Genomic DNA, 112,005 nt, shown 5'->3' on the forward strand with positions numbered 1-112,005 from the left:
GAGTATGAAACGATTATTTTCCTAACGTGAATGGCACCGATCGGGTAGGAACGTGGGAACATCACTCCAAAGGAGGGATGCCACAGTGTCAACGCTGCGAAACTGGGATTACTATAATATGACGGGGACCTTTACGGATCTTTATGAAAAAGCGAGCCAGGGAAGTACATTCTCTCATCTATATGAAACCATCATATCGAGAGAAAACATCCTGCTCGCTTTTCGCATGATTAAAACCAATAAAGGTTCTAAAACACCAGGAACTGATGGAAGAACCATCGATGACATGAAAGAGCTAACTGAAAAAGATCTGGTAAATGAAGTCCGAGATAAACTTCAAAACTATCGCCCGAAGAAAGTTCGAAGAGAATGGATTGAAAAAGAGAACGGAAAATGGAGACCTCTTGGGATTCCATGCATCTTGGATCGAGTGATCCAACAATGCTTTAAACAAGTTCTCGAACCGATTGTAGAATCTCAATTCTTCAAACATAGCTACGGATTCAGACCCTTGCGGTCTGCTCATCATGCTATGGCAAGGATACAGTTTTTGATTAACCATAGTCAACTTCATTACGTCGTTGATGTAGACATTAAAAGTTTCTTTGATAATGTGAATCATCGTCTACTGAAGAAGCAACTTTGGAATATCGGCATCCAAGACCGCAAGGTACTAGCTTGTATTTCTAAAATGATTACATCGGAAATTGATGGTGAAGGTGTGCCAGAAAAAGGTTCGCCTCAGGGTGGTATCTTGTCACCATTACTCTCCAATATCGTCTTAAATGATCTAGACCAATGGGTTGCCGACCAGTGGGAAGTATTTCCCCTGACGAAATCCTACAGTTCAGATGATGCAAGAAGGCGAGCGAGAAAACAAACGAACCTGAAAAAGGGGTACTTAGTCCGATATGCGGATGATTTTAAAATTCTATGTCGGGATGGAAAGACAGCGCAAAGGTGGTACCATGCGGTACGTCTTTACCTCAAAGAGCGTTTGAAGCTGGACATCTCTCCAGAGAAATCTCAAATTGTGAACTTAAGAAAACGAGAATCTGAGTTCTTAGGGTTTACCATTCGTGCGAATAAAAAGGGGAAGAAACGAGTGGCCCATACTGGGGTCATTCCTTCAAAAAGCGAGAAAATCAAACAGGAAGCGAAGAAACTCATTCGAAGAATGAAAGCTTCACCTTCTGCTGAGAACATTCATCGTTACAATAGTTTTGTTCTAGGACTTCACCAATACTACAAGCGAGCGACTCATGTAAATCTTGTGTTTTCACGTCTTGCTTACGATCTTAAACCATTTTTAGTGAACCGCCTTCGACCGGTTGGAACGCTAAAACATCCTTTTCAACCACCGCCTTTTTATAAGAGAACCTTTAGTTTAGGAACAAAAACGATCTATATCAATGGTACGTATCTATTTCCCATCGGAAATGTGAAAACATTTCATGCGATGAGCTTCAGTCCAAAACTTTCGCTTTACACGAAGAAAGGCAGAGAACAGATACACAAAAATCTTCGCCCTGATATCCAGAAAGAGATTGGACATTTAATGAAGTCTTCTTTACCGAATCGAAGTGTTGAATACCTGGATAATCGTATTAGTCGGTATAGTATGAAGATGGGTAAATGCGAAATTACAGGCGAATATCTTCACGCTTCAGATGTTCATTGTCACCACTATGTGCCAAAGAATCTTGGAGGAAGTGATCAATTTCAAAACCTGCGTATTCTTCATAAGGATATTCATCGACTGATTCATGTAAAAGATATAGAGAAGATAAAGGTTTATCTCAACCAATTACCACAGAATCGATTGATCTTAGATAAAATCAATCAATACCGAAAGGTATGTGGGGTGGAAGGGATCGTTGCGTCCAGTCTTGAAGAGTAACATAGGAACTTATAATGTAGTACATACCTTTAGATGGAGCGCCGAATGCTGGGAAACTAGCACGTTCGGTGTGGAGCAGGGGAAAAGCTGGAGATAATCTCAAACGCTTACCTATTGCTAACTTTAGTTTAATAAGCAAAATATAAAAAAAGAGGTGGAAAGTCCCGCTCCTCGCATGGATGTAAGTATTTAACTCACCCAAGAAGAGGTAAAATATTGAGAGATGAAAAAAGACTTAGGCTTTTTAAAGCCCCAAGTCTTTTTATAATCTACGTATTATTTTTTATCTAAATTCTTGTACTTAACTCTTGAGTATATTACCAAGATTAAACTTATAAAAAAAACAATGGTGGTAATAACTGCAGTTACGTTATCTTCAAATAAGAATAGCGAAGCCAGTATTACACCCAGGAGTAAAATAAATATCCAGTCCAGCTTTGCTAGGAAGCTCTTTTGTTCGTTATTCATTCGAATATCCAACCACATGCACCAGCAACTGTGCTTAGACCGAATAAGCTAGCAAGTGCTACTCTAGCGTCAGGGCCTGCTTCTTTAGCGGCTCTTGCAACAGCTTGGTTTACGGCTGTAGTAAATGGTTTGCCTTCAACATTTTTGAATGTTTTGTAAGCAGAAGCGAATTTTGTTACGAATTTCTTTGCTCCACCTGCTGCTTTTAGAGCTGCTTTTACTTTAAATACCTTAGCGGGAGTAAGGCTTACAACGGCTGCTGTTCCGGCAGCACCTGCACAAGTCGCAACTTGAGACCAACTAGCCTGGATACTATATGTAGGAGTTTCAGACGGAGCGGTCTGAATATTCAATCCTGTATAATCCTCAATCCATTGTTGGCGTTCCTCTTGTCCAGCGAAAATAATTTTGTCTGGCATATTTTCAATTGCGCTTAATACCTTTACAGTATCCTCATCAACTGGTACTTCTTCGTCCACCTGTGCATTTGCCCCTTGTGGGAAAACGAAAGCGACTACTAGTGCAGCCATAAGTAGGGAACTTAAAAACTTTCTCATCATTACATTCACACCTTCCAAATTTAGAAATATTTTACTTGAAAAATCTATCATTCTATCAAATAGCTGTCAACCTCAACTATAGGGAAATATTTCATATATTCGTGAAGGAATAAGTTGGGGGTTTAGACTATCCCCTACACCTGAATAAATTAGTCGAACATGGGCGGGAAGATTTGATTTAATTACAGCGGATATGAAATACGTAGAGGTACAAGTGAGACTCTCTAATATCAAAACCAAAAAGTTAGGTCCAATTGTATTAAAGAGTAATATCGATCAGTGCAAATAGGGTAATTAGAGTTATATAACTTTTCAAAATATCTTGAAACTGAGTCTTAAACAAACGGGGGCTTATCTGCAGAAAGATAAGCCTCTTTTTTGTGAAAAAGTATTGAGTTCCTACTCTCGTTTTGAAATAATTGGTATTTGTACTGGTGCATTTTATAGGATGAGTAAAGTAAAAAGATTCTTGTGGGTTCTTTCATGGTTGGATCTCAAATATGTTTAGTTTTCTTTGTTTTACTATTTATGTTTATTATTGGATTATTTTAATGCATTGTTCTTCGGAAAAATAAAGGTTCTCTTGATATCTAGATTTAAATAAACGTGGGGATTGTATGACAAAGTTAAGGGTGACTTATATAATAAATTCTATTATTACAGGTTTTTTGGCATACCTTACTGCTTCCTTTTTCGCTAATGGGACCATTGCTGAAAACTATAGTGGAGAAGAAATTCATTATACTGAATATTATTTAACGATGCCCATTTGGGGATTGGGAGTATTAGTAGGTCTGTTGATTTACTCTAAAAAAATCCCAGGATTGTTTTTAGCTATTTCGCTCATTATTACTTGGGCGGCTATCCCGCTCGGTATAAACTTAGCTGAGACACTGGCATTCTCATAAACCAGAATATTCGGATTATACTTTAAATCTAATTCTTTAAAAGTCTCACAAGTTTCAGTTGTACAGCCATTAATAATAAGACGAGCTGAAACACACCTCGCAAAGTTCTTGAAGTAAATCCTTGTATGTATACGCATCCGCACATGCCAAAATACATTTTGATGACCCAGATGGGAACAGTTTAGAGCTAATCACTTCTCTCAATTTATAGAGTAACATGATGCATAAAATACAAATTATCTTGAAATCAGGTCTTCCTGTATCGGGGGCGTTTCTTCAATTGAAGGATCGCCTTTTTTTTGCATTGGTATAGTTTGGAAATGTGCTTCATTGGTAACAGAGTTTGGTAGGACAGCGAATGGAGTGATTCTCATGAGTGACATCATTATGTCACTCATGAATTTAATTCTTTAAGAAAGGAGCTGTTCAGAATTAAATATAAGTAGAAGGAGGAGAATTGCAATATAAATAAAAGAATTAAGGATCGCATTATCTCTGCACTTGTTTATGCAGTCGCTGCTTTTCTCTTCGGATACTTCATATTCGATGAAATAAACTGGTCACTTGTACTAGGATTAACGCTAGGCGGCTTTACTTTTCCTATAACAGGCAAGTTTGGGAGTAAAGACAAATCGTGAAAACCTCTCGAACTCGAGTCTTACGTAAACGAGCTTTATTTTTAATATAAGCGGGGGAAGAGTGAAAAGGGCGTGGTTAAGTATATGCTATGTTTTAGGACCAGGTGTAGGAATGGTTTTAGCTCATAAAACAATTTCCTTGTTTAATGGTGAGGATTTGACTATACAAAATACTTTTAAATTCTTTGTTTATGGGATTATTGCTGGATTAACTCTTATAATTCTTCGCCTTATGATTAAGGGTAAAACCTTAGAAGGTTAAAATTATCCACAAATATCTTGGGATCGAGTTTTCGTATTGGTGGCTTATATTTAATAAGAATAGCCATTAGATAACTTCGTGAAAGGAAGATTAAATGTACTTAGCAATAACAATAATATCTCTTGTTCTATTGATACTTCTAGTGATTCTGAACCGTAAACAGCTATTTTCTGATGCAAACAATGCCAAGCTCCTCATAGTAATTTTCGTATTTCTTCCTTTGATGGTTATTGGAATAGTGATAGCAGTATTTATATGATTACAATAATGGTGTTTATATATATCTCGATATCAAGTTTTCTGTTAACGGAGGTCTTTAGTTGAATAAATCAAATACAAAAAGGACCTTTCATTAAATTGGATTCCTTTTTGTAATAAAATCAACAGTGAACGTTAACAGTTCCTTCGTTAAAAAGTTAGAGAACATTCTGTTAGTCTGTATGGCTGTATAGGGGAGAAGAACAGGACTTTTGGAATACTTTACAAGCTCTTCAGTGTACGGTTTCATGAGCATTTATTCTATCAATCTCTTCATCCTATTGTATGATAAAGAGAGAAGAAAAGGAGGAAAGGCAATGGCATCCAGTAAACGTAACGCATCCGGCCCGTGGAGACCTTTTCTTTTTCTCCTTTTAGCGGCCGGTCTTGTTTATCTCATCGTACAGGAAGCTGGTGGTGGTGGAGTGATGAGCAGTATCGTCGAGGAGGAGACGGACCCGCTCTCAGACAGTGTCCGGCAGTATGAAGAGGAAGTGGAGAACTACGCAGCTGAAGAGGGGATTGCAGACCAGTCGGATGTGCTGCTTGCCCTTATGATGCAGGAATCCGGCGGCCGAGGAGATGATCCGATGCAGGCGTCTGAGTCCTACTGCGGGGAAGTCGGGTGTATTGAGGATCCGGAAGTATCGATCCGGCAGGGCGTTTCCTACTTTGCCACAACGTTGGAAAAGGCAGATGGGGATGTCAAGCTTGCCCTGCAGGCCTACAACTTCGGGGCTGGTTTCATCGATTATGTTATGAACCGTGGCGGTGAATATACACAGGAACTGGCCATTTCTTTTTCAGCGGAAAAATATGAAGAGTTGAAGGATACGGGGGAATACAGCTGTATCCGGGAAGAAGCGGAGCAGTATGATGCCTGTTATGGGGATATCTATTATGTAGATGCTGTTCTCGATTATTATGAAGAAGAAGGTGGCGTATCATGAGTGCTTTTACAGCGATCACCTATGATGTCTGTCCGCACGAATCATTATTTGAAGCTATGAACCGTTATGAAATTGAAAAGGAGGAGGATATAGAGGCTGCTGCAGCCAGAGCGGCCGCGCAGGATGTGGCTCCTCTTGTCGAAGTCTATCAGACGCCGGCGGAAAAGGGAGCCGTTCCGCTGCTTTATCAGACATATACCTTCGAAGCCTACACATGCCGCTGTGGAGAACCCCGGGAATGAGAACGCATCCCGGGGTTTTTTGTGTGGAATATGATTGAAAATATTCAATTATTTTGAAATAATAAACGAAGTTTCATAGAAAGGGTGACGGTGGATGAAGGCAGCCGGATTGAACCATCTTCTTTATTCAGTCTCCGACCTGGAGCGCTCCATCCATTTTTATCAGGACATTTTCGGAGCGCGTCTGCTTGCGAAGGGGAGAACGACCGCTTACTTTGATCTTGCAGGGATATGGCTGGCCCTTAACGAAGAAAAGGATATACCGAGGCCTGAGCAGGCGTCCTACACCCATACCGCTTTTTCCATAGAGGAAAACGAACTCCCATCAATGGTCTTGAAGCTGGAGGACCGGGGTGTAAACATTTTGAGCGGCAGGGAACGGGAAGACGGCGATCGGTCATCGGTCTATTTTACAGATCCTGATGGGTATAAATTCGAGTTTCATACCGGGACATTGGCGGACAGGATGGATCATTACAAAAAGACGAAGCCGCATATGGAATTTTATGATGACTGATCAGGAGGGGCAGGATGGGATACAACGGTTCATCTATTTATGACGAAAATGAATTTTTTGATGCTTTTTTACACCGGCGCAACCGCCATGATAGTCCGAATAATGCGATGGAAAAGCCGGCTTTTCTAAACATGGTGGGAGAGGTTCATGACCAGCGGGTGCTGGACCTCGGCTGTGGAGATGGATCCTTTGGCTTGGACCTTTGCAGGGCCGGCTGCCGGATCTATGAGGGAGTAGAAGGATCAGCAAACATGTTTAAGGCCGCACAGGAAAACTTGAAAGCCGCCCGTGCCCGTCTTCACCATACAATAGTGGAAGACTTTAGAATGGGACCGGAAGCCTATGATCTGATTACTTCAAGGATGGTGCTCCATTATATAGAAGAGGTGTCCGTTGTCTTCCGAAGCGTCTATCAAGGCCTGAAGCCCGGCGGCCGCTTTGTATTCAGTGTGCAGCATCCGCTTCTGACATCGACTACAGCGCCGTCTGATCAGCCTGGGGGGCGTACGAACTGGGTGGTGGATGATTATTTTCATAGAGGAGAGCGGAAGGAACATTGGATCGATCATGAGGTCATCAAATATCACCGTCCTGTAGAAGCATACGTTCAGGAACTTCTGCAGGCGGGGTTCCGGATAACAGGACTGAAAGAAGGCTGCCCGGAGCCGGACGCTTTTCTTGAGAAAAAGGAATATGAACGGCGCATGAGGATTCCTCTGTTTCTTATTTTAGGTGGTGAAAAAGGGTGGATGTAACCTTTGTCCGACATGCGGAAGCTTGGCATACGGTGAATCCGCCGGAAAGTCTGCACCGCCGGCATCCCGCTTTAACTGGAGAAGGAAAGCAGCAGGCAGCAGAACTGCATAAGACACTTCCCCTCAGGAGCGGGGACTTTGTTTACATCAGTCCGACGGTCCGTACACTTGAGACGTTTCATTACTGGAATCACTCAGGAGAGGCAGAGGGAATGGTCACTCCTTGGGCAGGGCCACGGATTTTTCCGCAGAGACCGGGATGTAAAACGCTCCCTTGTGACGAAATAATATCTATCGAAGAAGTATCCGCTTCCTGTCTCCATGTGGATGAGATATGTGAGCCTGAATTATGGGACCACGGCATCAATCATATGAATGATGAGGTATTCTTCGATCATGGTCGGCGGTTTCTCCATCGGTGCCGAAAATGGAAAAAAGGGAGAGTGTTTTTATTGTCCCATGATGGAACAATCACCTCGTACAGGGAGATCCTGGAATCCCGTTCCCTTACAAGGAAAGATTTTTTGTTGGATGCTGGCTGGGTACATGTGCATGGATAAGGAGAATCTGCATGCTGATTAAATTAATCAAATGTAAAGTGAGTCCTGAAAAGAAACAGGCCTTTTCCGAAGCGCAGGCTTCATGGAGCCGGCTCAGGGATATACCCGGATTTTTAGGGCAGGCCGGCGGCTGGAGCAAAAAGCATCCCTGCCGTGCTTTTATTCTTGCTTTCTGGGAGGACCGTCACTTTTACGACACCTTTATGAAGAACAACCATGATGAGGTATTTCATCAGTCAGGGCAGGATCAGATGTACGAGAAGCTGGACGTACAATTGTATGAACCGCTGTTTAACATCAAGGGCTCTGAGCCTGCCGGAATTTTTGGAGAGGGAGCCTTTCTGCGTCTGGCATTCACTCATGTGAAAAAGGAAAGAGTTCAAAGTTTCCTTGAGGTGCAGGAAAATGTTTGGAATCCTGGAATGGCTTCATCTCCGGGAATGACCGGCGGATTTTTCGCCGGGCATACAGAGAGTGAGAGCTGTTACCTTATTTTATCGAGCTGGGCGGATGAATCGTTTCATAGACGTTATCAATCGGATGTGTTTCCGAAACTTCTGACAAACGCTAAACCTGGAGATCTTGTGTCTACACTGACAGGAGACGGATGTGTCATCGAGGAAAGCTGGCGGGTGATGCCGGCTTTAATGGGGCGGCATTCTTGAATGGAGGAGAATGAGGATGACTGATAGAAAAGGAAAAGTCGTAGGGTTTGAACTAAGCAGTCAACAGCCGGAAAAAGCGGCAGCCTTTTATAAGGGAGTGTTCGGCTGGGATGTCGGAGAGTCTTCCTGGGGGTATGCCCCGGTGTCAACCGGTCAGCAAAACGGGGTCTATGGCGGCATTTCAAAAGGAGGCGCTGATTTCCCGCACGGCGCCCGCATCCAGGTCGAAGTGGCCTCCATTGATGAAACGATGGCCGAGGCGGAGCAGAGAGGCGCTCTCGTCGTAAAGGAGAAAATGGAATACGAGGATTTTTACCTCGCCTATCTCGTCGATCCGACTGGTATCGGCTTCGGACTTATTGAACAAAAGGTGCGCTCATCATGAGCCTGCATGCCCATCTGTATCAGCAGGAAACAGAGCTGTTAACGGCCGGGGTGAGGTCTTCGAGAGAAGAACTCGACCGGCGGCTCGCCGATGACTTCCAGGAAATCTCCAGTACTGGTGCTGTCTTTGGAAAAGACCATGTGCTCGAACGTCTGCCGCAGGAAGAGGACCGCGGTCTGTCATGTGAACAGTTTCAAGTACAGCAGCTCGCCGAAGATGCTGCACTGACCACCTTCCTGCTTCATATCAAAGAGACAGGGAAAACGTCATGGCGGAGCTCCATTTGGAAAAAGTACGGAGACACGTGGAAGATGGTTCATCACCAAGGGACCCCGACTCCGAAATGAACGCACGCACAGGACTTGTTCCTGTGCTTTTTTTGTGCGGTTTTCCATGAACATATGGTCTGATCAATGATTTTCTGGAGGCAGCCAATCGTTTAGGAGTATCTCAACGAAATGGCAGATCTATCAACGAACAGGCTGATCCAGACATTTTCAGTTGTTTGCGCAGGGTGTGGGGAGGGGTAAGAGAAGAGTAGTTGAACTTGGGTGAAAGGAGATCATCATTATGCTATTCCGTGGTATTCATCCTTCCGAGCCCTCCAAAGCCTCTGTCGTTACAGTCATCATCGGCTTCTTTTTGATGGGTGCGGCGTTTTACGGCTTTATTGAGCTGGCGGAAGATGTGATGGAAGACGAAAAATTTGCGGTCGATCAGGCCGTGTCGAATATAACAGCATCGCTGTCCACCCCTGGACTTGATCAGTTCATGGGAACGGTGACGGAGCTTGGATCTGTCTGGTGGATCACGGCCGCTTCTGCTGTGACGCTGATTTATCTGGCTTTCTTTTCCAAAACGAGCCGGTGGCTGTGGGTGTTCTTCCTCGTCAATATGATCGGCATCAGTGCGTTAACAAAGGGCCTCAAACTGCTGTTTGAACGGCAGCGTCCGGAAGTGCTGGAGCAGTATGACGGTGTGGGCTACAGTTTTCCTAGTGGTCATTCGTCCGGAGCGATGGCTTTTTATGGGTTTTTGATTTATCTGGTCGTCATCAGCCCCCTTCATAAAAAATGGAAATGGACGATCAATGTTTTTTTATCAGCGGTCATCGTTCTTATCGCTGTAAGCCGGACGTTTATCGGGGTGCACTATTTCACCGATATCGCTGCAGGTCTCGCGCTTGGTCTCGGCTGGCTGCTGATCTGTATGGCCGCGCTGGAAATGATGATGTGGCGCCGGCGCAGAAACCATCAAGCCTCTGAAAAACAAACGATGTCGTCCTGATGGAAACGTCCGGCTCTTCAAAAGAAGGGGCGGACGTTTTTTTATTCGCGCCCCAAATATTGCCAACCTGGTGTTACAATGGATGGGATAGGAGGGAGAGCGATGGGGAAATATGCCGATCAGCTGAAAGATGAATACTTCCACGAGAGGCTGAATCGATTGCGAAGCGAAGGCTACATCGATGAAGCGACTTATACATATGTGAAAAAACAAGATCAACACTATAAGGAAGCCGTGGCCGCAAGGATCGAGCGTCAGGAAGCTTCCGAACCCGTTAATAAGGAAAGTCCTATGCCGGCTGAACCGGTAAAGAAGGTGAAAAAGCAGAAGTCACCGGAAGAGGTAAGGGAGCGGAACATTACGTGGTCCTTGATCCTCGGAGTAGCCCTGCTGCTTATGACAGGGGTGATTCTTGCAACGAGTCAATGGGATCAAATGGGGCCCGGGGCGAAGCTCACGGCGATCATTGGAGTATCCCTCTTCTTCTTTGCGCTCAGTTACGGGACGAAAAGGGTGCTTGGCATTGAAAAAACGGCTTTCGCCTTTTTGACACTCGGCAGTTTATTGATTCCGGTAGCCATTCTTGCAGCCGGTTATTTTGAACTGTTTGGCAGCTATTTTTCGTTGGACGGAGAAGGGCGCTACATCCTGGGGGTGTCAGGAACGCTGATCCCACTGCCTTTGTATATCCGCCATGCCATGGTTTACCGCTCGCGGCTGTATGTATGGATATCGTTGGTTTTCATGAGCATGACCACGGCGTTTGCGGCCGGGGCGCTGCCTGTCGGTACAGACGGGTTTTACCTCATCGTTATGGTCTACAACGCTGCTCTGCTTGGAGGGTATATCCGTTTTAGAAAACAAAAGCGCTGGCAGCTGTTTACGAAAGAACTGCCGTTATATACCCAGCTGCATCTCGTCTTATCGACTCTGTTCATGCTCTTCTTTTTTGAAGAGGAGGTCTTTTACAGCTTTAACCTGCTGCTTACAGCGGCCATGTATATGGCGATGGTATTTATCTACGGGACGAAGGAATATCAATTCGTCTTTTCCGCAATGCTCGCCTATGCTGTCTATCAGCTCGTTGAACACTCGCCGCTGCAGCACATCGAAGAGGTGATATTTCCTGCGGCAGGTCTGCTTTATGTAGGTTTTGCCTATGCCGTGAAGCAGCAGGGCTTTGTCAAAAAGATGTTCCACTATACGAGTGGTGTCGTTTCTATTTGTGCTTTTATCTATATTACGTTCCAGAGTCTGCAGCTCCGTGCTGAACAGGATTCCTGGCTGCTTCTGGCTGCGTATCTGATCATCATGATCAACTACCTGCTGCTTGCTGTTGTTTCAGGACGGTCCATTTTCAAGTATATGGCTCCGGTTTTTTATATAATCAGTGCCGCTCAGCTCTGGTCACTGATTGGCAGTGGACCGATGTATCTGTTTGTCTATACCGCCGCTGCGCTTCTCTGCCTGTATCCGGGCCTTTGGGGAGAAAGCCGCTGGCTGCAGCCGGTTAAGTTCAGCAGCTTTTACATAAGCCTGCTGGCCATGGCTGCTTGTATTACGCTGGCTTGGACGATGGAGGCCTATGGTCATCTATCGCTTCAGTTTCTCGTGAGCTCAGCGCTCGCCGTGGCCGTCTATAAAAAGGGAGCTGAACAGGATTGGCGATGGACGGCCCAGTGGTTTCATCCCGCAGCCCTCTTGACTTCCATGATTCTTATCTACCAGCCGATGACAGACCAGCTTCCGGCATATGGAGAAGGGTTTGGCTATTCGTTTCATTTGGCGTGTTCCGGGCTGCTTCTGTTAGCCGGAGCAGGCGGTTGGCGGTTCTTGAAGGAAAAACCATTGGAGATCAAGATGTTTTACATCGGGCAGGGCACCTATATCGCAGCCATGGCTCTGCTGCTTGTCGATCCGCTCGTGGATCAGATATTTGTCCGCCCGCTGCTATTGTTCATCGGTTTATTCGTCACGTACGGTTTGACAGTTTATGGATCCAAAGCATCCCTTTGGATATTTCCGGCCTTAACGACAGCGGGTTTTTACTTGTCGCTCATCAAACCCCTGCCGCTTCCCGGATTTGAAGGAGCGCTCGTCTACAGTCTGTTTGCACCGGTATGGCTGCTTGTCCTTGCAGAAAAAGGGAAAGCGCTCGGGCTCCGTCCGTCCTTTTACGTGCTGGCTCATGGTATGCTTCCGGTCATCATCGGGTTGATGTGGCTGACGACGCTTGGAACAGAGGGCGTTCATCCCCTGTTTTTCCTTGTCCCTCTTGGTGTGTACAGCTGGAGCTCCTGGCGGGAAGAACGAGAGATTGGCCGGCGGTTGATGCTTTATGCCGCTGCCTTCCTTGTCTATGTTTTGATTTACACGCTTTCAGAGCAGTGGGGTCTTTGGACGCTGATCCCGGGCGAATATGCATTTATGATGACCACGGTTATTCTCGGGTTCGTCTGGACCTTTTTGTCTCAGCCTTGGAAAAAACGCCTGGACTGGTTTTTGATTCCATTTTCCATTCTTGGTCTTGCGCTGATCATGAGCCGGAGCGGCCTTATGGCTTCCTGGGAAATTGCACCTATGTGCGCATACGTCATCATCACGCTTGTGTTGATTCATCTCCGCCGCTGGTGGTATGTCCTGTTCCTGCCGCTGCTTCTCACGCTGTTGATGTGGGAGAACATCGGACAGATTTGGGGCAGGGACGTATGGATTCCAGTTCTTGCATCTGCGGCTGTGCTCGTGTACGGGGCAGGTTGGTACCTGTTCCGTTCTCTCATCGCTTCCAGACAGAAAGTCGATGCCTATGCGTTCACCGCGCTGGTTTATATCGGTTTTCTTACAATCTACACGGCAGCCTACGGGAACGCATGGGTGGAAGTCCTGCCGCTGCTCCTCACAGGCTCATGGATGATGGTATCCGCTTCAAGATGGAACCGTCCCTTGTTTGATAAGGTGTCCTACACAATCGGGAGCGTCTGTTTTTACATGGCGTATCTTTGGATCCTTGTTAATTATGATGCCTACGTTCCTGATCTATTGGAAGCTGAACTGTATACCCTGCCGCTGCTGTTCGTCCTTTATCTGTTACGAAAACGAACGTGGCACGAGTACAGGGTGGCCATGAGTCACGTGCAGTCCGCGCTCCTTCTTTTCATTGCGGCCTATCTTGTGAGCGATGCGATCATCAGTCATACGCTCTGGGATGCGTGGATCATTGGCGGTTTATCCGTCGTGTCCATGTTGGCGGGGATGCAGCTGAAGATTAAATCGTACTTTTTTACAGGAATGGGTGTGCTCATTTTCAATGTCATCTACCAGACGAAGCCCTACTGGGGCCGGGCACCGTGGTGGGTGTACCTGTTGACGGCAGGGGTGTTATTGATCGCGACGGCCAGTTACAACGAATGGCAGAAGCAGCAGTCCGGTAAAGGAAAGCCTGTGGAACGGAAACTGAAAAAATTGTGGCTCTCGCTTAAACAATGGGATTAGCACGCTTTTAGGCTTCTGTCATACGATGGGGAGAAAAAGGAGGGTCTCGATGATGCATCATCCGTCTCATAGGTCTCCCCGAACCGGAGGACAGAAGCAGGGAGCGAAGGATTTCTGCCATCAGCACCTTTATCAAATGATCCAGATCGAAAATCATGATGGTTCCGTTCATGCCGGCATTCTGCACAGCTTCGACGACGAACAGCTGTATTTGCTCAAGCCTGCCGGTCAGCAGCAGATGCCGCAGAGCCAGGGCAGTGCTGACAGCCGTTTGTTCTTCCCGTTTTTCGGTCCTTTCGGTTTATTCGGCTTTCCGTTCTGGGGCATCCGCCGTTTCGGTCCCTTTTACCCTTACTACTGGTATTGAACGGGCCGCCTCGTTTACGTATATCATTTAACCCGTCCCAGGATAAGAGGAGAGGACGGGTTTTTGTGTGAGTGCTTCTGGATGCACATCCATCATCCGGCCATCCTGTCTGGTTCATCCCTGGAATAGCTGGTCAGGCGGTTTGTCTGCATGAATGCACCGATGATCAGGAGGATTCCAAGCGTGGAAAACAACCATCCTCCACCGAAAAAGGAAAGCATGAGGCCGCCTGTGAATGGACCAGCGGACCGGGAGAAATCCCAGTGCAGGCCGAACAAGGCGAAATATCTTCCTTTATGAGCCTGCGGGGCGATTGTGCTGATGAACGTCTGCATCGGATTGAGCACCAGAACAGCCCCAATACACAACAACAGCTGTGATACAATAAGTCCAACGAAATGAGTGGAAAACGCAAAACCAAAAGCAGCCGCTGTATAAAACAGCCATCCGGTCTGGATGACCCGTATCCGCGGCCATTTTTCCGCCCAATGGACAAGCAGGACTTCAAAGCAGATAAAGAAGAGCGTGCCGGACATCTGCAGGACTGAAAACGTCCAGAGATAATGTTCCATATTCTCTTTCAAGTAAATCGGCCAGTTCGTTTCCATCTGGGCATGAAACAGACTGATCGGCAGCATGCTGCAGGCAAGGAAGGCTGGTTTTTTATAGGGGACAGGCTTCCGCTCTGAAACTTCTGTAAGGACACCGGTCCATGACTCCGGCAGCCACAGCCAGACGATCAAGGCATAGATGGAGGTGAGCACGGCCAGCAGAGCGAACAATAACGGTGGATGCCAGCTGAAAAGCACCGCTCCAACAGCAGGTCCGGCCAGGGCGCCGATATTTGAACCTGTCTCCAGCAGCGCAAACGTCCGTGTTTGTTTCTCCAAAGGAACCGTTTCTGATATCTGCGCCCTGGCCGCAGGGATGTAGACAAACCGCCCAAGGCCATTCAAAAAAGCACAGACGGCAAACGTCCATACATCTGCAGCCACGATAAATCCAACCATCGCCGCTAGTTGAAACACCAGAGAACCTAAAAGCACTGGTCTTCGGCCGAAGCGGTCGATCCACCTGCTGAAAAGCAGTGTGAAAAGAATTTCCGTGAAGGGCTGGATGCCAATGACCAAAGCAGTCAGACTGAGGTTTTCGTCGAATCGGTCATACATATACAGAGTTAAAAACGGAAGTAAAAGGATGGAGATAAAGGATAGGAGCGCATGCCCGCCGGTCTGAATCATTATCGTCCGTGTTTCCATTACTAAGACCCCTTTCCTTAGGAAGTAAACCTATTGTATTGGAAAGAAGGAAGGGCGGACGTGGCGGTTCTTGCGGTTATATCAGCAAATCTTGCTCAATAAAGGAAGATGCAGCATGGAAATGAGGCTCGATCTCGAGCATACCGGAGTGTTACTATTCGATTTACAGCAGGGGGAGGCGGATGAAGCGCACCCTCACGACCATTACCAGATCAGTATTCCCATGTCCCGGAGCATCGCCGTCCGCCATAACGGTACGCATCTGCATCTGGATGCGGAAAAAGCACTGATTGTGCCTCCTGGTGATGTCCATCAGCATGAAGCTTCAGGGGGAGGGATGATTATGCTGATCAGCTTTAACGAGACTGTTGTCCGGAAGGTCCTGGAGGGGCGGCTTGGACAAAGTGTCTCCCCCGTAGATTTTTCAGCACTCCAGACCGTTCCCGCTGCAGTCGTGAAGGAAGCAGAAAAACAGATGCAGACAGCGGCTTTTCAAGGAATCGATCAGGTACTGTCCAACGAGGAAGCTTTTACAGAAACCATCCTCACCCATATAGAGGGCTCTCACACAAACTTATGGCAGCAGGCAGCAGCCGATCATCTTCACAGTCCAGAAGGGATTGCTGCCCAGGTACAGGCCTTTGTAAATGAACATTTCAGGGAGGATCTGACGCTGGATGTGATCGCCTTTCAAATGAATATGAGCAAATACCATCTTCACCGGGTGTTCGTGAAACAGACGGGTCGGACGCCAAGAGCGTACATTCATGAGATCCGGCTGGAGGAAGCGGCAAGACAGCTGATGAATCCGGGACGTGATATTATGACAACGGCCTTTGATGTGGGGTATCAGTCCCTCAGTACGTTTTCCAGGGCCTTTAAAGCCCGTTTTGGTGTAACGGCAAAGGTGTATGCCGATCAACATCGATGAGAGAAAGCTGTCTCGATTTTTCAATCACGAACGAACGTTTTCCGTCCAAAGTTGTAGAAAAAGTTCCGTCATTTCCCGGAGTCCGGTTTTTCCTTTCAGAGATAGGATAAGAGCAAGGAGGAATCGAAATGAACATAACAGTGATTAGTGGAACACCAAGAAAGCAGGGACGGACAAGGCAGGCAGCCACAAAGGTGGCGGAGAAGCTTCAGGCTTCGCTGATTGATTTGAGTGAAGAGCAGCTGCCTTTATTTGATGGTACAAAACAGCAGGAGCATCACCCGGCTGTCATGAAATTCAAAAAAACCGCAGCGGAAACGGACGCGTTTGTCTGGGTATCTCCGGAATATCATAACGGGATGAGCGGAGCCTTGAAAAATGCGCTCGAATTTCTGGATGGGTCCTATTTCAAAGGGAAACCAACCCTTCTGTTTTCTGTCTGTGGCGGAGGAAAAGGCGGTATAAATGCGGTCAACCAGATGAGGACGGTCGGCCGGGGCCTGTATGCCATGATACTTCCGCAGCAGATGGTCTTCGACCCGGAGGATTTCGATGCGGAGGGCGGATTAAAGAAAGGAACGGAGGACCGGCTGGACAGCGTCCTTGCTGAGTTTCACCAATACCTTCCCGTAACAAACTGATGGAAACGGAGGAAAAGGATGCGTACGTTTGACCGTGTGGAAGAATTAACAATCATGAAAGGGATCGCGGAAACTTTGAATCTTTGTAACGACATGCATGAAATGCTCCAGGCTGTCCTTGAGAAGCTGTTGGAGCTGACCCATTTGGAAGCGGGCTGGATCTTTCTCGTTGATGAGGAGCCGCATTATACGCTGATCGCCGATTACGGTCTGCCGCCGGCGCTTTCCAGAGAGGAAAAAGCGCCGATGTGTTCGGGTGACTGCCACTGCCTGCACCGCTATTGGAACAACAAACTGACAGAGCCGGTCAATATCATTGAATGCAAGCGGATTACAGAAGCTGTGAAAAACAAACGTGGAGACACGGAGGGAATCTCCCACCATTCAACGATTCCCCTTGGCGACGGGACGGAATTCTTCGGGATATTGAATATCGCAGCCCCTTATAAGGAACATTTTTCAGAGGAAGAACTGACCTTGATGCAGTCCGTCGCCTATCAGATCGGAACCGCCATCAAGCGGACGAGGCTGTATCATGAGGAACAGAAAAGAGCAGAGCTTTATGAAAAGCTGAATAAGGTGGTTCGTTCCATCAACAAGGAAGAAGACATCCCTGGCATATGTCAGACCACAGTCACGAAAGGAATGGCTCATTTTGGCTGGCAGGCGGCAGCCATGTACGTGAAGAACAACCATGTGTACATAAAACAAGCGTCAAGCGGCGGGGAATTTTCGGAAGAGATTAAGCAGGTTCCAGAAAAAAACGGAGAATCAGAGGCCATCCATCCCATCACCATAAAGGACGAGACCGTTGGGCTGCTTCATACGGTCTCAGGCAGCAGACAGCCTTTTCAGCGCAGAGATACTGAAGTCCAACAGGCCCTCGTCCGGAACATGGCTCTTGCAGCTGAGAGCCTGAACCTTCAGAAAGAACGCCGGGAGCTTTTGCTGCATGAAGAAAGGAAGCGCCTTGCCAGAGATCTGCACGATTCAGTCAATCAAAAGCTTTTTTCCCTTTCTTTAACTGCCCGTGGAGTAAAAGAAATGATTCCAGATGACCGGCAGGACCTCCGGGAGATGCTGGAGGACATGCTGCTGCTTTCTCAGGAGTCCCAGAAGGAAATGCGGTCGCTGATCTGGCAGCTCCGTCCGGTCGGGATTGAAGAAGGGTTGAGTGCAGCTTTGAAAAAATATGCCGTCCATCTCGGCATCACGCTGGATATCGATATGGAGCAGGTCCCGGACTGGTCGGGGAATGCGGAGGAGACATTATGGCGGATCGGCCAGGAAGCCCTTAATAATATCAAGAAACACACCAACGAGACGAGCGCTGCCGTCCACTTTTATGAAACAAAAACAGGGGCAGGTATGGTGCTATCCGATTGTGGTCCTGGAATCGATGATCATGAAGATGCTGAGGCCCGCACCCTTGGATTGACAAGTATGAAAGAGCGGGCCGAACTGGCCGGCGGTTCGTTTTCCATTCAAAGTGTGAAGGGACGGGGGACAGAAGTACGAGTATTTCTCCCTCATAAGGGAAACCGAAAGGAGCGGATGGAATGAGTATACGGGTGATGCTCGTCGATGATCATTTAATCGTTCTGCGCGGACTGAAGTTCTTTTTGAATACCCAGCAGGATATCGAAGTGGTGGGAGAAGCGGAAAATGGCCGGACGGCATTGGAAAAAATGGAGGAGTGTTCTCCTGATGTCATCCTGATGGATTTGATGATGCCGGTGATGGATGGGGTAGAGGCGTCTAAGGAGATTCTTCAACGGTATCCAGAATCGAAAATCGTCGTTCTGACCAGTTATTCCGATCAGGACCACGTTATCCCCGCCCTTCAGGCAGGTGCGTCCGGATATCAGCTGAAGGACGTAGACCCGGATGAGCTCGTCCGGACCATCCGCGCCGCTCACCGAGGTGAAAAACTGCTCCACCCGAAAGCGACCCAGCTGCTTTTAACGGAAATGAACCAGAATCAAACAGGACGGGCTCCTGATGCTCCGTTCAAGCTGACGAAACGGGAAAAAGATGTACTCTATCAAATTACCCTTGGAAAGAGTAATAAGGAAATAGCTGCTGCTTTGTTCATCACAGAGAAAACGGTGAAAACGCATGTGAGTCATCTATTAAGCAAGCTCGACGTCCATGACCGCACCCAGGCGGCCATCTATGCGATGAAGGAAAAAATGTTCGAAGAATCCAGCAGCTGATTCAACGGTTCTCGTTGGAAAGGAGGAATCTTCTTTTTGGAGTCGAATGTAAATAAATAGCATATCCAAAAGGAGGAGAAGCCTGTGAGCCGTCTGGTACATTTTGAAATTCATGTGGATGATATGGAAAGGGCGAAGGAATTTTACAGCCGTGTCTTTGGCTGGACGTACGAGGATTACAGTGAATATGCAGGAATGCCTTATTTCGGAGCTGTGACCGGGGATGCTTCTACTCCGGGCATCAACGGGGCACTTATGCAGCGTCAGGGACCGGCTCCGGAAAAAGGACAGGCAGTCAACAGCTTTGTCTGTACGATGAGTGTCGAGAATTTCGACCGCACCGAAGCTTTGATCAAAGAGCGGGGGGGCACCGTAGCTATGCCGAAATATGCACTGCCTGGTATGGCCTGGCAGGGATATTTCCATGACACGGAGGGCAACCTTATCGGCATTCACGAACCGGACGAACAAGCGCAGTGAAAAAAGCCCGCCCTTATGTACCAATAAGGGCGGGCTTTCTTCCTGCATTATTTCCGCCGTTTTAGGATTAAAACGAAGGCGGTAAGGATGGGGATCCCGAATTGGAAGGGAATATGAAGGGCATAAGGGACGACCTTCAGTCCGATCTGCAAGTGCTGGATCAGGTTTTCAGAAGCAATCATCGACATGACGCCAATCAGGAAGATGAGAACAAAGCTGTGCCAGAGCTTTGTTTTTTTCATAGGAAACGATTCCTTGAAAAGGCTGAAGGCTGCATAGGCAAAGATAAATACTTTGATAAATACGCCGCTCAGAAGTAAAAGAGTGGTGAAAATCTCAAGGTGTTCAATAAAGGAAAAATAAGTGACAAGCTCCATCGCCTTAGCAAAAGGAAAGAAATACTGTTCTGCCATCGGTGCATGCAGGATGCCGATGACAAGCTCCATCGTGATGATAATGATAAAGCCTGCTGCTGAAATAGGGACCCAGGCGTAGCGTTTCACTGTTTCTTTATTTTTTACCAAGGAAAACAGAACGGTGAATACGATCAACTCTCCATAGGGAAAGCTGATACCCGTAGGGAAAATCATGGAGAGCAGGACAGACCAATCCTGATCGAATAACGGAAGCAGGTAGATGGGATCGAATTCTTCGGATAAGAACCCAAGGCCCCATAACATAACCAAAAGCATTATCGTAAAGAAAACAAGAATTTCTGCACTACGGGCGACAGCTTCGATCCCTAAGACCGCCGAGTAACCGATGACCATCAGAAACGGGATCATAATGACCCACGGGGGAGTGTCCTGAAAAATAATGTGCGTCACGAAAAAGGAAAAGTCTGTGGTTACGCGGCCGGCAATATAGAGAAAGTACAAGCTGTAGAACAGAATGATTACTTTGGCTGTTGTTTTTCCGTACGCTTGGGTTAAGATTCCACCGAGATTCTGCCACCCTCTTTTTTCAGAGAGGTACATATAAAAATAGAACATGAAAGTACCGGCGGCCATCTCGAAGAGTACAGCAAATCCACTATCCTGCAGCGCTGTGAAGTTCAAGCCTACAATAATGGTGGTTCCTGTCAGGAATAAAAGCATGAGTGAGAAAAACTGAGTGGGGGTAATGATTGTCCGTTCCATGTTATCGTCCTCATCATAAAGGTAATTTAGAGGTTTTCCCTATTTTAGTAAGCGAAACCTGAACATCGATCGTTACAGGGACCTTTGAAAGGTCTTCGTTTTTCTCCTTCTTCATCTTTTTCCAATAGGCAGGTGAATGGCGGTACAAGTGATCTTTTAAACCGAGAAAGTCTGCCCCCTCTTCCTCTTGTTTTTGAACCATGACTGTCAGTTCTTTTTTTATCGTTTCTTCCAGCCATTCCTCAAGCTTTTGAATACCCCGCTGCCCATTCATTTCCTCTTTACACCCGTATTCCTCTACATAAGCTTTCACGTGAACCTGTATGTTGAAGGACAATGGATCTACAGATGCTTTCGTTGAAGCATTGGTGTTTGTAGTTCTGATGGTCATATAATGATTGTCTTCCCTGCACGGGAAGGTGAGGCTTTCTTTTTGATTCACCCCCCTCAGTAAGGCCAGCAGGCGGCTCTCTTCAGAGGTGAAGTAGGTTTTCAGCCTCCCGTTCGATAATAAGGCCAGCCCGGTCAGCGAAAAGTAGGCCGCCGGCGTGAATCTCTCCGTGCTGGCTTTTGAGAGCCCTTCCATTCTATCGCCTTTCAGTTCCAAGTAGGGGATAACGATGTCACTTGTTTTGTCCTCCAAGAGGCTTTTGATACGTTCAGCAGATATGTCTTGAAACGTACCCCACCGCTGTTCTGAATGACTCAGCAATTTTCTTATATGGCTGCTGGTTACTTTATCGTCCGCCGGGAACATTTGAAACACGAATTCGGGCGATGATTCCCTGGCAATCACCATTTGGATGTTTCCCGGAATTTCAGGAGCGCGGACCAAATAGTCAAGAACAGGATCCACCCCTTCCTCTTTGACCATCTGCTCTCCCAGGACAACGATTTGAAGCGTTTCCGTGAAGATGCGTTTGGAAATATCGTTTTTTAAGGCTGCTATGGCATCAGCAATGGTCACACCAGTGGCTGTATAGGTTTTCCCGCCAATTTCACCGGAGGATTCTTTAGCATTGGCTTCCGGGTTATATAATTGGAGGGTAACTGAATAAATGCCTTGTTCTTTTTCGATGCCCATTCCAGTGACAAGCGAAAGCGTGTGCAGCCGTGTGGTTTGAATAGAACTGATGAAAAGGGCTCCCATGAAAATAAGAAGGATCAGTAGAAGCCTCAAACGGATTTCTTTCATGCGTACGTCCCTCCACCATCAACGTTTTGAGGATGGATCCTCTTCTTTCGTAAAATTCACTTCTGTCGGGTTAAGTTCAGGCATGGCTTCCCTGATGATGGTATCTTTTTGATCTTTCCACGTAAAAGGGGCGATCGGTGAAAGATAAGGAACTTGGAAACTTTTCAGGGAACATAAATGGATAAGCAGCATTAAAGTAGCCAGAGCCAATCCATACAGCCCGAGAAGGGCGCTGATTAAGATTAGGCTGAGACGTAAAAAACGTGTCGCATAGTTCAGTGCGGCTACCGGGACGATACTCGATAATATAAACGATCCACTTAAAACGACGAGGGTGATCGGCTGAATCAATTGGGCTTCAACGGCCGACTGTCCGAATACAATCGCTCCAAATATTGAAATCGTAAGGACAACACTCTGCGGCAGCCGGTTGGAGCCTTCATAAATGGCATCTATCAGCCAGTTGACAATCACCACTTCCAAAAACGTAGGCAGAGGGACCACCTGCCTCTGAGCCATGAATCCGACAAGGAGGTTATCCGGCAGTATTCCTGCATGAAATGTAGTAAAGGCAACATAAAGAGCAGGAATATAAAGCGACAGCCAAAAAAACAAGATACGGAGCGGCCGGAGGAGGGGATTGAAGCGGCTTTGAATATAATAATCCTCGGCTGTATGAAAAAACTGCACCAATTCTGCAGGGGCAATCAGTGCATAGGGAGAACCATCCACGAGGATGCACACTCTTCCCCCAATGATCTGCGCTGCGGCTGCGTCAGGTCTTTCGGTGTTGATGATTAATGGGAAAATTGATTTGGATTCTTTTGTCAGGTACTCTGATATGAAGTTCGAGTCCAAGATATAATCCATGGATACGTGGGAGAGTTTTTCCCTGACGTCCTTCAGAATCGCTTCATCCACCTTGGATTCAATGTACACAAGGGAAACAGACGTTTGAGTGATGCTTCCATACGTTTCAGTTTCGACACGCAGCATCGGATTTTTCACAATGCTTCTCACCAGTGCCACATTACTTTTTCTACTCTCGTTAAATCCGATATCCGGCCCCTCGACCGCCCGCTGCCCTTTAGGAGTAGTAAGAGCGCGTTCTTTCCACTTAGCAGTATCTGCCGCAATCACCTGGTCACGATCCTTAAGCAGAATAAGGGTCCATCCATTGATCAGCTTGTCCTTATAGGAGGAAAAGGGGACAACTTCCACACCTGCCGTTTCCAATGCTTTTTCTATATCCAAATCCCCTGTTTTCCTGTTTCGATTTCGTTCATCCAACAGAGGATGCAGGATATGTTTTTCAATCACCGACGTATCTACAATCCCGTCTATGTATACCAGCACTCCACTGATCGAAAAACGTGGATGTTGAAAAGGTCGGATATTAATATCTGAGCTGTTCCCAAACGACTGTTGTATTTCAGATAGGCGTCCATCTTCTGTATAATCTTTCATAAGCATCCCCTTCATCCGTAACCTGCCCATAAGTGGAAAATTCATGAATGGAAAAACTGTAATAGTGAATATAAGAGGAGGGGTTTCATGTGGTCTACAAAGCGTATTCAATTTCGATCCTATAGAAAAGAGGATTTCTCTTTCCTGTTTGGAATGCTGTCAGATTCTGAAATGATGAATTATATCGGTGATGGGGGAGTGAAAACAAAACAGGAAGCCCGTGAATTCCTGCATTGGATTCATACACATGAGGAATCAGATCCTGATCTCGGACTAAAGGTTCTGATCGAAAAGGAGAGCGGAGAGCGTATCGGGCATGCCGGCTTGGTACCCCAACAGGTTGACGGAAAAGAAGAGGTGGAAATCGGTTATTGGATCATCAACGAGTTCCAAGGACGGGGATATGCAAAGGAAGCGGCTGGATTATTGCTGAGCTATGGCAGGAAGCACAGGAGTGAGAAAAGGTATATCTCCCTTATACAGCCGGGCAATACAGCATCCGCACATATCGCCCGTTCGATCGGCATGCATAAGTCTAAAGAGATGTTTATGAAAGAGGGAGAGGTAGACGTGTATATGATCACTATAAAATAAAGGAGAGAACCAGTCTCCTTTTTATAATGTCAATACTCGCTCTACTTAGATATAGTATAACTACACTGTCAAAAGTATTTGACATTATGATTGGGTTTTATTACCATTTAAGTGTAAAATACTTTTGACAGTCAGCTGAAGAAAAAAGGTGGGAACGATTTGAAAAACAAGATTAAGCCGTTAAGAGAAAAGCTTGGGGTTTCCCAGGGAAGACTTGCCGATCTGTGTAATGTCAGCCGTCAAACGATCAATGCGATAGAAAATAACAAGTATGACCCCACCTTGAAACTGGCATTTAATATCGCAAAACAGCTAGGAACCACTGTTGATCAGGTATTTAAACCATAACCGTAGAAGGGGACGTGTAAGATGAGTGTATTTTTAACAAACTTAGTTATTCCGTTTATCTGGCTTGGTATTGTTGGGGTGTTGTCCGGCAGTCGAGAATTTATCTTCAAGCCTAAAGAAGATGAACGAAAACAGTGGATTAAACAAAAAGCAGTGATACAAAGCTGGTCAACAATCATTCTGTTCATGCTTGCAAATTTTCTCTTTGAATTCTTTAATGTGGGAGATCCCCGCTTGGAGGGCATAAAAACAAATTATCCTGAGTTGTTTTATTTAACGATATTATTCCTGAGTTATTGTGTATTTTATTTTATCAACAGCAGGAAGGTAAGTGCATAGAAGTCTGCCGGCAACGAACGATGTATTTAAATGAGGTGATTTTATAAAAAACATCATTGAATTTTTGTCCAGCTTTTTATTTGTTACAGGATGGTTCATCACAGCTGCTGCTGTCTGTTACCTCATTCCAGCCCTGATTCTAGGAGGATCTTTCCTGCTCCTCTCTATTTCGACTATTTTATTGGGAATGCTCTTCGTTTGGGCTTCTAAACAGGTATAGATAATGATCGACACTTACATAAGGTTGAGGAACAAAAGGCTGATGCCGAACAAACCATTTACCGCAAATCCATCAATCCCACCCGATAATCTCACTCCAGAAAAAAATGACTGGCGACAGATACATCAAGGATTGATCACGGTGACTATGCTGGATTTTTATCCGCTGATCTATCAGTGGAAATAACAGCAATAAGAGGAAAGAGCCCACATTGGTTTAGTAATTCAAATACATAGGTTTGACTCAAAGGGGGGGCGTTTCGTGAAGGGAATCGTTAGAGCAATAGATGGGAATATCGAGCAAGTGGATAAAAGAATGGACAACCTCTTAACTTTTATCGGGATCTTTGTAGTATTTATCGTTTCTAAAGTGTTTGATACGTCACTGATTTTCTTCATGTTCCTTATTATGGGTTTACTCTTCCTAAGGCTGGTCTGGGATATCATTCACTTAAATTTAAGAGAACAAAAGCGTTACAGGCAGACGTTGAGTATCGCTGTGATGTTCCTGTTTTTGGCCGTTATTATATGGTTTGTTGTAAGGATACTACTGCCTTACCCATTGGGAATTCTTTATTTATGAACAAAAAAGGGTATCAGCTCGGTCCGTGTTTAACGACTCTCATCATAACGATGACGCTTATTCAATAATTGATGTGATAGAGGAGAGATGTTGTTCCAGATGCTGTTATATCCTTCCCATTAGATGAAAACGACAAAGAAGGGCGCCTGGTTAAGGCTGCCCTTCTTTGTCGTTGAATAGTCCAGCTGCGTTCGATTTAATATGTAAATCGCGCTGGGGAAATGGAATTTCAATATCTTCACGGCTGAACGCTGCGTAAATGCTGAAGTTCAGCTCACTTTTGATCGGGATCAAATCCTCCGGTTTAGATATCCAGACGAACAGCTCAAAGTCGAGCGAGGAATCGCCAAAGCCTTTAAAGTTTACGAAAGGCTTCGGATCCTCGAGGACGTAGGTATTCGCTTCATGCGCGGCCGCTGCTACCTGAAGAAGAGCGGCCTTCACTTTTTCTACATCTGAACCATAGGCGACACCAACTGGAATGGTTAACCGAAGGCGTGGGTCGGAAAAGGAACGGTTGACTACTTTTTCTTCTAGAAAATACGAGTTCGGAATGATGATGTGCTCATTTTCTAACGTGCGTACGATCGTCGCCCGCATGCTGATCCGCTGAACATCACCAACCACATCATCAATGAGGACCCGGTCTCCTACTTTGATCGGCCGTTCGAAAAGAAGAATCAGTCCGGAAATAAAGTTGGAGGCAATGTTCTGCATCCCGAAACCAATCCCGACGCCGAGCACCCCGGCAAAAACGGCAAGGGCGCTGAGATCAATACCGACCGTTGTCAAACTGATATAAAACGCAATCACCATGATGACATAATGGATGACACGTTCCATAGTGAAACGGGTGCCTTTATCCAGTTGATGCCGGTCATAAAAGAACGGAAAGATGTACCTGTTCAAAATCCGGGAAATCCGGAAGGCGAACGTCAGAATCAGAAGCGCTACGATAATGAGAAAAAGGGTGACATCCACACTTTCTATAGGGATGAGCTCGTAGAACAGCCATTTGGAATCTGCAAAATAAAAAATGATAAAGACGAGAATCCCGTTGTAGGAAAACCAGTTGATTAAAGATAGAAAAGCTTTTTCTGCCCGTGGACGGCTTGAAAACAGACGTTTCACAAGTCCTGTTAATATCCATCGAAGCAGGATAACGGCGGTTAGGAAAAGGATGACGGCTAAAATATCCTCCCACGACCAACTTCTCCAAGAGTCCAAAAAACCACCTCACTTGTCACGTGTGTTTGTTCATCCTACTATGTCTTTTACCCTCCGTCAAAAAAGCTAAGCTCAGGCGTGATTCTTTTCCAGAATTCTCTCTAATTTGACATCCGGCCGCCGATATAAGAAAGAGATAAAAAGAAGAGAGGGAAAAGACGAGTGGAAATGACAGGTTCCTATCATACATGGTTTGTAATTTTATCGATTGTTGCAGCTGTGGCGGCATCATTTGCTTCGTTGACGATGGTGGAACGGTTGAAGAAAGCTTCCGGCCTGACGAAGTGGAAATGGATAGCAGCTGGAGCGCTTACGCTGGGCGGCGGCATCTGGTCGATGCACTTTGTAGCGATGCTCGCCTATGACATGGGCATGCCGGTCCGGTATGATTCATGGCTTTTGACGTTGAGCATCCTTTCCTCAGCGGGAGCCAGTTTTCTAGCTTTTTATTTAATGAGCCGTGGATTGAAAAAGCGGATCGACGCAGCGGTCGGTTCGATTGTAATCGGCCTCGGCATCATTTCGATGCATTATATCGGCATGGAAGCGATGATCATGGAAGCCGCGATCCAGTATGATGCGCAGCTTGTTGCCGCTTCGGCAGCCATTGCTTTCGCGGCTTCTTTTACCGCTTTGATTGTATTGAAGAGTTTTATGAATTATCCAAGAAGGTTGAAGCGTTTTAAAATAGGAGCCTCCTTGGTGCTCGGGGCCGGGATCAGCGGAATGCATTATACCGGAATGGCATCAGCAAGCTTTTATCATGTGGAAACGTCCGCTCATACCGATCCTTTTATAGACCCGACGCCGCTCGGATACATCGTGACGTTCGGAGTGTTTGTGTTAATCGGACTGTTTATTTTAGTGAACCGGTACGATACGAAAATGGAAGAGCACAGCGATCATATCCTTTTCATGGATACCCTGTACCAGACCATTGTGGAATCGGCGAATGATGCCGTGATCACCATGAACCAGGAAGGAAAGATTCTCGCCTGGAACCAGGCAGCTGTCGATACCTTCGGGTTCAGCCAGAAGGAGGCGGTCGGTCAGCTGATCAATATCGTCGTTCCGCCTTCGTTTTATGAAGCACACCCTGAAGGGGCGGCTCTGTTTTTGAAAAAAGGAGCAGCGCGTGTGATTGGACAGACGGTGGAACTCGAGGGAATGCATGCCACAGGAAGGGTATTCCCCTTGGAGTTATCCTTATCCTCGACCTCCAACGACGAGCAGACGTATTATACCGGAATCATCCGTGATATATCGGAGCGGGTTCAGCAACAGGAGCGGATCAATGAGCTCGTGTATAAAGATGAACTGACCCATCTTCCGAACCGGAGAATGCTGAACGATCACTTGGAGACCGTGCTCATGCAGGCGCACAAAAACAACGAGGAAGCCGGCGTCTTGTTCTTGGATCTGGATCGATTTAAACAAATCAATGATGTGTATGGACACAAGACAGGGGATGCCTTGCTGAAGCAGGTAACAGAGAGGCTGCAGGCTGGATTGGGGGACAACGATTTTGCTGCCCGGCAGAGCGGGGATGAGTTTATTCTGGTGTTGAGAGAAACAAGTTCCTATAAAGCCGGCATGGCTGCCAGTCAGCTGCTTGATGCTCTGCGTGAGCCTTTTTTCATTGATGAGGTGGAACTGTTCGTAACGCCGTCGATCGGAATCAGTCTTTATCCGCAGGACGGCCTGGAAGCGGATGACCTTATTAAATTTGCCGATACAGCGATGTATCAGGCGAAACAAGAGGGCGGCAACCAGTATCAATTCTTTACGATGGAGATTAATGAAGTGATTTCCAGGAAAATGATGCTGGAAACCGGTCTGAGAAAAGCGGCCGGACGCGGGGAAATCGAGATTTATTATCAACCTCAGGTCGTTATTGGTACGGGGGATGTAAAGAGCTTCGAAGCGCTCGTTCGTTGGAATCACCGTGAACTGGGACTTGTCTCTCCTCTGGATTTCATTCCACTTGCTGAGGAGACAAAGCTGATCATTCCACTAGGGAAATGGATCCTCAAAAAAGCCTGTACTCAGTTCAAAACATGGCTTGATGAAGGTCATGACCTTTTTCATATCTCTGTCAACATTTCAGCCGTCCAGTTCAATGATCCGGGATTTGTGGATTCCGTTAAAGAGATCCTGGACGAAACCGGTCTGGATCCGAAGTACCTTGATCTCGAGTTGACGGAGAGTGTCGTACAAAATCCGCAAACAGCGATTCCTTTTATGCATGAGCTGAAAGCGATGGGGATCAAAATTTCCCTCGATGATTTCGGGACCGGGTATTCCTCCTTGAATTATTTGAAGGACTTCCCGCTTGATACCCTTAAAATTGATAAATCGTTCATCCAGACGATCCACAAAAGTTCCAAAGACAGGGCTGTTGTAGATACGATTATCCATATGGCTCTCAATTTGAACTTGAACGTCATCGCAGAAGGTGTAGAAACGCCGTCCCAGCTGGATTACTTGATTTCAAGGAAATGCCACCAGTACCAGGGATACCTGTGCAGTGCTCCGGTGCCGCATGACCAGATTTCCACCCGGTTTTTTCAGCCGATGAAAGGAGCACCCCTGACATAAAATAAGGCTGTCGAGAACGTTCCCGACAGCCTGGAACTCTCTTTCCTTTTGGAAAGGGAGTTTTTAGTTTTCTTTTAAAGCTTCAACCATTTTCTCTGCAGCTTTTTCACTGGACATCGGGTTCTGGCCGGTTACCAGATTACCATCGCGGACCGCGTAGGCGCTCCAGTCATCCCCTTTGGAAAATTCGCCGCCTTTGTTACGCAGTTCTGTTTCCAGCATGAATGGCATATGCACATCCAGCCCCATGCCGATTTCTTCGGAGTCCGTGAATCCGGTCACTTTTTTGCCGCTTACAATCGGAGTGCCGTTTTCATACGTCGCATGGACGAGACCACTTGGTCCGTGACAGACCGAACCGATAACGTTGTTCTGCTCCGCGTGCTGCTGCAGGACATACTGAAGCGTTTCGTTTTCCGGGAAGTCGAACATTGTCCCGTGTCCGCCTGGAAGGAAAATACCGTCAAATCCATTGGCATCTTCTTTGGAAAGCTTGGCTGTATCCTTCAGCTGTGCTTGAGCTTCCGCCCATTCTTTCACTTCTTCTTCAGGAATACTGTTGGGATCCAGTGGAACTTCGCCACCCTGGATGCTTGTTACTTTTACCTCATAGCCCTGCTCTTTGAAGGCATTATAAGGAACAGCATACTCCTCAAGCCACAGGCCTGTTTTATGATCATCTGTGATTTTAGTGTGATTGGTTACGACCATTAGAACTTTTTTGCTCATGATGGTACCTCCTAAATAAGTGATGTTACACGATAAGTTATACACGATGAAGGACAGGAACGAAAATAGTTTGCTCAAACGGGACACATTTACTCATCTGCTATACTTGAATGTGGATAATGAGGAAAATAAAGGGGGGGTCGGATGAGGAAGGTGGAGGTTGTCCCTAATGACACGGGCTGGTCATTTTTATTTCAACAGGAAAAGCGGATATTGGAAAAGATCTTTGGATCAGCGCTCGTCGATGTTCATCACATCGGCAGTACAGCAGTTCCCGGACTTGCGGCCAAGCCGGTGATTGATATACTTCCTGTCGTCAGTGATTTGAAAGCGGTCGATGAAGCGGTCGCTGCAATGGAGAAGGCAGAGTATGAAGCGAAAGGTGAAAACGGATTGCCTGGCCGCCGTTTTTTTCAAAAAGGGGGACAGGTTAGAACCCATCACGTGCACGTATTTGAAGAAGGAAGTCCTGAAATAGAGCGTCATCTCGTGTTCCGTGATTATCTTCGGACGCATGACGCGGAGCGGAACGCTTATGCGCGGTTGAAAAAGCAGCTGGCGCAGGCCCACCGTTTTAATATCGACGCGTACATCGAGGGAAAGGGCGGGTTTGTCCAACAACTTCAACAAGCGGCATGGGACTGGTCACGCAGCTGAGAGGATAGATAGGTTGATACTCTATCCAAAGAACTGCTTCCTTGGGGCTGTTTTGTGGAAAATATCTGTTAATTATTATAATATTCTGTAATTTTTGGTAAGGTGTAGAAGACCCCATATTGGAGGAGGAAGACGTATACATATGCGGAAATTATCCAATGCTGCAGTCCTGACGTTGACGAGTCTTGTTTTGTTTTTTCCTTTTCAGCCTGTCCAGACAGAAGTAACGGCTTCTTTGGAACATGAAGAATTGGTTGATCAACTCAACCTTTTACTAAGTGATGAGAAGCTGGACGGAGCGTTGAGCGGTGTGAGTGTCCGCTCAGCCGACACGGGGGAGGTCTTATATGAACATGATGCCCATGACCGGTTGAAGCCGGCCTCCAACATGAAACTTCTGACGGGAGCGGCTGCGATGGATACGCTTGGCCCCCGCTACACGTTTGATACGGAAGTGTATTCAGAAGGGAAAATAAGAGGAGGTAAGCTTCACGGGGACCTTTACCTAAAGGGGAAAGGAGACCCAACCCTTCTCTATGAGGATTTTCAGGAGCTTGCCCAACAAGTGAAGGACCAAGGGATCAGGGCAGTCAAAGGAAGCCTGGTTGCGGATGACACATGGTACGATGATATCCGTTTGTCTGAGGACATTTCCTGGAATGATGAATCCCGTTATTATGCTTCTCAGATTTCTGCCCTTACAGCTGCGCCTAATGAAGATTACGATGCAGGAACGGTGATCGTCGCTGCCTATCCAGCGGCGGAGGAAGGGGAAGAGGCCGTTGTCGAAGTGACACCGGAAACAGACCACGTAAAAATCATCAATCAAACGAAGACGGTTGCTGAAGATGGAGAGAAAGATGTCACGATTGAACGGAAACACGGAACAAACGAGATTATTGTGGAAGGGACTCTTCCACTTGAAGGCAGCCGGTCCCGCTCCTGGGTGGCGGTCGATGAGCCGTCTGGACTTGCGCTCGACCTTTTCCAAAGGGCGTTGGAGGAAGCCGGCATAAAGGTGAAAGGAAAGATGACGTACGCGGAAACGCCGGAGAAATCCGACCTTGTTGCATCTCATACATCGATGCCGCTTGAAGACTTGTTCATCCCATTCATGAAGCTGAGTAATAACGGACACGCTGAGGTGTTAATCAAGGAAATGGGGCGGACCGTTTACGATGAGGGCAGCTGGGATAAAGGGTTGGATGTCGTAGAAGAGTATGTGCAGACGATTGATGTGGATGCAGATACGATGCGCCTGCGGGACGGGTCAGGCATGTCGCATGTCAATATGGTTCCGGCCGATGAAATCTCAGAACTCTTATATAAAGTTCGCCAGGAACCGTGGTATGACGCGTTCTACACATCCCTTCCCGTGGCAGGAAAGGAAGAACGTTTTGTTGGGGGTACATTGAGGAATCGGATGCAGGACACAGCGGCTGAAGGGAATGTCCATGCCAAGACAGGTTCCTTGACTGGTGTGACCTCGCTTTCCGGCTATGTTACGACGAAAGACGGGGAGGAGTTGATTTTCTCCATCCTTTTGAATAACTATTTAGGTTCCGTTCAGGAGATTGAGGATGAGCTCGCAGTAACTCTTGCTGAATATGAGGGATAAGATACCAAAAAGGCGGCCGGGAAAGTTTCCGGCCGCCTTTTTGATTGTTGTGGCAGACAGAAAATGATTGCAGCGGGTCTTGATCTCCATCGAAAGACGTAGAAAACATCGGTCTGTCCCCTGATGTGATTCCTTTCCCCTCTCTTTACCATGAAGGTACCGCTGTGAAGGAGGAATGAGAAATGTTTATTGAAAAAGTCATGCTGGATACACGGCCGCTCAAGGATATGAAACATTTTTACGAAGAGGTCCTCGGTTTTAAGGAGAGAGAATCGGGAGAAGGTCAGCTGACCATTGAAGCTGGGAGAAGCACCATCACTTTTCTAAAAGTAGAGGAAGGACATCCTTTTTATCTTTTCGCCTTTGATATCCCGGCAGACCAGTTTCAGGAGGCGAAAGAGTGGGTGAAGGCCCGTACCCCGCTCCTAAAAGAAGAGGATCAGGATGAGGCGGCCTTCAAGCATCTTCAGGCCCGTGCCTTTTCCTTTCAGGATCCCGCCGGTAATATTGTCGAGTGTATCGCAAGGCGTACGGCTCCAAAGAGTGATGGACAGCCGTTCTCCATAGAGAGCCTGCAGAAGGTCAATGAAATGAGCTTTGTGGCGGTGGACGCCGGGCAGGGGGCTGAAGTTCTTGAACGGTTGAATCTCATCGAAAGAGAAAAGCGCCCAATCCGGCCGCACCTCCTGAATTTTATAGGGGAAAAGGAAGACGAAAGCTTTCTTTTGCTCCTCGAACCGGGTAGAAAGTGGCTGTTTTCTGATCAGATGGCGGAGGTTTATCCTGTAACGGTTCTCCTAAAGGGGAGAGGGACCGCGTACGTGGGTGAGGGCGGTCTCGTTTCTGTCGAAGAGTGGGAGGGGGGTGTGTAAATGGAGAAGATGCTGGGTTTGTGGCTGGATGAAAAGGGCAGGTACGGGATTGCTAAAATGACTCATCCGGTCTTTGGTGTTTCCTACCATCCGCTCCGCTTTGCAGGTCATGGAACGTATACCATTATCAACCAGCTGTGGTATACGACGTATAACGGAGCGAGGCAGTATTTCCGTCAATTCACAAACAATGATTTTGCATCCGGACGGATGAGGAAAGCAGGTCATGGGAATGTGCAGGTGAATAATGGAAGCATCCGATTTCCTGCCTGATTTTTGAAACGTTTCTCCTTGTTGACCGTACTAGAGGTGAACGGCTCAGCAGAGAGAGGGAGGAATGACTTGTTTACAGCTGAACGCATACGTCTGCGGAAAGTAGAGGGAAAAGCCCCACCCATCTACCATCAATGGAGAAATGATATGGAAGTAATGAAGACGACCCAGCCCCACCTCGATGTCCACACCTATGAAAGCACCGAACAATTCATCAAGAGGATCACCACCTCAGACACATCGAATAGTTACAGGATTGAAGAACTAGAAACATCAGAGGAAAGTCTGTGCGTTTAATGAACGCGCCGTCCGATTGTATGAGCATACAGGTTTTACAACAGAGGGGCGTCTGAAGGAGGAGCTTTTCCGAAACGGTTCGTGGCACGACCTGCTTGTCATGGCCCCTTTTCAAACCGATCACCTAAAAAGGAGTGGAACCCAGTGCCCAAAACATGGATTCATCTGGAAGGATTACTCGTCCTCATTATGTCGTCTTATTTTTACACAACGACCGGCTATTCGCTCTGGCTGTTTCTTCTTCTCCTTCTTGCACCTGATGTATTCATGCTCGGCTATATCATAAATGCCAAGGCGGGAGCCGTCCTATACAATATCGGCCACACCTATGTAGTGCCGGGACTTGTTCTCCTCACTGGTCTATATTACCAGTGGGGGCTTGTAACCGCGCTGGCGCTGATCTGGACGGCTCATATCGGGATGGATCGGACCATCGGCTACGGTTTAAAGTATGGCACAGATTTCAAACATACCCACCAGCAGAGAATATAGGAGGGAAACGATGATTATAGTCAGAAATGCTGTTATGAGTGATGCTCCCGGCATCCGGGAGGTCTGTATCAAAGGGAATCAGGACACGTACGCAGCGATTTACAGCAAAGAATACTTACAGACCGTCATCGATGAATTTTATAACCTGGCCCGCATCCAAAAAGAGATTGTTCCTGCAGGGAGAGACTGGAGCGGCTACATAACCGCTCTTGAACAGGACAGGATTGTTGGTGCAATTGGCGGCGGGATGATCGATCAGAAGGCCGGCGAAATCTATGTCCTTTATCTAGATCCGGATTACAGAGGCCGGGGGATCGGTACGAAGCTGCTGGAAGCCTTGACGAAGCAGCAGAAGGATCTTTATGGAGCGGAAGAACAATGGGCTTCGGTTCAGAAAAGCAATGATAAGGGCATTCCTTTTTACGAAGCCAGAGGTTTTGTTTTTCAAAAGGAACAGCCGGGTTATGGGGAGAGTAAGGAAGCATCATCTTACACTTCTCTCCGTTACAGGCGGAGACTGCTGCCTTGAATAAAAGGCTTCGTTTAAGTTCGGTGTTGATATTTATCTCGATACTGAGTCTTTAGCTAATGGGCAGGTTAGTTGAAGACTCAGTTTCGAGATAATTGGCAGTTTTGAAACTAAAATCGTTTTATCTCGTACATAAGTTATATCGGATTTATACATACATTTGAAGGGGGCGGTATCATTAGATTTTTTGTACTATTTATTCTAGTTTCATTATTATTTTCTGGCTGTTCTGGTGAGAAAAGAGACGAGACGCAAATAATACGAGGTGAATCCTCATCTTGGGATGCGAATGTTGAAGTAGTTTTTTCAAATTCAGAAGAACAAGATACATACCATATTGGAGGAAACCTAAAATTTAAGAAAGACTATACTCCAAAAGAGATTGAATATAATATATCCTATCCATCTGGAGAAAGTCAGGGTACTTTGGAAGCTTTGGAAGGAAAAAGTATTACGATACCTAATGGTGGTGGTACTCGTCTTAGTTCAATAGGTGATATTGAGGAATTTGCTAGTGCCATTACATTAAATGTAAGATGGAAAAATAATGACGGAGCGATGTTGAAGGAAAACATACAATTAAATTAAATCATCAGTTAGGTGATGATTTGATTTATTAGAATATCTTGAATTCAATTCTTCCCGTAAAGGGGGCGATTATTCAATATCATGCTTGCTTTCAACATTAATGATGTTTAATAAAATCGAAGCTAAGATAAAGGGGAATCGTTTTGGAAAGGAAAACTATGAACTTCGTAAAACTTTTATTAGGGGTAGTAGTAGGAATTGCAATTTATGAAGTGGTAAAAGGGTTATTTTTTTAAGTGATATTTATGGTGTGTAGTTAAATAATAGGTGTGTTACTTATAGTGTGTTTCAATTTACCTCGAATTCGTGTCTTACGTTAACGGGGGCGTTTGCTTAATAGCGTGCCCCCTTGTTACATAATGAAAACAGGTCCTATTTCAAGACCAGCCAATCGAAATGACGAGAGTTATGTATAAGTACGTCATAAAGGAGAGATGAAACTAATGAAGCATTTAATAGGTTTGTATGTTGTTATGGCAACGATGGTATTTGTTACTTTAACAAGTGAATATATTTTCAAAGGTGATTTTTCAGCTATCGCAAGTTGGTTCATAACTATGTTATTTCTTCTTGGAACCATATTTTTTGTGAATGCAAGGTATTTTTTATCTGAAAAGTAAAGCGGTGAGTAAGTTAAATGCTTACTAAAAGATATCTTGAAACCAAGTCTTTCGCTAATGGGGGACGATTCTATAAGAGAGAATTGCCCCTTTGTTTGGTTTGGGTATGATACTAGAAGATTTAGATTCGCGGTAATAATATTTGAAACTTTAATAATTCTGAATCGTATGTGAAATATGAGACCTTTTGCATGTATTTGCTGTAGACTACACTTTTAACATGCAATCAACAACATGTTCTTAGAAGGGGAGATAGTATGAAAAAATTATTACTAATAATAACTTTACCATTGATTTTAGTGGCATGTAGTTCGACAAGTGGATTACATAAATTCAATAATGATGAGCTGAGCAAAAAAACGGAAGATTTGGTTTTTAACCCCCAACTTCCCACAGAACTTCCATTTGAAGTAGAACGAGCTGACTTTAGTCATCCTCCTAAGGTGCAGCAACCATATAAAACTTTAACTTTTGATTTCTATGGAGAAAATAAGGAGCACCTTAGTTTATTAACTGTAAACGGAGGTGACGTTTCTTCTACTTCTCAAGAAGAATATCAAGATGTACAAGTAGGGGATGAATCTGGAAAATATTTTGTCGATAGTTCAGGAACTAAGACTTTGAGATGGGCAGAAGGAAAGATTCATTATGTTTTAAAATATTTTGCTAAACAGTCGGAAACTAAAGTTGAAAAAAATGATTTAATTGAGGCAGCAGAGTCTTTTCAATAATATCAAGAAGGAAATTATTTTACCTGGGCCTACAAATTATATCTTAAAAAATTAATTCTTGAAGAATTGGGGGCGATTGCTTAATAAGAGCAATCGCTTTTCTACTAGTGGGTAGGATTTTGTAAGACTCAGTTTCAAAATACTCACTGCCTTGAAACTAAAGAGACCTAATTTCGTATGTAATATACAAGGCGACATTATTGAGGCATTATTGGGTGCTATATTAACGTTAACTATTATTTAAAGAAAGTTGTGTTTTTGAATGAAGTTTTTACAAAAACAGACTTTAATTCGATCCTTGATTTGGAGATCAAACAGTGGATTTATTCGTCTTGAAATCAAGTCTTCCACAATAGGGGGCAATTGCATAAAAGACTACTCCCCTCAATTTCACTTGCATAGTGGTTATGATGAATGTAAATTTTAAATTTAAAAAGCAAATAAAGTTTAATCAGGGAGGGGTTTTGTGCAGAGGTTAAACTGGAAATATATGAGATGGAGTTTGCTCCTATGTATTTTTATACCATATTTCATACCTAGTAATTATTTTAATGAAGGAATAGGCAACCATACTTTTGGATTTCCATTAAAGTATATAACGATATACCAGAGAGTAGAACCTTACAGTGTCTGGCTTTTTGATAACTTATTTAGCGGTAATGATGGAATGCACATTAATCCTGCGACTTTTCTGTTAAATGTACTTATCATTTATTTAATAATTAGATTCGCGGTAAATAAAATGAAGAAGAGAAAAGACGTTAATTTAAATGTCCAATAACAAACACTATATTATTGAATATTGTTTTTGGTGTGATTTTACACTACATAATCTGGGAGTTATCTCAGTATCAAGTCTTATAAAAACGGGTGCGATTGTTCAATTAACGATCGCTTATTTTAACTAATCGAGATACATGGATCAAAGCCTAGCTTTAAACAATTAAATTTACTCATAAGGAGGTTTCTTTTGAAAAAAAAGACATTAGCGCAAATATTAATATTCATTATAGCTGGATTACTATTTATTTTTTCAATTGACTTACCAGTGTTAGGTTTTAAAAAATTAGAGTATATAAAGGAATCCTCCACTTATCGAATTATTAGTTATAACTGGTATGGTAAGGAAATCAATGAACAACCTTTTAAAGGTGCCCCTTCAGAAATGGTTGACATTGTTCAGAAGCAGGATAGATTACAAAAATTACAGGGTTCCATAGTTGTTTTTGCACTTTTAACCTTAGCTGCTTGGATATTCAAGGAAAAAAAGGTTTATCTATATGGGAGCGCTCTAACCTTCTTAATATTAATTCTTATCGATGTAACCCTGGTCCATATGTATAATTAGGCATCAAACTTAAATATGTGGTTAAAAAAGTATCTAAATATGTCTCAATATCGAGTCTTCCTGAAAATGGCACAGTTATTTATGAAGAATCATCGTTTGTCTGAGCATTCAGGTATTATTTAATAAACACTAGTGTATGATAATGGAATTTTATAAATCTGCACTTATTACTAGATTAGTAGTCCAATCTATTTCTCTACTTCATCATAAATTATAATAATGCACTATATCTTTTATGAGAGGAAGAGTTATTTTGGCTGAATGTCTTTCAAGTAATATCCCGCGTACGGTTAAAGTTAACAAACAGCAAGCATTCAATGTTTGTGCTTTAACTACAGGCGACCCCGAATTAGAATCCAGAGTTATTGTTACTTTAGGGAACCCGTCACAAAAAGAAGGTTTTGATTTAGTTATTTTTATTGGGGGAGCCTTTTTACCAGTAGAGTTTAATGAATATGGAGTTTTTATTTTCGAAGAACCTATGTTAAACAGCTGTGCCTTGTTATTCATCACGTTTAAAGAAAAAGGAGAGTATCTTTTTGAACTAGATTTAGTTCAAGACGAAGGGAATTTACCTCTTGCTAATCTATCTCTGGAAGTTACAGCTGTTAAGGGAGAGTAATATTCTTAGATAAATTCAATGATTTATTTCCAAGCTTTTCAATATCGTGATAAGCAATAGGCATCTTGAATGCGAGTTTAAACGGGAGCGATTATTCATCATGAATAATCGCTCTTTTTCAGTTGCTGTGTTATTTTATTTTGAGGCAAACGTCCTTATCAAAGAAGAGGATTTGAATACTCCTTCGATCAATCGACAGTACCACCCAAGCTAATGAATACACCAAGTGGGGAGCACAGAGACCTCCGAAAAGATGATGCCATCACAGATTACCGTTGGGAATAATGGAATACCTGGTTTCTCTAACAATCTAATGACCGTATGATGACTCATTTGAATTAAATCCTGTACAGTTGACGGACATCATTGGTATCGAAGTTTTCAAAAGCTGAATTTGACTTCTAAACATTATCAATCATTTAACCATAGTCACTGGACATGAAGCTACATGTAAGACGTTAAAACTTACACTTCCCAGTATTTTACTCTTTATAGCACCTAAACCTCGTGAACCCATTACGATACTATATACTTTCGATTCTTTTGCTTCTTTCGCAATTTCATAGTCTGGTGAACCAATTCTTATTTTTGTGTGTACAGTTACCTCTTGATTCTCAATGACATTTAGTGCTTCATCCATTACTTCTTTCGCATTTTCTTGCTGGTACCTACGCACTTGTTCTTTGCTTACAAAGCGGTTAATGTTAGGAGAATGGTAATTATATTGAACATTTAAAAGAAGAAGTTCAGCATCAATTGCTTTAGCTATCTCAATTGCATGTTTCAAAGCTCTTAACGAAAAATCTGAACCATCAATTGGAACTAAATTTTTTTTGACATTAACATTCGCTCCTTTAGAGGAATTTATTAACAATATCATTTACCAACCTGGAGAAAGCGCTTTCAGTTATTCTAATGAAATAGCTTCATCCATACGGCTATTCATTGAACCTTTGACTAATTCGATTTGCTAATGTATCCCTTAAGTTTATTTTATCAGATTTTTTCTTACATAATAACTTTTATATTGGAGGGAGCAGGAAACAAAACTAAGCTAAAAGGTGCGATAATAGAAGGTCTACTGAGCTGCCGAATTAGGCTGATCCAATTCATGATTTTCACAGCTTTCTCTTCAATATCTCGATTTTAAGTCTACGGAAATGGGGACAACTCCTTAACAAAAGAATTGTCCCTTTATTACGTGAAAGATTCTTTCCTAAAAGCATAGAGCTACATGCAATATTTTCAAATCATTCACGTCATGAGGAGGGGGAAGTGTGAGAAGGAAGTTAGGAATAATTTCTCCTGTTTTATTTTTGGTAAGCCTAGCTGCATACATAACGACGCTGTCAGGGAATGACGCTTTTCTTTTTGCTGGTGTAGTGATTGCTGTATTAGGGTTGGTATTTGCCATGTTCTCTGAAAAAGGAACATACAGAAAGATCGGAATCTTTGGCAATGGATTAATTATCTTAGCGACAATAATTATCCCCTTTATAGTTACTACATTTTTTTGGAACACGCCCTGAATCTGAATGGAGAAGGAAACTATCTTGAAATCAAGTCTACCATAATGGGGGGGGCATTTCTTTAATAGAAGAATTGCCTCTTTCTTAATGTTTTGGGCAGGTTTGTGTAAGGGTCAGTTTCTAAATAGTTTCGTTGTGTTTGATTGAAACTTCTAATAAAAAGAATCGTATAGATATGTAAATGAGCACTGTTTAGTAGTTTTATTATTAGGAGGACAAAGAATGAAGCAATTTGTGTATAGAGTGGAAGATATCAAAGTGCAGTTAAAAGCAAATAAGGAATTCAGTGAAGTGATGGAAGAAAAGTTGAATTCCCTGGGGGAGGATGGTTGGGAACTAGCTGGAGTCAATGGAACAGTTTTTTATTTTAAGAAAGAAAAGTGAGTGTATAAACATTTTATGGCGATTGTTGTATGATAACTAGCGGTTTTTAAATGAAAAATTTTCAGGAGGAATATTTAATGGATGTACTTATGCCAACATTATTGCTGTTTTTCCCTATTATAGTACTGGCGTTATTAATTAGGTGGGTACGTTTAATAAAGGAAAATAGTGATATGCTGGTTGAACAAAATAAAAGGATCATATCACTCTTAGATAAAGCAGAAAATGAAAAGTGATTGTGGCTTCACGAATGAATGAGGAAGGATTTGCATTTAGTGAGATCTTAAGAATTGAAGGTACGCCAAATTTTTTAATCTGCATCCATCCCAATGTTAGGAATAGGATTATTGATGTTAATCATATCAAATTCCTTTATTGAGGAACGTTTAGATATATATAAATTCAGGATAGCAAAAGACGGCAGATCTCGAAAATGAGTGTTCAAGTATGAGGGAGTTGCTGAGTAACGTGCCCTCCTTATTACATAATGCGTAATTTATTGAGTTCATGTTTCTCGTTAATGGGGTCAATTTTGAAAGAAAGGAGTTATTCGAAATGTCTTTTATAGTGCCTGGAGCTATATCCGCAATCATTATTGCAGTCTTATCTTCTCGGTATAAAAATAAAGACAAACAAGACAAAGGCTTTAAACTGAATTATTTTGCACTTTCTTACCGAAGGAAATTGATAAGAACCGTCATTATTACTCCAGTGGTCATTTTCTCAGCCTTTATTCTTTATTACTCTTCAACATTTACGACAATGGCGAAAATGCTGTTTATCTTAATGTTGCTTATGGTTTTGGTTCTTCAACTGATCTATAACTTTTATATGTGGAAGAAAAAAGAAGCGTGAAGATTTATAATTGATCAATAGGCTCTGGAAAAGCTTATTCGTAGTATTTGGGTATTTAACTGGCATTTGGAGGTGAATGATGGACTTTTTTGGTTGGAAGATAGAGGTGAAAGAAAGTTTTAAAACGTACGTAGACCTTGAGAACAAAAAGAATTGCTATTCTTACAGCTGAAGATGATGACATTCATATGGCTTTGAAATTTGATGATAATGATTATTTAGTTTTGAACCCAAGGTGGAATATCAGCATTACTATCTTAGGGGAAAAGCATTTAAAAATAACTACAAATTCATAATGAAATATTTCATGTATCGGGTGTGTTCATTGCAAGATGCCAGATTTCTCCCGAACTTGAGTCTTAAACAATTCATAAAGAAAGCACGCCCCGTGAATTCCGGGCGTGCTTTCTTTTATAAGAACATGGACACAAATACAGCTGTGATGAAGCTGGCAAGCGTTCCGCCTATGATCGCTTTCAAGCCTAGGCGGGCAACCTGAGACTGCTTCTCCGGAGCCAGCGACCCGAGCCCGACAATCAGTTGGCCGATCGAAGATAAATTGGCAAAGTTACAGAGAGCCACAGACATGACGGCCATCGTCATCGGAGAAAGATCCCCGGACATCTGCTTCAGGTTGGAGTAGGCGAGAAACTCATTGGCCGCAAGCTTCGTTCCAATCAGGGAAGCCGCCTGGAAGGCATCGGAAAAAGGGATGCCGATAATGACTGCGAATGGATAAAAGAGATAGCCGAAAATGGTGGATAAATCTGTTCCGATCAATCCTAACCCACCATTGACCAACGCAATGACACTGATAAAAGCGATCATCAATCCTCCGATGCTGGCTGCAAGCTTTACTCCATTGACGGCACCGTCTGAGATCGCTTCAAAGACGTTCGCCTGTCCAGACTTTTCGAGTGACACGGTTTCGTTCAGCTCAGAGGTTTCTGTTTCCGGCTCCAACAGCTTGGCCATGACAAGAGAAACGAAGGGAACGCTGAAAATGGCAATCAATAGATACGTTAAATCAATGCCCATTTCGACATAACCGACGAGGATTGCCCCGCTGGCAGAGGCCGTTCCGCCGACCATAATCGCAAACGTTTCAGACTTTGTCATGCGGCTCAAGTACGGCTTCACCAGGAGAGGTGCCTCCGCTACTCCTAAAAAAGTATTCCCAACCGCGCTGAACGATTCCACCTTTGAGGTTTTCAACAGTTTTCCAACGATCGTGCCGAGGAACTTCACAATGACCGGCAGGATGCGGAGGTAATATAAACCGGAAATCAGGGCGGAAATAAAGATCAGCGCCCCTAAGACATGGATGGCAAACACGAAGGTAACGCCTGTTTCCACAAGCAGTGGTCCAAAGACGAAATCAATGCCTGCCGAGCTGTAATCAATGATGTGCTGGATGAAAAGAGCGGCCTTTTTCAAAGCGGTTTGACCGAAAGAAATGTTCAGCATCGTGTAAACGAACAGCCCTTCGATTAATAAGCCGGTCAGGATAGTGCGCCACTTAATGTTTTTTCTGCTGCTGCTCAACAGCCACCCGAGTCCAATAAGGGCAGCGAGCGAGAGCAGTCCGGTGATGATCTGCATGATGAAATCCTCCCTGAAAATGACGGATCCCTTAAGGAGATTAGACGTCAGACAACAAAAAAGGCCTCTTTCCTATATAAAGAAGGAAAGAGGCCTGGGAATCCAGCTGTGCATAGATGATCCCCGTCTGTTCTTTCCTTATAGTCCGGCTCTTTACGGCAGCCGGGTAGAAACTTGCGGACCATATTTCCGCATGTATATAAGGAATCCGTTTGAAATGATATGTCTCGCATTCTAGCAGAATCAGGGAATGCGAACAATGGATATCCGGGAAGTTGTAAAATTGAAAACTTTCAATCCGTCGTCCTAAAGCAAGAGTGCAGCTACAGGTGCAGCCGCGGCTGCTAGGACAGGGATGACGGATGTCAAAGAAAAGCTCGGGCGGGCCGGGGCGAGAAAATCAACCGGGTTATCCGCTGGTGAGGCGAGGTAGTGGACGAGCCGGCTCCAGCGGCTCTTTTTTCGTGGGATATTTGGAACATCGACGTCGTATTCGGCCAGCTTTCGGGCAAGTTCTGTGTGATCATGCGTGTTATTTTTCACAGGTCTTCCACCTCCAGATGCGTTTTTAGAGTTTGAATGGCTTGGTGAAGTCTTGATTTTACCGTCCCTAAGGGGAGGTGAAGGATGGCGGCGATCTCTTTTTGAGGAAGGTCATGGTAGTAGTAAAGGAGAATCACAGCCCTCTGCAGATCTGGAAGTTCGCTGACTGCCTGCTGGACCGTAAGCTTTTCGGCAGGGTGCAGTGAACTTTCCTGTGAGGGAACTAAAAAGGGCAGCAGGCTCCGCCACTTTTTTCTCCGGTTCAATTTATTAACCATCAAACGGTAGGCAATCTGAAACAAGTAGGACTTCAAGGCTCCCTTGGAAGAATCATACTGGTGCTTATGTGTCTGCAGGCGGAGAAATGTATCCTGGACGATATCGACGCTGAATGGTTCATCTCTCGTATAACGGTAAATAAACGAATACAATGGCCCGTGAAAGGCGGTATAAATCTGTTCGAAGGCTTCTTCATTCCCACGCTGCCAGGCTTCCATGACGGCTTCCACCTGGTTCACGAAGCTTCACCCATCCGGGCACGGACAGACTTCAACGTCCGGCTGAGGCGGCTGAATAAATAAAGGAAAACGACAATCGTCCACGCCTGTGCCTGATTCGTAAAAAACTGCACATAAGGATTTTCAACGGTCGCGCCTGAACTGATCATCACGTTGAGAACCTGTACACAGATGATCGTATAAACCGCCAAAACGACAGTTAAGGTATCAAAAACATTCCAGCGTAAAAAGAGCTCCGTTTTTTTGTAATCAATTTTCCCGTTGCTGCGGACGATGTACTTCTTTTCCATCGGAATCGTGACAGACAGTATGACCACCAACCAGACAAACATGATACCCATCGAAATGATAAAACCGATGCCCATTCCAAATCCTCCTTTGATCTCTTCTAACAACTATACCAATGAGGAAGGAGAAAAGTTCGCGCGAAAAGGAAAAAATTGTTTTATTTTTCGCCTTCTGAAATAATGGAAGAAATATCGAGAGGGGGGAAGGAAATGAGAGAATGCAGACAGGCTTTTTTCAAGCAGGACTTTGTGATGTCCTATGAAACAACCAAATCCATGGAATTTGAAAAACGAAGCACAGGTGAAGTCATCTATTTATTGATGAATAAGGAGATCACGATTGTGAGGGACCCGGACAGGGTGGAGGAAAGGGCCGATTGGCTGCCCGTCCATAATACATCGCTCCGCCGGTTCCGGAAAAAAACGAACCAGGGAGAGACACCGATATCCTATGGATACCCGGTCACATTCAGCAGTGCAGAGGATTTGAGTACATACTTGGAAACAGAGATTCATCAGCCGGTGCGGTAAAAATCCTGCGATTTAATACTTCCGTAAACCACAAAGGGCCTTCATCCATGTATAATAGAGGAAGAGAGAAAACGGGAACAGTGCCTTTGTTTCCGGTCGTTCTTGGACAATACTGGAGAAGAAAAGGAGGCCCTGCATGCGACACGATATACAACCGAATGAGCGCGCTTTTTCAACGAAAGAAGTGGCTGAAGAAGTAGGGATCGCAACTACTACTGTTCGTCGTTATGGGCAGATTCTTGAACGGAACGGATACGAGTTCTTTAAAGATGGTGACAGGCGGATCTTCGTCGCCTCGGATATAGAAGCCTTAAAGGAAATCCGCGATACGGACCTGCCACAGGATGAACAGGCAAGAATCGTCGTGGAGGAACAGAAGGAGAAATTGAAGGGATACACAGAAACGGCGCTGACTGTATCGGATACATATTCCTCTGCTCTTGGAAATCCCGGTCAAACTGAGGAGCTCCTCAAACTGCTGGCAGGAGAGCTTGCCGCCTCAAGGGAAATGAATGTCCAATTGAAGCAGGACATGGCCGAGCTGAAAAACACGGTCTCCCGTCTGCAGCAGGATCACCACGTCATCAGTTCAGGTGTCGGTAACTTTTCACAGAAAACCCATACGAAGCTTGACCGGATGATGGAGGATCAGAAGCAGCAGTATGAAGAGATGCTGGAGAGAGAAAAGGAAAAAAGCGATCTGTTGAAAGAAGAGCTTCAGACGATGCGTGCGGAACAAAAGCAGGAATGGCAGGCGCAGAATGATTTCAACCGTCGTCTGGAAGTCACCGTAAAAAATACCAAAGGTCCTTGGGAAAAGCTGTTTTCCCTGTTTCGAAAATAAATCGAGCGGGAACGCTCTTTAACGTAAAGAAGGCGCAGCAGTTTTTTGTAAAGGATAGCAATGCCGGGCTGCACGTAACAGGTTTTGGACAATAAAAGGGGGATCTCATTGATTGAAAATCTTCTTTGGGGCGGTACGCTGCTCCTCGTCGTGATGTTGATGGTGTTTGTGGACATTAAAAGGGAAGGGCACCACAGAAGCCATCCCAGCCGCCTGCAGATTCCCGAAGACCCGCCGGAACAGAGTCCGATTAGAAAAGGAAGGACCCGGAACTGACAAGAAAACCTGTTGAAAAAAGATGCATCTCCAGCTGAGGTGTTTCTTTTTTTATGGTCAAGCCCGTTCGAAAGGTTCGCATGTCAACAAAAAGGATGGTTGTCGAATGGAAGTGTTCACGGAGAAAGTGCTCTACATAGCTTTGTTCATTTTAGTCATCCATACCATTGAAACGCTGGCCTACGCAGTGCGGATGTCAGGGGCAAGAGTGGGGCGGATCGCCTCGGCTCTTGCCTTGTTTAATTTGATGGTCATCGTTTCCAGGATGGCCAACATGATGCAGCAGCCGTTTACCGGCAGTTTGATTGATGCTGCGCCGGTTGAGAATACGCTGGCTTTTGTTGAAGATCAATATCGAATCATCATCGGAGCGTCGACGGTGGGGACACTGGCCGGCATTGTGCTGTTACCTACGTTTATTGCTTTATTTTCACGGGCCATCGTCCATTTATCCAACAATGGCGGATCTGTTCCGGTGCTGTTAAAGACGTTTACAACGAAGGATTATTTCAAGCGGGGCCTGCATCTGTTCGCGCTTCCAAAGCGGAGTTACTTAAAGGGCTTTTCGTTATCCAACATTCCGAAGCGCTTGTTTTTCGTCAATATGCTGGTGACCTCCATTTATACGATTGGAGTCCTTTCTGCGCTTTATGCCGCGCTTCTGGCTCCGGACAGAGCTTCAACAGCAATCATGGCATCCGGTTTGATCAACGGTGTGGCGACCATTCTGCTTGTCGTGTTTGTGGATCCGAAAATTTCAGTGATGGCGGATGATGTCATCCAAAAGCGCGGAAGCTACAGCCAGCTGAAGAACGTATCTCTGCTTATGATTACATCCCGGCTGCTTGGAACACTGCTTGCCCAGCTGCTGTTTATTCCGGGAGCTCATTACATTGCCTGGTTTACGAAGTTTATCGTTTAATATAAAGGAGAGAATGGAATGATGTTTACATTTGTCCCTCTGACTATGGACCTGGTGGATGAGATTGACACCTGGGATTACGAAGGGTTCGTCGAGCAAGTAATGATGATCCCGTATTATGAATCGTACAACAGAGACGGAATACTGAAGGGCCCTGGCGGCTGTGATGGTTATGCCGCTCTTTTCGATGGAAAAACGGTGGGGTTGTTCGAGTTTACTCAAAAGAAAGAGTTCCTGGAAATCGGACTCGCCCTGAAGCCTGAGTGGATCGGGCGGGGATTTGGAGAGACCTTTGTCCGTGAAGGCATCGCTTTTGGTGTTCGACAGTATGAGGGGATTCGTTCAATTATCCTCACTGTTTCCGTGGAAAATGAACCCGCAGTGACGGTCTATAAGAAAGCGGGTTTTTCCATTGTACGTGAACAGGCCGGGGAAGTGGAGATGGAGAAGGTCAGGAATTAAACACCCACCCTTATGTACTGGTTGTACCTTCAGGTGCTCCGACGATTCCCTTTCCGCGGACGAACGTCCGAGCCTCCTCGGGAAAACCACCCTGTGGGGTCTCGTCCGTCCGTTTTTCCGCAGGAGTGGAATCGTCTGCGCACCTTCTGGAATACAAATAGACTCCCTTGCACTCACTCTCAGCCGTAAGAACCTTGAGGAATGCCCCTTTGTTTAATAGATGTCATCCCTCAAGGTCTCTTTATATGGCGGTCACGGGGAGTGTTCGGTGGTGACGCCTGCGGGAACAGCACGAGCTGAAGATCCACTTGGACAGGTGCTTTTCCTGACCAAGTTAGCTGAAGCCGTGCCCGCGGCACGCATCCACCGATAAGCGGAACGTGACCACTTCAACAACCTGATGGCAGCTGCAGCTATTGATATGACATTGCGTTTAGTATGTCGTTAGCATTTTCCTTTGTTAACACTGTTTTCTTAACTTTTCAACATCAAACGCTTTCATGTGAATAGTGGGTATAACCTTATGCTAAGATAGTATAAAAGAGTGAAAACGTAGAGAGGAGAATGTCTGTGTCATCCATGTCTGAACGTTTCTATCAGTTTGCTGAGGAGGAGTGTGACGGGTCAAGTCCACTGTACCAGCACCTGGCTGAACAGATTGCTGAAGACAAAGAAATCCTTCAGCTGGCAGCACAGGCTCCCGCTGGACAGCCTGTGCCAAACCTGCTGCTGGGGGCTGTACATTACCTTTTAATGATAAGGAATGAGCATCCGCTGCACTCCTTTTATCCGACTTTTACAAATGTTCCCAAGCCGAAAGAGCAGGCGTATCCGGTTTTTCGGGAATTTGTTTTTTTATATGAACATGACATACAAAAGCTCATTCGGGAGAAGCGTGTGCAGACGAATGAAGTACGCCGGTGTGCCTACCTTTACCCTGTCTTCTGCCACATCGCAGCCCGTACGAACCGTCCGCTCGGCCTGATCGAAATCGGCACGAGTGCTGGACTGCAGCTGCTTATTGACCGCTATTCGTACAGCTACGGCAGGGATACGATCTATGGTTCGGCCCGTTCCCAGCTGCATCTGAAGTCCGAGGTCCGTCATGGTAAGCTGCCGGGCTTTATGCAGCAGCCGCCGGTCATGAAGGAAAGAATCGGTGTGGATCTTCACATCTGTGATGTGACCCATGAGGAGACGATGCTGTGGTTGAAGGCGCTCATCTGGCCGGAACATAAAGAAAGGCGTGAAAATCTGGAACAAGCCGTGCAGGAGCTGCGGCTGAACCCACCGGATTTCTACAAGGGAGATGGGGTAGAGGTACTTCCTGAACTGGCTCAACGTATACCACAAAATCGGGTGCTCTGCATCTTCCACACCCATGTGGCCAATCAGATGACGGGTGAAGTCAAAGCACGACTTCATGAGCATCTTGTGGACATCAGCCGTACCCGCCCTGTGTTTCATATCTATAACCATATGAAGGACGAAAATCTTCATATGGATGTTTATGAGAACGGGAGAATTGAAACCCATACCATTGGAGCGACAGACGGCCACGGCCGCTGGTTCGACTGGCTTCTTGAAGAACCCGTTCCAGAAAGGACAAAACAATGACGACGACTTTTGATAGGTTAACGGTTCCCACCGAGGAGCACGTCGCGGCCTTCAACCGCTGGAACAATGATGAGAAGCTGATCCCGCTGATCCGTCCCAACAAAAATGCCGAAGAGCTGTCCGGCCGAAGCTCTATGACACTGGCGGACTTGGAAAAACGCCTGAGCGACCATACGATTTTTCTGATCTATGAGGATGGAAAGCTTGTCGGCGAGGTGAATTACATGATTGACCCTCCACACCTTTTCAAAAAAACACCCCGGTCGGCGTGGATCGGCATTACAATCGGTGAACCTGAAGGGCGTGGAAAGGGGATTGGTGTTCTCGCCATGGCTCATATAGAGGAAAAAATCAAGGAAGCTGGGTTGAAGAGGATTGAACTTGGCGTATTTGAATACAATACAAGAGCCCGGCGGCTGTACGAAAAAATGGGCTACAATGAACTGACGCAGCAGGCTGATTTCACGTACTGGCAGGGCCGGATGTGGGCAGACGTGCGGATGGAGAAGCAGATCATTCATATATAGGAGAGATTGAGAAAGGAGCAGCCTGTGGACAGCTCCTTTTCTATATCTCACTCTTCTGTTTCTTTGAAAAAAACGTGTACACAACATAAGCGATAACAGCCACGACCCCGATGTTTTTGAACGTCGTATATCCAATGTCACCTTGAACGATCTCAAACACAATAAACCCAAGCATAACCAATCCTCCGAGCGCTATAAGGATGGCTTTCGTTTTCTTTTTCATAACATCCTCCCCTTCCTTTTCTTCTCATCTACCCTTTCTGGTGAGTGGTAAACAGAAATTGGAAAGCGGGGAATATCTGTTCTTATGGGATCCTTTTCTAATAATTTGCGATTTTTCTGAAAAAAAGGATTGCCAGGATGTGAAGAATTTGGCATAATTATTCTCGTCATTACATTTCAGGGGGTGGAAGGGTGGAACAGATAGTAGCCATTTGGAAAGATGAGAAGAATGGGCTCGGCATTATTGAGGTGAAAGATCAAGTGTTTGGTTCATCATTTCACCCGGTCTGTTATCAGAAAGAAAGCGAAGGAAAGTATTCCATTATCAATGGTTTGTGGTATACGACCTATCACGGTGCCCGCCAGTATTTCCGTGCGAAAACAAACCCTTATAGTGGGTACGGACGTATGCGCAAAATCCAGTAGCTCTTCCTTTAGGGAAGCAAAGCTGTAAAGGGAAACATAGATGAGGAAGCACGTCCGGAAGAATAGCTGGACGCAGCCGGTGCACGCTTGGGATTACATAGGTAAGTCCGGCTGAAAGAGCTTCTTTTTCTTCCTGAAAGCTGGAACACGTCATGTGCAGCTCAAATCATCCGCTTCATCAGCAGTCCTTGATCATCCGTGAAAACGAAGGGCTGAGACGAAGGCTGATGACCTCTGCTTTTTTGTCAGACCTATGGAAGGAACCTGGCCTTATAGGATTGTATTTTAGTTATGAACGAACCCCGGTGGATGCACCGGGGTATTTTTTATGCATCAAAAGAATTAGTTCGTTTGTTCTAAATACGTGAAATTAGTTAAAAATGGGAGGGAAATTGAAAAAAACATTGGTTTTTTGTTCGTTATAAAGGAATACCCGTGAATATAGAACTTTTCTATTTGAAAAAAGCATTTTATAATGAACACAATCATTCGTTAAAACGAACGAAAAAGAACGAGACGTTCTGCTGAGAGTGTCCTACAGGACTGCGGAGCGAACCAATGGAGGTAATCGAATGGAAAATGTGGTATCCATCCCGTCTGTTCAGGATGACCGGCCGACGCTGAATATCCACGGCGTCAAACATACGTACATGAAACCGAGAATTACAGCATTCATTCCCGCCCACAATGAAGAAAAGTCCATCCGCGACTGCCTGGCCGGCCTCGGTGATCAGACGCTGCCAAAGGACGTGGAGCTTGATGTTATTGTCATCGCCGACAACTGTACAGACCGGACAGAGGAAGTTGCGCTCGCTGCAGGGGAAGAATTCAACCTGAACTTGAAAGTGTTGACGACCGTCAATAACAAGCAGCGCAAAGTAGGCGCCTTAAACGCTGCCTGGAAGAGCATCTACGGTGATCCTCTGGACCTCTACGATAAGAAACCAAGCGTTTATGAGGAGTTTTACAAAACCTCGGTCAAGGCGATCCTCGGGATGGATGCCGACAGCCGCCTTGCCCCGGATGCTTTGACGCAGCTCTGGGAAGGCTTGATGAGCGCCCGGAACATCGGCGGGGTGATGGCGAAGTATACGATGCGGATGCCGAAAAAGAAAAGCCTGATTTCTAAAGATGATGTTCATTATGAAGAAATGATTGCAAGCGGCCAATATGGCGGTCCGATCACGCGTTGGTGGACCCATCAGCAGAAGCAGGATATGGCGAGCTGGCTGCTCGATCTTCAGTACCGTGGTGGGAGCACCTATGTTCTCGGAGGACAGGCGACACTGTTCCGCCCGGAAGCTCTCCAGGATATTATTGAGGAAAACAAACTCGATGGCCCGTGGCAGGATGAAAGTGATGTGGAGGATATGCTGTTAACCTGGCAGATCCAGAAAAAATGGAAAACACTTATCAGCCCCAAAGCCCGCTGCTTCGTAGACTCGATGCGTTCCTACCACACCTTCCGTCAGCAGCGGAACAAATGGCAGGGGGGGACGGTCGAACTTCTGACCAACAGCGACATCGGCGTGAAATCGAAACACCGTTCGAAAATCTGGCGTTCCCAGATTAAAACCTTCATCGATTTGATGATCCGTCTGTTGTTCATCAGCCTTCTGACCGTATCGGTGGCAACCGATCAATTCTTCTGGGCGTGGATCTGGCTGACCCCGATCATCCTTGCTTCTGTCCTGAATACGATTCTTGCCTTGAAAACACCGATGCACCGACCCATTGACGTGATTCTCGCCGGGTTATTGATCAGTCCTGAGATGTATTTGTGGGTCAACTTTGTGACCTTTTCCCATGTCTGGCTCGGCAAGCTTTCCGCCCATAAAAAAGATGGGTGGGCGATCCAGTACAGTGCGGAAAGAGGAACAACACGGAGTAAACTGGCGGAAGGTCTGGTCGGCATCGCAGCCGCTGTCGGAGTGCTCGTTTATCTCGCCTTCCATTACCGTGACTTCCTGACAAGTACCCCTGTACAGGAAGCGGTATACCCTTATCTCGACACAGGCTGGGTGATCTTAACCGTACTTACCATCTATACCTCATTGTTGATGGCGTACCAAATCTGGACGCTTCGTGGAAGACATACAGCATAACCACTTGAAATAAAGGAGGACATTAGGATGAAAGTGAAAAAAGCGATTATTCCAGCAGCGGGTTTTGGAACGAGGTTTCTTCCAGCTACGAAAGCGCAGCCGAAGGAAATGCTGCCGATTGTCGACAAGCCGACCATCCAATACATTGTAGAAGAAGCCATTCAAGCGGGTATCGAAGAAATCATTATTGTGACAGGAAAAGGGAAGCGGTCGATCGAGGATCATTTTGACACGGCCTTCGAATTGGAAAAAACGCTGCTGGATAAAGGCAAGCAGAAACTGCTGGATCAAGTCCGTTACACGACCAACCTCGCTGATATCCATTACATTCGGCAGAAAGAGCAGAAGGGACTGGGTCATGCGGTCTGGTGTGCCCGCCACTTCATCGGGGACGAGCCGTTCGCTGTGCTTCTCGGTGACGATATTATGCGCAGTGCAAGACCGGGCATCCGCCAGCTGATGGATATTTATGAAGAAACACAGTCCCCTGTTATCGGTGTGAAAGCTGTACCTATGGAAGAGACCCATAAATACGGGATCATCCAGCCGGCTGCCCAGCAAGGACGGTGGTATGACGTGGAAGGCTTTGTTGAAAAGCCGAAACCGGGAACGGCTCCGTCCAATATGGCGATCATCGGCCGCTACGTCCTGACACCTGAAATATTCGCCTTCCTGGACCGCCACGAAATCGGAGCGGGTGGGGAAATCCAACTGACGGACGCCATTGACCGGCTGAATACCATCCACTCTGTCCATGCCTGGGAGATGGAAGGGCGCCGCTATGATGTAGGGGAGAAACTGGGGTTTGTCCAGACCACGATTGATCTTGCTCTTGAACGTGAGGAGCTTCAAGAAGACCTGTATGAGTATATGAAAAAAGTGGTCGAAAACTATGAAACCATGCGGATGAAAACACAGATTTCGTAAATAAGAACCGTTTCTGTCTGTTCACAGACAGAGACGGTTTTTTAGATGGTCGCTTAACATGCGTATGGAAATGACGCCCCGGACCATGGCTGATCCATGTTACGATGGAAACAGGCTGGAAAATGTAGATGATTCTTATAAGGAGAGAGGGAACATGGACAACTCATACGCCGTCGGGTGGGGAACACTCGCCTTGATCAACGCCGGCCTCGCTCAGGGGAAAAATCGGACAGGATTGAACTGGTTTTTGTTATCGCTCCTCTTAGGTCCGCTGGCGACATTGGTTCTTTTATTCGTGGAAAAAAGGGGCGGGTGATCTTAAAAAGGCAGGTCGGCTTCTGTTCGGAATGGACGACATACATACAAAGAAAGATAACCTGATGATGAAAAGAAAGATGGAGGGACATATGTTGTGATTGTCGGACGGATTGTATTTGTTTTAGGATTGTTTTTTGTGTTTTTTAGTGCGGTCGCTGCGATTGTGATGCTTTTTTCAGGCGGGGGAGGATCCGTCCTTCCATGGTTTGGTCTGTTGAATGGATTCACGGCCATGGGCGTCGGCGACCTTGTGATCAAAGCGAATCAGACGGTGGAGTAGGTGATGATGATGGGTGGATTTTTGGTCCTTGCAGGCTTAGTTTTGTTGTTATATGTCGTCTTTACGGTAAGTTATATGGATAAAAAGATGAGCAAGCAGGAGAGGGATATAGAGGAAGTGAAATCTCTTTTAAAAGTAGTGATAAAGGAGCAGCAGAGTAAGGAGAATACAGGAAAGGAATGAATGCTGTGAATCTATGGATTTTTATCGTTAGCGGGATTGTACTCGTCATTGCCATGGATTTTGTGTTGAAAAAGCTGTTGGGGTTAAAGAAGACCCGGTATGTGCATGAAACATCAGGAAAAAAAGCTTATCAATGGGTGAGAGGTGGGGCGGCCGTTGTTTTTGTAAGTCTGCTCTGGCTTGTGCTCTCCTTGGATTCCACCTTTTATCTAAGGGTATTCTGGGTCAGCTTTCTTGTTATCATGACAGCGATTGAGGTCTGGTTTGAATACCGATACATCAAAGCATCCAGGCAGTTTATCAAAACACTCGCCCTCGGGTCGGTGTTGATCTCTTTTGCCCTGTTCATCCATTAAATAGGAAAGGCGGGAAAGAAGATGAAGCTTGAAAATGCTGTTTTTTTGAATGCGGAAGGGTATTTAGAAAGGGGCGGTTTTCGCATTGTGAACGGGAAAATCACCTTTCAACCTGACGCTCAGGAGGAAGAAGTAATGGATTGTGAGGAGTATATCATTGTGCCTGGATTAGTGAATGCCCACTTTCACAGCTATTCCCCTTTAGCAGCCGGGTTAATGAAAGAGATGGCTATTCAGGACTGGGCTGGGGATTCTGACCAGGGCCGCATCCAGCAGCTGTTTTTTGATTATCTGGATCATTATATGTCCCGGGAGCTTTTCTATAAGGTGGCGCAGAAGAGTTACATCGAAATGGTGAAAAGCGGGATAACCTTCGTGAGCGACTCGGATCCAGGCCCATCTCCGTGGCAGCTGAGTGAAGCGGTGAACGGCCTCGGGATCAGGGGAATCGTAGATACATATGAAGAAATCGGGGAGTATCATAACAACATCAACGGACGAGTGATGTTCGGAACGCACTTGCTGGAAGAGGAAGACCTGACCCAAGAGGAACTGCTGAAGCTGCAAGATGAGAACGAAGCGTACAAGGCGGTCCGGATGACCCACTGCATGGAAAACAAGTGGCGCCACAACCTTGTTTACGAGGCGTTCGGCCGGTCCAGCGTCGAGCTCTATCAGGAGCGCGGCCTGTTGGATGAGGAGACCGTCCTTTTTCACGGCGTCTATCTATCAGAAAAAGATATTGAAATCATTGCAGATCAGGAAAGTTCCGTTGTGCACTGTCCGTTATCCAACCTCGACACCGGGGCAGGGGTGGCGGATGTTCCTCTTATGATTGAAAAAGGGGTGAACGTCTCTCTCGGCACCGATTTCGTCCACACGAATATGTGGGATCTTATGAAGATGGTGTATTACGGATTGAAAATCCACCAGCCGGTCGACCGCTTTTCCGCCGTAGACGTGTGGAAGATGGCAACAGAGAACGGCGCGGCCGCGTATGGAATGCAAGACAGGCTGGGCCGGATCGAAGAAGGCTTTGAAGCGGATCTTGTGTTCATCAGAAAAAATGAATATACAAACACTTTTTTTGAGAACGAACAATTTTCCACTGCTCTGCACAACCTGCTGTTCCAAGTGAGGGACGAGGATGTGGCGCACGTCATGGTCGAGGGGGACTGGGTGATGAAAAATAGAAGGATGATGAACATCGATGAAAAGGAAATCAACGAGGCGTTCTCCAAAGCGTTGAAGGGGTTTCAGGAATATGTGAACGAGCGGAGGGATGGCTGATGCAGGCAGTCCTGTTTGATCTGGATGGCACGCTGCTTGACCGGGACGCTTCTGTACGGACGTTTATCACTGGGCAGTATGAGAGATGGCAGGAGGCGCTCAGCATCATTCCTAAAGAAACCTACGTGCAGCGGTTTATCGAACTGGATGACCACGGATACGTTTGGAAAGATGTTGTCTATCAGCAGCTGATCGAGGAATTTGATATCAAAGGTGCAGCGTGGGAAGAACTGCTGGACGACTATTTGAAACATTTTCAAGATTCTTGTGTACCCTTTCCTTTTCTCATCGAACTGTTAGATGGGCTGCAAGGCAATGGGTGGAAGCTCGGAATCCTGACAAATGGACGCCATCCCTTTCAAATGGACAACATCCAGGCACTCGGAATCGATACTTATATAAAGGACATTCTTATCTCCGAATCTGAAGGCGTAAAAAAGCCTGATGCAGCCATTTTTCAAAGGGCAGCCCGCCGTCTGGGAGTGCCGGTGGAAGCCTGTGTATTTGTTGGCGATCATCCGGAAAAAGATGTCCAGGCAGCAGCAAAAGCCGGCATGAAAACCGTTTGGAAGAAGAACCCGCTTTGGAAAACAGCAGAAGCTGATGCTGTGATTACCGGATTAGAGGAAATTCCTGTAGTGCTGCGTAACTTACAGAAAAAAGAGAAAGCGGACATCATTCAAGGGCACTGTCCCGGTCTGTCTGTGCATGTTATGGAAAGATATGAGCAGGGTCAGAACAATGATGTCTACGTCATCAATGGGAAGTATGTGTTCCGCTTTCCGAAATACAAGGAAGGGGTTCAGAAGCTCATTCGGGAAACGCGTGTCCTTGATCATATCCAAGGGAAGCTCCCTCTTCCTATTCCTGAACCTGCATACAGGTTTTTGGATAATCAGGCGCCGGAGAATGTTTTTTCGGGCGTTCGGTGTATCGAAGGAGAGCCGTTGTGGCCTGCGGATATGGAAAGACTGGAGGAGTCGTTGCAGAAACACATCGCAGCACAGTTGTCCTCGTTCCTCTATAGACTTCACAATATACCGACCGATCGTAGGACAGTGGAGAAGACGACAGCGGAACAGATAAAAGCTGGCCTTGAAACGTTATATGCAGACATCCAGCACCGATTGTTTCCTTTCATGTGCGGCTCTTCCAGGATAGAGGTGAAAGATACGTTCGAAACTTTTTTTGAGCAGGAACGGTTTACGTTTTCCACGACGCTTATTCACGGAGATTTCGGTCCGTCCAACCTGCTCTGGGATAAAGAGGGCAGGCAGGTCACAGGTGTGATAGACTTCGGCGAAACAGGCATCGGCGATCCTGCCTATGATTTTGCAGGTCTTCTGGCCGGCTACGGCGAATCTTTTGTTAAAGAGGCATGGTCTCTGTATCCAGGCGGGGCGCAGATGTTTGAGCGTGCCCATTTCTATAAACAGACATTTGCTTTGCAGGAGGCGCTCTACGGTCTGAACTATGGGGACAGGGCGGCTTTTGAAAGCGGAATGAGCAGGTATCAGTGATGGGAAAAGGAGGGGAATGCATTGGTCAACTATCATAACCGTACGTTTGTATCCGTTGAAAACAGCCCAGGTGGAGAAGTTTCGTCCAAAACGCAGTTTACGTATTACCAGGAGGGCCGCATCCTTTATGCGGATTATGCAGGTGGAGATATTATCAAAGGGCGCCTGATTGGCCTTGTCCATGACGATGATACGCTTGAATTCAGATACAACCATATCAACACCGATCATGAAATCAGGGGAGGAAAGTGCCGGTCTGTGCCGCACATCAACGAAGACGGACAGCTGGAGCTGCATGAACAATGGCAGTGGATGGACGAGGAACAGACAACGGGCTCGTCCATCATTAAAGAGGTCGAGTCACGGGAACTGCACCGCACATTTAAAGAGAAGAACCTGTAAATGCACCATCCAGAGTAAGAAAGAAGGCACGATCACCGACAGATCGGGATCGTGCCTTTTTTTATTCCTTTACATACTTTTCAAAGTGCCGGCCCCAGTGCGGCTGAGTGCCGTCCGCATCCTTAAATCCATAAACGTCCGTGAGGCCCCATGTACTCAGTGCCTGTCCGTTAAACCGGGCGGCATCCGGATCGAGTACGAGATGTTTCAACGCTTCTCCAATGTAAGCCGGCGATTCTGAGGCGATGAAGTGGGGGTCGACCTCGGCGCCCTCCTTCCAGTTTTCCTCTGTCACACCAAAGTGTTCCAGCATCGCTTCGGAACGGAGGAATCCCGGTGTCAACGAAACAGCGGTAATGCCAAAGCCTTTCAAGTCCTCCGCCATCGCTGCGGCCATGTGGATGTTCGAGACTTTGGCAAGGCTGTAATAGAAACTGCCGCGGTAATTGTAGTCGGTGCCATCCGTTATTTCTACAATCAAACCGGAGCGGTTCTTTTTCATCAGCGGTACAGCATGATGTGCCGTAATGATGTGAGCCTTCACAGCCTGATTCAGGAGCTGCAGCCCTTTGGTCATATCATGTTCCGCGATATCTTTGCCCCATTCAGTCAGCGGGTCACCGCCCCAGATATCATTGACGAGGATGTCGAGTTTTCCGTCTTGTTCCTCTTCAATCTTTTGAAAAAGTTTTTGAACATCTTCTTCTTTCGTGTGGTCGACTTTGACCGGGATGCCTGTCCCGCCGGCTTTTGTAACAAGTTCCGCAGTTTCTTCAATCGTTTCCTTCCGTTCCATCGGGGACTGTTCTTCTCTTGTCGTCCGTCCGGTGACGTAAACGACAGCCCCGGTTTCTCCGAGCTTGACGGCCATGGCTCTGCCAGCGCCTCTTGTGGCTCCTGCGACAACTGCGATTGTATTGTTCAGGGTCATGGAATCATCCTTTCTTTTGCGTTATCTTTATCCTATCTTTAAAGTATGACAAAGAGTGTCATATTTAAAAAAAGGGAGGGATTTTTTTATGAGAGCAGAACGTTTGATGAAAATCCTTCTGCTTCTCCAACATGGACAGACGGTGACGACGCGACGGATGGCTGAGGAGTTGGAAGTATCAGAACGGACCATCCACCGTGATATGGAATCCTTGAGTGCTGCCGGACTTCCGGTGTATGCAGAGAAAGGAAGAGCGGGGGGATGGAGACTCGTCGATCATTGGAAACAGAAGCTCAGCTGGCTGAAGGAGCAGGAGATGCTGGCTTTATTTCTTCCACCAGCAGATAAAATCATACAGGATCTCCACATGGATGATGGCGGGGACGACCGGATGCAGAAGCTGCTTTTATCACTGCCGGAACATTCCAGAGAGATGGCGCGGAATGTATGGTCCCGGATATATGTAGATATGGGAACATGGAAAGAACGGGGCGAGGAGACAGGTCCTTCTCTGGATATGTTGAAAAAAGCGGTCATGGAGGAGAAAAGGGTTCAAATGATTTACGAAAAAGCTGATGGAACGGTGACAGAGGGAACCATCTGCCCGCTCGGTCTGATTGCCAAGGCGAACCAATGGTACGTGGCTGCGCTGAATGATCAGGGAGAGTACCGGAACTATAAACACGCGCGGATCCGAACGGTAACTGAAATAGAAGAAACGTTCGAAAGACCTGTGGACTTTCATCTGGCTTCCTATTGGGAAGCGTCTAAAAAACAGTTCACACGCAACCTTCCCAAGTATCCTGTTATACTCCGCGTTTCACCGGAGGCCTACCGCCGCATCTTTTTTACTCCGCGTTTTGTCACACCGGATGGAGAAGGACGTTTAGAGGCTGATGGCTGGGTGGAGCAGTCCCTGCTGTTCAACACAGAAGAAGAAGCGGTCGGTTTTGTCACAGGCTTCGGCAGTCAAGTGAAGGTGATAGATCCTGAAGCGCTCATTGAAAAGATTAAAGCAAGAGCACAGGGGCTTCTGGACCTTTATCAATGAATCTCAGGAAAGTCATGAACCCTCCCGTTTTTTTGATATGATAAAGAAGAAGGAAATGTCAGGAAAAGGGAGGACGAAAATCATGGGAAAAATAAAAGTAGGCCTGTTGTTCGGCGGGAAATCCTCGGAGCATGAAGTGTCGCTTCAGTCTGCGAAAAACATCATGGAAGCCGTGGACCATGAACGGTATGAAGTGACGTTGATCGGTATTGATAAGCAGGGGGGCTGGCATTTAAGCAGCCCGGATAATTACATAATCAATGAAGACCATCCGGACAAGATTGAGCTCTATATATCCAACAATAATGTTGCAGTGGTCCCGGGCCGGGAAAAGGATCAAATGATTTCCCTCACAGGATCAGAAGCATTGGAGCAGCTGGATGTCATCTTTCCGATCCTCCACGGTCCTCTTGGAGAAGACGGGAGTGTGCAGGGGATGATCCGTATGGCCAATCTTCCTTACGTCGGCCCCAATGTACTAAGCTCCGCGGTGTGCATGGATAAAGACATTACAAAAAAGCTGCTGCAATCGGCCGGATTTCTAGTCGCTGACTGGTTTACCGTGAAGCGGTCGGCATCAAGCGCCCCATCCTTTGAAGAAGTCGAGAACAACCTTGGTGTTCCTTTCTTCATTAAACCGGCGAATCAAGGATCATCCGTGGGCGTCAGCAAAATCAGGACAGAAGCAGAGTATAAAGAAGGCCTGGACAAAGCGCTCCAGTATGACCACAAGGTGATGATCGAAGCGTGTATCGAAGGCAGGGAAATCGAGTGTGCTGTGCTCGGAAATGAGCAGCCCGCCGCTTCTACAGCCGGGGAAGTGCTGCCCAACAGCGACTTCTACTCCTATGAGACGAAGTATATAGATGAAAACGGGGCATCACTGAAAATCCCGGCCGACTTGGATGAGACCGTTATGGAAGATATCCGGATCCAGTCCATCCAGGCATTTGAAGCTCTGGAATGTCAGGGGCTTGCACGGGTGGACTTCTTCCTGAAAGAGAATGGTGAGCTGATCATCAATGAGGTGAACACGCTGCCCGGTTTTACTAAAATCAGTATGTATCCAAAACTGTGGGAAGCGAGCGGTATTTCTTATTCGAAGCTGATCGAGAAGCTGCTGGATCTCGCCATCGAACGCCATCATCAGGATCAAGCATTGAAGAATACCGTTGACTAATCGACGGCAGAACGCTTCATAAGCGAGGCTTCCCGTGTAAGCAGAATCGCTGCGATAAGATGGAAGAACCAGTCCCATGGTGTGTAGAAAATCATAAGTGAAGCGGCTATCCCGACAAGGTTTCCTGCGATAGGGAGGCCGCTTTTTTTTGCGAGTAGAAGGACAAGCAAATGAACGGCTGCCATTACCGTGAACGAATAAGGAATAAGGATTAAAACCAATCCGTAAACGGGGACAATGGCCATAAACTCTATACTGCCGGTGATCCATTTTAGGACCTTGATCGTATTCATAGTCGTGCTCCCCCTTTCTCTTTCATTTAAAGGGTGGGAGGAAAAATCGTCAAGGGAATGGACTGATATATTGGGGGTTTCATCGATATATTTGGATTTTGATTGATATATCTCAGAAAAAATTGATATATCTCAAAAAAAATTGATATATCTCAGAAAAAATTGATACATCCACTATTTAATTGATATCCTTCCATAACGCCGTAAAAAAGAAAGCCGTCTTTCAACCGCTTTCTCAGACAAACCTGCTTTCCTTTACCTTCCACTGCTTATCTGAATCGATGACCCGGTTCAGTTTAGTACAGAACGTTTCCGCTTCCAAGAGGGTCGCGAAGGTCTTAGTCAGATGGCTGCTTGAATCTTTTAATGTTTCTACTTTCCCATTCCGTGTGCGTTCTATAAGGAACATCTTTGCTCAGCCTTTCAATATCAACAGGTTTATTTACTATATTTATATAACATTGTCTCATGGATCTGGATAGAAAGGAACAGCTCGATGTGTTTTGAAATATTCCTTTAATATTGTAAAGGATTCTGTAATAAAAGACATAAGAAAACCCTCCAGTCAAATCTGGAGGGTTTTCTTATGGTTTACTTGGCTTTCTTCCAATAAGCAGCGTCCTTATTGGAGCGCGTTGGTGGGAATGTATCTCCGTTGCTCAGTTCAATATGTTTTTCATCTTCCGTTACATCCGCATCGTTCCCGCCGTTTACCAATCCGTCGAATTCGTATGTGCCGTTTTCAGGTGCTTTTTCTCCAGTCTTATAACGATCTGCCATTTCAAAAAACCCCTTTTCATTTATTTTTGTTACATAGAGAATATACCCATCTCGATTTCCTATAAACGTAAAAAGCACATAGAAATGGAAGTTATTTATTATTTAGGAAAAATGATCGGTGTAATAAAATGGAAGGTGTGTATAAAGGGGGAGGAATAAAGATTCCGCTCTCCTGGTTTAGTTATATGGTGGTGGTCGGTATGATTCAGCTTCTATGTGATCGTTTTCACTAATTTCCAAGGTATAAAAAAGGGTACCATGCCACAAAAATGTGCATACTTACGTGGCCTTGAGTGCTGTGCTATGCTAGGTCTGCATCACCGAAACCAACCAGATTCAAGGAGGGAAGCGTGCGGGTGAAACCATCATAGGGACGATCGAAAGTTCGGAGGGAACGGACAGCGGGACGCCTGTGAAGCCTTGGTATTGGAATGGGCCTCGGAAAGAGAGAAAGCAGAGACCCTCTGTATCCAATGGGCGGATGTTCATGACAGCTCTACTTTGAATGAGCTCTATAGGCGGAAGCCGTTTTACCTTTTCAGCCGGATTTATTGTGAACGATAGAGACCGGCTGTAACAAATCCCGGTCTGCATGAAATTTTCAGGTGCTTTAAACAAACCATAGAGAGAGTAATAAAATCATTATATTCAAAGGAGACGATTGGAATGGAACCGATTCAAGCATTAAATCAAAGATACTCAACAAAGGAATTCGATCAGTCGAAAAAAATCTCAACTGAAGATATAGAAAAAATCAAAGGGATGCTGCAGCTGGCCCCATCTTCTACAAATGTCCAGCCGTGGCATTTCATCCTGGCAGCGACAGAAGAAGGAAAAAAGCGTGTAGCTAAAGGGGCAGAAGGAATGTTCAGCTTCAACGAACCAAAAGTACTGGACGCTTCAGCTGTTGTCGTTTTCGCAACAAGAACAGAGATTACCGATGAATTCCTGCATCATATCAGTGAAAAAGAGGACCAGGACGGCCGATTTGCTGAACAGAAATTCAAAGAGATGAACCATAACGTAAGAAAAATGTTTGTGGATACCCACAAATATGATGTGAAGGATCTTTATCACTGGTCTGAAAAGCAAACCTATTTGAATGTAGGAAGCTTCCTGCTTGGTGTGGCTGAGCTTGGCATCGATGCTGTTCCGATGGAAGGCATGGATATGAAGGCATTGGATGAGGAGTTCAATCTCCGTGAAAAAGGATTCACGTCCAGCGTAGTTGTATCTCTCGGCTACCGTACATCCACAGACTTTAACGCGGATCTGCCGAAATCAAGACTGGATCAGGCGGAAATCATTGAGGAAGTGTAACGGTATAGAGGAACAACGAAAACAGGTGAGGCTGCAGCCTCACCTGTTTTTTATTTACCGCTGTTTTTAATGGCTTTTTCCATCAAGAACTGTACGCCGTATATGATGATGGATAGATGAACGCAGATGACATACCAGATCGTATGATTGATTTTTTTCAATTTGAATAACCCGAGCCGCTCCCAGATCTCTGCTAATGCATAAGCATTGATGATATTTAAAAGCGCATTCAGCAGTACATACTTTTTGAATGTCCCATAGGTGAATTTGAAAATCCAAATGGTTGCCAGGAAGAACGGACCGATTTTATACGTGTAATCCACAGGTCCGGGGGAGAGGGGGTTTTTGTTCTCCCACCATTTCCTCTGATTCGACACGACGCTGAGGACGCTGATGATCAAACTCGTAAAGCTGGCGATCGGTAAATACCTGAAAAAGGTACGTCTGCCAAGCAGGAAAGCCGACAGCCAGGAAAGGATGAACAGAGTAACGGGGAAGATGGTCTTCCATTTAGATTTAGCCATTGTTCCGCTCCTTACATACAATCATTGCGGTTAGGATACCCTTACTTTCATATATCCATGCTGATTATGTATGCACGCAGCTTAAATGAAAGTAACCAGAGCCTTTTCAAAACAGGTGCTGTATAAGTGGTGGCCTTACCCATCCCCTTTCACCATGAGATTTCGGAATATATAATCTGTTATAAAGGGGGGGAGACACGGAAACACCCGCGGGAATGGTTATTCCATAAAAAAAGCCCTTGGTTGAAGTCCAAAGGGCTTTTACTATATAGGAAACGGTTGTAAAAACAGGATAACGATGTTTCTGATAAAATCATCAAATGTTCAGGAGTGAATTTTTTGTAATAAAGTCTCTTCCAGTCTGGAGTAATTTTCCGAATGCTGGGTCTGAGCAGCTAGAGCTTTAAGATTTTTTAAAATGAAATGGGCATCGGCTTCATACAGGGGGTGTGGATACCCTTTTATCGTTTGTTCAGCAAATGACCAGATTTCTTTCTGAACATTCGGTTCCATCGATTGGGCCAGAAGATGAAGCATTTCCAATATTGTGATGATTACGGTTGAATTTTGGCCTGCATATTCTCGTATATATCCAAAACTTTTAAATAAGAAATAGTCGAATCCGTCGTATTTTAACTTTAATCGAACATGCTGGGTATCATCCACAAGAATAGGGGAAAAGCTTGTCGCGTTTCCAATCTCTTTTAGCAGGTCTGTGATTTGGTACAGCGTATTATTCACAGTTAGTGGATCGTTGTTTCCCAATCCTTTCACTGATACCTCTACTAATTTCTCCAAACCGAATTCCAAGTCCTGGATCTCGGTTTTTTTCTCCTCCACACGAACAAGCTCCTTATACTTTTCTACATCCAAGTGCTCTCCGTGGTGCCAATACTCTAGTAAAGGGGTGTTCTCTAAAATGTATTGACCTATAGAGGCTCTTAGTGCAATGACTGCATCATCTTTCCGGGCCTCTTCGATTATTTTTGGGAAGTTGGCGGATTGTAAATGACCGGACTTCGCAGCAAGTACGACAGTGGGTTCGGATGTGTCGGTGATTTCATCCCGATAATTATCTCCTTTAATTCTGTGTTCACCAATCTCTTCCACTAAGGATGTTCGAATGGTAGAGGTTGTGGTCTGTTTCATATTCGACGTTATGTTATGTACCTGAAGCCACGTAGACGTATGGTTGACAAAGTATATAAATGTAACGGCCGCCATGAAGGTTACGAGTACGGAAAGGAATGGAATGACAAAGTATGCTTCATTGCTGCTGTTGCTTAAATACATAATATTCAATAAAACATAAATGAAGCTGCCATTGAAAATACCAAGGACATGCTGAGTGGCGGAATCACTAATGAAGTTCAAAATCATACGGGAAGAGAACTGCCCGCTGAGAGTGGTCAAAGCCACAAGCAAGGAGTTAATGGTGAAGGCACTCAGAGTAAGCACACCGCCTATGAGTGTTGTGACCAGAAGCCTGACGGTGGTCCCGTTAAACGTCATGGCGTGTGGAAGGTATTGATGAACATCTAAAAATGTATCCAAAAACACACTGACCGCTGATAGAACAATGGCTATTCCTATGTAACGGGCCGGCATCAGCCATAATGTTTGATTCAATTCGTTTCTTCTTTCCCTTTTCGTCATCGAAAAGTATGTGAAAATGTTTCTTTTAGACATCGATTCAACCCCTTTTTATTTAATGAATTCTTGACTTAACCTTCTGCTGTTTTCCATCCCCTTTTTCAGGTTGAAGTAATCGTAATAAAGGACAGTATGGGGATGAAAAAGAAAGGGGTATGCAGTAAACGCCTTTCTTCAGAGTGGTCTGAGCTATTACTTGAATAAATTCAAATCGGATAATGCCTGATGAAGACTGTTCTTGACCGCTGTGTGATCCAGCTTTATCCCTAGTTCCACGAGCGAGAGGGATATCGATGGGCTCAAACCGGTCAAAATCACTTGAACACCCATCAGTTTCAAGGATTCAATTGTATGATTCAACTGCTGAGCTACAAATGTATTGATGGATGTGACTCCTGATAAATCGATAATAAGATGTGTAAGGTCTTTATTCTTTGTTTCAGCCAGGGAGGTTTCCCTCATGAGGTGCGCTCTTTCTTCATCTATTTCCCCGATAATGGGAGAGACACCTATGTGTTCATATACTTGTATGATAGGGATGGAAAGCTCATTTAATTTGTTATTGATCGTTTCCCTTTGTTCTTCATTCTGTTCTACATACGTCGAAACGAAGTTATAAATGAAGGAACCGATTAATGGATTTAACGATTGGTTCAACTGAATGACTTCGGATGCGGTGAAATTTAATTGGTTGCATTCATCATCCAGGAATGTCCATAACGTTCTCTCGAAATACGGGAGGGAGCTTAATACGGTAGTAATCAGCTGGTGATTCTCTACAGCTGCACCGGCTTCAATTTCACTTAAAAATTTTAATTCTTTACGCTCGTCCTTCTCCGCTAAATGGATTCCGATTTGCTGGATCAAAGAAGAAACGGTCTTTATAGATACTTGAAATTGTTCTTCTCTTCCTTTTAAATCATAAGTATCTTCGAAGTTTTGAGAGGATAGAGACACCTGAGCGATTTTTGTGCTGTTCTCAGATAAAAATATCCCTATGCGTTTGATTTTATCGTTCGTGTTTTTCATTTGGCTATTCATCTTCCTGCCCCCTGATCATCAACATTAGGCCGTACTTGGAATTACGACGTTCTTTTTACGGCATCCTATATTATAGTAGTAAAAAGAACAGGGTTTCAATGAGGATGGCTGAAAGGTAAGGGTCAGACGAGGGGCTTCCTTATGGTGGAGGGCTTCTATTGGATTTACAAGTGGAGATTCATGGGAGGATGAAATGAACAGGGGCTGCCGTCATGTCCTCATGAGTGATGGGACTTATTTTGAATATATAAAAAAAGAAGCTTCCAGATGGAAGCTTCTTTTTATGAAATCGCGATTACTTTTGAACGTTAGCCGCTTGTGGTCCGCGGTCGCCTTCAACGATTTCGAATGTTACTGTTTGGTTTTCTTCTAGTGTTTTGAAACCTTCGCCTTGAATAGCAGAGAAGTGTACGAATACATCGTCTTGTCCTTCTACTTCAATAAAACCGAAACCTTTGCTTTCGTTAAACCATTTCACATTACCTTGTAACATAAATTGTTACCTCCTGCGTGGAACTGATCCACAATGTATTACTATAATTGCTCTGCATATTCATTCCAGACGAAAGTCACTCAATAGTTCCTTCTGCTTTCATTCCTAAACGAACAAGAATAATTAATTACTACTATATCAGCGTAAAGACGAAACGTCAACCTTCCGTGAAAAAAAATTCACTTTCCTGACTTTGCACGAATCATCACTAGGAAAATCACTAATTATTTTCAGAATAGAGCTAATATTGATTATTATTGGAAGCGTCTTCATTTTTAAAATCATTGCATATATACTGAAAGCGGCAGGAATATATAAAAGCGGCGGAAAGGTTTCTCAGCCGTTTTTTTATTTTGCAACAAGAGAGGAGAAATGTGTTTTGGAAAACAAACGTAAAGGATTGTTTCAAAAAGGGTTGGATGTCATTGAGCGTGTCGGGAATAAACTTCCGCATCCAATCACATTGTTTGCTGTCCTGGCTCTGTTGGTTGTTCTTATATCGGCTGTCGTCTCAAGCTTTGGAGTCAGTGTGGAGCATCCCGGGGAAGAAGGGGAAAGGGTTGAAGTTAAGAACCTGCTCAGCGCCGATGGGATCGAGTACATTTTTTCCAGTATGACAGAAAACTTTATCGGGTTCGCTCCGCTTGGAGTTGTACTCGTGACGATGATCGGAATCGGGCTCGCAGAACGGACAGGGCTGATCAGCGCGTGTCTCCGCGGTTTCGTCTTATCTGTTCCTCGAGCATTGATTACATATGGACTCGTATTCGCTGGTGTCATGTCCAGTGTAGCGTCTGACGCCGGGTATGTAGTGCTTCCGCCACTGGGAGCCGTGATTTTTGCTGCTCTCGGACGCCACCCGCTTGCAGGTCTGGCTGCGGCTTTTGCCGGTGTTTCCGCCGGGTTCAGTGCCAACTTGTTTTTATCAGCGACCGATCCCCTGCTGGGAGAGCTGACGATTGACGCGGCAGCGATCATTGATCCTGCTTATGCAGATGGCATGAACATTGCGATGAACTATTACTTTATCATCGTATCCGTGTTTCTTCTGACCTTCGTAGGCGGGCTTGTAACTGAAAAAGTTGTGGAGCCGCGTCTTGGTGAGTACAAGGGGCAGTTCCGCGAAGAGTTGAAAGGTCTTGAGGCTGTTGAAAAGAAAGGGTTGAAATGGGCAGGTATTTCCATTGCCATTGCTGCTGTATTGACGGCTCTGTTGATTCTTCCGCCGGGCGCACCGCTGAGAGGGGAAGATGGAGCGATTATCCAGTCGCCGTTCATGAGCTCTCTTGTACCAATCATAACGATTCTGTTCTTTATTCCAGGGTTGTTTTACGGCATCGCCACGAAGGAAATTAAAAATGACAAGGATGTAGCCGAACAGCTTTCAGATACGATGGCATCAATGGGGATGTTCATTGTGCTCGCTTTCACAGCTGGTCAGTTTGTCGCGTACTTTTCAGAGACCAATATGGGGCTTGTGATCGGCGTGTACGGAGCTGAACTGCTCGAATCCGCCAATCTTTCAGGCATCCCATTGATATTAGGGTTCATCCTTGTGGCTGCTGTGATTAACTTATTCATCGGCAGCGCCTCTGCAAAATGGGCGATGATGGCCCCGGTGTTCGTACCGATCATGATGCAGCTCGGCTATTCCCCGGAGCTGACACAAATGGCGTACCGGGTAGCCGATTCAACGACGAACATCATTACACCACTGATGACTTATTTTGCGATCATCATCGCCTTCGCTCAGAAGTACGATAAGAAAATGGGAATTGGAACACTCATATCCGTCATGTTCCCGTACACCGTCTTCTTCCTGATTTCCTGGACGATCATGCTGATCATCTGGATGATGACAGGAGCGGATTTAGGGCCGGGATCACCGATTCATTATTAAAAAATCCAAAGGACGTCCGCTGTTACGGCGGGCGTCCTTTTGTATTCTTCTTTAAAAAAATAATTGTGTTACAATACAGATAATTACAAAAAATAGGAGGTTCCATACTTGGAGAAAGGTCGAAAGAAACGGTTGTATGGGATAGAAGAGCACCGGAGTGCCAACCTGAAAAAAGCTGACAGATCACGGGCTTTATGAGCCGGTGGAAAGGGGAAGGGTTCTGATCGATTCGGAGCATCCCCATCAGCGTAAAATATGGGATATCGGTAACGAATACATCTGTATTATGAAAGCGAACAAACACCGCAGGCAGCAGAATGACACCCTTCATCCACGAGTTTGCTACCTACATAACACCTCTTTAAAACTTCAAAGCTGTACACGAGAGATCTTTCCCACCAGGCTGCGGTCGTCCGTTCCAAGTTTTGTGATTAAAAAATCAAAAGGTGGGGTTGTCGTGAAGCACTATGCCGTCTTTCAAATGCCTGAAACGATCCACTATGGGCGTGGAGCCTTTCAAACGATCGGAAAAGAAGCCGCTCTCAGGGGAAGGAGAGCGTTGATGATCAGCGATCCTGTCATGGACGAGCTGGGATATGTCAACGAAGGCCGGAAGTACTTAACTGAATCGAATATGGAAAGCGTGGTTTATTCAGGAGTTGAATCTGAACCGACAGATGTTTATGTAGCCGAAGCCCTCGAATTGTTCCGGACGAAGCAGTGTGATGTAGTGATTTCTCTGGGAGGCGGAAGCTGTATAGATACAGCTAAAGCCGTTGCTGTCCTTGCATCGAATGAAGGGTATATCGGTGATTACCGGGGCGGGAAGAAAACAGTGGGTGTAAGGCCGGCACCTCATCTGGCGGTGCCGACGACAGCGGGAACCGGTTCAGAAGCAACCGATGTAACCGTCATTACGAACACCACGGATGACGTGAAAATGATGATCAAACAGCCGGCCTTTTTGCCGGATGTGGCGATTGTTGATCCGACCCTCACTCTTTCTTCACCGAAACATGTGACAGCGGCTACAGGAATTGATGCCTTAAGTCATGCGATTGAAGCCTATGTATCGAAAAAGTCCCATCCAATGGCCGATGTTATGGCTCTTTCCGCAATGAATTTAATTGTCCAGCATTTGAAAACGGCTTATCATGATGGAGATAACATGGATGCGAGAGAAGCGATGTCCCTGGCTGCGATGCAGGCAGGGGTTGCATTTTCCAATGCCTCTGTCTGCCTGGTTCACGGCATGTCGAGACCGGTTGGTGCATTATTTCATGTTCCCCACGGTTACTCAAACGCGATGCTGCTTCCCGCTGTTCTGGAGTTCAGCAGAAAGGAGGCGGTTGATCGACTGGCCGATGTAGGAAGGATTTTTTCTCCGGACGGGCTGTCTTCCAATGAACAAGCAGCGGATCATGCGGTGTCTTCCGTCAAAGAATTATGCCGGGAGCTGAACATCCCTAATTTAAACGAATGGGGCATCGATAGACAGGAATTTGAAAGCGTTATCAGTAAAATGTCTGCGGATGCATGGGACAGTGGAAGTCCAGCCAGCAATCCGAGAGTACCGACGCTTTATGAAATCGAAGAGCTTTACCGTGTCTGCTTTGATTATGATTTTTCCAAGGCGTCTCTTGTGGAAGGAAACAACATTCCGTAATAATCAAGGAAAATCCCTCACAGGTTGTGGGGGATTTTTTTGTGAGTTTGGATCCGGCAAGATAGGGAGAAGCTTCCTATAATACGGAAAAGTTGGGATTGGTGAAGTGGTGCGCCCGAATCGATTACCTGCCTGCGACTGCTCCGCGTTTTTCAGGAGCCGCGGCTTTGTACCAGTGCAGGCAGAGGATGAAAATAATCGCAGCGTCGATCACATCCCCGCCGTAATACATAAGCTTGGCTCCTTCTTCAGCCTGAAGCTGTGGGACGCCATCCGGAGGAGAAGCATAAATGTATTTGGAAAGGATCCCGTGTCCGGCAAGGGCGATGATGAATACCACCGTCCTGTACAAAAAGCTGAAGCGGTGGGCTGCAGGGTCGATATAAATCATAGCGCTGGTAAAAAGGACGCCTGCTAGAAAAACATGCAGGTGAACAGCGGCATGGATCCAGGAATTTTCATGCATCATGGTGTAAAGGGGGGTCGTGTAAAGCAGCCATAACCCGCCGATATTTAATAGAGAGGCGGTAACCGGGTGGCTGATGAACCCCGCATAAGAGCTCCTGAGTAGACGGGAAACGTTCCGTGCAGCTGCAACGGGCAGTGTTCGAAGAAGAAGAGTCACAGGGGCGGCAAGGACAAGCAGGAGAGGTCCGAGCATTCCTAAAAGGAGGTGGCCCAGCATATGGGCACGGAAGTCATGGTGCGCCTGGTCGGCGATGGGGCTGCCTGTGGCTGCCCACACGCAGAAAATCCCTGCCGCCCAGCAGACATAACGAAACCAAGGCCAGCGGTGAAGGTGGCGGATCCGGCTGGAATGGATACCGCCTCCTATGTATAAGCCGATGAGAAGAAGAGAAAGAACGATAATCCCCACATCCATCAGTCCTCCTCCCATCCCTCCATGATAGTCAGGCATGGAAAATGTCCCCCCTTTCCACTGCTGCGTTTGAGGAGAAACACCCCTGTCAGGATCATGAGGACCGCCGATATATTCCATACGAGGTCATAGGGAAGAATATTTTCCACATAACGGATTTGATGCAGTCTCATCAGCTTGTGCTGGATGATCCCATCATACAATTGAAAAGCTCCTGCGCCTGTCAGTACACCACCCCACCAGCGGGTGAGGGATAATCCGTTTCTGCGCCGGACATCCGCAAATAAAAACAAACCTCCAATCGTGGCAAACCAGCTGAAGGCATGAAACAATCCGTCAGAGATCAGCCCCACGTCTGTGGTGGATTGATCGTAAAAGTGATGCCATCTTAACAACTGGTGAAAGATGGTTTCATCTATAAAAGCGGCCAGCCCGATTCCAAATAGCAGGCCGGACCATAACGTCCGCTTTGTATAATGGTGGCGGTTGGGCTGGATATGTTTGGCGCTCATCTATAAACCTCCTGTTCTCCTAAATCCTTCCTATTTTGTACCCAGACCACTGGTGATACAAACGTATTTGCGTAAAAATCTGCTGGTCTGAGCGGGATGGGTTTGGATGTCCTGGTTTGTGAAAGATAAATAGAGAAGGGAAAGGATTGTCCTGCAGTTTTGAAAAAGGAGGGGGGAACGTATGAGGCGCCGGACAGAAGCGCGAACGAGGAAGGAAAAGAATAGAGACATCGCGGGCTTTGTTTTTATGATTTTATTAATTGCGGCTCTTCCGTATCTGTATGAAACCTTCCGTATTCTTGTAATTTTCATTCTTGTATCGTTTGCTTATGGACTGCTGATGCTGCTGGTTTCTTTTTTTACACGGGATTAATCTATCGTTTTAAAAATATAACCATGTCTACCCCAGATAGGAGGGAGGACGTTGAAACAGCTTCCATCATATGGAATGATAGAAAGGTCTTTTTGTAAAGCGTGAAGGGGATACCATGAGTCCATTCTTCTACCTCCTTTTCGCTGGGCAGCAATTGAAGAGGTGCCGGTAACACCGGTTGAGCACAATGGTGCTGATGCCGCTGTACCCTCCGATATGCCGCTTTCGAAGAGGGGAGGGGGAAACTTGAAGCCTTTATTGGTGGTCGGCTTCCTGGCTCTGTCTTCGTCCACGTTTATGAAAAGGATGAATAAAGTGAGTGAAGGAGTTTTTTAAGTGAGGCGTACATACAGTGTATGGTCAGCAGGTTTGAGTGCATCCGCGGTTCTGCTGATCGTCATGTCCTATGGGGCGGCTCCGGCTGACCCTGAGGGATTTGGCAAAATCATGATCCAAATCTGCTTTTTCAGTGCGCTGGGTACAGCAGTGGGAAGTCTCGTGCTGGCTTTTCTCGCATGGAAGAACAAAGAGAGAGGTTTCTTGAAATGGACAGCTCCATGTATCGTTTTAGGTACTCTTCTGTTTTTTCTCGCTCTATTTGTTTTCATGGTTATCAGTTTTTTGTAGTCGGAAGGAGAGGGGAAAATGGAAAAAGAAAAATTATACAGGAGGACAGCTGCGTCCAGTCTGGTCATCAGCCTGCTCATGTGGGTGCCGAATCTCGTTTTTCAGACTGCCAGCCCATTATGGATGCTGATTTTTATTATCGCCCCCATCGGGACTGTCTTTGCTGTGCTTGCGAAAAATTACTGGCTCGTAGCTGCGAATACGGTGATGTTTTTCAGCTTTTTCATTCTTATGGCGGGTGGCTACTGGATTCAGTCCATCACAAACGGGCACCCATGAGCCTGCAAACATAGGCTTGCTGAACGACTTGTTTCCATACACGCAGCAGTGTAACAGCAGGGATAAGGGGTGGAATACCATAATGGGGAGGTCGTACCTTTCTTGTAAATATCATCTATCCATCTGAAATGAAGGTTCCTGCTGGATTGTAAAAGGAAGGATCTCTGAGCAGTACATAAAGAATACAGGGAGGTGAGTGGATGTTGATGCAGTTGTTTTTCATATGTGCTGCGTTCTCCATACCTGTCTCGATTTTGTTCGATCAGGAGGCATTAGGCGTGCTGGCGTCGTTGTTTTTCATGCTGGTGGCTGCTTTTTTTAGTAAGCCCGAGGTTCAATAAGTAAAGAGAGTCCGGTCTTGAAATGCAGAAATAGTTATTGATGAGAAAAGCATCTTTTGATTCGTAAGGATGCTTTTTTTGGTAGAATGACTTAGTCTGAAAGTATGAGAGGGGGTGGAAGATATCTTGGGTCTTCTATAAAAGATGGTTTTCGAATTCTTGATGGGAACTGGCTTCGGATTATCGGGGTCGTGTTTCTCTGTTACATGATTATAGTAATTGCAGGCACCCTGCCTGTTCAGGGAACGGTCATTATCAATTTTGACCCATTGGCTGTGTTGAACTCAGAGACGTTGTTATCTATAGTCTTAGCTTCTGTGCTGAACAGCTTTCTCTTTTTTATCATGGTTGATTACATAACAAATACCGCTTATACGATGCGGCGTCGTTTTGCTAAGGCATGTGCTTATCCTTTTCAAAATTGGCAGCTGCTTTATAAAGGGGCTGTTGTCTTTTTCTTATTTAATCTGCTTTTGACAATGATTGGGATGATGACGATCTATGCAGCGCTTGGAGGCTTGGTTTCCATAGCAGGTGGAAGTCTCACGGTACTGGCTTTGTATGTAGCACTGCTTCTTCTGTTTGCCGGCATCGTCTGGCTGTTTTTAAGTATTTCCCAAGTCGCCTATATTCTGTACGATGACCCCGATATAGGAATGATGGCCGGTTTGAAGCAGAGCTTTTCAATGATGAAAGGCTCCAGATGGCCGCTGCTCGGGCTGTTCCTGCTCATGATGGTCGCAACAATGTTTGGAGCGTTGCTTATAGGGCTCGGTGCTTTCGTGAGTATCGCTATTTTCGAAGTCGTGCGGCTGGCTTTTTACAAAGAACTTCTGCAGAAAAGGCGCCGGGATGAATGGCACGCAAAAGTGAATGGATAACCGATTTTATGCCTGCCCGTTTCGAGCAGGCATTTTTTTATGAAACGGTTGATTGACTGTAGGAGGAGCGGTGGCGTGTTATCTGCCGGCAGGTCCAGCGCCCTCTTCCTTTTTCTTCCTGCTGAATTTTTTAAGAAGAGAATCACTTGTATATTCCAATAGTAACTCGTGATTGAAGATGGGATAATTATCCATGAAAACCTTTGTAGTTAAGCTGTTTGATTTATGTGGAACCCGGGTAATGCTATTCCAGAAAACTAAATGGAATACAAAGGATGGTTTTATGGCAGAACGAATGGAAATACCTAAGATATCAATCATTGGTTTACTGGCTTTATCTATTATATTTGGTTGGTTCAGGTATGGCTACGGCTTATTGTTCACTGAATTCAGGAGTTCCTTCGATCTTTCGGCATCATTGCTCGGAGTGATTTCGAGCCTAACGTTTATTACGTTTTTGGCCGGGGCTCTTATGGTGATTCTTCTTGTATCAAAATTCGGAGCCCGGCCGATGATTCTGGGAGGGATCTTCGCGGCCTCCACGGGTCTTTTAACTGCAGCGCTGACGGACAGCTGGCTCATTTTTGCGGCTTCCTGTCTGCTGGCCGGCTTCAGTCCCGGGTTGACCTGGTCGTCCTTTTCAAAGAGTGTGACCCAGCACGTTGAAGAAAGGGTGCAGGAGCGGACACTTGCGATTATCAGTACAGGTTCTTCTGTTGGCTTGATTTTCATATCCCTTTTATATTTACTTCTGAACGGGGATTGGCGGATCATCTGGGGCGGGGGCGCCGTGTTCGGTTATTTCATTCTTCTATGGGCCTGGCGTTCTGTTCCCGAAAAAAATGCGGAGACGATTGGGGCTCCGATTAAGATGGCGGACCTGCGTCCTCTTTTTACAAAAGAGGCCAATCCCTTTTATATCGCTTCTTTTCTGTTTGGAGTAACAGAAGCAACCTACTGGACGTATGCGGCAGATTTCGTCCAGGAAAACTTCTCGATCACGAATGCCAATGCCGTCTTCTTTTTGATTACAGGAATCGCCGGTCTTGCCGGTTTGTGTGCAGGAGACATGATCAGCAGACTGGGCATGAGGATGAGCTTTATCGTGACCATCCTTGTTTATTCGCTGAGTATTGCCATCCTGTATCTATTCCAGAGCTGGATTCTGGTATGCATTTCCGGTGCTTTGTTCGGAGCTTCCTTTATGCTGTATGCGGCTTACCTGCCGATATGGAGCGCGAAAGTTTTTCCGAAGATACCAGCTCAAGGTTTCAGTATCTGTATTGTCATTTTGAATGTCGGAGCGATTATCGGTCCGGCGGTCTTCGGCTGGATGCTGGCCTATTCCCCGTATGAGCTCATTTTTCTGTTGCTTGGAATCATCGGCTGCCTGAAAGTTTTTGCTCTTCCTGTCACAGAAAAAGCATAGAAGAAGCCCGCCCGGGAGGCTGGCGTTCAGTCTGTAGAAAACGTTCGTCCTATCCAGTTAGAGTAGTCCGCATGTCGTGTTGAGACGGTACGTTCCGCTTTTCGGCGGATGCCTGCCGCGGGCACGGCCTCAGCTAACTTGGTCAAGAAACCATTGGACCAAGTGGATCTTCGGCTCGTGCTGTTGCCGCAGGCGTCACCACCGAACGCTCCTCGTGCCGGTGCCTGTGGAAAACAACTTTACGCTATATGATAAAAGGGAAAGGTGAGCATAGATCCTTCGCCGTTTCAATAGAACAGTACAGGCTGCGTTACTGCTGCTTGCGTGGGAAAGATCCTACCATGACCAAGTATGGATGCCCGTTCCTTTGGAGTCGCTAGAAAAAAAGTTTTTTCCAAGCAGGAAGCCCGCCCGGGAGGCGGGCTTTTTTTCGTGAAAAACGTACCTGCTGACCATACATAGACGACCTCCTTCGTGATACAATTAAATTCCAGTTATTGGAGGGAGGTAGGGTCATGGATTGGATCGATATCATAGGGTTGTCTGTCTTTACGGTTTTCTTTTTATCCATCTATAATTACTTGTTCGAGTCAGGGAAGTGAAACGAATAGATACATATGCAAAGGCTCCAGACCATCGGCCCGGAGCCTTCCTTTTATGCTTCTGCTTTTATAAGTTCATAGTATTTGTATAACGCCTGTGTTCCGTTATTTTCACCACCGGCCTCTGCCAGTTGATCATACAGCTGCTTGGCAAGCTTCAGACCCGGAACGGGGATGTCCAGTTTTTCTGCGGACTCGATGGCAATCTGCATATCTTTAATGAAGTGTTTGACGTAAAACCCGGGGTCGAAGTTCCCATCAATCATCCGCGGACCGAGGTTGGAAAGGGACCAGCTGCCGGCTGCACCGAATTCGATGCTTTTCAAAACGGTTTTCGGGTCGAGCCCGGCTTTTTCAGCGTACAGGATCGCTTCTGTTACACCCATCATCCCGGAAGCAATGGCAATCTGGTTGGACATTTTTGTATGCTGACCGGCACCGGCTTCTCCTTGAAGGACGATGTTCTCACCCATGGCTTCGAACACGGGCTTTATTTCGTCAAAAGACTCTTGTCCGCCGCCGACCATAATCGTCAGCTTTCCGTTACGCGCACCAACATCCCCGCCGGAAACAGGGGCGTCAAAAGCGTGAATATCCTTTTCCTTCGCTTTGTTGGCAATCGTCTTTGCTAAGTCAGGAGAGGAAGTCGTCATATCGATGACGGTTGAACCCGGGTCAGCATTATGTAGAATCCCGGCTTCCCCGAAGTATACCTCTTCGACATCCTTGGGATAGCCGACAATCGTAATGATGATGTCGGATGCTGCTGCGAGGGAAGGGATATCCTCATACCAGTGGGCACCGTCCTCGATAAGTTCGACTGCTTTTTCTTTTGTGCGGGTGAAAAGCTGCAGCGGGTATCCGGCCTGCATCAGATTGCGGGCCATGCTTTTTCCCATCACTCCGGTACCGATAAATCCAATCGTCGGTTTGTTCATGAATAACCACCCTTTCCAATAGATTTACATGTAGTATAACAATTCTGAAAACGAAGAGATAGGTAAAGGCTTGGAAGGTTTTCTAAAAAAGGAGGGGGAGAAACAATGAAGAAAATATTCTTTATCAGTTCAGCGATCATTATTTTGGCAGCGACGGCTTTTCTATTGATATACCAAAGTCATGCAGAAGTGATGGAGAAGACGAATGACTGCTATGATAACGGAGGACTGCCTGAAATGGAGAAGTCCGGGATCGTGTTGGAGCATTTTGAGTGTCATATGGAAAAGCAATAAACGTCAAGCAGGAATTCCTGCAGGGGAACGGGAAGTTAAATAGGGTAGACCATTATGAATGGAGGCTGACCATGAACTCTACTGTCAAAGGGAATATGCTTGTCTTGGAACGTGTCTTTCAGGCGCCTGTGGAACTTGTTTTTCAAGCCTATTCGGAACCGGAACGTCTGGAAAAATGGTGGGGTCCGGAAGGCTGGGACACGAAAGTGAAAACCTTCGAGTTTATGCCGAACGGAGTCTGGCATTATGGAATGACGTGTGTGGATGAAGGCATGGGTGAGTTTTATGGGATGCAGTCCTGGGGGCTTGGAATCTTCCAGTCCATCGAACCGATGAAAAGGATTCAGTATAAAGATATGTTTTCAGACGCGGAAGGCATGGTGAATGAACAGCTTCCGATGATTGATATTGACCTGCGTTTTATTCCAGAGGGTAAGGAGACGAAGCTGATCATTGAGAGTGAATTTGAATCTGAAGCAGAGCTCCAGAAATTACTGGAGATGCAGGTCATTGACGGGATGACGTCCCAGTTCAACTGTCTGGATCAGTATTTGGCAAAAGTGAAGATGCATTAAATGAAAAAGCTTAGAGGGAAACGGCACGTTTTCCTCTAAGCTTTTTCTTTGTTCTGTGAATCTATTAAAATTCCTGATAAACGGCTGGATCCTGATTCTGGATCCGGCCATCTTCCTTGGTGAGGGAGGCGATATCGTTCATTTGATTTTCACTCAGGGAAAAATCAAAAATGGAAAGGTTCTCTTTCTGACGCACCGGATTGGCCGATTTTGGAATCGATACCGCACCGATTTGATAATGCCAGCGTAGGATCACCTGGGAAACCGTACGATTCTGTTCATCTGCGATTTTCTGGATCACATCGTTATTGAGAATATCCTGTACGCGGGCGAGAGGACTCCACGATTCCGTTGCGATGTTGTGCTCTTCATGGAAGCGTCGCTGTTCTTCCTGATGAAAGTAGGGATGAAGTTCAATCTGGTTGATGCTCGGCAGGACGCCGGTCTCATTTTTCAAACGCTCCAAGTGTTCAGGAAGGAAGTTACAGACACCGATCGAGCGGATGAGTCCCCATTTCTTCGCGTCGATCAAAGCCTGCCAAGCTTCCACAAAGCGATCTTCTTCCGGATTCGGCCAGTGGATTAAGTATAGGTCATAGTAATCAAGACCGCCTCTATACAAGGATTCCTGAATGGCTGCCACCGCTTTATCATACTCGTGGTAGCGCCCGGGCAGCTTGGATGTTATCAATAATTCTTCTCTGGAAACAGCGCTGCGCTTGACCGCTTCGCCGATGGTTCCTTCATTTTCATAGTTGTAGGCACTGTCGATCAAACGATAACCTGTCCGAATGGCACTCTCGACAGCTGCAGCCCCTTCATTTCCTTTCAATCCGGATGTTCCGAATCCCATAACAGGGAGGCGCAGTCCGTCATTCAATACAATTTCCGGGATGGATGATTCCATAAATCGTCACTCCTTGATCAAAGTATAGGTCTTCCTCTATCTTCCACTTCCTTTTTATAATAAACTGAATTTTTCAGAAAATAAAAGATTCTGTTTGAAAGACGCTTGTCTGAGGACATGTTAGAATAAAAGAAGAAGCAGCATCATAGAGACCTCCCATTTTCATCTGGTTGGATCGACAGACAGGACCCTGTCTGACTGCAAGGAGGACGAAACATGATTGAAAGCATCGTTGACGTGGATTACAAAGAAGTGATGGAGTATTCGCTCGATCCATTGATCATTCACACAGATTACAAGATTATCTACATAAACAAGGCAGCTGAAAAGCTGTTTCAAACAACGAAAGAAGAGGTGACGGGGAGCAGTCCGCTGGATATTTTCCAGGAAACGTCCAAAGGGGCCATCCAGAACCGGATTCTTTCGGCTTATGAGAAACCGGCCGATGTGATTGAGGAGACAGTGTACCGGATGGACGGAACGCCTGTACCTGTCGAATTATACTGCCACCCTGTCAAAATGGGAGAGCGCAGAGCCATTCAATCCTATATCCGTGATATTACCGAAAGAAAGGCTATCGAGGAGAAGCATCAGGCAGTCGTGAAGGAAATTAACGAATTATCCGCCACCATCGTACCGATAATGAATGAGACAGCTGTGCTTCCCCTGACAGGGAAAATCGATCAGGAAAAAGCCGGACAGATTCTGGCTGTCATTCCTGAGAAGGTGCAGATGCAGAAACTGAATCATTTAATCATTGATTTTTCCGGAATATATACGTTCGATCGTGTTGTCATCGATTCATTGTTTAAAATCAACCGCGTGCTTTCGCTTCTCGGTGTCAAAACGATTGTTACAGGACTGCGTCCCGAAATGGCCATAGAAGCCGCTCGCATGCACATGGATTTATCGGAAATTCCGGCCATGGCGGATGTGAAAGGAGCCCTTTCCCATCTCGGTATCCATTCCACACAGTCATCATGAATGTGGGTGAAAAGTGAAGGACCTTGGTACCATCGGGGTCCTTTTTTTATTGTAATGTGGAAGGAGGACATACAGTGGAAAACCGAAAACGAACGAACCAACCACCTAAAGGAGTTGTGCGTGGCGTTCTTCTGTTAGGCACCGCTCTCCTATTATCCATAATTCGTGGAGTGACAGGGCTGGATTCAGCTGGACTTGGAGAGGGTTACATGCCTTTGCTGATCGGGGGATTCCTTCTGTTTCTATCATTCAGCCTGTTTCTGCTTTGGAAGATCTACCAAGGGAGGGAATGGGCCAGAATCACTCATCTCGGATTGTTTACCTTCAGTCTAATCAGCAGCATGGGAGAGACCGTTACGTGGTTCGATTCCGCTCCTTCCTTCTTCTGGCTGTACGTTATGGAGACGCTTCTCGTCATTGGGGGCTTTGTGCTGTTGTTTCAGCGGAGGTCGTCCCATTGGTTTATGAAGGAATAAGGTGAGTCCATCGGCTCATGTTTACCGGTCTCAAAACGTATCGCTTTTGTTTGTCCTTTTCCTCTGCAATAATAACTAGCAGAGAAAAAGGAGGAGGAAAGATAATGACAAACAATGTTCCAACATCTGTCCAACCATTATTCGAAAAATTCAATAGTGATCAGCTTGAACTTGCAAACCGGACCGTAATGGCGCCAATGACACGCGGGTTTTCCCCGGGTGGTGTACCGAATGAGGAAGTCGCCGCCTATTACCGCCGTCGTGCGGAAAACCATGTCGGTTTGATTGTCACAGAAGGTACAGGGATCGGTCATCCGGCCTCTGTATCCGGAGAAAACATTCCTCTTTTCTACGGCGAAGAAGCGCTGGAAGGCTGGGAAAATGTCGTGAAGGAAGTGCACGAAGCCGGCGGTAAAATCGCCCCGCAGCTCTGGCATGTGGGCATGACCCGTAATGAAGGCGACCTTCCGAATCCGGAAGCCGCTGCTGTCGGCCCGTCCGGTCTGAATCTGGATGGGGAGAAAATCAACGAACCCCTCACAACGGAAGAAGTGGAAGATCTTGTAGAAGCCTATGCGGCCGCTGCCGGCCATGCGAAACGTATCGGCTTTGATGCGATTGAAATCCACGGCGCCCACGGCTATTTAATTGACCAGTTTTTCTGGGAACAGACCAATAAGCGTTCAGACCGCTTCGGTGGAGATCTTGTGGGACGCACCCAGTTCGCGGTGGAAATCGTAGAAGCCTGCCGACGTGAAGTCGGTCCGGATTTCCCGATCATTTTCCGCTTCTCCCAATGGAAGATGAATGATTTCCAAGCGAAACTTGTAGAAACACCGGAGGAGCTGGAGCAGTTCCTGAACCCGCTTGTCGACGCCGGTGTGGATATTTTCCACTGCTCCACCCGCCGTTTCTGGGAGCCGGAATTTGAAGGCTCTGACTTGAACCTTGCTGGATGGACGAAGAAAATCACAGGCAAACCGGTCATTTCCGTCGGTTCTGTCGGACTTGATGGTGTGTTCACATCCTTCACCAGCACAGAGACTTCAAGCCTTGATGGATTGATGGAGAAACTGAAGAACGATGAATTCGATCTTGTAGCGATCGGCCGTTCCCTGCTTCATGACCCGGCATGGGTGAAGAAGGTGGAAGAAGGTCGTTCCGATGAACTGAAGCCGTTCGATAAAGAAGCTCTTGGTAAACTCTATTAATATCGTAGAAAAGCAGGCATGGAATTTCCGTGCCTGCTTTTTTTGATGGTCTAAATAGGAATGATCATCCAGTGGAACAGCCCGGATGGCTGATCACGTGCCCCTTATCGATTCCCTCGTGACTTCATCCAAATGAGGCGTTTAAGAAAAAGGATTATTTATTAAATAAGGCCCTGATTTTTCTCTTGCAAAATTATAGGCTCATCCATTGTTATCCTCCCTGCCCCCCTGGGTAGAGAAGGATAATAGAGGTGGAGAGGCGAATGGTTTGTATAGGCGTTTTCTATACTTTCCCTTTGAAGGAGGAAGATCAATGGAAGTGAAGACAGCAGATTTATGTGATGACTATCCGGACAAGCTTCGCATAGCCTCCCCCGGATTAAAAAGCTTTGGCAGGAAGAAAAGCTTTCATGGCCCAATTTCCACAGTTCAGGTGAAGGATGACAATGTGCTCGTGAGAAAGGCGCTTGAAACCATCCCTTCAGGAAATGTATTGGTCGTCGACGGCATGGGCTCGCAGAACTGCGCCCTTATGGGAGGGAATCTAGCCGCTATCGCTGAGAAGAGGAACCTTGCTGGTGTCATTATTCACGGGTACATAAGGGATTCTCTCGAAGTGGCAGACACAGATGTCGGCGTTCTTGCTCTCGGAACTTTTCCGTTGAAAAGTAAAAAGGAAGGCAAGGGAGAGGAGAATATTCCATTAACTTTTGGGAACGTCGTCTGGCATCCGGGGGAGTATGCGTACGTGGATGAAGACGGAGTCGTTCTTGCAGAAGAAAAGCTCCATGATTGATTCATAGGGTTGTCCATGTATAAAAAGCTATCATTCTGTCTAACCTTCTAGTAGAAAGGGTGATGGTGATGCAGTATATGGAGAAAACGAATCAAGTAATGCTCGAGCTGATTTCCGGCGAACGCCTGTCATTTGGAAACTTTTCCTACGAAGAAGGCGGATTTACAGACGGAAGAAATACAATTCCTGAATGGGAAGTCCGTCAATTTGTTCTTAACTATTTTCTGACACTGGAAAACTTAAAAATTAACGCGTAAAGCTGCTGATGAGACGAAGAGACGAAGAGTTTCCATTTGGAGAGATACTCCGTGTTATTCCTGGAAAAAGTAGTCTGAGTCCGTATCCGCAGCATACATTCTCGTATGAGCGGAATGTGACCATGAATACAATGATACTTTTGAAAAAAACTTCTGACAGGGTTAGAAGTTTTTTGTTTTCTAAGAGTTTCCATGTTTGGAAAAGAGAGAGATGGGTTAATGGTTCCCATAAAAAGGAAGGGGGCTCACTTATGAAAAAAGTGAAGCTTGGCCGCAGTGAAGTGGAAGCTACCCGCATCGCTCTTGGAACATGGGCCATCGGCGGCACCGGATGGGGCGGTACGAACGAGGACGAATCCATCCAGACGATCCAGGCCGCTTTGAGTAAGGGCATTACGACGATAGATACGGCACCGGCTTATGGGAAAGGGTTGGCGGAAGAGCTTGTAGGAAAAGCCATCGCCTGTTCACACGTTCCGAGAGATGAACTGGTCCTTGCTACAAAAGGCGGGGTGGATTGGACGAGGGAAGGCAGCTGGCGGGACAGCCGTCCGGATCAACTGGAGCAGGAACTTGAAAACAGCATGAAGCGGCTGCAGACGGATTATCTTGATATCTATCAGGTCCACTGGCCGGATCCGGATTTTCCTATCAAGGAAACAGCGGAAAAGATGCGGTCGTTTTATGAATCCGGCTTGATCAGAGCGATTGGTGTGAGCAATTTCAGTCCGGAGCAGATGGACGAGTGGCAGAATTACGCTCCCATCCATACCGCCCAGATGCATTTGAATCTGCTGCAGCGCTATCTTATCGACTGGTTCGAATACAGTCACAATCATGAAATTGCCACCCTTTCCTGGGGATCGCTTGCTCATGGAATGTTGACAGGAAAGTTTGGCGAAAATGCTTCTTTTCCGCGAAGTGACCTAAGGAGTCATATTGAGCTCTTTCAAGGGGACCGTTTTCCAAAGCTGATTGAAGCTGTAGAGTCCTTAGGGGCATTTGCATCCAAACGCGGGCACAGCCTCATTGCATTAGCGGTCCGCTGGCTGCTGGATCATAAGCCTGGTGCCGATGTAGTCTTGTGGGGAGCGCGGAAACCCTCCCAGCTGGAAAGAGTAGAAGAGGTGGATGACTTCCAGCTTTCCCGGGAGGAATTGTTGATGATAGACGAAATGTTGTCCAGCTATACGAATGATCTGCGAAATGGATCACTGAAAGAGTATGGTCCGCCTGTACGGTCTGAAATATAAGTGGCAATGGATAGAGCAGGGAATTTTATAGTTCTTCCTGCTCTTATTTATGTATACCGAACGGTTTAACTGGATAATTTTTTTCAGATTGCTTATCCTGTACATAGAGAACAAAAGAGTTGAAGGAGGTCATTCATAGATGAAAGCCATGCAGGTCACAGGTTATGGTGGTATCGAAATGCTTGAAGAAAAAGAGGTGCCTGTTCCAGAACCGAAATCTGGTGAAGTTCTTATAAAGGTGAAAGCGTGTGCCATTAACAATACGGAAATCTGGATGAGGGAAGGGGCATACGGACAGGGCAGCCAATCCGGCTGGCGCCCGGAAGGTGTTCAGTTCCCGAGGACTCCAGGATCGGACATTACGGGTACGGTCGTAAAAACGGGAGATGGGGTGGAAGCTTCCCTTGAAGGAGAGAATGTCGTATTATTCCCGTTTACATCCAGCGGAAAAGAAGGACTGGAGCACATCTCAGAGGATATGTCCTTTATCGGCTCTGAATATGACGGGGGATATGCGGAGTATGTCGCCTGGCCGGCTGAACTTTGTATGCCGATGCCGTTGGAGGATTTCACGGAGAGTGCGGTCTTCTCCGTCAGTGGATTAACGGCTTGGCATATGGTTGAACAGATTCAAATCAAGCCCGGTGAAAAAGTGATGGTGACGGGAGCCAATGGCGGCGTTGGATCTTTGAATGTCCAGATTGCTTCCCAGGTATTTGGAGCAGAGGTGATCGCTGTTGTGGGAAACCTTGATAAAGCAGACCAATTGAAAGAACTGGGTGCTTCTCATGTCGTTTCCTATAAATCTGCTAACCTTGATGAGGATATCCTTGAAGCCGCCGGCGGTCCGATCGATGCTGTTCTTGATGTGGTCGGAGATGCCTTATTCTCGACTTCGCTCCAAGTGTTGAAAAAAGGCGGACGCTTTTGCACATCCGGTTCTGCAGGCGGTCAAAAGACAGAGCTCGATTTCCGTACGCTTTATTTGAAACACATTACAATGTATGGCTCTGTGCTCGGAACAAGAGAGGAATTCAAGAAGATGCTGAAAGCGATATCGGAAGGTAAATTAAAACCCGTGATCGAGCGCACCTTCCCGCTTACAGAGGCGAAGGAAGCCCAGCAATTCTTTAAGGAAGCTGGAAAGCTCGGAAAAATCGTCCTGCTGCCGGAAGATAAATAAGCGTAGAAAGCCGGAACCTTAAGTGGTCCGGCTTTTTCTTTTGTTATACAGGGAATTTCACCCATATATGATAAAATGAGTCATAAACATGGCAAGGAGGAGAGCGGATTGAAACAGGTGTCTACGATCATGCTCCTCGTTCTGCTCTTCAGTATTTCAGCAGGATGCAGCAAAGGGGAGCACGTCCAGGAGGGGAAAGAAAAGTCTTTTTCGTCTGAGAAAGAAGCGGTTGAACATTTTCTTGATGAACACCCTGGAAGTGATGTGGAATCCATTGTGACGACGGTCGGTGAAAAATTGTGGGTCACACGTTCAGCTAATCACGCGTACAGCATCTTCGGTATGAAAGAAGAAAGGGGAAACTATGCAGTCGTACGGATTTCCGCCCAATTATCCCTTCATAATACAATCGGTGGAAAAGCGGAAGTCACGTCTCCTCAAGGAACAGATTATACGGTGTCGTTCGTGAAAAAAGGAAAAAGGGATGAACTCGCAGGAGCGGTGACAGCTTCATATTTTACCATCTTTAATGGCGGGGCAGAGGCCGCTGTACATGAGGGACACGTTCTGGATACGCAGGATCCTCATAGAGGAGAGAGTGCGGTGCAGTCGTCTGTGGCCATACAAATGAAGGAATCTGCAAAATGAGTGAGGGAAACGGCTTCCGGTGAGGAGGCTTTTTTTTATGACTCCTAAAACCGATTCAGATACGTGGGCTGCCGATAAATAGTAGAGAATTGTCGAAAGATGTGATTAGATGATAGGTAGAAGGATGCAAAGTTGCTTTAAGGACATGTTCAGGAGTTTGAGAAGCAGACAGAAAGGCAATAGATTCCCAGACCGTTAATGGGCAAGTTCAGCACTTAGAGGAAAGGAGGCATCATGAACGGTTTCTGCTGATTACTCTATACATCATGACGGACCCCTGTCCAAGTGAGTCGGCACATCTTTAACAGCAGTTTACAAAATCTGCTTCTCTTCAAGGGGGATGCAGGTTTTTTGTATGTAAATATGACTAGTAATTCCTTTTATTTCCTTGAAAGCGTATAACTTGTGTCGATTTATTAACAATGTCTTGACTCTTCTTTGACAAAATCGTGAACGGTTGTTTGCATTTTTGTAATTTCTGATATAATTTATCAAGCGTTATGATCTATAAGAACAATATAGATTCTTAGTTTCATACTTATATAGGTTGGTTGATAGGAGGGTGAAAACTAATGAAAGCTAAGCATCTTCGCAAAAGATGGTTAGGGCTGCTTCCACTTGGATTGATTTTGTTCCTTAGTGGGTGTGGGCAGCTTGAGATGACAGTGCTCGATCCCAAGGGGCCTGCAGCAGAAAGTCAATATGAACTGATTAAATATTCTCTTTGGTTTATGTTAGGCATCATCGTTGTCGTATTCGCTCTTTTTGCGTTCATGGTCATTAAATATCGTGAGAATCGTCCCGGACGTAAAGAAAGCGATTATGCTCCGAATCTGCACGGCAATACCACGATTGAGATTATCTGGACTGTCATTCCGTTAATCATCGTTATTCTACTGTCGATTCCGACAGTGACAACATTGTTTGACCTGGAGAAACCTGCAGAGCCTGCAGAAGGGGAAGAGGCTAAAGAGCCGCTTGTCATTCATGCAACCACAGCCGACTGGAAATGGTTCTTCAGCTACCCTGAAGAAGACATTGAGACAGTCAACTATCTGCACATTCCAGTGGATCGTCCGATCGAATTCCATTTGACATCCGCGGATTCCATGACAGCCTTGTGGATTCCTGCTCTAGGCGGGCAGAAATACAACATGGCGGGCATGATGAACATTCTTTATCTGGAAGCTGACGAAGAAGGCGTCTATGACGGACGTAACTCCAACTTCAACGGCGAAGGGTTCGCTGCTCAGACGTTCAAAGTCCACGCAGAACCTGAAGAAGACTTTAATACCTGGGTCAGTGGCATCCAGAATGAAGCCCCTGAGCTGTCCAAAGAACAGTATGAGGAGCTTCTGAAGCCGGGCTTGACGGAAAAAGATGCTTATTCATCCACTCACCTGGAGTACTATGATCATGGTACTCATGAGGGAATGGGCTTTGTAGCCGAAAACTATGCAGAACTCTTTAAAGAGAAACTGCACCTGGATGAAATTGAAAAACAGGAAGAATTTCAATAGAACGTTAAGAAAGCAGGTGAAAACATGGGCATTACAGATATATTAGTCACCGGTGAGCCGATTATATATGCCGCCATGGTCTCCATAGCGCTTGTATCCATCGCCATTCCTGTCCTATTAACTTACTTTAAGAAGTGGGGCTGGCTCTGGCGTGAATGGCTGACGACCGTTGACCACAAAAAAATCGGTGTCATGTACATTCTCAGTGCATTGCTGATGTTATTCCGCGGCGGTATGGACGCCCTGATGATGCGTGTCCAGCTCGCTTTTCCAGACTTGGGATTCCTCGATTCCCAGCACTATAACGAAATTTTCACAACGCACGGAACGGTCATGATCATTTTCATGGCGATGCCGTTCCTGATCGGTTTGATGAACATTGTTGTTCCATTGCAGATCGGAGCCCGTGACTTCGCGTTTCCTTGGTTGAACGCCATGAGTTTCTGGTCCTTCTTCATTGGAGCGATGCTCTTTAACATTTCCTTCGTCATCGGTGGATCACCAGATGCCGGTTGGACAAGCTACACACCACTTTCCGGTGCGGCATTAAGCCCGGGACCGGGTCAGAACTTCTACCTGATGGGACTACAGCTATCCGGTATTGGTACACTGGCAACGGGAATTAACTTGATGGTAACCATCCTTAAGATGCGTGCTCCTGGAATGAAGCTGTTCCATATGCCGATCTTTACATGGTCCACTCTTGTCACATGTTTCATTATCGTATTTGCGTTTCCGATCCTGACCGTTGCGCTTGCACTTCTTACGATCGATCGTATCTTCGGAGCTCACTTCTTCACGCTGACAGCGGAAGGACTTCCGATGATGTGGGCCAACTTGTTCTGGATGTGGGGCCACCCTGAGGTTTATATCGTTATCCTTCCGGCTTTCGGTATCTTCTCAGAAATCATTGCCACATTCGCGAAGAAGCGTTTGTTCGGTTATCACGCGATGGTCTGGTCGATGATCATCATTGCTCTGTTAAGTTTCCTTGTATGGGTGCACCACTTCTTTACAATGGGAGCCGGAGCCTTTGTTAACTCTGTATTCTCTGTATCTACGATGCTGATCGCAGTGCCGACAGGGGTTAAAATCTTTAACTGGCTTGCGACGCTGTATAAATCGAAAATCGAGTTTACGGTTCCGATGCTTTGGTCTCTGGCCTTTATTCCGAGTTTCATTCTCGGCGGGGTTACAGGGGTTATGCTCGGAATGGCCGCAGCGGACTATCAGTTCCATAACTCGTACTTCCTTGTGGCGCACTTCCACTATGTACTGATCGCGGGTACAGTCTTTGCCTGCTTCGCGGGTCTTGTATTCTGGTATCCGAAGATGTTCGGTCACAAGATGAACGAACGACTTGGAAAATGGGCATTCTGGATCTTCTTCTTCGGGTTCCACGTCTGCTTCTTCCCGCAGTACTTCCTTGGTCTTGACGGAATGCCGCGCCGCCTGTTCATTACGAACGTCGTCGAGTGGCTGCCATTGAACGTCATTTCCACCGTCGGAGCATTCGGAATGGGACTTGGGTTCATCGTCTTTGTCTACAACGTTTACTACAGCTTCCGTCATGCGGAACGCGAAAAAACAGGAGATTCCTGGAACGGGAACGGCCGTACGCTCGAATGGGCGACAACGACGCCGGTACCATTCTACAACTTCGCTACCGTGCCTTACGTGGATGAAATCGATCCTTACGTACGCATGAAAGAAGAAGGTAAGACAACATTTGACGAATCACAGCTGAAGCCGATTCACATGCCGAGCTACAAAGCAACGCCGATCATTATGATGGCGTTCCTCGGACTTGCAAGCTTTGGTCTTGTATTCGAATGGATGCCAGTAGCCATCTTTGGTCTGATCGGTGGAGTCGCTGTTATGATTCTCCGCTCCTTCGACTATGATGACGGCTATTACGTATCTGTAGAAGAAATCAAACGCATTGAGCGAAAAGCAAGGGGGTTATGATATGGCTGCTGAAGAACTGAAAACCGGACCATTGGAATACCGGACTCAGGAAGGACGCATGACCATTCTTGGCTTCTGGATATTCCTTGCCGCAGAAGTTGTCCTGTTTGCGACACTTTTTGCGACGTATGCCGTGTTGTTCGGCCGTACAGGTGATGCGCCGACACCCATGGAACTATTTGAGCCGGGCATTGTCCTTGTCATGACCTTCCTGCTTCTAACGAGTAGTTTTACCTGCGGTCTGGCCATTCACCAGATGCGCAGAGGGAATGTCAAAGGCCTGATGACGTGGATGATCGTCACACTCGCACTTGGCTTTGGATTCCTCGGCTTTGAAATATACGAGTTTGTACACTATGTGCATGAAGGAGCCAGCTTAACGTCCAGTGCTTACTGGTCTGGATTCTTCGTCCTTGCCGGAACACACGGGCTTCACGTAACGCTTGGTACCGGCTGGGCCATCCTGCTGCTCATACAGATTGCAAGACGCGGTCTGACGAATGTAACGAGCCGCAAATTCTTTATCATCAGTCTTTACTGGCACTTCCTTGATGTTATCTGGATCTTCATTTTCACATGCGTATACCTCATAGGGATGGTGATCTAAGATGGCAAAAACAGATAAGAAAGTACCTATGAATCACGTTATCGGTTTTGCATTGTCCCTCATTATGACACTGCTTGCTGCCTGGGCGGTCATTCAATCCGACCTGCCTGTCACTTGGGTGATCGTGTTCATCATGGTTCTCGCGTTACTACAGGCGGGCGTCCAGTTGTTCATGTTCATGCACATGACTGAAAAGGAAAGCGGCGGTGGGGCGGTTCCATGGAACATGATGTTCCACGGATTCGCTCTTGCGGCTATCCTTGTAGCCGGCTCCCTCTTTACGATGTCATTCGGGTTTGACCACGGCGATCATGGCGATCACGGGGGAGAGCACGAAGAACACATGGAGATGGATGATAGTGAAGGAGACCACAGCGGTCACTAAAATACACATACGGGGGTGAGAAGGAATGGAAAAGAGAGATGAGATCAATCAGGAAGAAGCCAGGGTCAGCCATTGGCCCTGGAAGGACCTGGTTGGGTTTATCCTATGTATTGCATTAACAGCATTTTCGCTGACAGCGGTCTTGTATTCCTCTTACCAGCCCACGTATGTATTTATGATTCTGACCGGACTGGCGTTTACACAGGCGATGATTCAGCTTGTGAAACTCCAGCCCGGGCATTAAAAAAAAGACACGCCTCTTCCTGACGTATCAGGAAGGGAGCGTGTCTTTTTCTTTGGCGAGATTTGCCTGATATCCGGGGCTTTGTTCAACCGTAGCAATGATGAACAGGATCCAGGCGATTTGTGATCCGATCAGACCCGCGTAAAACATGGACCACGTAACGGAAAAGGCTGCGGGAGCCGTGTATAGGATGATTTGGAAGTAGTACACCCACATCCCGACGAGCAGGACGGATTGGGCAACTGCAAGAGCCGGCTTTTTCAACTGTAAGAATAAAAATGGCGTAACGGTAGACAATAGAAGGAACATGACTAATACACCCACGATATTCATCTCCTTTTCATTCTGTAGATGTTGAAAACGTTTTCTTTATATTTATATTGTAACAGAAAGTTCTCATTTTGGACACAAAATGTTCGAATTTATTTCAAAAAAAGGCTTGCGCCCTTATTATACGGCGGTTGGGGAGGATTTATACATGGAGAATCCGTGACAAAAAGCAGAAAAGCCGCCGGGGATATCCACGGCAGCCTTGTTATCCGGTGGCATCCACCGAAAAGATTTTAGTCAAACAGATCCCAAATATCGTCTTCCACATGTGCACTGACAGCACCTGTACCCCCGAGAATGGTGAACATCAATGTATCATTCTGCTTCACATAAGCTTTGACGGTGGGATCCAGCTTCGTTTTTGGAGTAAGCAGAAGAGGAGTGCCATAAGAAAGGACAGAGCCCGATAACGCATCAGCGAAGTGGTCCCCTGTAGCGATCGTCACTTGGAACGGATCAAGGTCAAAATAGTCAGCAATGGCGACGGAAGTATCGTAGCGGTTTTTACCGGATATACGATCTGGATCAGGAAGCTGCTTGAACACGTTTGAACCGACTGCACCTGTGCCACCGACGACAAAAGAAGTGTCATAAGACTTCAGCGCCTCAGCCGTCGCCTTCGGAAGACGGTCTTTTTCCGTTAATAGAATCGGCATCATGTACATGGAAGCGACAGGACCCATGGCTAAAGCATCCGGGAAGTTGCGTCCATAGGCAACAATGACTTCATCTGTTGGAGGAAGTTCATCAGCGATAGCCGCCGCTGTCGCATACCGGTCTTTACCCGCGATACGGTCGACGTCCATACCAAGCTGCTTCAAGGATTTTTCTACTTGTTTAGAAACCGCTCCCGTTCCTCCAAGAATGGTCACAGATTTCGTATTCAGTAATTGGAGCGTGGATTTCGTAATGTCAGGAAGGCTGTTCTGCTTTGTTAACAGAATCGGAGCCGCATACATGGAAGCCAGAGGCGATCCGGCCAAAGCGTCCGGGAAATTCTGTCCAGTCGCAAGGATAACGTGTTCGACCGGGTAGCCGCCGCTGCTTCGGGCTGCGATGAACGCAGAGGTTTCATATCGGTCCTTTCCGGAAATGCGATCGATGTAAGGCTCTTCTTCATACACGTAAGAGTAAAGGCAATACATGTCCCCGCTGTTCACATTTTTCAGGTCGGAAGCCTCCAGATAATAGGTGCCTGGCTGCAGGTAATAATCTCCGAAGTATCCGAATTCATCCGTCCATTCATCGAAAGCGTCCATTTTCTTTTGTTTTTCATCGTAAACAGTGATGTTCAAGTCCATCTTTGTTTTTTCCTCTGTATGAATAGAAAGGCCGATGTTTACTTCTTCATCGCCGTCAATGGTCAGCTTATAAAGGTCTTTGTCTTTGTTTGTGAATGTCCCGGTGACAAGATCATCTGTGGAGATCTTATTGGCCTGGGTAAAGGTATTATTGGGTTCCTTTTCTTCGATAAAACCCCAATCCTCATCATTTGTACCCAGAAGCCGGATTTCATTAAGGTTCGGTTTTTCAACCTCCGTCCCCTTTTTCGATGTATCCACCGCTGCCTCTGCGGAAGGTGCGAATAGCGTGGCTGCAAGTAATAGTGCTGCTGTCAATCCCCATGTTTTTTTCAATTCGTTCGTTTCTCCTCTGCCCCATTTTATTCGTGCTTTTTGTACAGGTCACTCAAGGTCCATCGTTCCAGGCTTCACCTTCCATTTCTTAACACTAAGAGGATTATATAGGAATAGATAAGAAAAGGGTATCTATTTTATCTGCCAGAATTCGACAAGGACATGAACTTGACAGATCTTTTATTGAACAATACGGTTTAGTTTGAAATAATAAGGAAGAAGACAATCCTAAGTAAAACACTGGTACGGACATGGAAAGGAAGCGTAATTTTTTGACACAGACAAACGAAGAAACCCTGTATCTCGCTAAAGCAACGAAACAAGATATAGCTGACTTATACTACTGGTCATTCATTGAGGAGCGGCAGGAAGCGAAGGAATGGAATGCTCCCTATATAGAGGAGAAGAAAATGAACCTGGATGAATATGAAGTGCTCTGGCAGAAAGAGCTTGCTCCAGGAATACCGGACGGCCTCGTTCTAAGAATGGACGACCACGTCATCGGCTATGTGGGGTCCTACTGGCTGGACCGCCAGTCCGGCTGGCTGGAGACAGGTATCGTTATCTTTGACTCGCGGTATTGGAACGGAGGGTACGGTTCCTTCGCCTATGAGAAGTGGATCGAATACATCTTTGAAAATACATCCATCCACCGCCTCGGCATGTCGACATGGTCGGGGAACACACGGATGATCCGGGTGGCTGAGAAAACCGGGATGATTGAGGAAGCCAGAGTGAGACAGGCCCGTCTCGTTGATGGAGAATATTACGATGCAGTGAAAATGGGGATGCTCCGCTCGGAATGGGAAGCCTTCCGCCGTAAGCCGTAAATAATAAAGGGGGAGACCAATGAAACATCGTATCCATACATGCTTTATTCATCTGGTATATTTTGATCGGACGAAGGAATGGTATAAACGTGTGCTGCCTTTTGACATTCAGGAAGAAGGAGATGGGTACTTGACGTTTGATTTGGAAGGAATCGGCCTTGTCCTGCTCCAGGCACAGACAGACGCAATACGGCCGCTGCCTTATGCTCCTTTTTTTCTGGAAACGGAAAATATTGAAGAGACGTACCGGGAGTTAAAAGCAAAAGGAGTCAAAGTCGATGAAGTGGAGTCCTTCGGAGGTTCCATCTATGGATGTCACTTTTACGATCCGGAAGGGAATCAGCTTTTAACCTGTTCGGTCGAATAAAAAAGAACCGGGACTGAGGACAGTCCCGGTTTATTGTTATCCCTTATCCTCAGCTTTCTGCAGGCATTAGGGAATGGTCGTTGTTTCCGCATTCCGGACATTGTGTCCAGACGACGTAGGTTACTTTTTCGTCAAAGTTTTTCTGTACGACTTTAATAACTTTCAGCTGGTGATGGAAGCAGCTTGTGCAGCGATCTTTAACCAACTGTCCGACTTTCGTTTTCATCATGTGTATTCACTCCTGAACTCTTAAAGATTAGTACCGAAGCTTCAAGAGTTTTTCCAGTATAACGTATCAGAAGGAGCAGCGTCAAAGAAAGTTCGGCTTATGCTGTCTATTTCCGTTTACCTGCTTATGTTCACTGGTTTGTACTACACGATCCATGGTCAGCAGTGGAGGCTGTCTCGCATTTTTTAAACCATAAAAAGACCGCCCCGGTACAGGGGCGGTCCTTTACGTTTGGACTCGGGTCTGTGCGTTTAACCCTTTTTTCAAGGCTTGGATATATTCGTCTTTCGCCCGGACGGCCAGATCTGCATCCGGGTTAACTCCTTCAAAACCGTGATAGGCTCCTGGGAACAGGTGGAATTCTACATCTACACCAGCTTCGGCGAGCTTTGTCACATAGGCCATCGTCTCACTTCGGAATGGATCGAGCTGACCGACGCAGGTATACGTATAAGGCAGGCGGCTGTAATCCGTTTCTCTTGCAGGGGCGGCGTTGTCCCATGCAGGTTATGTAACAGCACAGGGTGGAAGATATGGAGGTTATCAAATGGCCAAGTCTCCCGGTGAAATTACAGTGAAGGAAGTCTATCAAGCGCTGGGAGATAACCGGATCACACCGTTTTACACCGTGCCGTCGACAGGCGTCGAGTATTTCATTGCTCAGATGATCAGTCATGCAGAAGCACGCTTTCAGGAAGAGTTGGAACAGTTTACGATCCAGCACCTTCTCGATCAGAAAGATGGACGGAGGAAATCTTAAGGTTTTCTCCATTTTTTTGTGGAAATTTCAAAAAGATAGACACCAACTCCCATCCTGGTTTCGATTATCGTGTATACCGGATTTTTTGGGAGGCGGAACAAATGATTGGGATAAACATAAAGGAACAGCAGCGTTTCCAGACAAAGCAGGAGCTCGACCGGCATGTACGGAGTTACTTATACCAGCGAAAAGCCTTTTTATCGGAAGGAACGATGGAAGTCCTCCGCTATGTATGGCGGCACGCTGTCAAATTTCCAGGCGTCGCTTTCCCGAAACGGTCGACCATCGTTTCGGCCGTCTCCTGTAGTGAAAGCACGGTCGTCCGCGTTCTCCGTACTCTCGAAAAAGAAGGCCTGATAGAGAGAGTGAAAACAAAGAAGCCGAACGGCCGGCAGGGAGTGAATTTGATCGTATTTCTTCCACAGCCGGATGTTTTTTTACCTTCCGATGACACCCCTGATGATCCCCTTCGTGACACCCCTCTACCCTCTACTGAGTCAAGCGGCTCTAAGTCCCATCCCTCCAAAACCCTTCAGGAAACAGAGACGAACCTGAGAAAAGCTTCTTTTAGTAAGGTTGACCCCCTCGATCATTCCCACCTGCCATCGTTCATTGCCATTCCATTTATTGAAGCCGCGCGCCCTTTTCTATCTCCGTCTGATGTTCTTAAAGTCTGGCGTACGGTTGAACGTGCGTGCCGCCGGTTGGACGTCGAGGTGATGGATTACATATCAGAAGTTGTATTAACATTTAAGCAGGCGGTTTTCGCCTGGAAGCATGGATGGGTGAAAAAAGGATTATTCCCTTATTTTTATGGAGGACTCGTCAAACAACTACATGCAGCAGTGAAGAAAGAAACAAGGAAAAGATTGGTGGGATATGACTGGGTGGATAGCTGAGAAGTTTTTGTCGAAGGAAAGGAGGTATAGAACCCAAGAGTCTGAAAAATTCCAACAACCGGCATTGACAGGTGCGGGGGAGTGGGGTAGCATATGAAATGTAATGAGATTGAGAATCTTTATCATTTAGTTGATTTAAGGGTATAAAGAGAACTGGATGATGGATTCCGAATTGAATAAAAGAGAGGATGCTACATATGAAGAAATTTTGGCTGTTTGCACTTATACTCGGCCTCGTTCTGCTGGCTGCCTGCGGCGGAGGAGAGGAAGAATCAGCGGAGGAGTCCTCCGGAGAGGAAAGCACAGAAGAATCCTCTTCTGATGAGAGCCGCTCTGTAACGATTGAGGACGCTTCAGGAGAAAAGACGATTGAAGGCACTCCTGAGAAAGTGGTCGTATTAGAGTGGACCTATGCAGAGGATCTACAGGCGCTTGGCATGGAACCTGTTGGTGTTGCTGAACTGGACGCCTACGGGGACTGGGTGAACGTCGGGATTCCATTCAGCGACTCTGTTGAGAATGTAGGGACACGTCAGGAGCCGAATCTGGAAGCGATTTCCCGTTTGGAGCCTGATTTGATCATCGGTGTCCAGTTCCGTCACGAAGCGATTAAAGAAGAACTTGAGAAAATCGCTCCAACGGTCATGTTCGCTCCTTATTCTGAGGAAGCGGCTCAGGATCAATTTGCCAACATGAAGGAAGAATTCAATACGGTTGCAGAAATCGTTGGTAAACAGGATAAGGCTGAAGAAGTCCTCACTAATATGGAGGATACGTTCTCCGAGCAGCAGTCCCGTTTAGAAGAAGCTGGTAAAGAGGGCATGAACTACGTGCTCAGCCAGTCCTTCACCCTGCAGGATACGCCGACACTGCGTTTGTTTACAGACAATTCCATGGCCGCCCAAGTGATGAACAATATGGGCATGACGAATGATCATGAATCAGAAGAACTGGAAGTGTACGGGTACACGGAAACAACGGTGGAAACCCTGCAGAACTATCAGGACACGAACTTCTTCTACATCGTGCAGGAAGAAGACAACATCTTCGAAAACCAGCTGGCCGGCAACCCGGTATGGGAAGAACTGGCCTTCGTAAAAGAAGACCGCACCTATCAAATGCCGGGGGATGCCTGGACATTCGGTGGACCGCTGTCTGCGGAAGTGCTGGCTGAACAGGTCGTGAATGCGGCACTGGAAGAAGAATAAAGTGAGTGTGTGCACATGAACACAACGATGAAGAACACAATAATGGCGGTCTCCACCTTCGGGGGTGGAGCCGCATTGTTGTGTCTTTTAACTTTTATACATATCAATCAAGGAAACGTGGATCTTCCGTTTGCGACGGTGATGGATGCACTTTTCCGCCCGGAAAATACGTTGGAGCACCATACGGTAAGGACGCTTCGATTACCCCGGGCCGTTATGGGGATTCTTGCCGGTGGAGCTCTTGCTGTATCCGGTGTCATCCTGCAGACGGTCACGAAAAATCCGCTTTCTTCATCAAGTACGCTCGGCATCCACTCCGGTACGTACTTTGCTGTAGTCGTCACAACGATTTTTCTGCCGGCTGCATTGGTCGGTAATGGCATTCTCACGGCCTTTCTGGGCGGGATATTGACATTCGGTTTTGTCTACGTTCTATCCGGAGGTGGAGATGCGACTCCGGTGCGTATGGTACTGGCGGGGATGATTGTCACCTTCTTGTTTTCCTCCCTGACATCGGTCCTTCAAATCTTTTATGAGAATGAAACGCGTGGTCTCTTCTTGTGGGGATCAGGGACTCTCGTTCAGAACGACTGGGGCGGAGTGGTCTTTTCGCTTCCGCTTATAGCCGTGTGTGTGCTGATTGTTCTCGCTTTTTCAGGGAAATTAGACACACTGACTCTCGGAGATGACGTGGCGACGGCGTTAGGGCAGAATGTGAGAAACGTGAAGCTCATCACCATCCTGGCTGCGGTGCTGCTGACGAGTGTGACCGTCAGCATTGTCGGGCCGATTGGATTTGTCGGTCTGATCGCCCCCCATTTAATGAAGCTGATCGGCTACAGGTCACATCTGCTGCTTATTCTCGGCTCCTTTTTGTGGGGAGGAAATGTGCTGCTGCTTGCAGATGTTCTCGCCCGTATCATCGATCCCTCTTTTTCTGAGCTTCCTGTTGGGGCGATCACGGCGCTTGTCGGTTCGCCATGGCTCATCTGGCTTGTCCTGCGGATGAAGCGCAGCAACTCTCAGGACAGCGGAGCGGTGATGGCCGGCCGGAACTCGATCAGCATGCCTCTTGGAAAAGTGCTTCCCGTTCTGGCAGCCATTATCCTGGTGACTGTCGGTGTCAGTCTCGTATCAGGGAACTACGGATTTGAGCCGCTCGTCGGTTTTCAGGCTTTCTTTGGGGAAGGCAGCACGTTTATGCAGGACATGATCGTGAACTTGAGGCTGCCGCGGGCCCTCGTGGCCTTGTTCAGTGGAGCAGTCCTTGCATTGAGCGGACTCATTTTTCAAGGGGTGCTGAGAAATCCACTCGCCGACCCGTCCGTCATCGGTATAACCTCTGGTGCCGGAGTAGGGGCGCTTATGACGATGTATTGGTTCAGTGTATCTGCCATCTGGATCCCTGTCGGAGCTATGGCCGGAGCGGTGGTCTTTTTCATCATCGTGATGGTTCTCGGCGCCAAAGCTGAGTTCCAACCGACGGTGCTCGCCCTGCTCGGCATCGGTATTTCTGCTTTCGGGTCTGCGCTTATCCAGATCATGGTCGTGCAGGCTGATCTTGGTGTGGCCTCTGCGCTTACGTGGCTGTCCGGGACAACCTATGCAAAAGGGTGGGACGAGCTTATCCAGTATTTGATCTGGCCGATGCTGCTCCTTGTCCCTGTTCTTGCCTTTTCCATTAAAACACTTGATGTTTTAGGTCTTGGGGATGATACAGCCAAGGGGCTGGGGCTGCGCGTAGTGAATGTGAGGTTCCAAATGGCACTGATGGCTACGCTTCTCGCAGCTTCCAGTGTGGCGGCTGTTGGTTCAATAGGTTTCGTAGGATTGATTGCCCCGCATCTGGCCCGGCTGCTGGTGGGTAGTGCCAATCAGAAGCTGCTGCCGGTCACCATGCTGATTGGCGGCGTACTCCTGGTGACGGCGGACTTATTCAGCCGGACGCTTTTGGCACCTAACGAAATTCCATCAGGAATCCTGGTGGCCATCATCGGGGCCCCATACTTTCTTTGGTTGATGAAAAGAAGGTCTGCATGAGGGTATCATGCCTTTAATCAATCGTGAAGGATGGGTGGTTGAACAGCAGGAAGACAGGGGATCAGCGCCCCTGTTTTCTTTGTTACGTCCACCTCGGACTTTTTACAAAATTCAAACGCTCACGCTTCATTTCCGAATGAAATATGCTAAGATAGGGAGAAAAAAGAACGTGAAAGGGAGAGGTTTATGAAGCTGCCATACATCAAATGCCACGGGTCAGGGAACGATTTCATCCTCATCGATGAAATCGAGCATGACTTTACATTTACCGAGGAAGAAAGAAGAGAGCTGTCGCTTTTGTTATGTGATCGAACGAATGGCATCGGCTCCGATGGCATTTTATTTGTCATGCCGAGTGAGAAAGCGGAAGGCCGGATGCGGATGTTCAACTCCGACGGATCGGAAGCGGAAATGTGCGGCAACGGTCTCCGTTGTGTAGCCCGCCATATGATCGAAAAGCTCGGACATACATCGATTGCGATCGAAACGCAGGAAGCGGTCCTGCCTGTCAGCCAGGTCGCTGAAATTTTCCCGGATATCGATACGTTTTCGGTTCAGATCGAGCCGGTATCGTTTGCCCCTGCTTCCCTTCCTATGATTCATGATGGAGAGCAGGCGGTGGACAGTGCTATCCCTGAACTTTCTGATAAGCGGACATTCACTGCCCTCAGTGTGCCGAATCCCCATATCGTCAGCCTGATGGATAACGTGGATCAGGTTGAGCTTGAACGAATCGGCCGCCGCGCCAACGAACTGCCTGAGGTTTTTCCGAAAGGGGTGAACGTCAGCTTTGTCCAGGTGCTGGAGAAAAATAAAATCTTCGTCCGCACGTATGAACGAGGCGTAGGACTGACGAATGCCTGCGGTACAGCCATGTCCGCCTCGTCGCTCGTATCCACCATCCTGGGTCCGAACGATCTTGATACACCGATTGTCGTCATTAATAAAGGTGGTCTCGTCAACTGTGTTGTTGAAAAGAACGACGGACGTTTCTCTATCCAGCTGCGCGGGAATGGAACAAATGTATACGAAGCTGTGGCTGATGTTGATCTTGAAAACAGCCGCTTCGGGGTAACAGGACAAACGTTTTTTGATAAGGAAAACGAAACGTATGAAAAACTGGAAGCTTATGCTGCTTCCGAAATTGGAGGGTAACCGATGTTGAAGACGTTTCATGTACGCACGGATCATCATGACCAAATGATTGATGTGACCAGCCAGGTGCAGGACTGGATCCGTGAAGAAGGTGTGAAGGACGGCGTCGTCATCGTCTCTTCCATGCATACCACCGCCGGGCTCACGGTAAATGAAAATGCCGATCCTGATGTGAAAACCGATATGCTCCGCCGTTTCCGCAAAGTGTACCCGTGGGATCAGGCCGAAGATAAACATGCAGAAGGCAACACAGCTGCGCATATGAAAACGAGCACCGTCGGTCATGCACAGACGTTGATTGTAGAAGACGGCCACCTTGTACTCGGCACGTGGCAGGGGCTGTACTTCTGTGAGTTTGACGGCCCGCGCAGCCGTAAATTCGTAGCTAAAGTGTTATAAGTGAAAGAGCAGGCACTGCGCCTGCTCTTTTTTTAGGTAGAAAAGCCTGTCACATTCGAGCAGCAGGCCATGCTATAATTTAGAAAGGATAGTGGTTCCTGCCAGTTGAATAGGGTGTCGGCTGATCCCCATGTCTCAAAGATGGAGGGGGTGATGCCTCTGAGTATGTATGAATCGCTGATGGTGATGATCGCGTTCAGTTCCCTGATCGTGTCTTTGCTTGGTTTGATTGTAGCGATTTTACGCATAAAAAAATAGACTCCCTATTCTGACGTGAATGCGGGTGAGTCTATTTTTCATGTAGGCTGCGCCCTTTGGCAGACCAGCTATCCGTAGAGGGGATCACAGTGCCAGCTGTGGTCCCTTTTCTTATGTGTATCCTTTATCTGCTTTTATCATACCACATTTTCCTGAAAAAGAAACCTGAACGAGCGTTCCTGTCCTTTGCCAGACTGCGGGATATCGGTCTTTTTTCGGTTATATCAGTCGAAACGGCCCTGATATCGGTCTTTTTGTGGATATATCGGTCACATCCGCAGCATATCAGTCAAACCGCGGATATATCGATTTCACCTCTGACGCAGCCATATAAAAATATCCAGCACGCCTGAACAAAGGCATGCTGGATAGTAATCAGCAGATCGAATCTTTCGGGTTCGGGTTTTTCAATCCGAACAATGGCCGCAGGAAGAGGGCGAGATACGTTCCAATCAGCGCCATAATCATCCACACCCAGCCGTGCAGGCTGAAGGAGGCAATACCGCCGAAATACGCACCGATGTTACAGCCGAAGGCCAGGCGGGCGCCGTATCCCATGAGGATTCCACCGATGATGGAAGCGAAACCGATCCCCGGTTTGATTTTACCCGGCTTGAAGTTCCCCTGCGTACTGGCAGCGATAAAGGCACCAAGGATGATGCCGAAGTTCATGACACTTGTAGAGTCTGCAAGCACCGTCTGATTAAGGGGCGCTGGGTTCTCAGACCAATACTGCCAGCTCGCCACATCGACACCGAACATCTGGATGAACTGGGATCCCCAAAGCGCAAACGCAGATGTAATGCCCCACGGGTTTCCGCGGACAGCAAGGGTGATGGCGTTCAATACACCGAGGGCGACAGCGGCGGCGAGAAGCGGCCACGCGCCACGCCATAGACGTTTAAGCCCGGTGGTCGTTTTCAATGGTTCCATCCGCGGCGGGTTCTTTTTCCTGGCGAACTTCACCGTTACACCGTAAATGCCGAGGAAGATGAGAAGCTGGAGAATCCACCCTCCGAAGTAGCCGAGTCCTGTGGATTCAGCAAGAGAAATCGCAGGAAGGGCCGGAGTTTCCCGCCAGAATCCGATGTGATAGGCACCGAGGACAGACCCTGCGATAAAGCCGAGCAGAGTCAGAACCATGGAAGACTTTCCGCCACCGACCGTGTAAAGAGTACCAGATGCACAGCCGGAACCCAGCTGCATCCCGATACCGAAGATGAAGGAACCGAATACAACACTCACGCCGACAGGGAAAACGTACCCTTGCGGAGTGGTTCCGGTGAAGCTGAAGCCTGTACCTAAAATGATGGCAAAGCCTGTCGTTGCGACAGCGAGCATCAGCATGTGTGACTGCAGTCCCTGGACGTTACCGACAGAAAGCAGCCGCCGGAAGGCTGATGTAAAGCCGAATCGTGCGTGAAGCAGCACGAGACCGAAGGCGAGTCCGATGATAAACAGAACCCCCTGCGTAACATTGGTCATGCTGATAATTGTTATGAATAAAAGCAGGGAAGCGATGATGCCAGCCCACATGAACGGCTTTTGGACCGGATCAAGCTGGGCAGGAATCGTAGACCGGCTGGACGCCGTCTGATGAACTGCTTGTTGCTGCATGTGCTATTCCTCCTAATTCCGATTTGTTTAATGAGCTTTAAACATTCTAACCGACCAGTCTTCTATTTGTAAACCAGTTTGCATACAATGGTTGTACAAAGAGAACACAGATCATTCTTTACGGAGATTTAACACTATATGGCAGATACAAGTGGTACACTCAAAGTGTGGACAGGAAGGTTGAATACAATTATTGGAGGGATGTCTTATACCTGTCGTTCGCTCATATGTCACTCGCTGGTTTTTCTTTGTTTGTATCAACTCAAACCGAAGAACTTCTTGGCGTACATCAGGCGCACCTCCCCCTACATAAAATATAATGAAAAGCGGCGCGTTACGCGTGGCTTTTTTTGCTTGATCTGCATAATTTTCATGCAGGAAAGGGAATTCTACGATTAGCAGACAAAAAAGCCGGGTATGGGTACATTAATAAGCCTACATAGGAAGGAATGAATGCAATGCCGAAGAAGAAGGAATGGCACGTAATTTTCCTGTTGGACAGCAAGAGGGTCGTCACCCACGATCTTGAATTGAGTGAGGAAATGGACGAAAAAGAAACCTCCGAATTTATTGTCAAACAGCTGGACCGTGGCACATGGTGGTTCCTTGAGGATGGCGTAGCGCTTCACACAAGCGGAGTGGAAAGCTTCTATCTTGACCGCTGTGCCCGACGCACACGTTTCAGCAGAGATTGACGCCCACCTTTCTAAATTATGGGGAACGATTGAGAAGTATGATAAAAAGACCGGATGATGTTCATCCGGTCTTTTTTATGTTTCCAGAAAAGGCTGGGAATAATGGACAGTGCCGTTGATGTCTTTCAGGACGCCGGGCTGCAGTTCAAGAGCCATGAACGACTCTCCCGGTACTTCAAATGGCGCTTCAATACCCCAGTGGGAGGCGGGTTGGAAACCGAACTTCGGATAGTAATCCGGGTGGCCGAGGACGATGACAGAAGAAAAGCCGAGCGCTCCGGCTTTTTTCAGGCCGTGTTGAATGAGCGATGAACCGATTCCCTCGCGCTGCCTCTCCGGGTCCACGGCTGCCGGTGCAAGGGCGAGGGATACGTTATCTCCAATCGTGATTTTGGTGAGCAGGAGATAACCGATGATTTCACCGTCATCAACGGCTGTTAAGGCCAGTTCAGGAATAAAAGCTTCAGAGGTGCGCAGTCTTTCGACCAGCAGGTGCTCGGTATGATCGCTGTGCTCTTCCAGCGCAAATGCACGTTGAATAAGTTTTCCGACGGACGTTACGTCAGACGGCTGTTCCTGTTGAATGAGTACAGGCATAAAAAAACTCCCTTCGTTATCTAAAAGGGAGTTTCTCACAATCGGTGCCTATTTAAAAGGATTATTCCAGAATTTCCACTTCGATCTGACGTCGCCCGTAATCAAAGGCATCTCTTTCCTCTGCCATAAATAAGTCGATCCGGTGACCTTCGATATCTCCCCCGATGTCTCCGGCTGTGGCTGTTCCGTAGCCGGGAACCCGGACGGTCGAGCCGAGCGGGATGACGGAAGGATCGACAGCAATGACTTTCTTGTCAGGATTGGCGCGAAGATCGATGCCGGTGTAGGTCGTTCCACTGCAGCCTTCACAGAAAGCGGTATAGGCTGTCGCTTCAACGGCTACCGTCCGTTTCACATCATCCTTTTTGTTTTGCGAAGCAAAGGAGGCTTCTTTTTCTTCTTTATCTTCAAAGCGGTTGTGCTGGTCTTCTTTTTCATCGAGGATGGTTGCTTTTTTATCAACAGGCTGGGCCGTCTTATCGGTTTCCTCAGCACTTGAAATATGGTCGATTCCGGAAAACAGGGTAAGCATGACAGCAAAGGATAGGAAAAATTTCATCATGTCATCCACCTCTTTCGCATTAGATCTGAGAGCAGTATAACAGGTGTGTCTGTAGATAAACAAATACAAAATACCTACAGATTGATTACAGTTCCATGACATTCGACGGACGCGGGTTTTCTTTTGGAAGACGGGACCGGGACGCAGGGAGCATTCGTGAAAAAAACGAAAAAAGGGACGATAGACGTTTACGAATCTATCAATGGTCATGCTATAATAGTTGAGGATTATGTACGATTCTGGATCACAAGAAAGCTGTGAAAAAAGGAGGACCAGACCATGATCACATGTCCTCAATGTAACCATGAAAACGCCGAGGGATCGCGTTACTGTTCCCAGTGTGGAGCATCCTTATCAGAAGAATCCCCGGCTGATGCGGAGAAGAAACGATCGTGGCTGCCCATTCTTACACCTGCGATAGTCCTTGTTGTGGTGGGGGCGGCCCTTTATTTTGTCTATGACCAGGAAACAGGGATAAATGAAGATGCAGCCTCGTGGAAGACGGAAGCGGAGGAAGCAGCCCTTGCCGGAGATTACCGGGAAGCAGAGAAGCTGCTTACGCGTGCCATCCAGGAACGTCCGGATGCAGAGGCGCTGCAGGAGGAGTTGACCCACGTACAAAGTGTGCTCCGTATGGAAAAGGAACTGGAAGAAGTGTCCAAGCTGCTCGAAGAAGGCAGCCTTTCAAAAGCGGATGACCAGCTGTCTGAAGTCCAAACAGCCTTAAGACAGGAAAACGGACGGATCTATCAGACACTTGTACCAACAGTGAATGAGATGGATTCCAGATTCACTCTACAGGAAGTGAATGAGGAACTTTCCAAAATTACAGATGTGGATGAGCTGGCTGCCAAACTGAATACCCTTTCGGATTTGAATTTGGAAGAAGCAGCCAAGGTCCGGGAAAAGATTTATGAAAAAATCGTCAACCGTTCCACGAAAACGGCAGAGGCAGCGGCTGAGAACAAACGATACACTGAAGCCATCGCTCTGATTGATGAAGGTCTTCAGTACGTCTCGAACGATGAAAAGCTGATCCAGCTGAAAGAACGGGTGCAGCAGGAGAAGCAGGCGTTTGAACAGGCCGCTCAGGAACGTTTGGAAAGTGCGATGCAGCAGGCCGCCAAGGATGAGCTTCGTAATGAAACCGAAGCCTTGGAAGTAGTGGATATCCAAATGGAAAAAGATGAATTCGGTGATTATAAAATCAGTGGCGAATTGAAAAGTCTGGCCACCCAGGTGATCAGCACAATCAGTGTGAAATATGACATTAAAACACAGGACGGAGAAGTCGTCCGGTCAGAATCCGCCAAGGTGTACCCCAACTACTTAAATCCAGGCAGTACAGGCAAGTTTGAGAAAATGTACTACAACCTGGAAGAAGGGGAATACATGGTGGAAATGACAGAGCTGGAATGGCTAGTAGAATAGGAGGATGCGGCAATGAAACGCTCCTGGATGATCAGCCTGATCGTCTCTTTACTTATCGTCGGAGGCGGTACGGCGGGCGTTTTCTATATTCTGGACACGGTGCCGGAACAATTGGCGGTGTCGGCTGTACTCAATCAGCCTCCTGAAGAAGATGAGAAAAACGCAGAAGTGCCAAAAGAAACACAGGACATTATCTATGAATCTCAAAAGCTTGTCGTCCAGATTGAACTTCCGGACGGCACGATCGGCTCGGGGTTTTTATACAATGACAAGGGCGATGTGGTTACGAATGCCCACGTTGTCGCCAACGCCGAAGAAGTCTCTGTTATTACGACGGACAGTAAAAAGATGCCGGGGGATGTTATCGGGGTGAGCCGCGATACAGATGTTGCGGTTGTCCGTGTACCCGGCCTTGAGGGGCGCGATCCGCTCCCGATCCGGACAGAGGGCTATGCCGAGCTGCTGGACGAAGTGCTGGCGCTTGGAAGTCCACTCGGTCTGCAGAATACGGTGACACGCGGTGAAATCAGCGGCGTGGACCGGACGCTGGATATCGAGCCGTTCCATTACGAAAACACGTATCAGATTTCCGCGCCGATTTCCCCGGGGAACAGCGGTGGTCCGCTGCTTGACCGGGACACGGGTGAAGTAGTCGGAATCAATTCAGCCAAGCTGGATGAGGAAACGATCGGTTTCAGTATCCCGATTGCCGATGTGCTGCCGATGGTGGAGCGCTGGAGCGAAACGCCGATGGAATCGCTGCCTGAATTCCCTGAGCTGAATGAACAGGTGCAGTCTCCGGTTACCGGTACAGATGCAGAACAGGCGACGTACATGGTGCAGTATTTTTATGACAGCATCAACCAAGGCGACTTTGTGACGGCCTATTCCTTGATCAGTTCAAGCTGGCAGGAGAAGACGTCGTTTGAAGAGTTCCGTTCAGGCTATTACAATACGCTGAGTGTATCCGTCGATAACCTTGTCGCTGATCCGAAGGACGATCAGGTTGTCGTGACCGCCTTCATCACCGCTGAAGAAACCGTGGATGGAGAAGTCAAGGTTAAGAAATATAAAGTGGTGTATCCGATTCAGAAGGAAAACCAGTCGGTGAAGATCATGCAGGGATCCGGCGAGGAAATCAGTAACGAATCCAAAGAAGAAGAATGACGAAACCACCGCTCATGATAAGAGCGGTGGTTTTTTTATCGGTTATGGATTTCTACAGCGCCCCGGATGCCTGATTCAATGGCCCCTTCAATCCATCCGTGGTAGGAGGAGGTGTGTTCGCCGGCGAAATGGATGCGGCCTTCCGGCAGAGGGATGATGTCCTCCAAGTCCCTGCTCTGACCCGGAGTGAAAAGGGTGAAACAGCCCGCAGAGTATGGGTTTCGGCTCCAGTTGTAGACGATGCTGGTCATATACGTATCATAGACGACCCGTCCGTATACCTTGGCAAGGTCGCTCATCACTTCCTCTACGGCCTGCTTTTTACTGAGGCTGTTGAATAACAGCGCATTCTGTCCCCACGTGTAGCTGGCAAGCAGAATTCCCGGCCCCGGTTTTCCACCGTCATGGCTGGGCTGGTAAATGAAGCGGGAGGGATAATCGGTGATGATGTTCCCGACCGGATACTGCTCCCAGAATTTATATGAAAATTCTATGCCTATTTTTACAGCTGGAACATTGATGATTTCGTGGATCGCTGCCCATTTTTTTATGGAAATCGTGTCATACGGACGGACGTCGATCCATTGGAAAGTCGTAAAAGGGATGGTCGTCAGGACATAATCTCCGGTCCAGGTGGAATAGCCTCCGGTTTTTTCATTCTTTGACACGACCTGTACGCCATCTTTGTAATGATTGATTGCAACGGCCCGTTCGCAGAAGTAGATGGCGGAGGAGAGCTCCGGGTAAAAGGCCCATGGCAGCCGGTCATTCCCGCCTTTGATTTCCCTGAATTTCGTATCCCCTTGGAAGATTGGAAACGTAATGTCAGTGAGGATGTTCAGAAATGCGAATTCCGGGAAACCTTCAATTCCAAGCAGGACCTTGATTTTCCTCACAGCATTTAAAGACATGGAGGGGCCGTAGGGGTTGTTCCTTAAATATTCACTCATGGAAAGGTCCGAATAGCGGTCTCTGAGGTGTTCTTTTTCAGCATCACTGCTGTGGTTATAAACATCAAGAAACGGCTGGACGGCTGACAGAAACAGTTCTTTGGCCGTTTTGCCCTGCTCCTCCGAATCTACAGGAAAATCAAGAATGGCAGGGTTTTGTTCATAAATGCGGTGATACACTTTTTTTCCATTAATCAACAAGAGGTCATTTTTCCGCGTGTTTTGAAAAGGATTGGTTTCCAGTCCGAATTTGTCGACATACGCATATACAAGCTTATGATTGGTCGGTATCCGCATCGCTCCGACATCGAGGTAATTGCCATTCGTGAACGGGGCACGGACCGTATAGACTCTTCCACCCAGACGGCTGTCAGCTTCAAGGATGGTCACCTTATGACCGGCATCCTTTAATAAACCAGCTGCCGACAGTCCGGCCATGCCGGCACCGATAATGATCACCCGCTTCTTTTGAGCAGACGGCGAAAGACCCTTATGGATGATACGGAGAAAATCATCTGGATATGTAAAGCCCTCGGATTGATAATTCGTCATGGAAAACACCCCCTTTTATGGTTATTCAGTCCATTTAATGAACAGTACGGTTCTATGGATGTAATTTCCAACGTGCATATTCATAGTGAGCCGCACATGAATTAGTAAAGGGGGGAATGGCCGATGTATCAATTATTCCGACAGGACGGATCTGACAGGCAGATCCGAGTCCAGGGATCAGGAAGTGTTAAAGTGAAGCCGGATACAGCCGTTGTTCAGCTCGGTGTTGTGACGGAAGGGACCGATCTCACCTCGGTTCAGAATGAAAATGCAGCGGTCACCAGCATGGTGAAAAATCAGCTGATGGCTGCAGGTGTGGACGAGACGAATATTCAAACATCCGATTATTCCGTGTTTCCGCAGTACGATTATGTGGATGGGAAACAGGTGTTCCGAGGATATCAGGTTTCCCATATGTTGACCGTGACCGTAGATGATATTGAACAGACAGGCGCAGTCATTGATGCTGCCGTCCAAAGTGGTGCCAACCGGGTGACGAACATCGAGTTTACGGTGAGTCAGTCTTATTACTATTATCAAAAGGCCCTTCAAATCGCCCTCGGGCAGGCTCTTGCCACAGCACAGACGATCGCGAATACGATGAATGTGAGGCTTGACCAGCAGCCGGTCCGTATTGTCGAGGAAAAAAGTCCGGACGTTTCTCCTCTTCAGCCTTATGCCAAAACACAGGCGCTAAGTGAGAGTGCTGTACCGATCGAGCCGGGGATGATGGAGATTACAGCCCGGGTGGATGTCTGGTTTCCATTTTATCCTTAAAACACAGGGACTTTGACTGTGTTTTTTTATATGGAGAAAAAGGTCTTGGTTTAAAATGTTGTGCCGAGGAAAAACATCCATTACAATGGGCAGTAACAGATGTTCGCAGGTAAGGAGAGGTCACATGGAAAACTTACTGCTCGCTTTCGGTCTCACCCTGTTTGCAGGGCTTGCTACCGGAGTAGGGAGCATACTCGCATTTTTCACATCAACAACAAACACACGATTTTTATCTTTGTCACTCGGTTTTTCGGCCGGAGTGATGATTTACGTATCCATGATCGAAATTTTCTTCAAGGCCCAGGACTCCCTCATAAGTGCGCTCGGAAATGAAATGGGCCAGTGGATTACAGTGGTGTCCTTTTTCGGAGGCATGCTGCTTATTGCTCTCATCGATAAAGTGATCCCGAAAGCAGGCAACCCTCACGAAGTGAAAAAGGTCGAGGATATGACACAGGACAAGCAGAAGGACCGCGATCTTTTGAAGATGGGAACGTTCACAGCCCTCGCCATTGCGATCCACAACTTTCCGGAAGGGATTGCCACCTTCACAGCGGCATTGAATGACCCGGCACTTGGCATTGCCATTGCCACCGCTATTGCGATCCATAACATCCCGGAGGGAATTGCGGTCTCAGTACCGATTTATTTCGCCACAGGGGATAAGAAAAAGGCGTTCAACCTGTCCTTTTTAAGCGGGTTATCCGAGCCGATCGGGGCCATTCTTGCCTATCTTGTGCTTATGCCGTTTTTGAATGATATGGTTTTCGGAATCCTCTTCGCCGGAGTTGCCGGCATTATGGTATTTATATCCCTTGATGAACTGCTTCCGGCCTCAAGAAGGTACGGGGAGCCGCACTTATCTATTTACGGCGTTGTCGCCGGAATGGCAGTCATGGCCCTGAGCCTGCTGTTGTTTATTTAATGCCTTTCTGTCATGGGATTTGTAGGAGGCGGCCTTGGGAATGACTCCCTTTCCGTGCCATCCCTTGCTCTGAATAAATAGCAGACCGGACCCCTGATTCCAGACGGAAACGATTTAGTAAGCGTATGAAATATCAACAACAGACTTTAACAGAGCTTATTTAATAAAAATCCCCCGGCTGCCTGATGGCGTCCGGGGGATTTTTTAATACGTCTTTCCTGTATAAAGATCTTCGATGACGCTTTGGATAGCCGCTTTTTTCCGCTGGATCAGCCGCCAGTTGATGGTGATGGATTCCTCCTGTCTGCTTCCAAGACGGGTAAGGTCATCCTCGACTTCGACCGTATGCATGCTCAGTGCCTTGAATTTTTCAGCGGCTTTATCCTTGAGCCAGGCGGTCATGTGCTCATTCAATTGATCAGTCTGCTCATCTTTGGAAGTGAAGGAGGTGCGGAATTTAAACTTTCCCTGCTGGAATGAAAGGGTCGTCTTTTCTGAGTCTGTCTGCTCAAATAACAGCTTATAGGAGCGGCCGAGATAGGTGATTTTCTGTCCTTCTTCCAATAAGAAAGGTCCAAGGTAGAGGTCTTCGTGCGTTTTCTGCCAATGATTGATGATCCAGTCGGCTTTCTTTTCTACAAACGCATGGACTTTCTCATCCGATTTCTCCTCAGGCGCCGTCACCTGGACCCCGTTCAGATCATCCAGGTAAATTTTCGTGAACTGCAGCTGCGGCTGTTTATGGACGGTATATTGGATCGTTGTCTGATTATGCTGTAGGAGCGGCATATCAAGACCTCCTTTACATGTCGGTGATGTTGTAAAAAAACAGTGCCCCTGAATAGAGGAGCACTGCTTGGAGATTACAGGGTGATTTTCGCTTCCCGCTTCTGAAAATCGACGTCCTGGTAATACGAGTTCTTCACAAGAACGTTTGGACCGAGGCATTCCACCGCCGGGCAGTGACAGTTGAGGCTTTTCGCCGTGTCGGTCTGCATCCACTGTTGGTATGCGTGTTCCAGGGAAGTGTCCTGAATGTTGCCAAGACCAGGCTCGTCCCCGAAGTCGGTGACGATAATGTCGCCGCTGAATATGTTGACATTCAAGCGGGAGCGCCCATCCGGGTCGTTCCTTACCGTCACATTTTTCGCGCTGTACAGGCGCTTCAGCATGTCCAGATCCTCATCATTGGTGCTGCATGGATAATAAGGCAGGGTGCCGAACAGCATCCACGTATCTTCATCGCGGTGATCAAGCAGACGGTTGATTCCTGTACGCATATCCTCAAGGCTCAGCGTTTCAAGAGCACTGGCGAAGTCCACCGGGTACATGGGATGTTGGGAATCTTGCAACTCTTTAACCCTTGATTCATCAGCGAATCCAGAAGGGTACATAGGGTGAATCTCATGGCGACCACAGCCCATCTCCTCTACAATCTGAGTGTGGATTTTTTCAATGTGAGGGAGGGTGTTTTTGTTCAGCATTGTCTCAGCAGAAACCAGTACTCCCATCTCAGAAAGAGCCTTAGAGTTAGCTTTCATTCTCTCAAATAATGCTTTCCTTTTCTCCCTGTCAGGTTTCTTCTCCATCATGGCAAAACCAATATCAGCAAATTCATCTGCTGTTCCCCAGTTATGTGAAATATGTAGTACATCAAGATAAGGGGCAATCTCCTTGTACCTGTCCAGAGGGAGTGTAAGGTTTGAGTTGATCTGAGTGTACAAACCTCTCTCATGAGCATATTTCAGTAATGGAAGCACATAATTCCTAACTGACTTCTTAGACATCATAGGCTCTCCACCTGTAATACTAATGGTCTTGAGTGTAGGCACTTCTTCTAATCTCTGTATAAGCAGCTCAATAGGC

General features: G+C 46.5%; 131 protein-coding genes, 1 pseudogene and 1 riboswitch (1 of these 133 only partly in view). Of the genes and pseudogenes, 98 read left to right on the forward strand and 34 right to left on the reverse strand.

Annotated features, from left to right (window positions below; all coding sequences use genetic code 11):
• Nucleotides 1-85 precede the first annotated feature (85 nt).
• Nucleotides 86-1,900 carry a group II intron reverse transcriptase/maturase gene (gene ltrA / locus ACXAJH_RS16710; protein ID WP_474994632.1) on the forward strand — a complete coding sequence of 605 codons (1,815 nt, stop codon included), beginning with the start codon at nt 86-88 and terminating at the stop codon, nt 1,898-1,900.
• A 464-nt stretch (nt 1,901-2,364) separates the two neighbouring features.
• On the opposite strand, the gene ACXAJH_RS16715 is transcribed toward ltrA, so the two are convergent.
• Nucleotides 2,365-2,928, reverse strand: coding sequence for a hypothetical protein (locus ACXAJH_RS16715; RefSeq protein WP_102335246.1), 564 nt, complete (start codon nt 2,926-2,928; stop codon nt 2,365-2,367).
• A 148-nt stretch (nt 2,929-3,076) separates the two neighbouring features.
• On the opposite strand from ACXAJH_RS16715, the gene ACXAJH_RS16720 reads away from it, so the two are divergent.
• The 14 genes from ACXAJH_RS16720 to ACXAJH_RS16785 all read left to right on the forward strand — a co-directional run bounded on the left by ACXAJH_RS16720 (nt 3,077) and on the right by ACXAJH_RS16785 (nt 14,214).
• Nucleotides 3,077-3,217 carry a YoqH family protein gene (locus ACXAJH_RS16720; RefSeq protein WP_474994844.1) on the forward strand — a complete coding sequence of 47 codons (141 nt, stop codon included), beginning with the start codon at nt 3,077-3,079 and terminating at the stop codon, nt 3,215-3,217.
• 328 nt (nt 3,218-3,545) lie between these two features.
• Complete coding sequence (locus ACXAJH_RS16725; protein WP_474994634.1) at nt 3,546-3,836, forward strand: hypothetical protein; 291 nt, start codon at nt 3,546-3,548, stop codon at nt 3,834-3,836.
• Nucleotides 3,837-4,535: 699 nt separating this feature from the next.
• A complete protein-coding gene (locus tag ACXAJH_RS16730) occupies nt 4,536-4,736 on the forward strand; it encodes a hypothetical protein (protein WP_474994636.1) in 201 nt (66 codons plus the stop codon).
• A gap of 575 nt (nt 4,737-5,311) precedes the next feature.
• Nucleotides 5,312-5,944: a lysozyme family protein gene (locus tag ACXAJH_RS16735; protein ID WP_474971782.1), complete on the forward strand. Its 633-nt coding sequence runs from the start codon at nt 5,312-5,314 to the stop codon at nt 5,942-5,944.
• The gene (locus tag ACXAJH_RS16740) at nt 5,941-6,186 is read left to right on the forward strand and encodes a hypothetical protein (RefSeq protein WP_474967984.1); all 246 of its coding nucleotides are present in this window, start codon (nt 5,941-5,943) and stop codon (nt 6,184-6,186) included. The genes ACXAJH_RS16735 and ACXAJH_RS16740 overlap by 4 nt, the downstream gene beginning before the upstream one ends.
• A 94-nt stretch (nt 6,187-6,280) precedes the next feature.
• Entirely contained in the window at nt 6,281-6,703 is a 423-nt protein-coding gene (fosB, locus tag ACXAJH_RS16745; RefSeq protein WP_474994638.1) for a metallothiol transferase FosB, read from the forward strand.
• A 14-nt stretch (nt 6,704-6,717) separates the two neighbouring features.
• Nucleotides 6,718-7,458, forward strand: coding sequence for a class I SAM-dependent DNA methyltransferase (locus ACXAJH_RS16750; RefSeq protein ID WP_474994640.1), 741 nt, complete (start codon nt 6,718-6,720; stop codon nt 7,456-7,458).
• Nucleotides 7,449-8,018, forward strand: coding sequence for a histidine phosphatase family protein (locus ACXAJH_RS16755; protein WP_474991419.1), 570 nt, complete (start codon nt 7,449-7,451; stop codon nt 8,016-8,018). Before ACXAJH_RS16750 ends, ACXAJH_RS16755 begins: the two co-directional genes overlap by 10 nt.
• Before the next feature lie 11 nt (nt 8,019-8,029).
• Nucleotides 8,030-8,683, forward strand: a complete 654-nt coding sequence (locus tag ACXAJH_RS16760; protein WP_474994642.1) for a YdbC family protein — start codon at nt 8,030-8,032, stop codon at nt 8,681-8,683.
• A 16-nt stretch (nt 8,684-8,699) separates the two neighbouring features.
• A complete protein-coding gene (locus tag ACXAJH_RS16765) occupies nt 8,700-9,068 on the forward strand; it encodes a VOC family protein (RefSeq protein WP_474994644.1) in 369 nt (122 codons plus the stop codon).
• Entirely contained in the window at nt 9,065-9,415 is a 351-nt protein-coding gene (locus ACXAJH_RS16770) for a nuclear transport factor 2 family protein (RefSeq protein ID WP_474967990.1), read from the forward strand. The genes ACXAJH_RS16765 and ACXAJH_RS16770 overlap by 4 nt, the downstream gene beginning before the upstream one ends.
• Nucleotides 9,416-9,638: 223 nt before the next feature.
• A complete protein-coding gene (locus tag ACXAJH_RS16775; protein ID WP_474967991.1) occupies nt 9,639-10,355 on the forward strand; it encodes a phosphatase PAP2 family protein in 717 nt (238 codons plus the stop codon).
• A gap of 102 nt (nt 10,356-10,457) precedes the next feature.
• On the forward strand, nt 10,458-13,847 hold the full coding sequence (locus tag ACXAJH_RS16780) for an SCO7613 C-terminal domain-containing membrane protein (protein ID WP_474994646.1): 3,390 nt from the start codon (nt 10,458-10,460) through the stop codon (nt 13,845-13,847).
• Nucleotides 13,848-13,896: 49 nt separating this feature from the next.
• Nucleotides 13,897-14,214: a hypothetical protein gene (locus tag ACXAJH_RS16785; protein WP_474967993.1), complete on the forward strand. Its 318-nt coding sequence runs from the start codon at nt 13,897-13,899 to the stop codon at nt 14,212-14,214.
• 92 nt (nt 14,215-14,306) lie between these two features.
• On the opposite strand, the gene ACXAJH_RS16790 is transcribed toward ACXAJH_RS16785, so the two are convergent.
• Nucleotides 14,307-15,473, reverse strand: a complete 1,167-nt coding sequence (locus tag ACXAJH_RS16790; protein ID WP_474994648.1) for an MDR family MFS transporter — start codon at nt 15,471-15,473, stop codon at nt 14,307-14,309.
• A gap of 115 nt (nt 15,474-15,588) precedes the next feature.
• Between ACXAJH_RS16790 and ACXAJH_RS16795 the strand changes: the two genes are divergently transcribed.
• The 5 genes from ACXAJH_RS16795 to ACXAJH_RS16815 all read left to right on the forward strand — a co-directional run bounded on the left by ACXAJH_RS16795 (nt 15,589) and on the right by ACXAJH_RS16815 (nt 19,741).
• The gene (locus ACXAJH_RS16795; RefSeq protein WP_474967995.1) at nt 15,589-16,404 is read left to right on the forward strand and encodes a helix-turn-helix domain-containing protein; all 816 of its coding nucleotides are present in this window, start codon (nt 15,589-15,591) and stop codon (nt 16,402-16,404) included.
• 128 nt (nt 16,405-16,532) lie between these two features.
• Complete coding sequence (locus ACXAJH_RS16800; protein ID WP_474991431.1) at nt 16,533-17,045, forward strand: NADPH-dependent FMN reductase; 513 nt, start codon at nt 16,533-16,535, stop codon at nt 17,043-17,045.
• 18 nt (nt 17,046-17,063) lie between these two features.
• On the forward strand, nt 17,064-18,608 hold the full coding sequence (locus ACXAJH_RS16805; protein WP_474994650.1) for a GAF domain-containing sensor histidine kinase: 1,545 nt from the start codon (nt 17,064-17,066) through the stop codon (nt 18,606-18,608).
• Nucleotides 18,605-19,261 (forward strand): response regulator, encoded by a 657-nt coding sequence (locus tag ACXAJH_RS16810; RefSeq protein ID WP_474971769.1) that lies wholly within the window; start codon nt 18,605-18,607, stop codon nt 19,259-19,261. Before ACXAJH_RS16805 ends, ACXAJH_RS16810 begins: the two co-directional genes overlap by 4 nt.
• 84 nt (nt 19,262-19,345) lie before the next feature.
• Nucleotides 19,346-19,741 carry a VOC family protein gene (locus ACXAJH_RS16815; RefSeq protein ID WP_474994652.1) on the forward strand — a complete coding sequence of 132 codons (396 nt, stop codon included), beginning with the start codon at nt 19,346-19,348 and terminating at the stop codon, nt 19,739-19,741.
• 47 nt (nt 19,742-19,788) lie between these two features.
• Here ACXAJH_RS16815 and ACXAJH_RS16820 read toward each other — a convergent pair whose 3' ends face one another.
• The 3 genes from ACXAJH_RS16820 to ACXAJH_RS16830 are packed head-to-tail and all read right to left on the reverse strand — an operon-like array spanning nt 19,789 to nt 23,542.
• Nucleotides 19,789-20,880 (reverse strand): GerAB/ArcD/ProY family transporter, encoded by a 1,092-nt coding sequence (locus ACXAJH_RS16820; RefSeq protein ID WP_474994654.1) that lies wholly within the window; start codon nt 20,878-20,880, stop codon nt 19,789-19,791.
• A 13-nt stretch (nt 20,881-20,893) separates the two neighbouring features.
• On the reverse strand, nt 20,894-22,075 hold the full coding sequence (locus ACXAJH_RS16825) for a Ger(x)C family spore germination protein (RefSeq protein ID WP_474994656.1): 1,182 nt from the start codon (nt 22,073-22,075) through the stop codon (nt 20,894-20,896).
• Between the two features lie 18 nt (nt 22,076-22,093).
• Nucleotides 22,094-23,542, reverse strand: coding sequence for a spore germination protein (locus ACXAJH_RS16830; RefSeq protein ID WP_474971765.1), 1,449 nt, complete (start codon nt 23,540-23,542; stop codon nt 22,094-22,096).
• Between the two features lie 87 nt (nt 23,543-23,629).
• Here ACXAJH_RS16830 and ACXAJH_RS16835 point away from each other — a divergent pair, with 87 nt between their 5' ends.
• The 4 genes from ACXAJH_RS16835 (at nt 23,630) to ACXAJH_RS16850 (ending at nt 25,625) form a co-directional block, all read left to right on the forward strand.
• Entirely contained in the window at nt 23,630-24,136 is a 507-nt protein-coding gene (locus tag ACXAJH_RS16835) for a GNAT family N-acetyltransferase (protein ID WP_474994658.1), read from the forward strand.
• Between the two features lie 159 nt (nt 24,137-24,295).
• Nucleotides 24,296-24,484: a helix-turn-helix transcriptional regulator gene (locus ACXAJH_RS16840; protein ID WP_027953680.1), complete on the forward strand. Its 189-nt coding sequence runs from the start codon at nt 24,296-24,298 to the stop codon at nt 24,482-24,484.
• A 21-nt stretch (nt 24,485-24,505) separates the two neighbouring features.
• Nucleotides 24,506-24,823, forward strand: a complete 318-nt coding sequence (locus ACXAJH_RS16845) for a hypothetical protein (RefSeq protein WP_474968001.1) — start codon at nt 24,506-24,508, stop codon at nt 24,821-24,823.
• 481 nt (nt 24,824-25,304) lie between these two features.
• A complete protein-coding gene (locus ACXAJH_RS16850; RefSeq protein WP_474994660.1) occupies nt 25,305-25,625 on the forward strand; it encodes a hypothetical protein in 321 nt (106 codons plus the stop codon).
• 150 nt (nt 25,626-25,775) lie between these two features.
• Here ACXAJH_RS16850 and ACXAJH_RS16855 read toward each other — a convergent pair whose 3' ends face one another.
• A complete protein-coding gene (locus ACXAJH_RS16855; protein WP_474994662.1) occupies nt 25,776-26,852 on the reverse strand; it encodes a mechanosensitive ion channel family protein in 1,077 nt (358 codons plus the stop codon).
• Nucleotides 26,853-27,020: 168 nt separating this feature from the next.
• Between ACXAJH_RS16855 and ACXAJH_RS16860 the strand changes: the two genes are divergently transcribed.
• On the forward strand, nt 27,021-29,450 hold the full coding sequence (locus tag ACXAJH_RS16860; protein ID WP_474994846.1) for an EAL domain-containing protein: 2,430 nt from the start codon (nt 27,021-27,023) through the stop codon (nt 29,448-29,450).
• A gap of 63 nt (nt 29,451-29,513) precedes the next feature.
• Here ACXAJH_RS16860 and ACXAJH_RS16865 read toward each other — a convergent pair whose 3' ends face one another.
• Nucleotides 29,514-30,179, reverse strand: coding sequence for a type 1 glutamine amidotransferase domain-containing protein (locus ACXAJH_RS16865; protein WP_027953684.1), 666 nt, complete (start codon nt 30,177-30,179; stop codon nt 29,514-29,516).
• Between the two features lie 144 nt (nt 30,180-30,323).
• On the opposite strand from ACXAJH_RS16865, the gene ACXAJH_RS16870 reads away from it, so the two are divergent.
• The 12 genes from ACXAJH_RS16870 (at nt 30,324) to ACXAJH_RS16925 (ending at nt 38,826) form a co-directional block, all read left to right on the forward strand.
• On the forward strand, nt 30,324-30,836 hold the full coding sequence (locus ACXAJH_RS16870; RefSeq protein ID WP_474994664.1) for a GrpB family protein: 513 nt from the start codon (nt 30,324-30,326) through the stop codon (nt 30,834-30,836).
• A 142-nt stretch (nt 30,837-30,978) separates the two neighbouring features.
• A complete protein-coding gene (dacB, locus tag ACXAJH_RS16875; protein ID WP_474994666.1) occupies nt 30,979-32,454 on the forward strand; it encodes a D-alanyl-D-alanine carboxypeptidase/D-alanyl-D-alanine endopeptidase in 1,476 nt (491 codons plus the stop codon).
• A gap of 182 nt (nt 32,455-32,636) precedes the next feature.
• Nucleotides 32,637-33,326, forward strand: coding sequence for a VOC family protein (locus tag ACXAJH_RS16880; protein ID WP_474994668.1), 690 nt, complete (start codon nt 32,637-32,639; stop codon nt 33,324-33,326).
• Nucleotides 33,327-33,599, forward strand: coding sequence for a hypothetical protein (locus ACXAJH_RS16885; RefSeq protein WP_206931909.1), 273 nt, complete (start codon nt 33,327-33,329; stop codon nt 33,597-33,599).
• A gap of 69 nt (nt 33,600-33,668) precedes the next feature.
• Nucleotides 33,669-33,896 carry a hypothetical protein gene (locus tag ACXAJH_RS16890; protein ID WP_474994670.1) on the forward strand — a complete coding sequence of 76 codons (228 nt, stop codon included), beginning with the start codon at nt 33,669-33,671 and terminating at the stop codon, nt 33,894-33,896.
• A 144-nt stretch (nt 33,897-34,040) separates the two neighbouring features.
• Nucleotides 34,041-34,388: a DUF4260 domain-containing protein gene (locus ACXAJH_RS16895; protein ID WP_474968009.1), complete on the forward strand. Its 348-nt coding sequence runs from the start codon at nt 34,041-34,043 to the stop codon at nt 34,386-34,388.
• A 10-nt stretch (nt 34,389-34,398) separates the two neighbouring features.
• Nucleotides 34,399-34,917 (forward strand): GNAT family N-acetyltransferase, encoded by a 519-nt coding sequence (locus tag ACXAJH_RS16900; protein WP_474994672.1) that lies wholly within the window; start codon nt 34,399-34,401, stop codon nt 34,915-34,917.
• Between the two features lie 426 nt (nt 34,918-35,343).
• Nucleotides 35,344-35,505, forward strand: coding sequence for a hypothetical protein (locus ACXAJH_RS16905; RefSeq protein WP_474994675.1), 162 nt, complete (start codon nt 35,344-35,346; stop codon nt 35,503-35,505).
• Between the two features lie 443 nt (nt 35,506-35,948).
• Nucleotides 35,949-36,125 carry a hypothetical protein gene (locus ACXAJH_RS16910; RefSeq protein ID WP_202410643.1) on the forward strand — a complete coding sequence of 59 codons (177 nt, stop codon included), beginning with the start codon at nt 35,949-35,951 and terminating at the stop codon, nt 36,123-36,125.
• Nucleotides 36,126-36,382: 257 nt separating this feature from the next.
• Complete coding sequence (locus ACXAJH_RS16915; RefSeq protein ID WP_474994677.1) at nt 36,383-36,856, forward strand: hypothetical protein; 474 nt, start codon at nt 36,383-36,385, stop codon at nt 36,854-36,856.
• 970 nt (nt 36,857-37,826) lie between these two features.
• Nucleotides 37,827-38,204, forward strand: coding sequence for a hypothetical protein (locus ACXAJH_RS16920; protein ID WP_474994679.1), 378 nt, complete (start codon nt 37,827-37,829; stop codon nt 38,202-38,204).
• Nucleotides 38,205-38,457: 253 nt separating this feature from the next.
• Nucleotides 38,458-38,826, forward strand: a complete 369-nt coding sequence (locus tag ACXAJH_RS16925; protein ID WP_474971755.1) for a hypothetical protein — start codon at nt 38,458-38,460, stop codon at nt 38,824-38,826.
• A 415-nt stretch (nt 38,827-39,241) separates the two neighbouring features.
• Here ACXAJH_RS16925 and ACXAJH_RS16930 read toward each other — a convergent pair whose 3' ends face one another.
• Nucleotides 39,242-39,706 (reverse strand): universal stress protein, encoded by a 465-nt coding sequence (locus ACXAJH_RS16930; protein ID WP_474994681.1) that lies wholly within the window; start codon nt 39,704-39,706, stop codon nt 39,242-39,244.
• A gap of 397 nt (nt 39,707-40,103) precedes the next feature.
• Here ACXAJH_RS16930 and ACXAJH_RS16935 point away from each other — a divergent pair, with 397 nt between their 5' ends.
• The 4 genes from ACXAJH_RS16935 (at nt 40,104) to ACXAJH_RS16950 (ending at nt 41,594) form a co-directional block, all read left to right on the forward strand.
• Nucleotides 40,104-40,355: a hypothetical protein gene (locus ACXAJH_RS16935; protein WP_474971753.1), complete on the forward strand. Its 252-nt coding sequence runs from the start codon at nt 40,104-40,106 to the stop codon at nt 40,353-40,355.
• A 222-nt stretch (nt 40,356-40,577) separates the two neighbouring features.
• Nucleotides 40,578-40,739: a hypothetical protein gene (locus ACXAJH_RS16940; RefSeq protein ID WP_474971752.1), complete on the forward strand. Its 162-nt coding sequence runs from the start codon at nt 40,578-40,580 to the stop codon at nt 40,737-40,739.
• Between the two features lie 77 nt (nt 40,740-40,816).
• Nucleotides 40,817-40,975 (forward strand): hypothetical protein, encoded by a 159-nt coding sequence (locus ACXAJH_RS16945; protein ID WP_474994683.1) that lies wholly within the window; start codon nt 40,817-40,819, stop codon nt 40,973-40,975.
• A gap of 319 nt (nt 40,976-41,294) precedes the next feature.
• Nucleotides 41,295-41,594 carry an ATPase gene (locus tag ACXAJH_RS16950; RefSeq protein ID WP_474994685.1) on the forward strand — a complete coding sequence of 100 codons (300 nt, stop codon included), beginning with the start codon at nt 41,295-41,297 and terminating at the stop codon, nt 41,592-41,594.
• A gap of 411 nt (nt 41,595-42,005) precedes the next feature.
• On the opposite strand, the gene ACXAJH_RS16955 is transcribed toward ACXAJH_RS16950, so the two are convergent.
• From ACXAJH_RS16955 to ACXAJH_RS16970, 4 genes are all read right to left on the reverse strand, one after another.
• A complete protein-coding gene (locus ACXAJH_RS16955) occupies nt 42,006-43,196 on the reverse strand; it encodes a NupC/NupG family nucleoside CNT transporter (protein ID WP_474994687.1) in 1,191 nt (396 codons plus the stop codon).
• A 121-nt stretch (nt 43,197-43,317) separates the two neighbouring features.
• Nucleotides 43,318-43,419: riboswitch (purine riboswitch) on the reverse strand.
• Between the two features lie 83 nt (nt 43,420-43,502).
• Nucleotides 43,503-43,739, reverse strand: coding sequence for a hypothetical protein (locus ACXAJH_RS16960; RefSeq protein ID WP_474994689.1), 237 nt, complete (start codon nt 43,737-43,739; stop codon nt 43,503-43,505).
• On the reverse strand, nt 43,736-44,236 hold the full coding sequence (locus ACXAJH_RS16965) for an RNA polymerase sigma factor (protein ID WP_474994691.1): 501 nt from the start codon (nt 44,234-44,236) through the stop codon (nt 43,736-43,738). Before ACXAJH_RS16965 ends, ACXAJH_RS16960 begins: the two co-directional genes overlap by 4 nt.
• A gap of 17 nt (nt 44,237-44,253) precedes the next feature.
• Nucleotides 44,254-44,622, reverse strand: coding sequence for a group-specific protein (locus tag ACXAJH_RS16970; protein WP_206931945.1), 369 nt, complete (start codon nt 44,620-44,622; stop codon nt 44,254-44,256).
• Between the two features lie 132 nt (nt 44,623-44,754).
• On the opposite strand from ACXAJH_RS16970, the gene ACXAJH_RS16975 reads away from it, so the two are divergent.
• From ACXAJH_RS16975 to ACXAJH_RS17005, 7 genes are all read left to right on the forward strand, one after another.
• The gene (locus ACXAJH_RS16975; RefSeq protein WP_474971745.1) at nt 44,755-45,075 is read left to right on the forward strand and encodes a hypothetical protein; all 321 of its coding nucleotides are present in this window, start codon (nt 44,755-44,757) and stop codon (nt 45,073-45,075) included.
• Between the two features lie 136 nt (nt 45,076-45,211).
• A complete protein-coding gene (locus tag ACXAJH_RS16980) occupies nt 45,212-45,919 on the forward strand; it encodes a MerR family transcriptional regulator (protein WP_027953701.1) in 708 nt (235 codons plus the stop codon).
• Nucleotides 45,920-46,027: 108 nt separating this feature from the next.
• Nucleotides 46,028-46,195: a hypothetical protein gene (locus ACXAJH_RS16985; RefSeq protein ID WP_474968028.1), complete on the forward strand. Its 168-nt coding sequence runs from the start codon at nt 46,028-46,030 to the stop codon at nt 46,193-46,195.
• Nucleotides 46,196-46,301: 106 nt separating this feature from the next.
• Nucleotides 46,302-47,117 carry a lipid II flippase Amj family protein gene (locus tag ACXAJH_RS16990; RefSeq protein WP_027953702.1) on the forward strand — a complete coding sequence of 272 codons (816 nt, stop codon included), beginning with the start codon at nt 46,302-46,304 and terminating at the stop codon, nt 47,115-47,117.
• Nucleotides 47,118-47,135: 18 nt separating this feature from the next.
• Complete coding sequence (locus ACXAJH_RS16995; protein WP_474971744.1) at nt 47,136-47,579, forward strand: GNAT family N-acetyltransferase; 444 nt, start codon at nt 47,136-47,138, stop codon at nt 47,577-47,579.
• A gap of 564 nt (nt 47,580-48,143) precedes the next feature.
• A complete protein-coding gene (locus ACXAJH_RS17000) occupies nt 48,144-49,196 on the forward strand; it encodes a DUF2332 domain-containing protein (RefSeq protein WP_474994693.1) in 1,053 nt (350 codons plus the stop codon).
• Nucleotides 49,193-49,723 carry a GNAT family N-acetyltransferase gene (locus tag ACXAJH_RS17005; RefSeq protein ID WP_474994695.1) on the forward strand — a complete coding sequence of 177 codons (531 nt, stop codon included), beginning with the start codon at nt 49,193-49,195 and terminating at the stop codon, nt 49,721-49,723. The genes ACXAJH_RS17000 and ACXAJH_RS17005 overlap by 4 nt, the downstream gene beginning before the upstream one ends.
• A gap of 40 nt (nt 49,724-49,763) precedes the next feature.
• On the opposite strand, the gene ACXAJH_RS17010 is transcribed toward ACXAJH_RS17005, so the two are convergent.
• Nucleotides 49,764-49,946, reverse strand: coding sequence for a hypothetical protein (locus ACXAJH_RS17010; RefSeq protein WP_474968033.1), 183 nt, complete (start codon nt 49,944-49,946; stop codon nt 49,764-49,766).
• Nucleotides 49,947-50,137: 191 nt separating this feature from the next.
• On the opposite strand from ACXAJH_RS17010, the gene ACXAJH_RS17015 reads away from it, so the two are divergent.
• The 10 genes from ACXAJH_RS17015 to ACXAJH_RS17060 all read left to right on the forward strand — a co-directional run bounded on the left by ACXAJH_RS17015 (nt 50,138) and on the right by ACXAJH_RS17060 (nt 57,752).
• A complete protein-coding gene (locus ACXAJH_RS17015; RefSeq protein WP_474968034.1) occupies nt 50,138-50,371 on the forward strand; it encodes a hypothetical protein in 234 nt (77 codons plus the stop codon).
• A gap of 572 nt (nt 50,372-50,943) precedes the next feature.
• The gene (locus ACXAJH_RS17020) at nt 50,944-52,476 is read left to right on the forward strand and encodes a glycosyltransferase family 2 protein (protein ID WP_474968035.1); all 1,533 of its coding nucleotides are present in this window, start codon (nt 50,944-50,946) and stop codon (nt 52,474-52,476) included.
• Nucleotides 52,477-52,503: 27 nt separating this feature from the next.
• On the forward strand, nt 52,504-53,403 hold the full coding sequence (gene galU, locus ACXAJH_RS17025) for a UTP--glucose-1-phosphate uridylyltransferase GalU (protein ID WP_474968036.1): 900 nt from the start codon (nt 52,504-52,506) through the stop codon (nt 53,401-53,403).
• A 154-nt stretch (nt 53,404-53,557) separates the two neighbouring features.
• Complete coding sequence (locus tag ACXAJH_RS17030) at nt 53,558-53,719, forward strand: hypothetical protein (RefSeq protein WP_474968037.1); 162 nt, start codon at nt 53,558-53,560, stop codon at nt 53,717-53,719.
• A 96-nt stretch (nt 53,720-53,815) separates the two neighbouring features.
• Nucleotides 53,816-54,001, forward strand: coding sequence for a hypothetical protein (locus ACXAJH_RS17035; RefSeq protein WP_474968038.1), 186 nt, complete (start codon nt 53,816-53,818; stop codon nt 53,999-54,001).
• A 9-nt stretch (nt 54,002-54,010) separates the two neighbouring features.
• Nucleotides 54,011-54,184, forward strand: a complete 174-nt coding sequence (locus tag ACXAJH_RS17040; RefSeq protein WP_474968039.1) for a hypothetical protein — start codon at nt 54,011-54,013, stop codon at nt 54,182-54,184.
• A gap of 5 nt (nt 54,185-54,189) precedes the next feature.
• On the forward strand, nt 54,190-54,540 hold the full coding sequence (locus ACXAJH_RS17045) for a DUF4181 domain-containing protein (RefSeq protein ID WP_474994697.1): 351 nt from the start codon (nt 54,190-54,192) through the stop codon (nt 54,538-54,540).
• A 21-nt stretch (nt 54,541-54,561) separates the two neighbouring features.
• On the forward strand, nt 54,562-55,830 hold the full coding sequence (locus ACXAJH_RS17050) for an amidohydrolase family protein (RefSeq protein WP_474994699.1): 1,269 nt from the start codon (nt 54,562-54,564) through the stop codon (nt 55,828-55,830).
• Nucleotides 55,830-57,350: an HAD-IA family hydrolase gene (locus tag ACXAJH_RS17055; protein ID WP_474994701.1), complete on the forward strand. Its 1,521-nt coding sequence runs from the start codon at nt 55,830-55,832 to the stop codon at nt 57,348-57,350. Before ACXAJH_RS17050 ends, ACXAJH_RS17055 begins: the two co-directional genes overlap by 1 nt.
• Nucleotides 57,351-57,371: 21 nt before the next feature.
• Nucleotides 57,372-57,752 (forward strand): avidin-fold protein, encoded by a 381-nt coding sequence (locus ACXAJH_RS17060; protein WP_474968043.1) that lies wholly within the window; start codon nt 57,372-57,374, stop codon nt 57,750-57,752.
• Between the two features lie 61 nt (nt 57,753-57,813).
• On the opposite strand, the gene ACXAJH_RS17065 is transcribed toward ACXAJH_RS17060, so the two are convergent.
• A complete protein-coding gene (locus ACXAJH_RS17065) occupies nt 57,814-58,683 on the reverse strand; it encodes an SDR family oxidoreductase (protein WP_474968044.1) in 870 nt (289 codons plus the stop codon).
• An 88-nt stretch (nt 58,684-58,771) separates the two neighbouring features.
• Between ACXAJH_RS17065 and ACXAJH_RS17070 the strand changes: the two genes are divergently transcribed.
• Complete coding sequence (locus ACXAJH_RS17070; RefSeq protein ID WP_474994703.1) at nt 58,772-59,734, forward strand: helix-turn-helix transcriptional regulator; 963 nt, start codon at nt 58,772-58,774, stop codon at nt 59,732-59,734.
• Nucleotides 59,735-59,816: 82 nt separating this feature from the next.
• Nucleotides 59,817-60,914 (forward strand): D-alanine--D-alanine ligase, encoded by a 1,098-nt coding sequence (gene ddlA / locus ACXAJH_RS17075; protein ID WP_474994705.1) that lies wholly within the window; start codon nt 59,817-59,819, stop codon nt 60,912-60,914.
• On the opposite strand, the gene ACXAJH_RS17080 is transcribed toward ddlA, so the two are convergent.
• Together ACXAJH_RS17080 and ACXAJH_RS17085 are read right to left on the reverse strand one after the other, a co-directional pair.
• The gene (locus ACXAJH_RS17080; RefSeq protein WP_474994707.1) at nt 60,911-61,207 is read right to left on the reverse strand and encodes a hypothetical protein; all 297 of its coding nucleotides are present in this window, start codon (nt 61,205-61,207) and stop codon (nt 60,911-60,913) included. The genes ddlA and ACXAJH_RS17080 overlap by 4 nt on opposite strands.
• Nucleotides 61,208-61,798: 591 nt before the next feature.
• Entirely contained in the window at nt 61,799-61,987 is a 189-nt protein-coding gene (locus ACXAJH_RS17085) for a YjzC family protein (RefSeq protein WP_027953719.1), read from the reverse strand.
• Nucleotides 61,988-62,653: 666 nt separating this feature from the next.
• Between ACXAJH_RS17085 and nfsB the strand changes: the two genes are divergently transcribed.
• Nucleotides 62,654-63,307, forward strand: coding sequence for an oxygen-insensitive NAD(P)H nitroreductase (gene nfsB, locus ACXAJH_RS17090; RefSeq protein WP_474968048.1), 654 nt, complete (start codon nt 62,654-62,656; stop codon nt 63,305-63,307).
• Nucleotides 63,308-63,357: 50 nt separating this feature from the next.
• Here the strand turns inward: nfsB and ACXAJH_RS17095 are convergent, their stop codons facing one another.
• The 4 genes from ACXAJH_RS17095 to ACXAJH_RS17110 form a co-directional block, all read right to left on the reverse strand.
• Entirely contained in the window at nt 63,358-63,831 is a 474-nt protein-coding gene (locus ACXAJH_RS17095) for a hypothetical protein (RefSeq protein ID WP_474968049.1), read from the reverse strand.
• A 324-nt stretch (nt 63,832-64,155) separates the two neighbouring features.
• Nucleotides 64,156-65,520 (reverse strand): DUF2254 domain-containing protein, encoded by a 1,365-nt coding sequence (locus ACXAJH_RS17100; protein ID WP_474968050.1) that lies wholly within the window; start codon nt 65,518-65,520, stop codon nt 64,156-64,158.
• 156 nt (nt 65,521-65,676) lie between these two features.
• Nucleotides 65,677-66,525: an STAS domain-containing protein gene (locus ACXAJH_RS17105; protein ID WP_474968051.1), complete on the reverse strand. Its 849-nt coding sequence runs from the start codon at nt 66,523-66,525 to the stop codon at nt 65,677-65,679.
• Nucleotides 66,526-66,820: 295 nt separating this feature from the next.
• Nucleotides 66,821-67,018 (reverse strand): cold-shock protein, encoded by a 198-nt coding sequence (locus tag ACXAJH_RS17110; RefSeq protein ID WP_027953723.1) that lies wholly within the window; start codon nt 67,016-67,018, stop codon nt 66,821-66,823.
• 379 nt (nt 67,019-67,397) lie between these two features.
• Here ACXAJH_RS17110 and ACXAJH_RS17115 point away from each other — a divergent pair, with 379 nt between their 5' ends.
• Nucleotides 67,398-68,918 carry an AbgT family transporter gene (locus tag ACXAJH_RS17115; RefSeq protein WP_474968052.1) on the forward strand — a complete coding sequence of 507 codons (1,521 nt, stop codon included), beginning with the start codon at nt 67,398-67,400 and terminating at the stop codon, nt 68,916-68,918.
• Nucleotides 68,919-69,375: 457 nt separating this feature from the next.
• Entirely contained in the window at nt 69,376-70,584 is a 1,209-nt protein-coding gene (locus tag ACXAJH_RS17120; protein WP_474994709.1) for an iron-containing alcohol dehydrogenase, read from the forward strand.
• 124 nt (nt 70,585-70,708) lie between these two features.
• On the opposite strand, the gene ACXAJH_RS17125 is transcribed toward ACXAJH_RS17120, so the two are convergent.
• Together ACXAJH_RS17125 and ACXAJH_RS17130 are read right to left on the reverse strand one after the other, a co-directional pair.
• On the reverse strand, nt 70,709-71,503 hold the full coding sequence (locus ACXAJH_RS17125) for a cytochrome c oxidase assembly protein (protein ID WP_474968055.1): 795 nt from the start codon (nt 71,501-71,503) through the stop codon (nt 70,709-70,711).
• A complete protein-coding gene (locus tag ACXAJH_RS17130; protein ID WP_474994711.1) occupies nt 71,467-71,976 on the reverse strand; it encodes a DUF2243 domain-containing protein in 510 nt (169 codons plus the stop codon). The genes ACXAJH_RS17125 and ACXAJH_RS17130 overlap by 37 nt, the downstream gene beginning before the upstream one ends.
• A gap of 181 nt (nt 71,977-72,157) precedes the next feature.
• On the opposite strand from ACXAJH_RS17130, the gene ACXAJH_RS17135 reads away from it, so the two are divergent.
• The 6 genes from ACXAJH_RS17135 to ACXAJH_RS17160 all read left to right on the forward strand — a co-directional run bounded on the left by ACXAJH_RS17135 (nt 72,158) and on the right by ACXAJH_RS17160 (nt 75,906).
• Nucleotides 72,158-72,349 carry a hypothetical protein gene (locus tag ACXAJH_RS17135; protein ID WP_474968057.1) on the forward strand — a complete coding sequence of 64 codons (192 nt, stop codon included), beginning with the start codon at nt 72,158-72,160 and terminating at the stop codon, nt 72,347-72,349.
• A gap of 336 nt (nt 72,350-72,685) precedes the next feature.
• Nucleotides 72,686-72,976, forward strand: coding sequence for a hypothetical protein (locus ACXAJH_RS17140; protein ID WP_474994713.1), 291 nt, complete (start codon nt 72,686-72,688; stop codon nt 72,974-72,976).
• An 18-nt stretch (nt 72,977-72,994) separates the two neighbouring features.
• On the forward strand, nt 72,995-73,255 hold the full coding sequence (locus ACXAJH_RS17145; protein WP_474968059.1) for a hypothetical protein: 261 nt from the start codon (nt 72,995-72,997) through the stop codon (nt 73,253-73,255).
• Between the two features lie 200 nt (nt 73,256-73,455).
• On the forward strand, nt 73,456-73,596 hold the full coding sequence (locus ACXAJH_RS17150; RefSeq protein ID WP_474968060.1) for a hypothetical protein: 141 nt from the start codon (nt 73,456-73,458) through the stop codon (nt 73,594-73,596).
• Between the two features lie 104 nt (nt 73,597-73,700).
• The gene (locus ACXAJH_RS17155; protein ID WP_474994714.1) at nt 73,701-74,477 is read left to right on the forward strand and encodes a DUF975 family protein; all 777 of its coding nucleotides are present in this window, start codon (nt 73,701-73,703) and stop codon (nt 74,475-74,477) included.
• 283 nt (nt 74,478-74,760) lie between these two features.
• The gene (locus tag ACXAJH_RS17160) at nt 74,761-75,906 is read left to right on the forward strand and encodes an MFS transporter (protein ID WP_474994715.1); all 1,146 of its coding nucleotides are present in this window, start codon (nt 74,761-74,763) and stop codon (nt 75,904-75,906) included.
• Between the two features lie 655 nt (nt 75,907-76,561).
• On the opposite strand, the gene ACXAJH_RS17165 is transcribed toward ACXAJH_RS17160, so the two are convergent.
• Entirely contained in the window at nt 76,562-77,446 is an 885-nt protein-coding gene (locus tag ACXAJH_RS17165) for an NAD(P)-dependent oxidoreductase (protein ID WP_474968063.1), read from the reverse strand.
• 105 nt (nt 77,447-77,551) lie between these two features.
• Between ACXAJH_RS17165 and ACXAJH_RS17170 the strand changes: the two genes are divergently transcribed.
• Both ACXAJH_RS17170 and ACXAJH_RS17175 read left to right on the forward strand, forming a co-directional pair.
• Complete coding sequence (locus tag ACXAJH_RS17170; RefSeq protein WP_474968064.1) at nt 77,552-77,740, forward strand: hypothetical protein; 189 nt, start codon at nt 77,552-77,554, stop codon at nt 77,738-77,740.
• A 71-nt stretch (nt 77,741-77,811) separates the two neighbouring features.
• On the forward strand, nt 77,812-78,315 hold the full coding sequence (locus ACXAJH_RS17175; RefSeq protein WP_474968065.1) for an SRPBCC family protein: 504 nt from the start codon (nt 77,812-77,814) through the stop codon (nt 78,313-78,315).
• 64 nt (nt 78,316-78,379) lie between these two features.
• Here ACXAJH_RS17175 and ACXAJH_RS17180 read toward each other — a convergent pair whose 3' ends face one another.
• Nucleotides 78,380-79,222: an aldo/keto reductase gene (locus tag ACXAJH_RS17180; RefSeq protein ID WP_474991552.1), complete on the reverse strand. Its 843-nt coding sequence runs from the start codon at nt 79,220-79,222 to the stop codon at nt 78,380-78,382.
• Nucleotides 79,223-79,438: 216 nt separating this feature from the next.
• On the opposite strand from ACXAJH_RS17180, the gene ACXAJH_RS17185 reads away from it, so the two are divergent.
• The 13 genes from ACXAJH_RS17185 to ACXAJH_RS17245 all read left to right on the forward strand — a co-directional run bounded on the left by ACXAJH_RS17185 (nt 79,439) and on the right by ACXAJH_RS17245 (nt 90,754).
• A complete protein-coding gene (locus tag ACXAJH_RS17185; RefSeq protein WP_474968067.1) occupies nt 79,439-80,206 on the forward strand; it encodes a PAS domain S-box protein in 768 nt (255 codons plus the stop codon).
• A 74-nt stretch (nt 80,207-80,280) separates the two neighbouring features.
• Nucleotides 80,281-80,682 (forward strand): hypothetical protein, encoded by a 402-nt coding sequence (locus ACXAJH_RS17190; protein WP_474968068.1) that lies wholly within the window; start codon nt 80,281-80,283, stop codon nt 80,680-80,682.
• A gap of 104 nt (nt 80,683-80,786) precedes the next feature.
• Entirely contained in the window at nt 80,787-81,893 is a 1,107-nt protein-coding gene (locus tag ACXAJH_RS17195) for an NADH:flavin oxidoreductase (protein WP_474994716.1), read from the forward strand.
• A 313-nt stretch (nt 81,894-82,206) separates the two neighbouring features.
• Nucleotides 82,207-82,689 (forward strand): ribonuclease E activity regulator RraA, encoded by a 483-nt coding sequence (rraA, locus tag ACXAJH_RS17200; RefSeq protein ID WP_474971721.1) that lies wholly within the window; start codon nt 82,207-82,209, stop codon nt 82,687-82,689.
• Between the two features lie 68 nt (nt 82,690-82,757).
• A complete protein-coding gene (locus ACXAJH_RS17205; RefSeq protein ID WP_027953742.1) occupies nt 82,758-82,946 on the forward strand; it encodes a hypothetical protein in 189 nt (62 codons plus the stop codon).
• A 251-nt stretch (nt 82,947-83,197) separates the two neighbouring features.
• Nucleotides 83,198-84,199: an aldo/keto reductase gene (locus tag ACXAJH_RS17210; protein ID WP_474994717.1), complete on the forward strand. Its 1,002-nt coding sequence runs from the start codon at nt 83,198-83,200 to the stop codon at nt 84,197-84,199.
• A gap of 139 nt (nt 84,200-84,338) precedes the next feature.
• A complete protein-coding gene (locus tag ACXAJH_RS17215; RefSeq protein ID WP_474968073.1) occupies nt 84,339-85,382 on the forward strand; it encodes a zinc-binding dehydrogenase in 1,044 nt (347 codons plus the stop codon).
• 108 nt (nt 85,383-85,490) lie between these two features.
• Nucleotides 85,491-86,030 (forward strand): hypothetical protein, encoded by a 540-nt coding sequence (locus ACXAJH_RS17220; RefSeq protein WP_474994718.1) that lies wholly within the window; start codon nt 85,491-85,493, stop codon nt 86,028-86,030.
• Between the two features lie 572 nt (nt 86,031-86,602).
• On the forward strand, nt 86,603-87,550 hold the full coding sequence (gene qoxA / locus ACXAJH_RS17225) for a cytochrome aa3 quinol oxidase subunit II (protein WP_474968075.1): 948 nt from the start codon (nt 86,603-86,605) through the stop codon (nt 87,548-87,550).
• Between the two features lie 24 nt (nt 87,551-87,574).
• The gene (gene qoxB / locus ACXAJH_RS17230; protein ID WP_474971716.1) at nt 87,575-89,518 is read left to right on the forward strand and encodes a cytochrome aa3 quinol oxidase subunit I; all 1,944 of its coding nucleotides are present in this window, start codon (nt 87,575-87,577) and stop codon (nt 89,516-89,518) included.
• 1 nt (nt 89,519) lies between these two features.
• The gene (qoxC, locus tag ACXAJH_RS17235) at nt 89,520-90,125 is read left to right on the forward strand and encodes a cytochrome aa3 quinol oxidase subunit III (protein WP_474968077.1); all 606 of its coding nucleotides are present in this window, start codon (nt 89,520-89,522) and stop codon (nt 90,123-90,125) included.
• 1 nt (nt 90,126) lies between these two features.
• Nucleotides 90,127-90,510: a cytochrome aa3 quinol oxidase subunit IV gene (gene qoxD, locus ACXAJH_RS17240; protein WP_474968078.1), complete on the forward strand. Its 384-nt coding sequence runs from the start codon at nt 90,127-90,129 to the stop codon at nt 90,508-90,510.
• 25 nt (nt 90,511-90,535) lie between these two features.
• Entirely contained in the window at nt 90,536-90,754 is a 219-nt protein-coding gene (locus ACXAJH_RS17245) for a cytochrome C oxidase subunit IV family protein (protein WP_474968079.1), read from the forward strand.
• A 27-nt stretch (nt 90,755-90,781) separates the two neighbouring features.
• Here the strand turns inward: ACXAJH_RS17245 and ACXAJH_RS17250 are convergent, their stop codons facing one another.
• Nucleotides 90,782-91,078 (reverse strand): hypothetical protein, encoded by a 297-nt coding sequence (locus ACXAJH_RS17250; RefSeq protein WP_027953750.1) that lies wholly within the window; start codon nt 91,076-91,078, stop codon nt 90,782-90,784.
• Nucleotides 91,079-91,317: 239 nt separating this feature from the next.
• Complete coding sequence (locus ACXAJH_RS17255; RefSeq protein WP_474994720.1) at nt 91,318-92,721, reverse strand: cell wall-binding repeat-containing protein; 1,404 nt, start codon at nt 92,719-92,721, stop codon at nt 91,318-91,320.
• Between the two features lie 272 nt (nt 92,722-92,993).
• On the opposite strand from ACXAJH_RS17255, the gene ACXAJH_RS17260 reads away from it, so the two are divergent.
• Entirely contained in the window at nt 92,994-93,551 is a 558-nt protein-coding gene (locus ACXAJH_RS17260; RefSeq protein WP_027953751.1) for a GNAT family N-acetyltransferase, read from the forward strand.
• A gap of 19 nt (nt 93,552-93,570) precedes the next feature.
• Nucleotides 93,571-93,918 carry a VOC family protein gene (locus ACXAJH_RS17265; protein ID WP_474994721.1) on the forward strand — a complete coding sequence of 116 codons (348 nt, stop codon included), beginning with the start codon at nt 93,571-93,573 and terminating at the stop codon, nt 93,916-93,918.
• Between the two features lie 49 nt (nt 93,919-93,967).
• Here ACXAJH_RS17265 and ACXAJH_RS17270 read toward each other — a convergent pair whose 3' ends face one another.
• Nucleotides 93,968-94,147, reverse strand: a complete 180-nt coding sequence (locus ACXAJH_RS17270) for a hypothetical protein (RefSeq protein WP_474968082.1) — start codon at nt 94,145-94,147, stop codon at nt 93,968-93,970.
• Between the two features lie 225 nt (nt 94,148-94,372).
• Nucleotides 94,373-94,639: pseudogene (locus tag ACXAJH_RS17275) on the reverse strand (alpha/beta hydrolase); the annotation flags it as partial.
• 55 nt (nt 94,640-94,694) lie between these two features.
• Between ACXAJH_RS17275 and ACXAJH_RS17280 the strand changes: the two are divergent.
• From ACXAJH_RS17280 to ACXAJH_RS17310, 7 genes are all read left to right on the forward strand, one after another.
• Nucleotides 94,695-94,907 (forward strand): hypothetical protein, encoded by a 213-nt coding sequence (locus tag ACXAJH_RS17280; protein WP_474994722.1) that lies wholly within the window; start codon nt 94,695-94,697, stop codon nt 94,905-94,907.
• Nucleotides 94,908-95,008: 101 nt separating this feature from the next.
• Nucleotides 95,009-95,806 carry a helix-turn-helix domain-containing protein gene (locus tag ACXAJH_RS17285; RefSeq protein WP_474994724.1) on the forward strand — a complete coding sequence of 266 codons (798 nt, stop codon included), beginning with the start codon at nt 95,009-95,011 and terminating at the stop codon, nt 95,804-95,806.
• Nucleotides 95,807-96,003: 197 nt separating this feature from the next.
• Entirely contained in the window at nt 96,004-97,014 is a 1,011-nt protein-coding gene (locus ACXAJH_RS17290) for an ABC transporter substrate-binding protein (protein WP_474968086.1), read from the forward strand.
• 15 nt (nt 97,015-97,029) lie between these two features.
• The gene (locus ACXAJH_RS17295; RefSeq protein ID WP_474968087.1) at nt 97,030-99,054 is read left to right on the forward strand and encodes an iron ABC transporter permease; all 2,025 of its coding nucleotides are present in this window, start codon (nt 97,030-97,032) and stop codon (nt 99,052-99,054) included.
• A gap of 186 nt (nt 99,055-99,240) precedes the next feature.
• Complete coding sequence (dapF, locus tag ACXAJH_RS17300; RefSeq protein WP_474971710.1) at nt 99,241-100,209, forward strand: diaminopimelate epimerase; 969 nt, start codon at nt 99,241-99,243, stop codon at nt 100,207-100,209.
• 3 nt (nt 100,210-100,212) lie between these two features.
• Nucleotides 100,213-100,608 (forward strand): secondary thiamine-phosphate synthase enzyme YjbQ, encoded by a 396-nt coding sequence (locus tag ACXAJH_RS17305; protein ID WP_474994726.1) that lies wholly within the window; start codon nt 100,213-100,215, stop codon nt 100,606-100,608.
• Nucleotides 100,609-100,773: 165 nt separating this feature from the next.
• Nucleotides 100,774-100,866, forward strand: coding sequence for a putative holin-like toxin (locus ACXAJH_RS17310; protein WP_422875628.1), 93 nt, complete (start codon nt 100,774-100,776; stop codon nt 100,864-100,866).
• A gap of 375 nt (nt 100,867-101,241) precedes the next feature.
• Here the strand turns inward: ACXAJH_RS17310 and ACXAJH_RS17315 are convergent, their stop codons facing one another.
• Nucleotides 101,242-102,483, reverse strand: a complete 1,242-nt coding sequence (locus tag ACXAJH_RS17315) for a YeeE/YedE family protein (protein WP_474994728.1) — start codon at nt 102,481-102,483, stop codon at nt 101,242-101,244.
• A gap of 458 nt (nt 102,484-102,941) precedes the next feature.
• Between ACXAJH_RS17315 and ACXAJH_RS17320 the strand changes: the two genes are divergently transcribed.
• A complete protein-coding gene (locus ACXAJH_RS17320; protein WP_027953760.1) occupies nt 102,942-103,178 on the forward strand; it encodes a hypothetical protein in 237 nt (78 codons plus the stop codon).
• Nucleotides 103,179-103,253: 75 nt separating this feature from the next.
• On the opposite strand, the gene ACXAJH_RS17325 is transcribed toward ACXAJH_RS17320, so the two are convergent.
• Nucleotides 103,254-103,775: a GNAT family N-acetyltransferase gene (locus ACXAJH_RS17325; RefSeq protein WP_474968091.1), complete on the reverse strand. Its 522-nt coding sequence runs from the start codon at nt 103,773-103,775 to the stop codon at nt 103,254-103,256.
• 61 nt (nt 103,776-103,836) lie between these two features.
• Nucleotides 103,837-104,337, reverse strand: a complete 501-nt coding sequence (locus tag ACXAJH_RS17330) for a 3D domain-containing protein (protein ID WP_474968092.1) — start codon at nt 104,335-104,337, stop codon at nt 103,837-103,839.
• A gap of 279 nt (nt 104,338-104,616) precedes the next feature.
• On the opposite strand from ACXAJH_RS17330, the gene ACXAJH_RS17335 reads away from it, so the two are divergent.
• A complete protein-coding gene (locus ACXAJH_RS17335; protein WP_474968093.1) occupies nt 104,617-105,768 on the forward strand; it encodes a zinc ribbon domain-containing protein in 1,152 nt (383 codons plus the stop codon).
• 12 nt (nt 105,769-105,780) lie between these two features.
• Complete coding sequence (locus ACXAJH_RS17340) at nt 105,781-106,935, forward strand: S1C family serine protease (RefSeq protein ID WP_474994729.1); 1,155 nt, start codon at nt 105,781-105,783, stop codon at nt 106,933-106,935.
• A 35-nt stretch (nt 106,936-106,970) separates the two neighbouring features.
• On the opposite strand, the gene ACXAJH_RS17345 is transcribed toward ACXAJH_RS17340, so the two are convergent.
• The gene (locus tag ACXAJH_RS17345) at nt 106,971-108,437 is read right to left on the reverse strand and encodes a flavin monoamine oxidase family protein (protein WP_474968095.1); all 1,467 of its coding nucleotides are present in this window, start codon (nt 108,435-108,437) and stop codon (nt 106,971-106,973) included.
• 123 nt (nt 108,438-108,560) lie between these two features.
• On the opposite strand from ACXAJH_RS17345, the gene ACXAJH_RS17350 reads away from it, so the two are divergent.
• Both ACXAJH_RS17350 and zupT read left to right on the forward strand, forming a co-directional pair.
• Entirely contained in the window at nt 108,561-109,214 is a 654-nt protein-coding gene (locus tag ACXAJH_RS17350) for an SIMPL domain-containing protein (RefSeq protein ID WP_474991573.1), read from the forward strand.
• 124 nt (nt 109,215-109,338) lie between these two features.
• Nucleotides 109,339-110,139 carry a zinc transporter ZupT gene (gene zupT / locus ACXAJH_RS17355; RefSeq protein WP_474968098.1) on the forward strand — a complete coding sequence of 267 codons (801 nt, stop codon included), beginning with the start codon at nt 109,339-109,341 and terminating at the stop codon, nt 110,137-110,139.
• Between the two features lie 204 nt (nt 110,140-110,343).
• Here the strand turns inward: zupT and ACXAJH_RS17360 are convergent, their stop codons facing one another.
• On the reverse strand, nt 110,344-110,928 hold the full coding sequence (locus ACXAJH_RS17360) for a YgjP-like metallopeptidase domain-containing protein (RefSeq protein WP_474994731.1): 585 nt from the start codon (nt 110,926-110,928) through the stop codon (nt 110,344-110,346).
• 74 nt (nt 110,929-111,002) lie between these two features.
• Nucleotides 111,003-112,005: the 3' portion of a radical SAM/CxCxxxxC motif protein YfkAB gene (gene yfkAB / locus ACXAJH_RS17365; RefSeq protein WP_474994732.1), read on the reverse strand. It continues 188 nt past the right edge of the window; only the last 1,003 of its 1,191 coding nucleotides appear in the window; its start codon lies beyond the right edge, outside the window — the gene reads right to left on this strand; its stop codon occupies nt 111,003-111,005.

This window comes from Halobacillus sp. ABD4_316 (assembly GCF_056161385.1).

Coding starts and splice junctions, on each gene's coding strand:
- ACXAJH_RS16715 (WP_102335246.1), bottom strand. CDS start 2,928: ATGATGAGAAAGTTTTTAAGTTCCCTACTTATGGCTGCACTAGTAGTC.
- ACXAJH_RS16725 (WP_474994634.1), top strand. CDS start 3,546: ATGACAAAGTTAAGGGTGACTTATATAATAAATTCTATTATTACAGGT.
- ACXAJH_RS16735 (WP_474971782.1), top strand. CDS start 5,312: ATGGCATCCAGTAAACGTAACGCATCCGGCCCGTGGAGACCTTTTCTT.
- ACXAJH_RS16740 (WP_474967984.1), top strand. CDS start 5,941: ATGAGTGCTTTTACAGCGATCACCTATGATGTCTGTCCGCACGAATCA.
- fosB (WP_474994638.1), top strand. CDS start 6,281: ATGAAGGCAGCCGGATTGAACCATCTTCTTTATTCAGTCTCCGACCTG.
- ACXAJH_RS16750 (WP_474994640.1), top strand. CDS start 6,718: ATGGGATACAACGGTTCATCTATTTATGACGAAAATGAATTTTTTGAT.
- ACXAJH_RS16760 (WP_474994642.1), top strand. CDS start 8,030: ATGCTGATTAAATTAATCAAATGTAAAGTGAGTCCTGAAAAGAAACAG.
- ACXAJH_RS16765 (WP_474994644.1), top strand. CDS start 8,700: ATGACTGATAGAAAAGGAAAAGTCGTAGGGTTTGAACTAAGCAGTCAA.
- ACXAJH_RS16770 (WP_474967990.1), top strand. CDS start 9,065: ATGAGCCTGCATGCCCATCTGTATCAGCAGGAAACAGAGCTGTTAACG.
- ACXAJH_RS16775 (WP_474967991.1), top strand. CDS start 9,639: ATGCTATTCCGTGGTATTCATCCTTCCGAGCCCTCCAAAGCCTCTGTC.
- ACXAJH_RS16780 (WP_474994646.1), top strand. CDS start 10,458: ATGGGGAAATATGCCGATCAGCTGAAAGATGAATACTTCCACGAGAGG.
- ACXAJH_RS16785 (WP_474967993.1), top strand. CDS start 13,897: ATGATGCATCATCCGTCTCATAGGTCTCCCCGAACCGGAGGACAGAAG.
- ACXAJH_RS16790 (WP_474994648.1), bottom strand. CDS start 15,473: ATGGAAACACGGACGATAATGATTCAGACCGGCGGGCATGCGCTCCTA.
- ACXAJH_RS16795 (WP_474967995.1), top strand. CDS start 15,589: ATGGAAATGAGGCTCGATCTCGAGCATACCGGAGTGTTACTATTCGAT.
- ACXAJH_RS16800 (WP_474991431.1), top strand. CDS start 16,533: ATGAACATAACAGTGATTAGTGGAACACCAAGAAAGCAGGGACGGACA.
- ACXAJH_RS16805 (WP_474994650.1), top strand. CDS start 17,064: ATGCGTACGTTTGACCGTGTGGAAGAATTAACAATCATGAAAGGGATC.
- ACXAJH_RS16810 (WP_474971769.1), top strand. CDS start 18,605: ATGAGTATACGGGTGATGCTCGTCGATGATCATTTAATCGTTCTGCGC.
- ACXAJH_RS16820 (WP_474994654.1), bottom strand. CDS start 20,880: ATGGAACGGACAATCATTACCCCCACTCAGTTTTTCTCACTCATGCTT.
- ACXAJH_RS16825 (WP_474994656.1), bottom strand. CDS start 22,075: ATGAAAGAAATCCGTTTGAGGCTTCTACTGATCCTTCTTATTTTCATG.
- ACXAJH_RS16830 (WP_474971765.1), bottom strand. CDS start 23,542: ATGAAAGATTATACAGAAGATGGACGCCTATCTGAAATACAACAGTCG.
- ACXAJH_RS16835 (WP_474994658.1), top strand. CDS start 23,630: ATGTGGTCTACAAAGCGTATTCAATTTCGATCCTATAGAAAAGAGGAT.
- ACXAJH_RS16845 (WP_474968001.1), top strand. CDS start 24,506: ATGAGTGTATTTTTAACAAACTTAGTTATTCCGTTTATCTGGCTTGGT.
- ACXAJH_RS16860 (WP_474994846.1), top strand. CDS start 27,021: ATGACAGGTTCCTATCATACATGGTTTGTAATTTTATCGATTGTTGCA.
- ACXAJH_RS16865 (WP_027953684.1), bottom strand. CDS start 30,179: ATGAGCAAAAAAGTTCTAATGGTCGTAACCAATCACACTAAAATCACA.
- ACXAJH_RS16870 (WP_474994664.1), top strand. CDS start 30,324: ATGAGGAAGGTGGAGGTTGTCCCTAATGACACGGGCTGGTCATTTTTA.
- dacB (WP_474994666.1), top strand. CDS start 30,979: ATGCGGAAATTATCCAATGCTGCAGTCCTGACGTTGACGAGTCTTGTT.
- ACXAJH_RS16880 (WP_474994668.1), top strand. CDS start 32,637: ATGTTTATTGAAAAAGTCATGCTGGATACACGGCCGCTCAAGGATATG.
- ACXAJH_RS16885 (WP_206931909.1), top strand. CDS start 33,327: ATGGAGAAGATGCTGGGTTTGTGGCTGGATGAAAAGGGCAGGTACGGG.
- ACXAJH_RS16900 (WP_474994672.1), top strand. CDS start 34,399: ATGATTATAGTCAGAAATGCTGTTATGAGTGATGCTCCCGGCATCCGG.
- ACXAJH_RS16910 (WP_202410643.1), top strand. CDS start 35,949: ATGAAGCATTTAATAGGTTTGTATGTTGTTATGGCAACGATGGTATTT.
- ACXAJH_RS16915 (WP_474994677.1), top strand. CDS start 36,383: ATGAAAAAATTATTACTAATAATAACTTTACCATTGATTTTAGTGGCA.
- ACXAJH_RS16930 (WP_474994681.1), bottom strand. CDS start 39,706: ATGATATTGTTAATAAATTCCTCTAAAGGAGCGAATGTTAATGTCAAA.
- ACXAJH_RS16940 (WP_474971752.1), top strand. CDS start 40,578: ATGAAGCAATTTGTGTATAGAGTGGAAGATATCAAAGTGCAGTTAAAA.
- ACXAJH_RS16945 (WP_474994683.1), top strand. CDS start 40,817: ATGGATGTACTTATGCCAACATTATTGCTGTTTTTCCCTATTATAGTA.
- ACXAJH_RS16950 (WP_474994685.1), top strand. CDS start 41,295: ATGTCTTTTATAGTGCCTGGAGCTATATCCGCAATCATTATTGCAGTC.
- ACXAJH_RS16955 (WP_474994687.1), bottom strand. CDS start 43,196: ATGCAGATCATCACCGGACTGCTCTCGCTCGCTGCCCTTATTGGACTC.
- ACXAJH_RS16965 (WP_474994691.1), bottom strand. CDS start 44,236: ATGGAAGCCTGGCAGCGTGGGAATGAAGAAGCCTTCGAACAGATTTAT.
- ACXAJH_RS16970 (WP_206931945.1), bottom strand. CDS start 44,622: ATGGGCATCGGTTTTATCATTTCGATGGGTATCATGTTTGTCTGGTTG.
- ACXAJH_RS16975 (WP_474971745.1), top strand. CDS start 44,755: ATGAGAGAATGCAGACAGGCTTTTTTCAAGCAGGACTTTGTGATGTCC.
- ACXAJH_RS16980 (WP_027953701.1), top strand. CDS start 45,212: ATGCGACACGATATACAACCGAATGAGCGCGCTTTTTCAACGAAAGAA.
- ACXAJH_RS16990 (WP_027953702.1), top strand. CDS start 46,302: ATGGAAGTGTTCACGGAGAAAGTGCTCTACATAGCTTTGTTCATTTTA.
- ACXAJH_RS16995 (WP_474971744.1), top strand. CDS start 47,136: ATGATGTTTACATTTGTCCCTCTGACTATGGACCTGGTGGATGAGATT.
- ACXAJH_RS17000 (WP_474994693.1), top strand. CDS start 48,144: ATGTCTGTGTCATCCATGTCTGAACGTTTCTATCAGTTTGCTGAGGAG.
- ACXAJH_RS17005 (WP_474994695.1), top strand. CDS start 49,193: ATGACGACGACTTTTGATAGGTTAACGGTTCCCACCGAGGAGCACGTC.
- ACXAJH_RS17010 (WP_474968033.1), bottom strand. CDS start 49,946: ATGAAAAAGAAAACGAAAGCCATCCTTATAGCGCTCGGAGGATTGGTT.
- ACXAJH_RS17020 (WP_474968035.1), top strand. CDS start 50,944: ATGGAAAATGTGGTATCCATCCCGTCTGTTCAGGATGACCGGCCGACG.
- galU (WP_474968036.1), top strand. CDS start 52,504: ATGAAAGTGAAAAAAGCGATTATTCCAGCAGCGGGTTTTGGAACGAGG.
- ACXAJH_RS17030 (WP_474968037.1), top strand. CDS start 53,558: ATGGACAACTCATACGCCGTCGGGTGGGGAACACTCGCCTTGATCAAC.
- ACXAJH_RS17040 (WP_474968039.1), top strand. CDS start 54,011: ATGGGTGGATTTTTGGTCCTTGCAGGCTTAGTTTTGTTGTTATATGTC.
- ACXAJH_RS17050 (WP_474994699.1), top strand. CDS start 54,562: ATGAAGCTTGAAAATGCTGTTTTTTTGAATGCGGAAGGGTATTTAGAA.
- ACXAJH_RS17055 (WP_474994701.1), top strand. CDS start 55,830: ATGCAGGCAGTCCTGTTTGATCTGGATGGCACGCTGCTTGACCGGGAC.
- ACXAJH_RS17065 (WP_474968044.1), bottom strand. CDS start 58,683: ATGACCCTGAACAATACAATCGCAGTTGTCGCAGGAGCCACAAGAGGC.
- ACXAJH_RS17070 (WP_474994703.1), top strand. CDS start 58,772: ATGAGAGCAGAACGTTTGATGAAAATCCTTCTGCTTCTCCAACATGGA.
- ddlA (WP_474994705.1), top strand. CDS start 59,817: ATGGGAAAAATAAAAGTAGGCCTGTTGTTCGGCGGGAAATCCTCGGAG.
- ACXAJH_RS17080 (WP_474994707.1), bottom strand. CDS start 61,207: ATGAATACGATCAAGGTCCTAAAATGGATCACCGGCAGTATAGAGTTT.
- ACXAJH_RS17085 (WP_027953719.1), bottom strand. CDS start 61,987: ATGGCAGATCGTTATAAGACTGGAGAAAAAGCACCTGAAAACGGCACA.
- nfsB (WP_474968048.1), top strand. CDS start 62,654: ATGGAACCGATTCAAGCATTAAATCAAAGATACTCAACAAAGGAATTC.
- ACXAJH_RS17095 (WP_474968049.1), bottom strand. CDS start 63,831: ATGGCTAAATCTAAATGGAAGACCATCTTCCCCGTTACTCTGTTCATC.
- ACXAJH_RS17100 (WP_474968050.1), bottom strand. CDS start 65,520: ATGTCTAAAAGAAACATTTTCACATACTTTTCGATGACGAAAAGGGAA.
- ACXAJH_RS17105 (WP_474968051.1), bottom strand. CDS start 66,525: ATGAATAGCCAAATGAAAAACACGAACGATAAAATCAAACGCATAGGG.
- ACXAJH_RS17110 (WP_027953723.1), bottom strand. CDS start 67,018: ATGTTACAAGGTAATGTGAAATGGTTTAACGAAAGCAAAGGTTTCGGT.
- ACXAJH_RS17125 (WP_474968055.1), bottom strand. CDS start 71,503: ATGCCTGACTATCATGGAGGGATGGGAGGAGGACTGATGGATGTGGGG.
- ACXAJH_RS17130 (WP_474994711.1), bottom strand. CDS start 71,976: ATGAGCGCCAAACATATCCAGCCCAACCGCCACCATTATACAAAGCGG.
- ACXAJH_RS17135 (WP_474968057.1), top strand. CDS start 72,158: ATGAGGCGCCGGACAGAAGCGCGAACGAGGAAGGAAAAGAATAGAGAC.
- ACXAJH_RS17145 (WP_474968059.1), top strand. CDS start 72,995: ATGGAAAAAGAAAAATTATACAGGAGGACAGCTGCGTCCAGTCTGGTC.
- ACXAJH_RS17150 (WP_474968060.1), top strand. CDS start 73,456: ATGTTGATGCAGTTGTTTTTCATATGTGCTGCGTTCTCCATACCTGTC.
- ACXAJH_RS17155 (WP_474994714.1), top strand. CDS start 73,701: ATGAGAGGGGGTGGAAGATATCTTGGGTCTTCTATAAAAGATGGTTTT.
- ACXAJH_RS17160 (WP_474994715.1), top strand. CDS start 74,761: ATGGCAGAACGAATGGAAATACCTAAGATATCAATCATTGGTTTACTG.
- ACXAJH_RS17165 (WP_474968063.1), bottom strand. CDS start 77,446: ATGAACAAACCGACGATTGGATTTATCGGTACCGGAGTGATGGGAAAA.
- ACXAJH_RS17170 (WP_474968064.1), top strand. CDS start 77,552: ATGAAGAAAATATTCTTTATCAGTTCAGCGATCATTATTTTGGCAGCG.
- ACXAJH_RS17175 (WP_474968065.1), top strand. CDS start 77,812: ATGAACTCTACTGTCAAAGGGAATATGCTTGTCTTGGAACGTGTCTTT.
- ACXAJH_RS17180 (WP_474991552.1), bottom strand. CDS start 79,222: ATGGAATCATCCATCCCGGAAATTGTATTGAATGACGGACTGCGCCTC.
- ACXAJH_RS17185 (WP_474968067.1), top strand. CDS start 79,439: ATGATTGAAAGCATCGTTGACGTGGATTACAAAGAAGTGATGGAGTAT.
- ACXAJH_RS17195 (WP_474994716.1), top strand. CDS start 80,787: ATGACAAACAATGTTCCAACATCTGTCCAACCATTATTCGAAAAATTC.
- rraA (WP_474971721.1), top strand. CDS start 82,207: ATGGAAGTGAAGACAGCAGATTTATGTGATGACTATCCGGACAAGCTT.
- ACXAJH_RS17205 (WP_027953742.1), top strand. CDS start 82,758: ATGCAGTATATGGAGAAAACGAATCAAGTAATGCTCGAGCTGATTTCC.
- ACXAJH_RS17210 (WP_474994717.1), top strand. CDS start 83,198: ATGAAAAAAGTGAAGCTTGGCCGCAGTGAAGTGGAAGCTACCCGCATC.
- ACXAJH_RS17215 (WP_474968073.1), top strand. CDS start 84,339: ATGAAAGCCATGCAGGTCACAGGTTATGGTGGTATCGAAATGCTTGAA.
- qoxA (WP_474968075.1), top strand. CDS start 86,603: ATGAAAGCTAAGCATCTTCGCAAAAGATGGTTAGGGCTGCTTCCACTT.
- qoxB (WP_474971716.1), top strand. CDS start 87,575: ATGGGCATTACAGATATATTAGTCACCGGTGAGCCGATTATATATGCC.
- qoxC (WP_474968077.1), top strand. CDS start 89,520: ATGGCTGCTGAAGAACTGAAAACCGGACCATTGGAATACCGGACTCAG.
- qoxD (WP_474968078.1), top strand. CDS start 90,127: ATGGCAAAAACAGATAAGAAAGTACCTATGAATCACGTTATCGGTTTT.
- ACXAJH_RS17245 (WP_474968079.1), top strand. CDS start 90,536: ATGGAAAAGAGAGATGAGATCAATCAGGAAGAAGCCAGGGTCAGCCAT.
- ACXAJH_RS17265 (WP_474994721.1), top strand. CDS start 93,571: ATGAAACATCGTATCCATACATGCTTTATTCATCTGGTATATTTTGAT.
- ACXAJH_RS17270 (WP_474968082.1), bottom strand. CDS start 94,147: ATGATGAAAACGAAAGTCGGACAGTTGGTTAAAGATCGCTGCACAAGC.
- ACXAJH_RS17280 (WP_474994722.1), top strand. CDS start 94,695: ATGGCCAAGTCTCCCGGTGAAATTACAGTGAAGGAAGTCTATCAAGCG.
- ACXAJH_RS17285 (WP_474994724.1), top strand. CDS start 95,009: ATGATTGGGATAAACATAAAGGAACAGCAGCGTTTCCAGACAAAGCAG.
- ACXAJH_RS17290 (WP_474968086.1), top strand. CDS start 96,004: ATGAAGAAATTTTGGCTGTTTGCACTTATACTCGGCCTCGTTCTGCTG.
- ACXAJH_RS17295 (WP_474968087.1), top strand. CDS start 97,030: ATGAACACAACGATGAAGAACACAATAATGGCGGTCTCCACCTTCGGG.
- dapF (WP_474971710.1), top strand. CDS start 99,241: ATGAAGCTGCCATACATCAAATGCCACGGGTCAGGGAACGATTTCATC.
- ACXAJH_RS17305 (WP_474994726.1), top strand. CDS start 100,213: ATGTTGAAGACGTTTCATGTACGCACGGATCATCATGACCAAATGATT.
- ACXAJH_RS17310 (WP_422875628.1), top strand. CDS start 100,774: ATGTATGAATCGCTGATGGTGATGATCGCGTTCAGTTCCCTGATCGTG.
- ACXAJH_RS17315 (WP_474994728.1), bottom strand. CDS start 102,483: ATGCAGCAACAAGCAGTTCATCAGACGGCGTCCAGCCGGTCTACGATT.
- ACXAJH_RS17320 (WP_027953760.1), top strand. CDS start 102,942: ATGCCGAAGAAGAAGGAATGGCACGTAATTTTCCTGTTGGACAGCAAG.
- ACXAJH_RS17325 (WP_474968091.1), bottom strand. CDS start 103,775: ATGCCTGTACTCATTCAACAGGAACAGCCGTCTGACGTAACGTCCGTC.
- ACXAJH_RS17330 (WP_474968092.1), bottom strand. CDS start 104,337: ATGATGAAATTTTTCCTATCCTTTGCTGTCATGCTTACCCTGTTTTCC.
- ACXAJH_RS17335 (WP_474968093.1), top strand. CDS start 104,617: ATGATCACATGTCCTCAATGTAACCATGAAAACGCCGAGGGATCGCGT.
- ACXAJH_RS17340 (WP_474994729.1), top strand. CDS start 105,781: ATGAAACGCTCCTGGATGATCAGCCTGATCGTCTCTTTACTTATCGTC.
- ACXAJH_RS17345 (WP_474968095.1), bottom strand. CDS start 108,437: ATGACGAATTATCAATCCGAGGGCTTTACATATCCAGATGATTTTCTC.
- ACXAJH_RS17350 (WP_474991573.1), top strand. CDS start 108,561: ATGTATCAATTATTCCGACAGGACGGATCTGACAGGCAGATCCGAGTC.
- zupT (WP_474968098.1), top strand. CDS start 109,339: ATGGAAAACTTACTGCTCGCTTTCGGTCTCACCCTGTTTGCAGGGCTT.
- ACXAJH_RS17360 (WP_474994731.1), bottom strand. CDS start 110,928: ATGCCGCTCCTACAGCATAATCAGACAACGATCCAATATACCGTCCAT.